Source organism: Novosphingobium sp. BL-A-41-Hi4A-0G (assembly GCF_055521735.1).
Window position 1 is genome coordinate 442,079 of the sequence record NZ_CM145501.1, and the last position, 111,455, is coordinate 553,533.

Sequence of the window (111,455 nt, forward strand, 5' to 3'; positions counted from 1 at the left end):
ATTGGCCTCGCCAATGCCACCTCCCCATTTGCATTGCATGAAAATGGGGAGGAACCGTGCTGATCCTCCCTGTTTTGGCGAAGCCCAAACGGGGAGGGGGACCGCCGCCGAAAGGCGGGGGTGGAGGGGCCTTACGCCGCCGCCTTGCCCGCCATCAGGTAGTCGATCACCTGCGCCAGCGTTACCTTCAGGTCGCGGCGGTGGGTGACCATGTCGACCATGCCGTGGGCGTGGAGGTATTCGGCGCGCTGGAAGCCTTCGGGCAGCTTCTCGCGGATCGTGTCCTGAATAACGCGCTGTCCGGCAAAACCGATCAGGGCACCCGGCTCGGCAATCTGCACGTCGCCCAGCATGGCGTAGCTTGCGGTCACGCCGCCGGTGGTCGGATCGGTCAGCACCACGATATAGGGCAGGCCCGCCGCGCGCAGGCGGGCAATGGCCACCGTCGAACGCGGCATCTGCATCAGGCTGAGAATGCCTTCCTGCATGCGCGCGCCACCTGCGGCGGTGACGGCGATGTAGGGGCACTTCTCGCGCACCGCACGCTCGCATCCGGCGACGAAGGCATTGCCAACGGCCATGCCCATCGAGCCGCCCATGAACGCGAATTCCTGCACGCCGACGACGGCCTTCTGCCCCTCGATCCTGCCGAAGGCGTTGGTCAGCGCATCGGCATGCGGGTTGGCGGCGCGCGCGGCCTTCAGGCGGTCGACATACTTCTTGCTGTCGCGGAACTTGAGCGGGTCTTCCTTGACCTTGGGCGCGGGCAGCAGTTCGTAGCCAGCGTCGAGCAGCTGGTCGAACCGTGCGTCGGCACCGATGCGGCCATGGTGCTCGCAATGCGGGCAGACCGAGAGGTTGTCCTCATAGTCCTTGGTGAACAGCATTTCGCTGCACGAAGGGCACTTGATCCAAAGGTTGTCCGGCGTGTCCCGCTTCGGCGTGAAGGGGAGCGCGTTGCGGACCTTGTTGAGCCAGCTCATACGATTTCCTTGCGGGCAGAGTGGACGGCAGCGGCAAGCGCGGCGGTCAATTCCTTCACCGGCCCCGCCGCATCCGCGCCATGCTTGGCAACCAGATCGACCAGCGCCGACCCGACGACGACGCCATCGGCAACCTTGGCAATGGCCTCGGCCTGTTCGGGCGTGCGCACGCCGAAGCCGACGGCAACCGGGATCGTCGCCGAAGCCTTGATCCGCGCCACGGCCTCGTCGATCGAGGCCTGCGCCGCCTGCTGCATGCCGGTGATACCGGCGACCGACACGTAATAGAGAAAGCCCGAAGAGCCATCGAGCACGGCGGGCAGCCGCGCGGCATCGGTTGTCGGCGTGGCGAGGCGGATCAGCGAGATGCCAGCATCGCGCAGGGCAGGGCCCAGTTCGGCATCTTCCTCAGGCGGAATGTCCACGCAGATTACGCCATCGACGCCAGCCTTGACGCATTCGGCGGCGAACCAGTCGCTCCCGCGGATCGTCATCGGATTGGCATAGCCCATCAGCACCAGCGGCACTTCCGGGTGGCGCGCGCGAAATTCAGTGGCGATGCGCAGGATGTCGGCAGTCTTTGTCCCAGCGCCCAGCGAGCGCAGATTCGCCAGCTGGATCGCCGGACCATCGGCCATCGGATCGGTGAACGGCATCCCCAGCTCGATCACATCCGCCCCGCCTTCGACGAGCGCGTCGAGGATGGAGGCGGTGGCGTCAGGCGTAGGATCGCCGCCGGTGACGAAGGTGACGAGGGCGGGGCGGCCCTTGGCGAAGGCGTTGGACAAACGGCTCACAGCGAAACCCCCAGATGCTCCGCCACCGAGAAGATGTCCTTGTCCCCTCGTCCGCAGAGGTTGGCGAGGATGATCTGGTCCTTGCCCATCGTCGGCGCGAGCTTCTTGACCGCAGCAATCGCGTGGGCAGGCTCCAGCGCGGGGATGATGCCTTCGGTGCGGCAGAGCAACTGGAAAGCGTCGAGCGCTTCCTTGTCGGTTACCGAGGTATAATCGACGCGACCGATTTCCTTGAGCCATGAGTGCTCTGGGCCAATGCCTGGATAGTCGAGGCCCGCCGAGATCGAGTGGCCTTCGGTGATCTGGCCGTCCTCGTCCTGCAGCAGGTAGGTCTTGTTGCCATGGAGGATGCCGGGGCGTCCGCCTGCGAGCGATGCAGCGTGCTCTTTGTCCAGCCCGTGGCCCGCCGCTTCTACGCCAAGCATCTTCACGCTGGCATCGTCGAGGAACGGGTGGAACAGGCCGATGGCGTTCGATCCGCCGCCGATGGCTGCGACCAGCACGTCGGGCAGGCGGCCGGTGCGGGCGAGCATCTGCGCGCGCGCTTCCTTGCCGATCACGCTCTGGAAATCGCGGACGAGTTCCGGATAGGGGTGCGGACCGGCGGCGGTGCCGATGATGTAGAACGTGTTGTGCACGTTCGCGACCCAATCGCGCAGCGCCTCGTTCATCGCGTCCTTTAGCGTGCCTGCGCCCGCCGTTACCGGCACCACGTCTGCACCCAGCAGCTTCATGCGGAACACATTGGGGGCCTGGCGGGCAACGTCGGTCGCGCCCATGAAGATCACGCAAGGCAGGCCGAAGCGCGCGCAGACAGTGGCGGTGGCAACGCCGTGCTGGCCCGCACCGGTCTCGGCGATGATCCGCGTCTTGCCCATGCGCATGGCCAGCAGGATCTGGCCGATGCAGTTGTTGATCTTGTGCGCGCCGGTGTGGTTCAGTTCGTCCCGCTTGAACCAGACTTGTGCGCCACCCAACTCTTCCGTCAGCCGAGGCGCGAAATAGAGCGGGCTGGGGCGGCCGACATAGTGTTCGAGCAGGTCGTCGAACTCGGCCTGGAATGCCGGGTCGGCCTTGGCCTTGCGATATTCCTGCTCGAGATCGAGGATCAGCGGCATCAGCGTTTCGGCGACATAGCGGCCACCGAACTGGCCGAAGTGGCCGCGTTCGTCGGGCTGGTTGCGGAAGCTGTTCGGGGTTTGCACGTTCATGGCTTGGCGCTTGGCAGAGGCTTTGCGGAAAGTCCAGATTTGCAATGCCCATTTGCAATGTGGGGCCCTTTGGGGCAGGGGCGCGTGCTGCATTGCGGAAACCTGCACAGACCGTTCATGTGCGGGCAATCTGTCGCAGTCTAGAGCGGTCTGGCAACGTCGTGAAGGCGGCTCCGAAAGGGGTCGCCTTTAGTCGTTATAATAATGGCCAAATAAATCCTGAAAGTAACAGGATTTGTTAGTCTGGCTAATGTTGCAGCGATCTCACATTTTGCCAACGATTTGTGTTTAATGTGATTTTCGTCATTGTCACTGAACCAGGTCGAAACTACCTGACCCCTCGCCACCTTCACAGAAGGGGCCAAAAAGTCAGGAGTAAAATCTATGCGTCTGGTTCTTATCTCTCTCGCCGCCTCGCTTGTTGCGGCTACCCCGGCTCTCGCCAACGAAGCACGCGTCGAAGCACGCGGCGGCGCCATCTGGGGCTCCGGTCAGACCGAAGCGATCGCCGGCGTTGCTGCTGGTTACGACTACGACCTCGGCAAGACCGCGTTCGTCGGTGCGGAAGTCACCGCCGACAAGATCCTCACCAGCGGCACCAAGGTGACCTTCGGCTTCAACGGCCGCGTTGGCGCCAAGATCGCTGAAAACGGCAAGCTCTACGCCGTTGGCGGCTACAACACCGAAAACTGCGACCTGTGCGACGGCACCTGGACCGCAGGCGCTGGCTATCAGCACTCGTTCGGCAAGCTCTATGGCAAGGTCGAATACCGTCACTCGTTCGTGAACGACGGTTTCCCCGACTTCGACGCTGTCGTTGGCGGCCTCGGCGTGAAGTTCTGATCGAACTTCGCGACAAGCGAAATGAAGCGGGCGGCCTCGAAAGAGGTCGCCCGTTTTCGTTTGGGTCGGTCGTTACAAGCGCCCCGCTTTTTCGCTCCCCTCCCGCAGGCGGGAGGGGTTGGGGGTGGGCTTGCGACGGCTGCGTCAGGCGCCCTTCGTTTGAGACTCAGGCCGTCCGCGCGTTGAAGCAGAACGTCCGAATGCGTTCGGCATCCTTCACGCCAGGAGCGCTCTCCACGCCGGACGAGACGTCTACCAGCGTCGTCCCCGTCCCACGCACCGCATCGGCAACGTTTGCCGGAGAAAGTCCGCCTGCAAGGCCCCACGCCAGCGGTCCCTTGTAGGCCCGCAGCAGGTCCCAGTCGAATGCCAGCCCCAGCCCCCCCGGGAGCGCGGCACCCTTGGGCGTCTTGGCATCGAACAGGATGAAATCGGCAACGCCTGCATAGGCATCGGACTTGGCCACATCGCCGGGGCCTGCCACCGAAACCACCTTCCACACCGGCTTGCCGAAGCGTGACCGGATGGCAGCGATTCGCGCAGCGTCTTCGCTGCCGTGCAACTGGATCACATCGAGGCTCGCTGCGGCAACGGCATCGGCCAAAGCGGCATCATCGGCATCGACGAAGACGCCCACCCGCTGCAGCCGTCCCTCGGCCTGCTTGGCCAACGCCGGAGCATCTGCCAGCTTCAGGAAGCGCGGGGAGGGCGGGAAGAAGTTGAACCCGACATGGCTCGCCCGCGCCTCGATCGTTGCGGACAGCGCATCGCGGGTGGTCACTCCGCAGATCTTGATCGATGGAGATTGGGCTGACACAGTCGGAACAAGGCCTTCAGGGGGAGTTGATCGATATGCGGATGATTGCCGTGGCTTCCATGGCCATGTTTCTGGCCGCTTGCAATGTCTCCGGATCGGGCAATGGCGGTCAGATCAAGCTGGCCGAGGCCGAGGCTGTTCGGTTCCACGCACGGCTCGATGCCGGAAAGTATCACGATATCTGGCAGTCTAGCAGCGACGTGTTCCAAAAGTCTGCGACAGAAGAGCAGATGAACCGTATCTACACCGCCGTCTCGACCAAGCTTGGCAAGGTCAAGACGTCGAAGCAGGTGCAATGGCGGGAGAACTGGGGCACCGCCGGGCACCTCGTCGAAATCGTCATGGACACGACCTTCGAGAAAGGGACAGGGATGGAAACCCTGACGTTTCTCGAAGAAGGGCAGCGGCTCAAGCTTGCCGGCTACCACATCAATTCCACCGACATGATGCTGAACTGACGGGGATCACACAGTGCCGGTGATCCCCGCGAGCCTTTCCGTTTACATTGCTGCCAGCTCGTAGCTGACGTTGACCGTCACCGTCATTTCCAGCTCGCCAGCTGCCACGGGCGTGGCACTTTGCGCCATCGCCTTGTCAGCACGTGCGAACAGCATCGGCGGCTGCGGCGGGGGAGCCCAGCCACCGTTCTCGGAAATCGACAGAATGCGCACCACGCGCAGGCCCGCGGCCTTGGCATAGAGCTCGGCCCGCGCCTTTGCCTTCTGCATGGCCTCGATCCGGGCCTCGTCCATGGCTGTGCCGGGGTTGTCGATCTGGAAGGCAGGGCCGTTCACCTGGTTCGCGCCTGCCGCCACCAGCGTGTCGATCACCTTGCCATACTGGTCGAGCTTACGCTGGCGCACCGAAACCTGATTCGCCGCCTGATAGCCGATGATCACCGGGTCCTGCTGCTCGTAGGAGCCATCCGGCAGGCGCTTGGGCTGGCCATAGGCCGGGTTCACCGAAAGGTTGCTGGTCTGGATATCGCGCTCGGCGATGCCCGCCTTCTTGAGTGCGGCGATCACCGCGGTCATTCGCTGGGCATTCTCGGTCAGCGCTTCACCTGCCGTCTTGCCCTGCGTCGTCACGCCTGCGGTAAACACCGCCAGATCGGGCATGCGGGCAGACTTGCCCTCAGCCGAGATGCTGAGCAGCGTGTTGCCTGCTGCGACAACCGGTCCGGTCGACATGGTCTGCGCGTTGGCGGCAAGGGGGGCAAGCGCTGCACAGGCAGCGGCGAGAAGGAATGCACGTTTCATCAGGGAGGCTCCCGTAAGTGTCGTTGTCGCACGATGTGGGCAAACCGACGTTACGCAGCGATGAACCGTTCAGCGCAGGCTTCGTTCCAGCACCACCATGCGGAAACGGTCCTCTCCACCATGGGGAAAGGGCCGCGTCTCGCCGGTGCGAACATAGCCCCGGCGTTCGTAGTACGCGATCAGTTCAGGGCGCGCGTCGATAACGGTCATCTCCATGACCGCTGCGCCGAACGCCTCTGCCGCCATATCCTCGGCATCGGCAATCAGCGCGCGGCCAAGACCCTCAGCCTGCAATTCCGGATCGACGCAGAGCATGCCGAGATAGGCGCGGGCCTCTCCGACATCGGTGATGGTCACTGTGCCAGCGAGCTTGCCGTCGATCTCCGCCAGCAACACGCGCGAGGCTTCCGAGGCAATCGTCTCGGCCAGTTCCGCATCGCTCGTCCGCTCGTCGTCGAGCAGATCGGCCTCGGTCGTCCAGCCCCGTTTCGAACTTTCCCCGCGATAGGCGCTTTCGACCAGCGCCCGCAGCGCCGGAACGTCGCCCGCTTTTGCCAACCGGAACCGGATCATGGATTTAGAGTGTCGCCTCGATCGCCCGTGCCGCAGCAACGGGGTCCTCCGCGCGGCTGATCGGGCGACCGATCACCAGCACGCTGGCCCCGGCATCGCGCGCGGCGCGCGGGGTGACGGCGCGCTTCTGGTCGCCCAGAGTGCCATCGGCGGGGCGCAGGCCCGGCACGACGAAGAAGCCCTTTTTCCAGCGCTTGTGGATCGCTCCCACCTCGTGCCCTGAGCAAACGATGCCATCCAGCCCGGCTTCCTGTGCCAGATCGGCAAGACGCAGCGCCTGATCATAGGCCGAACCGCCCACGCCCATCGAGGCCATGTCGCCATCGTCCAAGCTGGTCAGCACCGTGACGGCGACGACCTTGGTATGCTCGCCCGCCGCGGCCTTGGCATCTTCCATCATCGCGCGCCCGCCGCCAGCGTGGATCGTGACGATGGCCGGCTCCAGCACGTGGATAGACTGCATCGCGCCTGCCACCGTGTTCGGGATGTCGTGCAGCTTCAGGTCGAGGAAGATCGGCAGACCCACCTTGGCCACTTCGTGCACGCCATGGTGGCCATGCGCGCAGAAGAACTCCAGCCCCAGCTTCAGCCCGCCAACGTGGCCCTTGACCTTCTGGGCAAGCGCTATGGCGGCATCAAGCCGGGGAAGGTCGAGGGCAAGGTAGATCGGGTTGCTCACGGGGTCTCGCTCTTGAGTGTGTCGGAGCCTTGCGCGGCTTCCAGATTGGTGGACGAAAGCGACGGCGCGGCTTTGGCGCCCAGCGACGTTTCAAGGCTCGCAATCCGCCGCGTCAGGCGCCAGCGGGTGGCGCGATACAGAAGCCAAGTCGGCACAAGGCCAAGCAGGAAGGCCATGATCACCAGCACCGGCAGCCGGGTTTCCAGGAGCAGGCCTTCCCAGATCCGTACTTCGACGGGTTGCCAGTTGGCAGCGGTGAACGCGGCCAGAACGGCCACCACCACTATCCAGAATATCGTGCGCAGCATCCTCATGCCTTTCGCTCCGTGACCCGTCCGTTGGTCGCATGGTTAGGACAGGTCACGGCTCTTGGCGAGTCCCGCCGCAGCGGTGCAGCAAAGTGGTGCTCAGGCTTCCCCGAACACACGAGCAAAGATCGTGTCGATCGCCTTGAAGTGGTAGTCGAGGTTGAACTTGTCCTCGATCTGCTCAGCGGTCAGCACCGCAGCCACTTCCGGATCGGCCTTGAGCAGTTCCATCAGCGAAAGCTGTCCGTCCGATTCCCACACCTTCATCGCGTTGCGCTGCACCAGACGGTACGAGGCATCGCGCTCCAGCCCGGCCTGCGTCAGTGCCAGCAGAACGCGCTGTGAGTGGACAAGGCCGCCCATCTTGTCGAGGTTCTTCTGCATCCGCTCGGGGTAGATGACCAGCTTGTCGACCACCGACGTCAGGCGGGCGAGCGCGAAATCCAGCGTGATCGTCGCGTCGGGCCCGATGAAGCGTTCAACCGAGGAGTGCGAGATATCGCGCTCATGCCACAGCGCCACGTTCTCCAGCGCCGGCGTCACCGCCGAGCGGACCATGCGCGCAAGGCCGGTCAGATTCTCGGTCAGCACCGGATTGCGCTTGTGCGGCATCGCCGACGAGCCCTTCTGGCCTGGCGAGAAGTATTCCTCTGCCTCAAGCACTTCAGTGCGCTGCAGGTGGCGGATCTCGACGGCAAGGCGCTCGATGCTGCTGGCGATCACGCCCAGCGTCGCAAAGAACATCGCATGGCGATCGCGCGGGATCACCTGCGTCGAAACCGGCTCGACCTCAAGGCCCAGCTTCTCGGCCACGTATTCCTCGACCGAGGGATCGATGTTGGCAAAGGTGCCCACCGCGCCCGAGATCGCGCAAGTCGCAACTTCCGCGCGCGCGGCGACAAGGCGCGCACGGCAGCGGGTGAATTCGGCAAAGGCCTCGGCCAGCTTCTTGCCGAAAGTGGTCGGCTCGGCATGGATGCCGTGGCTGCGGCCGATGGTCGGCGTGTACTTGTGCTCGAAGGCGCGGCGCTTGATCGCTTCAAGCAGCGCATCAAGGTCTGCCAGCAGCAGGTCAGAAGCGCGGGCGAGCTGCACGCTAAGCGTGGTGTCGAGCACGTCCGAGCTGGTCATGCCCTGGTGCATGAAGCGCGCCTCGGGGCCCACCTGCTGCGCCACCCAGTCGAGGAACGCGATCACGTCATGCTTGGTCACGGCTTCGATCGCGTCGATCGCGGCAACGTCGATCTTGGGGTTGGTCGCCCACCAGTCCCACAGCGCCTTGGCGCCCGAAGGCGGCACTACGCCCAGCTCGCCCAGCTTCTCGGTGGCGTGCGCCTCGATCTCGAACCAGATGCGATAGCGCGCTTCCGGCTCCCAGATCGCGGTCATGGCGGGGCGGGCATAACGGGGGACCATGTTCGACTCCGTGCAAATTCTTGAGGCAGCAGCTTTGCCGCGCCGCTAGGGCGCAGGGGCCGCAAAGGCAAGGGGCCTGTGTCTCAAAACCCGCCCGTCGCCTGCACCATTTGCGCGATAACCCTGTCCGCCGCGCCCCTGGTCAGATGCGTATCGTCGACATAAAGCACCCGGCAATCCCGCACCACGTCGCACCGCTTGCCCACGCACAGCGCCGTGGCCGGATCGAAGAACGAGACGCCCGCATGGCGTCCGGCATAGGCGGCCAGCACCGGATTGATCAGGTGCCCTTCGGCTCGCTCTGCCGGAAATGCTGTAGCGCAACGCGCGTTGATATAGGCAAGGCAGCGCAAGTACCCGCCCGCCATCGCCTCGCCAGCAGGTGCAGCGGTCGGGACATTGCCGATCAGCACGATCCGCGTGTCCTTGGGCAGCGTTGCGATCATCCGGTCCAGCCCCGCCTCGAACGCGGCACGACCCTCTGCCGATGCCTTACCGATCCTGTCGAAGCTGCCCTGTGCGAACAGCATCCGATCCCACCGCTGCGCCAGAATCACCGTCCCGATCCCCCGGTCGCGCACCAGTCGCACCAGCGCATCGGGCTGCGCGAGGCACTTGGCGGCTTCCGGGGTGTCTTCGGCATAGTTGGTCACCCCCGGCAGTGCGAAGCACCCCGCATCGGTCAGCATCGCCCCTCCGGGCATGCGCTGCGCAAGCGCCGCGAAATACTGCCGCGCATGGCTGTCACCGAAGAGCAACCAGTGCACCGGCTGACCGGCCGGTGGAATGCTCGACACCGGCTCGGGCAGGGCCGCCGGATAGGCCTGCAACGCATCGCGTATCGCTGCGCTGGAGGGTTGCAGGCGCTCCATATGCCCAGCAACGCCAAGCGCCACGGCCACCGCCAGCCCGCCACCGCACAGCGCCACCAGCGCACGGCGCGATTGCAGCCAGCGCTTCTCCCGCACCGGTCGCTCGATCAGATGGAGCGAGGCAAGGCCGAGCAGGACCGACAGCGCAATCGCAAGTCCGGTCAGCCACCACGGCGGCGTCCCCCACCAGACGTAGCCGAGAAACGCCAGCAGCGGATTGTGCCAGAGGTAGATCCCGTAAGATGCCCCGCCGATGGCAACGAGCGGCGCGGCGCCCAGAATCCGGCCCGCCAGGTCTGATGCCGAGGCATGACGCGCCACCAGCGCCGCCCCGCCCACCGGCAGGATCAGCCGCCAGTCCGGCGCCGTCGCCGCATCGGCCAGCACGAATCCGCTCAAGATCAGGCCAAGCCCAACCAAAGCCAGCCCCGGCCTTTGTCGCGAGGGCGCGGGCAGGGCGGCACAGACCGCGCCCGCCAGCAACTCCCACGCCCGCGTCGGCAGCAGGTAGAACGACCATTCCTGCCGCGATGGTGCCAGCGCCAGACACAATGCCAGCGACACCACGGCAAGTCCCGCAAACACCACCGGCATCCGCCCGCGCCCCATCCTCCACAGCACCACGACCAGCGCCGGAAACAGGATGTAGAACTGCTCCTCGACCGACAGGCTCCACGTGTGCAGCAGAGGGCGAAATCCCTCGTCGTCATCGAAGTATCCGGTCTCCTGTGCAAACAGCAGGTTCGAGGCAAACGCACCGCTGCTCCCGAGCGCTTGGGCAAACTTGCGGAAGTCCTCCGGGATCATCAGCGCCCACGCCAGCACCGCGCTCACCCCCAGCACCGCCAGCAGCGCCGGGAGAATGCGGCGGGCGCGACGCTCGTAGAACGCGAGCAACGAGAAGCGGCCCGTGGCGAGATGCTCGAGGATCGTCGCGGTGATCAGGTAGCCGCTGATCACAAAGAACACGTCCACCCCGGCAAAACCGCCGCCAAAACCGGGCAGGCGGGCATGAAACAGCACCACCGGAATCACCGCAAGCGCGCGCAGCCCCTCGATTTCCCGCCTGTGTTGCAAAAGCCGTCCGATGAAGTTGCCCCTGCCGTCACGATGGCGAAGGCCGCGCGGCGTGGCAACCGTCTCGCCCTCCGACCCTGTAGGTCACAGCCCGATTGCGTGCCTCGTCCGGTCGCGATATTTGCTGCCCCACCAACGCCAACGGAGAATGCACATGGTTCGCAAGGTTCTTGTCCTCGCCACGCTCGGCCTCTCGCTGGCGCTCGCTGCGTGCAACACCGTTCAGGGAATCGGACGCGACATCGAATCCGTCGGCAAGGCGGGCGAAAAGGCGATCTGATTGCTTAGATCAACCCCTGCGCCTTCAGCGACGTATAGCCCTCGCGCCCGATCACGATGTGGTCGTGAACGCTCATCCCCATCAGGCGCGCGGCTTCGGTGATCTTGTTGGTTACCTGAATGTCAGCCCGGCTCGGCTTGGGGCTGCCCGAGGGATGGTTGTGGACAAGGATCATCGCTGCTGCCCCCACGTCCAGTCCCTTCTTCACCACCTCGCGGGTATAGATCGGACTTTCATCGAGCGTGCCGTCCCCCACCAGATGGTCGAGTATCAGCATGTTCTGCGTGTTCAGATAGAGCACCCGCACCCGCTCGACATTGAGGTGCGCCATGTCGATGTGCAGGTAATCGAGCAGCGCCTGCCAGTTTGACAGCACCGGCTGTTCGCGCACCACCGTCCGCGCCAGCCTGCGCGCAGCCATCGCCACGATGCGCAAAGCCGCCGCACTCGTCTCGCCCATGTTTGGGTGCAGCGCCAGCGCCTGCGGATCTGCCGTAAGCACGCCTGCAAGGCTGCCGAACCGCTGGATCAGCGAGCGTGCGATCGGCTTGGTATCGATCCGCGGCCGCGCCACCATCAGCAGGTATTCGATCACCTCGTGATCGGCGAGCGCATCTTCCCCGCCCGACATCAGCCGTTTGCGCAGTCGCGCCCGGTGCCCGCTCGGGTCTCCGCCGTCGAAAGTTGCGGCGGTTTTTCCGGAAGGCTGATCCTGTTCAGCAAAGAGTCGGTCTTGATCGGCCATCTGTCCCTTGCGGGCACCACTTCGGCGCTTGTTCGTTCAGCGCCGTGCATTGCCCAAGCCATGGTAGTGCGCAAGAAGGGGGCAGATGGCAGATAGTTTCGAAATGGCGGAACCGGACCCGGAGTCGGGCAGGCAGCCGGCTCCCGCGCCCCGCCGCCGCATGAGGCGCGTGGGCGTGTCGGCACTCGCCATTGCGGTGCTCGGCCTTGGCGGCCTCTGGCTGACGCGCAATTCCATTGCCGATCGCATCATCGTCGGGCAGCTGCAGGGCTACGGCGTGCCTGCCACTTACGAGATCGAAAGCATCGGTCCCGGCACGCAGGTGCTGAGAAATCTGGTGATCGGCGATCCGCGCCGCCCGGACCTGACGGTCGAGCGCGTGGAAGTGGGCATCCGCTATGGCCTTGGCGTGCCTTATATCGGCTCGGTCCGGCTGGTCGCGCCAAGGGTTTACGGGCAATACCGCAACGGCAAGCTGAGCTTCGGCGCGCTCGACAAGGTGATCTACGCGCCCAGGACCGACAACGCGCCGTTCACTCTCCCCAAGCTGAACCTGCAGGTCGAGGATGGTCGCGGGCTGATCCTGACCGATTCGGGCAAGATCGGCCTCGCGCTCGATGGCAAGGGCGCCTTGCAGAACGGATTTGCCGGAACCCTCGCCGCCACCGCGCCAGCACTGCAGGGTGGAGGCTGCAAGATCGATGGCACGCGCTTCTTCGGCCGGATCGCGGTGCAGGACGAGCGGCCCTCGCTGACCGGCCCGCTCCGTCTCGATAGCCTCACTTGCAGCAATGGCGTGGGCAGCGGCGCACTGGTTGCCGATATCTCAGCGCGCGCCGACAAGGCCTTCGCCGGTCTTGCCAACAGCGCCACGGTGCGCGCCGGAAAGTTCACCGCTCCCGGCATTGCTGCCGAGACTCTGGCACTCGACACCCGCCTTGCCTACCGCGACGGCGCGCTTACCGGCCGTGTCGATGCCAATGCCGGCAGCGTCAGCAGCGGCGGCGTGCGCTTTGGCCTGCTCGGCCTCGAAGGCTCGGTCCGGACGCGCGAATCATTTCGCAAGGCCGAATTCCGGGGCACGATCGACGGGCAGGGCCTGCGCCAGGGCGCTGCCCTCGACAAGGCCCTCGCCTCGGGGATGCGCAGCGCGGAGGGCACGCTCCTTTCCCCGATGCTCGCCCAGCTCCGCGCCAGCCTCAAGCGCGAGGAGCGCGGCAGCCGCCTTGCGGGCGAGATCGCGCTGCGCCGCAACGGAGAGGCGATGTCCGCGGTGATCCCGCAGGCACGGCTGGTGGGCGGCAGCGGACAGGCGCTGCTCACCGTGTCGAAATTTCAGATGGCCACCGCCAGCGAAGACGGCCCGCCCCTGCTTGCCGGCAACTTTGCCACCGGAGGCGCAGGCATCCCGCGAATCGTCGGGCGCATGGAGCGCGGCCGCGCCGGACAGGCGCTGTTCCGGCTGACCATGGCCCCATGGCGCGCGGGCGGCGGGTCGCTGGCGATCCCGGAAATGATGATCGCGCAAGTCGGCGACGGCTCGCTTGGTTTTTCCGGCACGACGCAGGTTTCCGGCGCGATTCCCGGCGGTTCGGTCCAGAACCTCGTGCTCCCAGTTAACGGTGCCTACGGCGCGCGCGGCGAACTTGCGCTGTGGAAACGCTGCGTCACCGCCCGCTTCGATCGCCTCACGCTCGGCCAGATGGAGGTCGATGAAAACGCCCTCGCACTCTGTCCGGCGGGCGGGAGCGCGATTGTGCGCAGCGGGGCGAGGGGGCTGCAGGTTGCTGGCGGAACCTCGTCGCTCGATCTCAACGGCAAGCTTGGCGAGACGCAGATGGCGGTCCGCACCGGGCCTGTTGGATTTGCCTTCCCGGGGGTGCTGACCGCCTCCTCGGTCGAAGTCGCGCTGGGTCCGCCTGCTACCGCCACGCACCTGACAGTTGCCAATCTGGATGCGAGAGTTGGGGGAGAGTTGGGGGGGAGTTATGGGGGAGTTGGAGTTAAGCTCGCCCAGGTCCCGCTCGACGTCTCGAACGCCTCGGGCGAGTGGCGCTATGTCGATGGAAAGCTTGTGCTTTCCGGCACCGAGTTCGACCTGACCGACCGGCTTGACCCTGCCCGGTTCGAGACGCTGCACTCCACCGGCGCGACGCTGACTTTGGCGGACAATCGCATAACAGCCAATGCCTTGCTGCGCGAAGCGAAGACCGCGCGTGAAGTTGCCGCCGTCGCCATCCGCCACGATCTCGCCACCAGCACCGGCCATGCCGATCTCGTCGTGGACAACCTCTTGTTCGACAAGGGTTTCCAGCCCGCGCAACTCACGCGCCTTGCATTGGGCGTTGTCGCCAACGTCAACGGCAAGGTCACCGGGAACGGAGCGATCGACTGGAACGCGCGCGGGGTGACGAGCACCGGCACGTTCGGCACGCAAGGCCTTGATCTTGCAGCCGCTTTTGGTCCGGTGAAGGGCCTCAAGGGCAATCTGCAGTTCACCGACCTGCTCGGCATGGTCACCGCTCCGCACCAGAAGCTCACCGTCGCCTCGATCAACCCCGGCATCGAGGTCACAGAGGGCGTCGTCGACATAAGTCTGCTGCCGGATCAAGTTCTTAGACTGCACGATGCGCGCTGGCCATTCCTTGGCGGCACGCTCGTCCTCGAGCCCACCGACCTGCGCCTCGGCCTCGCCGAAGCCCGCCGCTACACCCTCACCGTCGTCGGGATCGACGCGGCCAAGTTCATCGAGAAGATGGAGCTGGGAAATCTTGCCGCAACAGGCACTTTCGACGGACAGTTCCCGTTGATTTTCGATGCCAACGGCGGCCGGATCGAGGAGGGTACGCTCATCTCGCGCGCGCCGGGGGGCAACGTGTCCTACATCGGCGCGCTGACCTACGAGAACATGGGGGCGATGGCCAACTTCGCGTTCGATGCGCTGAAATCTTTGGATTACAAGACGATGACCATCGCCATGCGCGGCGATCTCGAGGGTGAGATCGTCACCAACGTCAAGTTCGGCGGCGTCAAGCAAGGGGCTGGCACGAAACGGAACTTCATCACCAAGCAGGTCGCCAACCTGCCGATCCAGTTCAACGTCAACATCCGCGCGCCGTTCTACCAGCTCATCACTTCGTTCAAGGCGATGTACGACCCCGCTTTCGTCAAGGATCCCAGAACCTTGGGCCTCGTCGATGCGCAGGGCCGCCCGCTCTACCGCTCGGCAAACGACGTTCGCCCCGGAGGGGTCCCGGTGATCGTGCTGCCGGAGGCGCATCAAGACATTCAGCCTGCAGAAAGCGGAAACCTGCCATGAGGAGCATAGAATTGACCCGATCCGCGAACCCTGCGACGATCTTTCCGATGAGGAAAAGCGGATCACAATTCGGGCGACGCCTTCTGCTGGCGGCGCCGTTGGTCTTGGGACTGGCGACGGGGGGCTGCATTTCGGTGAAGGCACCGGACAAGCCCATCGTGATCGAGCTCAATATCAACATCAAGCAGGAGGTCGTGTACCGGCTGGCGCAGGATGCCAACAACACGATCGAAAGCAATCCGGACATTTTCTGATGTCCGGCAATGGTTTGAGGATGGACACATGACCATGGTTTCAATGCGCAAGAGCCTTGCCGCGCTGGCTGCTACGGGCCTCCTGCTCGGCACGATCGCCGTGCCCGCATCTGCGCAGAACCGCGATCCCGCCTATGCCGCTGCCCGCGCTTCGGGCCAGGTGGGCGAAAAGATGGACGGCTATCTGGGCTATGTCACGCCGCCCGCTCCGGCGCTGCGCGCTGTGGTCGAGGACATCAACATCAAGCGCAAGGCGGTCTATGCCGAGAAGGCCCAGGCCAACAAGGCCACGGTCGAGGAATACGCGCTGACCTCGGGCTGCCTGCTGATCGCGCAGACCAAGCCGGGGGAAAAGTACCAGGCGCCCGATGGCTCCTGGCAGACCCGCGGCAACGGCCCCCCGTTGCGTGATTCGCGCTGCCCTTGAGGCTGGTTTCTGCATACGAATCGCCAACGCCATTCTGCCGGTTTGACGCCCTTTCTCGCAACTGCGGGGAAGGGCGTTCGCTTTTGCGATGATACCTTGGGTCAGGCTGGGGGCCAGACACGGTTCGTGACGGTTGACTCAACAATACCCCCCGCCTAAGGGGGCGGCGCCCTCGGCGGTCATCCGTCGTTTGTGCTGCACTTTTTGTCGGGCAACTGGCTTCGGCCGGTAGGAATGACAGGGGACAAGGCATGAATGACGATCCGTCCGGGATGGAGCCCATCGGCGAGGATGCGCGGATCGACGCGCTCGACAAGCGGCTGAAAGCCCTTCGAGAGCGGGAAGAAGAGCGCAACCGGCCAAAGGCAGGCGGGGAAACCGATGCGAATTACCGCATGGGCAACCGCGTGCTGGCGGAACTGATCGGGGGTCTCGCAGGCGGCGCGTTCATCGGCTGGGTCATCGACCAGTTTGCCGGGACGTCCCCTGGAGGGTTGCTGGTGATGTTGTTCATGGGGGTCGTCGTGGCATTCCGGAACATCATCCGAATTTCGAGCCGGCGCCCCGAATAGGGCGCTGTTGTTGTATTCGAGTGATACGGGGTTAAGCGCGTGGCCGAAGGCAAGGTCGATCCGGTTCACCAGTTCACGATCGAGACCCTTTTCGGGACCGATCACTGGTCTATTGGTGGTTACAACATCGCGTTCACCAACTCGTCGCTGTGGATGGCGATCACCACGGTGGTCCTGCTCGTGTTCGTGGCCGGTGGCGCCAAGCGCGAACTGGTTCCGGGCCGCTGGCAGATGGCGGTCGAGGGGCTGACCGGCTTCGTCGACAACCTGCTTCAAGCGAACATCGGCAAGGCTGGGCGCAAGTACCTGCCTTACGTCTTCTCGCTGTTCGGCTTCATCCTGTTTGCCAACATGCTGGGCCTGCTGCCGCTGGCGCTGGTTGGCGTTCATCCGTTCACCGCCACGAGCCACTTCACCGTCACCGGCGTTCTCGCCGTGATGAGCTTTGCGATCGTGCTCGGCGTCGGCTTTGCCAAGCACGGCCTGCACTTCTTCTCCCTTTTCGTGCCGCACGGTACGCCCGTTCCGATGATCCCGATCATTTTCCCGATCGAGCTGATCTCGTTCATGGTGCGTCCGTTCAGCCTTGGCCTGCGTCTTTTCGTGGCGATGATGGCCGGGCACGTGCTGCTCGAAGTGCTCTCGGGCTTCGTCATCTCCGGCACCAACGCCGGGGTGGGGACGTTCTTCCTCGCCGCCGTTCCCAGCTTCGTGCTGATGATCGGCATCTGTGCGCTGGAACTTCTGGTGGCAGGCATTCAGGCTTACGTCTTTGCCCTGCTCACCTGCGTCTATCTGAACGACGCCGAGAACCTTCACTGATACCCGCAACAATTTCCCATACGGTTTTGAGAAAAAGGAGTTTTTGACATGGACGCAGAAAGCGCAAAGCTGCTCGGTGCTGGTCTCGCCGCTGTTGGCGCCGGTCTCGCCTCGCTCGGCGTGGGCAACGTGTTTGCCAAGTTCCTCGAAGGCGCGCTGCGCAACCCCGGCGCCGCTGACGGCCAGCAGGGCCGCCTGTTCATCGGCTTCGCCGCCGCCGAACTTCTGGGCCTGCTCTCGTTCGTCGTCGCGATGATCCTGATCTTCGTTGCCTAAGGCAAACGAAGCTCACTGATTGTTGAAATGCTGGCCGGGGTTCGCCCCGGCCGCCTGACGCCCGGACACCCGCGATGCCTCAGATTGAACAGCTTGCCACCACCTATTCCAGCCAGGTTTTCTGGCTGCTGGTGTTCTTCGGCATCGTCTTCTTCGTGATCGGCCGGGGCATGTTGCCCAAGGTCGTCTCCACGATGGACGGCCGCGACAAGCAGATCGCCGACGACCTTGCCGCTGCCGAAGCCGCACGGGCCGCCGCCGATGCCGAGGAAGAGGCATGGCGCGTCCAGGCGAACCAGCAGCGTGCTGCCGCCCAGGCGGTCATCGCTGCCGCCAAGGCCGATGCCGCCAAGGCCACCGAAGCCAGCCTCGCCGTGGCTGCGGCTCGCATTGACGAGACCGTGACCGCTGCCGAAGCCCGCATTGCCGCTGCCCGCGCTGCCGCGCTGGGTGAAGTGGAAGGCGTTGCCGCCGAAGCCGCGCAGGACATCGCAAGCCGCATCGCCGGCCTGTCGATCCCCGCCGACGAAGCGCGCGCTGCCGTGAAGGGAGTTCTCGCAAATGGCTAACGCTGTAGAGACGACCGCAGTCGTCGAGCACGAAGCTGCAGGCGGCGAACACCACGTTGAACCCTCTGCGCTGGGCCTCGGGCCGGGCGCTTGGGTTGCGCTGTCGATGGCCATCTTCCTTGCGATCCTCGTGTCCAAGAAGGTGCCGGGCGCGATTGTCGGCGGTCTCGACAAGCAGATCGACGCGATCCGCAAGCAGCTGGACGAAGCTAAGGTGCTCCGCGCCGAAGCCGAGAAGCTGCGTGCCGAATACGCGGCCAAGATCGCCAACGCCGAAAAGGACGCGGCGTCGATGGTCGAACACGCCAAGACCGAAGCTGCGGCGATCATCGCCAAGGCCGAGGCAGACGCGGCGACCACGATCGTCCGTCGCGAAAAGATGGCATCGGACAAGATCGCCGCTGCCGAACGCGCTGCGGTCGACGACCTGCGCGCCAAGGCCGCCGAGGCTGCTGCTGCCGCCGCACGTAACCTGATCGCCAAGAACCACTCCGCCGGAGCCGACAAGGCGCTGGTCGATGGGGCAATCGCCGGACTGGTGAACTGAACCGCTAGCGGCGCGTCAGGGCTTAAAGAACACAAGACCCCTTCCGGTTTCCGGGAGGGGTTTTTGTTTGTGTGTTAGAGGTGGCGTTCCACGTCCTGTTTTCCGTGGAGGATGCGGATGATCTCCACCTGATCCGCCGCGATGCGATAGTAGATGAAATGCGCCCCGCAGCGGAGCTTGTTAATGGAGCGCCGAGTGCTGGGGCGACCGATCTTGTTTCCGTTTGCTATGCTTTCGCATGCAACTTGCAAGTCGTCCGTATAACTCTCGGCTTGCTCGATGCCCCAGAGGTCCGCGGTATAGTCCCAGATCCGGTCAATGTCCGCATAGGCGGCAGGTGTAAGCCTGAGTGCCTTCACCTTGCTTCGAACTCACGCCGCTTCCTTGCCTTGAACTCGTCAAAATCGAACGGTTGCGGCTCACCGGATTCTTCGCCTTCGATCAGGGCCTGCTCTAGTGCTCGGACCTTTTGTTCGTGGTCTTCGAGCAGCCTGAGTCCCGCGCGGACGACTTCGCTGGCCGATCCATAACGTCCCGTTTCGACTTGAGACGCAATGAAATCCGTGAAGTGTTCGCTGAGGGTGACGGAGGTGTTGCGGGGCATCTTGGTGTCCATATCTGTCGAGACGTACCAAAATATAATACAGCCGTGCGAACGGCTCAAGCCAAGATCAGTGACTTGGATTGAGGGCGAAAAGCAAAGCGCCTAGCAGCGGTAGAGCGAGCAAAGCCATGACGATAGCAGCTAGCGTGAGTGCGTCTTGGCTATCCTGCCGGTTCCACTTCAAGCGCGCGTCGATCCCCGGATCACCAGCCTGACCGGCACGCGCCGCCCGGAGCCTTCCGTACCGTTGATCTTGGCCAGCAGCTGTTCGACCATCAGCGTTCCGGCCATCTGGAAGTCGGGCTCGATCGAGGTGAGGGGCGGGGTGGACCAGGCACCGGCACGGATACCGTCGAAGCCAATGATGCCGATCTGATCGGGGATCGAAAACCCGCGCGCTGTCAGTTCCTTGAGCGCGCCAAGGGCCATCTCGTCGCAGACCGCGAAAATCGCGTCGAACGGCTCGCCGCTTTCGGCCAAGGCAATCGCAGCCCGGCGGCCCTGTTCTTCGCGGGCGAGACCGCTTTCGACCTGTTGCAGGCGGGGTTCGAGACCTGCAGAGCGCATGGCCTCGGCATAGCCTTCGTAGCGCTCCTGAAACTGGCGCTGGGGCGATGTGGCCGACCCGATGCAGACGATCTGCTTGTAGCCGCGCACCAACAGGTGGCGCGTGGCGAGAGTCGCGCCCGAGAGGTTGTCGCTGCGCACCCATGGCATGTCGTTGTCGGGCGAGCCCCAGCAGGTCCAATGGCTGCCTTCCGGCAGGTCGCGGAAGTAGTCCCATGCCTTGGTGTTGGTGGTGGTGCCGATGACGATCATGCCATCGGCCTTGCGGCGGTCCTGGAAGTGGCCCCAGAAGTTTTCCGGTGCATCCTGGAACGAGACCAGCGTCTCGTAGCCCTTGGCCGAGGCGGCGGCGCAAGTGGAGCCGAGCAGCGAGAAGTAGAAGGGATTGATGTCCTTGCGGTCCTGAGCCTCGCGGCAGATCATCACCACGGCGAGCGTGCCGGTGCGGCCCCGACGCAGGCGGGCGGCGTTCTCGTCGACCTGATAGTTCAGGCGACGTGCGGCTTCCATTACGCGCTGGCGCGTGGGTTCGCTGATCGAGGTGTCACCGGCAAGCGCGCGGCTGACAGTTGACTGGCTGACGCCTGCCGCTTCGGCCACGTCGAACGACGTTACGCGGATGATCTTTCTCTCGCCGGCCATGCTACCCCCAAGTCAGCTATCGCTTTAGCAGGATCGGCGTCAGCGGAAAGTGTCCTTGGCCTTGCGCAGGGCGGCAAATGTCTCTTCGGGCGACGATCCGCCCCAGCGAGCGGCCATGTCGGCATCGTCGGCGCGCAGGAAAGGGTTGGCGGCGAGTTCGGCGGCGAGGGTGGTGGGGACGGTCCATTCGCCACGCTCGCGCTTTTCGTCGACGCCTTGGGCATAGGCGGTGAGCGCCTCGTTGTCAGGATCGGCGAATGTGGCAAAGCGGGCGTTGGACTGGGTGTATTCGTGGGCGCTGTAGAGCGTGGTTTGGGCGGGCAGGGCCTTGAGGCGCGTGAGGCTCGCCCAGAACTGGGGCGAGGTGCCTTCGAACATGCGGCCGCAGCCGAGCGGGAACAGCGCATCGCCGACGAAGGCGACCGAGGCCTGGGGGAGGTGATAGGCGCAGTGACCCATGGTGTGTCCGCCGACGTCGATGACTGTGGCTGTGAAGCTGCCGAGCTGGACTGTGTCGCCCTGCGCCACGGTGCGATCCACGGCGGCGATCTTCCCGGCGTCATCCTCTGGCGCAATGACGGTGCAGCCGGTGGCGGCCTTGATCGCCTCGTTGCCGCCCGCGTGGTCGGGGTGCCAGTGGGTGTTCCATATCTGAGTGATGTGCCAGCCCTTGGCTTCGGCCTCGCGCAGATAGGCTTCCGCATCGGGTGTATCGATGCAGGCGGTCTCGCCGCTGGCAGGGTCGTGGACCAGGAAGCCGTAGTTGTCGGACAGGCAGGGGAACTGGTGGATTTGTAGCGTCATAGCGCCAGCTTAGCGCCGGACATCGGACAAAGCAAAAGCCCGCCCGGATTTCTCCGGACGGGCCTTGCTTTTGCTCGCTTAGAGGAAGCGAAGCGCTTGGCCGAGGGAGGCCCCGCCTGCGCGGGGGCGCAACCTTCGGTCGCGCTTACTGCTTCGCCTTCAGAGCGGCGCCGAGGATGTCGCCCAGCGAAGCGCCGGCATCCGACGAGCCGTACTGTTCCACGGCTTCCTTCTCTTCGGCCAGCTGGCGGGCCTTGACCGAGAAGTTCGGCTTCTTCGAACGATCGAAGCCGGTGACCATGGCGTCGAGCTTCTGGCCGACCTGGAAGCGGTCCGGACGCTGTTCGTCACGGTCGCGGCCCAGATCCGAGCGCTTGATGAAGCCGGTCGCGCCGTCTTCGCCAGCCTGCACTTCGAGGCCGCCATCGCGGACTTCGAGAACGGTGACGGTGACGACTTCGCCGCGACGCAGCGAGCCCGACGAGCTTGCCGAAACGCCACCAGCGGCCGGAGCACCCTTTTCAAGCTGCTTCATGCCGAGGCTGATGCGCTCCTTCTCGACATCGACGTCGAGAACCACGGCCGAGACCTGCTCGCCCTTGCGGTGCAGCGCCAGCGCGTCTTCGCCCGAGATGCCCCAAGCGATGTCCGACATGTGGACCATGCCGTCCACATCGCCATCGAGGCCGATGAACAGACCGAATTCGGTCGCGTTCTTGACTTCGCCTTCCACGGTCGAACCGACCGGGTGCTTTTCGGCGAAAGCTTCCCACGGGTTCTGCTGGGCCTGCTTGAGGCCGAGGCTGATGCGGCGCTTGTCGCTGTCGACTTCCAGCACCAGCACGTCGACTTCCTGCGAGGTCGAGACGATCTTGCCGGGGTGGACGTTCTTCTTGGTCCAGGACATTTCCGAAACGTGGACAAGGCCTTCGATGCCAGCTTCCAGTTCCACGAACGCACCGTATTCGGTGATGTTGGTGACGGTGCCCGAGAGCTTCGCGCCAACCGGGTACTTGGCGGCAACGCCATCCCACGGATCGCTTTCAAGCTGCTTCATGCCGAGGCTGATGCGCTGCGTATCCTGGTTGATGCGGATGATCTGCACCTTGACGGTATCGCCGATGGCGATGACTTCCGACGGGTGGTTGACGCGCTTGTAGCTCATGTCGGTGACATGGAGCAGGCCGTCGATGCCGCCGAGGTCCACGAACGCACCGTAGTCGGTGATGTTCTTGACCACGCCGTCGATGATCTGGCCTTCCTTGAGGTTCTGGATCAGGCCCGAGCGCTGTTCGGCGCGGGTTTCTTCCAGCACCGCACGGCGCGAGACGACGATGTTGCCGCGGCGGCGGTCCATCTTGAGGATCTGGAAGGGCTGCGGCATGTCCATCAGCGGGGTCACGTCGCGGACCGGGCGGATGTCTACCTGCGAGCCGGGGAGGAAGGCAACGGCGCCGTCGAGGTCGACGGTGAAGCCGCCCTTCACGCGGCCGAAGATCACGCCTTCAACGCGCTTGCCTTCGCCGAATTCGTTTTCGAGCTTGTCCCACGCAGCTTCGCGGCGGGCGCGATCGCGCGACAGCATGGCTTCGCCGTCGGCGTTCTCGACGCGGTCAACATAGACTTCGACTTCGTCGCCGACCGAAAGGCCGTGCGGCTGGCCGGGCGAGGCGAATTCGCGCAGGGCAACGCGGCCCTCGCTCTTCAGACCTACGTCGATGACGGCCTTGTCGTTTTCGATGGCGGTGATGGTGCCCTTGACGACGCGGCCTTCGAAGCCACCGTTGGCGGCTCCGCCAAGCGATTCGTCAAGCAGCGCGGCGAAATCGTCGCGCGACGGGTTGGTAGCCATATTCAAAGCTTCCTGTAACAAGTATCCCGGCCAGGCGGTTGTTTCCGCCGGTCTTTCCTCCACGAACCGCCCCATGCGGGCCGTGGGCCAAAAAGGGCCGAACCGCCCCCGGAGCCGAATGCTGGCGGAGGCACCCGCTCAACCAAAGGCCTGCGCGGACGCGCGGCGCTTAGGGGCAAAGGGTGGGAAAAGCAAGGAAAATGGGGGGATGGTATCTTAACCTGTTGGGCCAAAGACCTGTCAATCACCGCATGGTAGACTGATCTTCGGAGGACATTCGTCATGGAGCAGCCGGGGGTGTTCAGCTCATTTGCCGACAAGGCAACCGAGGCGCGCTACAACGAGACGGCGCGTACGCTGCGAACCCCGTTCGTGCGGCTCTATGCCGTGCTGTTCATGACCGTGATGCTGGCCTATTCGGTGGTCAATCCGCTCTATCTCGATCCGGTCGAGAATGCCCGTCTGGCCTTCTGGCTGGGCGTGGCGTTGATGACGACCGGCGTGTACATCGGCGCGACGTTCTGGAAGGACTACATTCGCCATCCGGTAGTCGACTTTGCCGCGTTGCTGGTCATTTCGCTGATCGTGGCGCGGATCAACTTCGTGCTGTTTGATCATCTCCTGCACATTCATGCCAGCCTCCACGCGGTCGGGGTGGTCAACCGCCTTGCGATCACTGCTTTTGCGGCAGTGACCCTTGCGGGTCGTCCACGCCTGTTTCTCGCGTGGCTTGGCTGCGATCTTTTTGGCTGGCTCGGCCAGATCATCCCCCAGCAGACTGCCGATGCCGCGCTGGTCTATGCCCTGCTGAGCTACTTCAGCGGCGCGCTGGTCATGGCGGCGATCAATCTGGCGGTGGGGCGGACGAGCCGCGCCGCGTTCATGCTGGCGGATTCGCTGGATGCGGAGCGTGCGCGCAACGAGGAGCTTGTGCTCAACATGCTGCCTCCGACAGCCGTCGAGCGCATCCGCACGGGGCAAATGGTGGCTGATGCCTATGCCGATGCCAGCGTCATCTTCATCGATATGGTGGGTTTCTCCAAGCTTACCAAGCGGGTCTCACCGGGGCATCTGGTCGAACTGCTCAATTCCTTCTTCAATCACGCCGATGCTTGCGCACGCGAGTTCGGGGTGGAGAAAGTCAAGACGGTGGGCGATGCCTATCTCGCCATAGCAGGCGGCAACGTGCCGAGCGGCAACAGCGCCGATGCGGCCATCGCCTTTGCGCGGGCCGTGCTTTCGGGCGTCGAGGAATTGAAGCGCGTGGCGGGTGTGGATGAAGTGGGCCTGCGCGCTGGCATCCACTCGGGACCGGTTGTCGGAGGCGTGATCGGTGCGACGCGCATGGCCTATGACTACTGGGGCGACACCGTAAACATCGCGGCGCGGCTTGAAGGCACGGCGGCCACGAACGGGATTGCGATTTCGGAAAGCACTTGGCTGCGCGCCAATGATCGCGGCGCATTCGGCCCGCCGATGATGATGACGCTGAAAGGCGTTGGCGAGACCTGCGTATTCCACGCCGTGGTCGACGAGGCCGATCTGAAGACGCGGGCGGCTGCGGCCTAGGCCTTCGCCGCTACCTGCTTCTCCACCAGCGCAATCGCCGTCGCCACCGCCATTTCCTTGGTCAGGTTCGACGTATCCAGCAGCGCTGCGCCCTCGGCCTGACGTAGCGGGGCTTCGGCGCGGTTGCGGTCGCGTTCGTCGCGGGTTTCTAGGTCGGCTTCGATTTCGGTGCGTTCGACGTCCTTGCCCAATTGCTTCATTTCCACCCAGCGGCGCATGGCGCGGGCGGTTACGCTGGCGGTGACGAAAAGCTTGGCGTGCGCCTGGGGGGCGATGACGGTGGCGATGTCGCGGCCATCCAGCACTGCGCCGCCGGGCTGGTTGGCGAAGGCCTGCTGGCGGGCGAGCAGGGCGGCGCGGACGGCGGGGTGGACCGAGACGCGGCTGGCGTAGCCGCCGGTCTCCTCGCTGCGCAGTTCGGGATCGTCGAGCAGGCTTTCGGGGAAGGCGCAGGCGGCTTCGGCCTGCGCCGGATCGTCAGGGTTGCCGCCGCTCAGGAACACCTGTCGCCCGACCGCGCGATAGAGCAGGCCGGTGTCGAGGTGAGGCAGGCCGAAATGCGCGGCGAGCGCCTTGGCGATGGTGCCCTTGCCCGAAGCGGTCGGGCCGTCGACGGCGATGATCACTTGGCATTACTCCGGTTGCGCAAGGCCTTGACCAGCCCCCATATCGCAATTGCCGCCCAGAAGAACTCCAGCACGAACGAGGCGGGGTTCATGTTGACCAGCAGCGAGACCGTCAGCAGCGCGGCGCCGAGCAGATTGACGCCGTGCTGGACGAAGGGGTTCGGGCGGTCGAGCTTGGTGGTGTAGGCATAGGCGAAGATGATGCAGGCGGTGCCGCAGAAACCTATCGCGTTTGCCAGGGTGTGACTGATCAAGCGCGGGCGCTTTCCAGCAGGCTTTCGAACACGGGGAAGCTGGTGGCGATGGGGCGGGTGTCGTCCACTTCCACGCCGCGTTTGCTGGCGATGCCGGCAATGGCCAGCGACATGGCGATGCGGTGATCGAGGTGGGTGACGACGCTGGCGCCCTCGGCGGTGCCGAGGAGGGGGGCGCCGCCGGTGCCATCGATGATCAGCCCGTCCTCGGTCTCGGTCACGGTCGCGCCGGCAAGTTCCAGCGCGGCGCGCATCGCGCTGATGCGGTCGCTCTCCTTGACGCGCAGTTCTTCGAGGCCGGTCGTGACGGTGCGGCCCTTGGCGAGCGCGGCGGCGACAAAGAGGATCGGGAACTCGTCGACCATGCTCGGCACCACGGCGGGATCGACGTCGATACCGGTGAGCAGCGAATGGCGCACACGCAGGTCGGCTACGGGTTCGCCACCGACATCGCGGCGGTCAAGCTCTTCGATCGAGCCGCCCATCAGGCGCAGCACGTCGAACAGGGCGGCGCGGGTTGGGTTGAGGCCGACGTTCTCGACCACGAGGTCCGAGCCTTCGACCAGCAGTGCGGCGACGACGAAGAATGCGGCGGACGAGGGATCGCCGGGGACGACGATGTCCTGCGGCTTCAGTTCCGCCTCGCCACGTACGCGGATCACGCGCGCACCATCGTCGGCAAGGTCCACCGTCAGCTCCGCGCCGAAGCCGCGCAGCATGCGTTCGGAATGGTCGCGGGTGGGGATCGGTTCGATTACCGTGGTCACGCCGGGGGTGTTGAGGCCTGCGAGGAGGATGGCGCTCTTCACCTGTGCCGAGGCGACGGGCAGGCGGTATTCGATCGGCACGGCGGGCGAAAGCCCTCGCAGCGTGAGGGGGAGGCGGCCGCCGGGGCTGGCGGTGAACTCTGCACCCATCGTCGACAGCGGATCGATCACGCGGCCCATCGGGCGCTTGGACAGCGAAGCGTCGCCGATGAACGTCGCGGTGATCGGGTGGCTGGCGACAAGACCCATGAGCAGGCGGGTGGAGGTGCCGGAATTGCCCATGTCGAGCGCCTGTTGCGGCTGGAGCAGCCCGCCGACGCCGACGCCGTGGACGTGCCACATGCCGCTGTCGTCGCGCGTGATCGTCGCACCCATCGCGCGCATGGCGGCGGCGGTGGAGAGCACGTCCTCGCCTTCGAGCAGGCCGGTCACCTTTGTCTCGCCCACGGCCAGCGCGCCGAGCATGATCGAGCGGTGGCTGATCGACTTGTCGCCCGGAACGCGGATGCGGCCCTTCAAGGGGCCGGTGGCGGTGAAGCGGCGGGGGCGCATCTGGGCGAGGTCGTGTGAGGACACGTAGAAACTCTTTCGGATCGGGGAGGCGGATAAAGCGCGCGGCTTTTGACAGCAGGGCGCGCCTATGGCAAGGCGCGCGCTCTCTTGATTCCGCGAGGGCGCGGACCCATCAAGCGTGCAGTTTCTCCGCCCGGGCAAAATCCTTCGCGCCGGGCCAGTCTTGAGGAAGTTTCATGGTCAAGCCGGAATGGGGCACCAAGCACAGCTGTCCGAAGTGCGGCACCCGCTTCTACGATCTGGGCAAGAGTGACCCGGTCACCTGCGTCGAGTGCAAGTATTCTTTCCACCCGGATCCGGTGCTCAAGTCGAAGCAGCCGATTCCGTACGAGGAAATCCAGAAGGACAAGGTCGATGTCGTGCCTGACGTCGATCTGGCCGACGAGGATCTCGACATCGACGAGGACGGCGATTCGCCGGACAACGACGTTGACCTTGGTGGTGACGACGATCTCGGCGTTGCCGGTCACGAAGGTGACGACGACGAAGTGTGAGCCTTTCGGGAGCCGGTCGAGTGATCGGCTCCCAAAAAAATCCGGTGGCTCGAAAAATGCTCTTGCCAGTGCCGAAAGCCTCTCTTAAAGGCGCGGCTCCCGGCGAGAGACACCCGCCGGAACGGTCTGCCTCCAGCGGCAGACTTGATGGAAATTGGGGCCTTAGCTCAGCTGGGAGAGCGCCTGCATGGCATGCAGGAGGTCAGCGGTTCGATCCCGCTAGGCTCCACCATCCACCTGAAAAGGCCGCCTTCGGGTGGCCTTTTTCGTTCCGGCCCTGCGTGACTGGCCACCGCTTCGTCGCGCCCTGATTGACGAAGATCACAGCCTTGCTAGCCTTGGTTCAACTAAGGGCCGCACAACAAGTCATAGCGATGGAACATCCAGCATGCGCGTGCCGCAGTCCCTTATTGTCGTCTCGATCCGGATAACTGCCGTTGTGGCAGCTTCTGCCCTGCTGGCGGGGCAGGCGTCCGCGCAGTTCGGGGGATTCAGCATTCCCTCGATCCCGCGCAGCACTTCGTCGGCGCAGAAGAGTTCGGACGGCTGCCCCAAGGGCAAGAGCAAGAGCGCAGGCTCGTCGATTCTCGGTGGGCTGATCGGCCAGAGCGTCGGCCGCGCGGCCAGCTCCGCAGGGGTTGGCAGCTACTTCCCCTCGGCTGAGGTCGCCGATACGCTGACCAACGCCATCGCCTGCCGTCTGGACCCCGAGGAGCAGAAGCAGGCGGCCGAAGCGACGGTTGAGGCGACGCGGGGCGAAGAGGTGGGCAGCAGCTCGTCATGGACATCAAACACGCGCGAGAATGTGTCCGGCACGTCGACGATCACCGAGCGCAACGACGAAGTGGCAGCGAACGGCACGGTCGGCCGCCAGTGCATCACGGTGACCGACGTGATCATCGTCAACGGTGAGGAGACAACTGCGAACAAGCGGATGTGCCGTGCGCCGGGCTCGGCACGCTACTCGCTGGCGGCGTGATGCGGCGCCTACTGCCGGTTCTGGCCCTGCTGTTGGCGACCGGGGCGACGAAGCCTGTCGTCATGGATCCGAAGAATCCGACCTGCCCGGAAAAACCGGATTGGGGCGTGGCGAAGGCTATGACGCTTACTCCTGCCGACAAGGGTGGCAAGCGGGTGCTGATCGCGGACGGGATCATCGATTCGCGGCTGCCCGAGCGGTTGAAGGCGGCGATTGATGCTGACGAGCGGATCGAGGAAGTCTGGCTCAAGTCTCGCGGTGGCGATGCCGAGGCGGGCAACCGCGCAGGCAAGGTGATTCGCTCCTACCCCGGGATGGTCACGCGCATTCCGGCAGGCTGGACCTGCTTTTCGGCCTGCAACTTCGTGTTCATGGGCGGCGACCGCCGCTTCGTGGAGCCCGGCGGGATGTTCATGGTCCACATGTTCACGCACACCGGTGACCGCGACGTCATCGAGATATCGGTCGACGAAGGCACCGAGGAGACGACGCGGCTGATCGGCGAGATCGAGCAGGCGAGCGCCTTGCTGGCGAGCGAGGACAACGACTTCCTCATCCGCATGGGCATCAGCCGCAAGCTCCTGACCGAGGTCATGTACAAGCAGCAGGCGGTCGCGACGAAGGAGAACCCCTCGACCCGCTACTGCCTGAGCCAGGATGAGGTGCGGAAGTACAACGTGGTGCCGGTGGAGAGGCCTGCGGGATGAAACCGCTTACCTCTTCAGCCCGATCTCGCGCAGGCGCTCTTGCAGGTAGTCATCGGCGGTGATCGACACCGGGTAGCGGTCCGGGTTTTCCGCAGTCACGCACTGGGGCAGCGTTTCGAAGCGGAAATCGCTCCGCAGGTGGAGGAAGAACGGCATCGAGTAACGGCTGAACTTCGCCCGCTCGCCTTCCGGGTTGCGCACGCGGTGGGTGGTGGAAGGCAGGACATGATTGGTCAGGCGCTGCAGCATGTCGCCGATGTTGACCACCAGCGCGCCTTCGGGCGGCGAGACGCCGATCCATTCACCTTCCCGGGTCAGGAGTTCGAGGCCTGCTTCCTCCGCGCCTAGGAGCAGGGTGATGAGGTTGATGTCCTCGTGCGCCCCGGCCCGGATGGCTCCGCCTTCGGCATCGGGCACCGGGGGATAGTGCAGCAGCCGCATGACCGAGTTGCCATCCTCGATCGCCGGATCGAACCAGTGTTCGTCCAGCCCCAGCCACACGGCGATTCGGGTAAGGATGCGTGCGCCGACGCGGTCGAACTCGGCATAGAGCGCTTCGAATGTCTCGCGGAAACCTTCGGGCTTTGCGGGCCAGACGTTGGGGAACATCGACATGGCCGCGAGCGGATGATCGGACGGCAGGTCGCGGCCGACGTGCCAGAACTCCTTGAGATCATGAAGCTTGGCACCCTTGGCGATTTCGGTGCCAAAGGGGGTGTAGCCGCGTGCGCCGCCCAGTCCCTCGACGAAGTAGCTGCGCTTCTCGTCCTCGGGCAGGGCGAAGAAATCGGCTGTGAGCTTCCAGGCGCGGGCGATCAGCTCGGCATCGATGCCGTGGTCGCGCACCATGGCGAAGCCGAAGGTACTGAAGCTCTCGCCAAGATCGCGGGAAAGTGCGGCGGGCTCGCTCTCGAGCGAGATCACCGGCAGGGTTTGCAAAGGCATTGTGTTCCAGTTCGCTCAATTGTCGCTATGGAAATCGCCTGTAACGGGATTCGCATGGGGTTTCATGACCAAAATCAACATCACTGACACGGCTGGCCGCAATCTCTGGCTGATGAAGTCGGAACCGGACGTCTATGGCTGGGACGATCTTGTCGCCGAGGGCGAGGGAACGTGGGACGGCGTGCGCAACCATCTGGCCGCGCGCAACCTGCGCACGATGCAGGCGGGCGACCTTGCGTTCTTCTATCACTCCAACATCGGCGTCGAAGTGGTTGGCGTGATCGTGATCAGCCAGGGCGGGCTGACCGATCCCACCGATCCTGAAGGCAAGTGGGCGGCGGTCAAAGTGAAGCCGGTGCAAAAGCTGCCGCAGACGGTCACGCTCAAGCAGATCAAGGCGACGCCGGAACTGCAGGAGATGGACCTTATCCGCCTTTCGCGACTGTCCGTGGGCGCTGTGCGACCGGACGAGTGGGCGCTCATCCTCAAGATGTCCGGCGCGCTCTGACGGGAACATCATCTGGTCTGAAGCGTAGTGTTCTCCGACGATGCAACAGATCAATTTGTTGATTATTCAAGGAGATTTGTCATGGGTGAACTGACTGACAGGGCCAAGGGCCTCGCCAACGAAGCTGCCGGCAACACCAAGCAGGCCATCGGCAAGGCGACCGACAATGCCCGCCTGCATGGCGAGGGCGTAGCCCAGGAACGCAAGGGCGAAGCCCAGCAGGTTGCGGGCAAGGTCAAGGGCGCGCTGGGCGACGACGTCTGAGCCACTGCGACCATGTTTTGACTGGCAAGCCGGTCACGGGAAGGCCGTCCGCTAGGGCGGCCTTTTCGTTTGGCACCGCTACTTGTCCCGAACAGGAACGGGTTGGAAAAATGTCGCGGCAGCGGGATACCGGATGGTGAATAAATCGTTAAGCTCGCGTCATGAGCACTTCGACAGCCAGCACCTTCGGATCATCCCGCCACCCGTTCCGGGCGTCGCTGCCGCGTCACGTGTTGCGCGAACTGCCCAGCTATGAGCCCGAGGTCATGGCTGCGATGAAGCGGGCCGAGACCATGCTGCGTGAGGCGGAGATCCGGTCAGAGCCGGTCGATCTCAAGCGGATCACCATGCAGGACCTGCGCGATTTCCTGATCGCCTACTGCGCCTGCTTCCTTGCGATCATGGTGTTCATCGCTTGAAGTTCTCGGGGCCTAAAGTTCTCTGGGCTTGAAACTCTCCGGGCCTGAGGCATCAGGCCGCAGCAGCACGTTCCGCCTTGTAGAGCAGGTAGCCGAGCCACGCCGAAACAACGCACATCGCCGCACCCAGCAACAACTGATCGACGATCGCAACGCCTGCCGCGCTGAGGCCAACCGCCAGCAGCGAGCCGATCACCATCGCGCCCGAATTGACGATGTTGTTGGCCGCAATCGTGCGCGCCGTTTCTGATTTGTCGACGACGGTGGTCAGGAACGCGTAAAGCGGAACCACGAACATGCCACCTGCGATGGCGATACCGAGAAGGCAGAGCAGCAGGGGCACGGCAAGCGGCTGGGCGAGGAACGTGGACACATCCATCAGGGGCATGTCCGGGTGGACCGTCCAGGCATCGCAAACCTGATGAAACGCGGCGATGAACAGGCCCATGACGATCACAGAAGCCGGCGAATAGCGCGCCGATACGGTTCCCTTGAGCAGAGCGTTGATCGACATCGAACCGATGGCGATGCCGACCGAGAACATCACGAGGAACAGGCTCGCCACTTCCTTGCTCGCCGAAAGCACATTCTTGGCGAGCGGCGGGAACTGGATGAACAGGACCGTGCCCACCGTCCAGAAAAAGCTGATCGCGACGATTGCCATGAACACCTGCCGGTGCCGCGTGGTGTTGCGGATCAGGCACCAGGACGAGGTGAAGACGTTGAAATCGATCTTCTGCGCCTCGACCAGCGGCGGGGCAGGGGGAACCTGCCTTCCCGAGAAATAGCCGATCAGCGCAGTCAGCACGACGCCGCCTGCTGCGACTTCGACCGGAATCCAGCCAGCAAGGATCGTCCCTGCGAGAATCGCGATGTAGGTGCCTGCCTCGACCAGTCCGGTGCCTGCCAGCACTTCGCCTTCATGGAGGTGCTGCGGCAGGATCGCGTACTTGATCGGGCCGAAGAACGTGGAATGCACGCCCATCGCCAGCAGGGCCGCAAGCATCAGCGGGATGGCGATCGCCTCGACTTCCATGCCGAGCCACGCGAGTACGAGCCCGGTGCCGCCGACCAGCATGATCGCAATCTCGCAAGCCTTGACGATGCGGATGATCTGCGCCTTGTCGCGCATGTCTGCGAGTTGTCCGGCGAGCGCGGAAAGCAGGAAGAACGGCAGAATGAACAGCCCGGAGGCAATGGCCGAGAAGCGCGCTTCGGCTGCTTCGGAATTATAGACGCTGTACACGACGTACAGGACCATCGCGTTCTTGTAGAGATTGTCGTTGAAGGCCCCCAGAAGCTGGGTGACGAACAGCGGCAGGAAGCGGCGCGTGCGCACCAGATGCGTCGATGTTGTCATTTACCTTCTTGCCAGCATCTGTCCTTGCCCGCACCCTTAGCCCGATGAGGCAGGCGGGCAAGTGCATTTCGATGGGACAGGTCCTAGTTGGCGAATGTTGCGATTCCGTTTGTCGTATTCCGGCGTTATGGCTGACGCGATGCTGACGCTGCCCAACCTGCTCACGCTGTCACGGATCGTGACCGTTCCCCTCCTGGCAGCTTTGCTGTGGTGGCCGGAATGGCGGCTGGGCTACGGCCTTGCCTTCGGGGTGTACTGCCTGATGGGCGTGACCGACTATTTCGACGGCTACCTTGCCCGGGCACAAGGCGCGGTCAGCAAGCTCGGCATCTTCCTCGATCCGATTGCCGACAAGATCATGGTCGCCGCCGTGATCCTCGTGCTGACGGCGCAAGGCATCCTGCGCGGGCCTTACGTGGGTGACATGCACGTGATCGCGGGGTTGGTGATCCTGCTGCGCGAAATCGCGGTCTCGGGCCTGCGCGAATTTCTCGGCGGCATTCAGGTCTCGGTCCCGGTGAGCCGCCTCGCCAAGTGGAAGACGACCTTCCAGATGATTTGTCTTGGTGCATTGATTCTGGGACAGGCTCTGCCGGAATGGCTTATGACTATCGGCACCTTCACGGTGAACGTGCCGCACACCGTGGGCCTGACCACCCTTTGGGCCGCGGCGGCGCTGACCGTGATTACCGGCTGGGACTACCTGCGGGTCGGCCTAAAGCACATGGATTGAGGCCGCGGCAATTGCTGATCTGTTAATTGCTAACCCTGCCTGCGATAATCTGCAGCACATTGCTTTGAACATCGCCCAACAGTCTTTCGCCCCACCACGCCATGTATTCCGGCAGGCGTGTCTTCATGGCGTAACGCGTAGTCAGACGGATTCTCGTGCGATCTCCAGCCAGTGGCTCGAGGTCGTAACCACCTGAGACGATGCGCAAGTTCTGCCCATCCGGCGCGATATGCCTGTCGGTGTGGTCTTGAAGGCTGCTATCTGGAAACGAGAATCGCCAGCGCATTTCCTTGCCGAAGCGCTCCGAGATAACTTGTTCTTCGAAATGGATGCCTTCGCCCCAGCGGGCATGCCGGACAATAGCTCCGTTGTCCATTTTGACCTGCGCATCTACCGGGCGGGGAATGCCCAGAATGTCGTGCGAGAAGGTCCAACGCCCTTCTCCGGACTTCACATGCCTGATCTCTATGAGTTGCGGCCACACATCCGATGGCTTTGCCGTGACAGTGATCTCCCGCACCACCTCACGCTCGGTCCAGACCGGGGGAGCCACGGTCTCGGCGATGACGAGAAAGGCGGGAAGGACTGTCCACGCTGCAAGCTGGAGACTGCTGTCATCATGCGTGTCATCCTGCGACGCGTCCCGCCTGTGCGTCCATATACTGGCCAAGGTACCGCCAATGGCTGCGGCAATCCAGATCGGCATGATCATCGCGATGCAGATCACGCCCTCACCGAAGATCAGGTACGCGACGAAGAGCAGCGCGATTACCGAAAGTGTAGGCCAGAGAAAACAACCCATCGTCTGATCGCGGTCGATGGTCTGGCCGACAAGCATGCCGAAGGCGAAAGGAATGCCGAGCAGCATGGCGATGCCGCCCCATGCCACTCCGAAATCCGGTCCATAGACCATCAGGGCGACGACGGAGACAAAGATGCCGATGGCGAGGAACGTCAGCTTGCGACCTCGCGCTTTTTCAACAGGAGGTTTGGGTTCGTCGTTCAACTGCCGCTACCCCACCCGCAACTCCTGAGCCAGCATCCGGAACTCCTCCGCGCGCGGGCTGTTGCGGCGCCATACGAGGGCGATGTCGCGCCAGGCGTGGTCGGCTTTCAGCGGGCGGGCGACGATCTGGGTGTCGTTGAGGATGCCGGCGTCGATGGCCATCTGCGGCAACATGGTAAGGCCGAGGCCATTGTCCACCATCTGCACCAGAGTGTGCAAGCTGGTGCCGATCATCGTGGCGCTGGCGCGCATTTCCGGGCGGTTGCAGGCGGCGAGCGCGTGTTCCTTGAGGCAGTGGCCGTCCTCGAGCAGCAACAGCCGGTTCTCGTCAATCATGTCAGCAGTTATCGAGAGCGGCGGATCGCGCGGGTCGTCCTTGGGGAAGGCGACGAACAGTTCGTCCTTGAACAGGATTTCGGTTTCCACCTCGCCGGTGGCGTAGGGCAGGGCGAGCAGGACGCAATCGGCACGGCCATGATGGAGGGACTCGATCGCTGCGGCACTCGGTTCCTCGCGCAGGAACAGCTTCAGTTGCGGGCGCTCCTTGCGCAGGCGCGGCAGGATGCGCGGCAGCAGGAAGGGCGCGATGGTGGGGATCACGCTCATCCGCAATTCGCCCGCCAGAGGTGCGCCGTGGCTTTGAACGAGTTCGGACAGTTCCTCTGCCTCGCGTAGCAGCCGGTGCGCCTTGGCGACGACCTGATTGCCCAGCGGGGTGAAGCGGACGACCCGGCGCGTGCGTTCCACCAGTGTCACCCCGAGCAGCGACTCGAGCTCGCGCAGGCCCGCAGAGAGTGTCGATTGCGAGACGAAGCAGGAATCCGCTGCCCGCCCGAAGTGCCCATGCTCGTGCAGGGCAACGAGATATTGCAGCTGCTTGAGCGTGGGCAGGTAGGTGCTCATCTGGGCTTATTCATCCACGTGAACGACAATTTCCGGCTCTGCGGAAGAGCCGCCGATATCATCGATATGCGCCATCTTCAGCTTGCCGTTTACCACCGCGAAGGCGAGCTTGCCCTCGACGAGTTCCAGCGCATCGCGGCCGAACTGCTCGAAGCGCCAGCCTTCGAGGATCGGCAGGTTTTTGCGCTGTCCGGCGGCCAGCAGTTCGAGATCATCGGTGCGGGCGAGCAGGCGCGCGGCAATGTCGATCTCGCGGCTGCGGATCTTGAGCAGCAGCTTGAGCAGGTCGGCGACCAGAGCGCCTTCCTTGCCCAGCGGCGCACCACGCGGCGTCTTGGGCGGCATTTCGGCTTCGGTGAGCGGCTTTGAATCCGCCAGCGTCTGCATCAGGCGGCGGCCAATGTCGTTGTCCTTCCAGCCCGTGGAGAGGCCGCGTACCTTGGCCAGATCGTGCTGGTCACGTGGCGGATGGCTGGCGATGTCGGCCAGCGTTTCATCGCGCATGATGCGTCCGCGCGGGATGTTCTTGTCCATCGCCTCGCGCTCGCGCCATGCGGCGAGCGACTTGAGGCGGCCGAGCACGGCAGGATTGCGGCTGGGCGCGCGGATCTTCTGCCACACGGTTTCCATGTCGGTCCGGTAGTTTTCCGGGTCCGCCAGCTTCTCCATCTCGATATCAAGCCATTCGCCGCGACCGGTCTTGATCAGGCGCTTCAGCAGCTTGGGGAAGATCTTGGAGAGGTGAGTGACGTCGCCGATAGCATATTCGATCTGGCGTTCGGTCAGCGGGCGGCGCGACCAGTCGGTAAAGCGCGCGCCCTTGTCGATCGACAGGCCAAGCCACGATTCGACGAGGTTCGAATAGCCGATCTGTTCGGACTGGCTGACCGCCATCATCGCGATCTGCGTGTCGAAGATCGGGTGCGGGGTCTTGCCGGTCAGGTTGTAGATGATTTCCACGTCCTGTCCGCCGGCGTGGAAGACCTTCAGCACATCCTCGTTCTCGCACATCAGGTCGAGCAGGGGCTTGAGATCAATGCCGGGCGCCAGCGGATCAATCGCTGCGGCTTCCTTGTCGTCCGCGATCTGCACCAGGCACAGTTCGGGCCAGTAGGTGTTCTCGCGCATGAATTCGGTGTCGACCGTGATGAAATCGGCCTTGGCCAGACGCTCGCACAGATCGGCCAGAGCGTCGGTCGTCGTGATCAGGGGATGTATCTTCATCGGTCTTTTCTGTATGGCGCGCCCAAAGGGCGGCCCGGTGGTGCTCCCGTCAGGGAGCGCGGCTTGACAAATGCGCGGCCATCGCCTGTTAGCCGCCCATTCCCCCTGCCCGATTGCAGACCGATTGGAAAGAGTTTCGATGCACCTTTATCGTTCCCATACCTGCGGCGCCCTCTCGCGCGGTGATGTCGGGCAGACCGTCCGTCTTTCGGGCTGGGTGCACCGCAAGCGCGATCATGGCGGCGTCCTGTTCGTCGACCTGCGCGACCATTACGGCATGACCCAGATCGTCGCCGACGTGGACAGCCCCGCGCTGCCGATCCTCGAAGCGCTGCGCGTGGAATCGGTCGTGACGATCGACGGCAACGTAAAGGCGCGCTCGGAAGGCACGATCAACGCCAACCTTTCGACCGGCGAGATCGAAGTCTATGCGCGCGGTGCCACGGTGCTTTCCGCCGCCGAAGAGCTGCCGATGCCGGTGGCAGGCGAGCAGGAGTATCCCGAAGACATCCGCCTGCGCTATCGCTTCCTCGACCTGCGCCGCGAAACGCTCCACGCGAACATCGTCACGCGCACCAAGGTCATCTCGGACATGCGCCGCCGCATGGAAGCGGCAGGCTTCACCGAGTATTCGACCCCGATCCTGACGGCATCAAGCCCCGAAGGCGCGCGAGACTTCCTTGTGCCAAGCCGCATCCATCCGGGCAAGTTCTATGCGCTGCCGCAGGCACCGCAGCAGTACAAGCAGCTGCTGATGGTGGCTGGTTTTGACCGCTACTTCCAGATCGCACCGTGCTTCCGCGACGAAGATCCGCGCGCAGACCGTCTGCCGGGCGAGTTCTACCAGCTCGACCTCGAGATGAGCTTCGTCACCCAGGAAGAAGTCTGGGAAACGATGGAGCCGGTGATCGGCGGCGTGTTCGAAGCTTTTGCCAATGGCCGCAAGGTCACGCCCACCGGCAGCTTCCCGCGCATTCCCTATGCCGAAGCGATGCTCAAGTACGGCTCGGACAAGCCTGACCTGCGCAACCCGATCATCATCTCGGATGTCTCGGAAGAGTTCACCCAGTCGGGCTTCGGTCTGTTCCAGAAGATCGTCGGCACCGGCGGCGTCGTGCGTCTGATCCCGGCCCCCGGCACGGCGGACAAGAGCCGCAAGTTCTTCGACGAGATGAACGACTGGGCGCGCGCCGAAGGCCATGCAGGCCTTGGCTACGTCACCCGCAAGGGCGGTGAGTTCGGCGGCCCGATTGCCAAGAACCACGGGCCTGAGAAGATGGCCGCGCTGTTCGACAAGCTTGGCCTCGGTCCGGACGATGGCTGCTTCTTCGCCGCTGGCAAGGCCGAACAGGCTGCCAAGCTTGCTGGCGCTGCCCGCACGCGCGTGGCCGATCAACTCGGCCTGATCGACAAGGACCGCTTCGAGCTGTGCTGGATCGTCGACTTCCCGTTCTACGAATGGGACGAGGAGAACAAGAAGGTCGAGTTCAGCCATAACCCGTTCTCGATGCCGCAGGGCGGACTTGAAGCGCTGAACACGCAGGATCCGCTGACGATCAATGCCTACCAGTACGATCTGGTCTGCAACGGCTACGAGATCGCATCGGGATCGATCCGCAACCAGTCGCCTGAAACGATGGTCAAGGCGTTCGAAATCGTCGGCCTGTCGAAGGCGGACGTCGAGGAGCGTTTTGGCGGCCTCTACCGCGCATTCCAGTACGGCGCACCGCCGCACGGTGGCATGGCAGCAGGCGTGGACCGTGTCGTCATGCTGATCTGTGGCGCTCAGAATCTACGCGAAATCACGCTGTTCCCGATGAACCAGCGCGCTGAGGACCTGCTTATGGGCGCGCCCTCTCCGGCAGCGCTCAAGCAGCTTCGCGAACTGAACATTCGCGTCGTCGAACAGACCAAAGGATGAGGCAGATGGGGCGCGCGGCGTGGTGATCCACAGCGCGCCTCTTGCCAGCGCCCTTCGCGTTGATTAGGGCGAACTCCGAAACAGAACACCAACGCTTTCCTTCGAAGGGGCATTTCATGAGCGATACCGCCGACCGCGTTAAGAAGATCGTTGTCGAGCACCTCGGCGTCGAGGCTGACAAGGTCACCGAAGAAGCCAGCTTCATCGACGATCTGGGCGCTGACTCGCTAGACATCGTTGAGCTGGTGATGGCGTTCGAAGAAGAATTCGGCGTCGAGATCCCCGACGATGCGGCCGAGAAGATCTCGACCGTGCAGGACGCGATCAAGTACATCGACGAAAACAAGGGCTGATCGCCCCTTTCCCCGTTTCGCCCTGAGCTTGTCGATGGGCTGCCCAAGGCGACAACGCCGGGCAGGGGAGGACTTCGGCAGGCTCAGCCCTATTTCAGGGGCTGGGCCTGTTTGCTTATTTTCCGGAGATTTCAATGCGTCGTGTCGTCGTAACCGGACTTGGCCTCGTCACCCCGCTGGGTGCGGACGTGGAAACCGTGTGGAAGAACCTGCTCGCCGGCAAGAGCGGGGCAGGGCTTATCACGAAGTTCGACACCAGCGACCAGAAGTGCAAGATCGCTTGCGAGGTGAAGCCTGCCGATCATGAGTATGGCTTCGATCCCGGCAAGCGCGTCGATCACAAGATCCAGCGCCAGGTCGATCCGTTCATCGTCTTCGGCATCGATGCCGCAGGGCAGGCACTCGAAGACGCCGGGCTTGTCGACATGGACGACGACCTGAAGATCCGCACCGGCTGCTCGATCGGTTCGGGCATCGGCGGACTTCCGGGAATCGAGAGCGAATCGATTGTCCTGCACGAAAAGGGCCCAGGTCGCGTTTCGCCGCACTTCGTTCACGGACGCCTGATCAACCTGATCTCAGGGCAAGTCTCGATCAAGTACGGCCTGATGGGTCCGAACCACGCCGTGGTTACCGCCTGCTCGACCGGGGCACACTCGATCGGCGACGCCGCGCGCATGATCAAGGACGGCGATGCCGACGTGATGCTGGCAGGTGGTGCGGAAGGCACGATCAATCCGCTCGGCGTCGCCGGCTTCGCACAGGCCCGCGCGCTCAATTGCAGCTACAACGACCGCCCGACCGAAGCGAGCCGTCCCTATGACAAGGACCGCGATGGATTCGTCATGGGCGAAGGCGCTGGCGTCGTAGTGCTCGAGGAATACGAGCACGCCAAGGCACGCGGCGCGAAGATCTACGCCGAAGTCGTCGGCTACGGCCTGTCGGGCGATGCCTATCACGTCACCGCGCCGCACCCCGAAGGCAAGGGTGCCGAACTCGCCATGCGCATGGCGATGCGCAAGGCCGGGATGGAGCCGGGCGACATCGACTACGTCAACGCCCACGGCACTTCGACGATGGCCGACACCATCGAACTCGCCGCCGTGAAGCGCGTTCTGGGCGATGACCTGTCGGGCGCTTCGATGAGCAGCACCAAGTCTGCCATCGGGCACCTGCTTGGCGGTGCTGGCGCCGTCGAGACGATCTTCTGCATCCTTGCCATCCGCGACCAGATCGTCCCGCCGACGCTCAACCTCCACAACCCTGACGAAGGCACCGAGGGCGTCGATCTCGTGCCGCTCGTGGCCCGCCCGCGTAAGGTCCGCGCCGCGCTGAACAACTCGTTCGGCTTTGGCGGGACCAATGCCAGCGTGATCGTCAAGGCGCTGGAAGACTAAGGAAAGCAAGCGATGGCCCGCCGTCGTCGATCAAGGCTGCCGCTGTTTGCGGCAGCCTTTGTCCTGCTGGCCGCCGCCGCGTGGCTGGTCGGGGGGTGGTACTCTGCAGGACCGCTCGAACAGCAGATCGAATTTGACGTGGGCGAGGGCGAAGGGCTCAGCGCTCTGGCCGATGACCTGCAGACGCAGGGTGCAATCGGCTCAGCAACGGTGTTCAAGCTGCGCGCAAAGCTGCTTGGCGGTGGCACCGAGATCAAGGCCGGCTCCTTCCTGATCCCCAAGCGTGCCAGCGAGGCGACGGTCCTTGAAATCCTCAAGGGCGACAAGGTTATCCATCGCCTTATCACGATCCCGGAAGGCATGCCCTCGGTGCTCGTGGCGGAGAGGCTGTCCGCCAACAAGGACCTCACCGGTACGATTTCCGCACCCGAGGAAGGCTCCGTCCTGCCTGACAGCTATGACTGGCAGAAGGGCGAACCGCGCGCCGCCGTGCTCAAGCGGATGCAGGCGGCGATGGACAAGACGCTGGCCGAACTCTGGGCCAAGCGCTCGCCCCGTACCGTCGCCAAGACACCGCAGGAAGCCTTGATTCTCGCCTCGATCGTCGAGAAGGAGACCGGCAAGCCCGAAGAGCGGCGCATGGTTGCAGGGCTCTATTCGAACCGTGTGCGCAAGGGCATGCTGCTCCAGGCCGATCCGACGATCATCTACCCGATCACCAGGGGCAAGCCGCTCGGCCGCCGCATCCGCCAGTCCGAAATTCAGGCCGTCAACGGCTACAACACCTACACCATGGTCGGCCTGCCGAAGGGGCCGATCACCAATCCGGGGCGCGATTCGATAGCAGCGGTGCTTGATCCTGCCGAAACCGAAGCGCTGTTCATGGTGGCAGACGGTACTGGCGGCCACGTCTTCGCCGACACTCTGCAGCAGCATAATGCCAATGTCGCCAAATGGTTCGCCCTTCGCAAGGCACGAGGCGAACTCTAGTCTGCACGGATATTTGGTCCGGAACGGAAAGAAGTTTCTCCAAATTAACCCAATAACGGTATAAGTCCCTTTACGGAGGCATGAGGGTTTGACTTCGGTCTGCCCGGATTTCCGAGGAACATTCCGGCTTTGCCGAGCGGCACGTTTTACATGCCATTTCGACTGTGCCGAATGTTCCCGCTTTCGCTATGCAACCGGCAGCCATCGTGCGAGAGCGGAGTTCGTGCAGCAAGCCAACCCCAGCGCCGCGCCGTTGATCGTCACGGCAACATTGCCGCCTGACCTTCAGGCCTGGACCACGCGCCTGCGCGACGCTCACTATCCGCCAGAACGCAATCACCTCGCTGCCCACGTCACGCTGTTTCACGCCTTGCCGTGGCGCCTGGAAGAAGAAGCACGTGCATTGCTTTCCACACTTGCCGCATCCACTCCGCCAGTTGCGGCGCGATTGTCGGGCGTCATGGATCTCGGTTCCGGCACGGCACTGCGCATCGACAGTCCCGATCTGACGCTGCTCCGTGCGGGAATCGCGCACCACTTCCATGGCATGCTCGGCGCTCAGGACAGTCACGAGCCGCTTCTCCATGTGACAGTCCAGAACAAGGTGATGCGCAAGGAGGCATGGGCGCTTCAGGATGAGCTTGGCGCCCTGATCCAGCCCCGCGCCTTTGCCTTTGCAGGCCTTGCCCTGCATCGCTATCTGGGCGGCCCGTGGGATACCGTCGCCCGGTGGACCTTTCGCGGCACGTCGCGCCGCAGAACCTGATCGAAGGACTGGCAGGACAACCATGACCGCACCCGAATGGTACGCAAAGGGACGCGAGCACGTCTGGCTGCCCTACACCCAGATGAAGACGGCGCGTGCGCCACTGCCGGTTGCATCCGCGCAAGGCATGCGTCTCAAGCTCACGGACGGTCGCGAACTGATCGACGGCATTTCCAGCTGGTGGGCCTGCGTGCACGGCTACCGTCACCCGCATATCGAGGCGGCGGTCAGACAGCAGCTTGAAACCTTGCCGCATGTCATGCTCGGCGGGCTCGCGCACGAACAGGCCTATACGTTGGCGCGACGCCTGGCCGGGTTGCTGCCCGGGGACCTGGACCACGTTTTCTTCAGCGATTCCGGCTCCGTTGCCGTCGAAGTCGCGATGAAGATGGCGGCCCAGTTCTGGCTCAACCGGGGTCAACGCCGCGTGAAGTTTCTCTGTTTCCGCGGCGGATATCACGGTGATACCTTCGCCACAATGAGCGTGTGCGACCCTGACGAGGGCATGCACAGCCTGTTCAAGGGCGCGCTTCTGGAACAGGTCGTCGTCGACCTGCCGAAGGATGCAGCGGGCGAGGCCGCGCTGGACGAACTGCTCGACCGTCATCAAGGAGAGCTGGCAGGAATCGTCGTTGAGCCGCTGGTGCAGGGGGCAGGGGGCATGGTTTTCCACGATCCCTTCACGCTGCAGGCCCTGCGCCGCCTTGCCGATGCGCACAATCTCCTGCTGATCTTCGACGAGATATTCGTCGGCCTCGGCCGCCTCGGCGATGCAATGTTCGCATGCCAGATTGCCGGGGTGCAGCCCGATGTCGTCACGCTGTCAAAGGCGCTGACTGGCGGAACCCTGCCGCTCGCCGCCACCATCGCCAGCAAGCGCATTCACGAAGGCTTTCTGTCCGACGATCCGCTGCATGCGCTGATGCATGGACCGACCTACATGGGCAATGCCATGGGCTGCGCCGCCGCCAATGCTTCGCTCGACCTGTTCGAGAGCGAACCGCGCTTGGCGCAGGCCCGCGCAATCGGCGCGCAACTCGAACGCCAGCTGGCCCCGGCGCGCAACCTGCCAGGCGTAAAGGACGTGCGCGTGCGAGGCGCGATCGGCGTGATCCAGCTCGATCGCACAGCCCCTGCGGACCGGCTTTCAGCAATCTGCATTGACCATGGCGTCTGGCTCCGACCTTTCCGCGATGTCCTCTACACCACCCCGCCGCTCATCGCCGACGAGGACGACATAACCCGCATCACCACCGCCATGCTCGCCGCCACGCGCGGTCTTGGCGAGACGAATGCTGCCTGACCGAAAGTCCCGGCGAAAAAGGGTTGCCTAGCCCCCCACTGCTGGCTAAACGGCGCGCCTGCCCAAGGGGCATGCCGCTTTAGCTCAGTCGGTAGAGCACATCATTCGTAATGATGGGGTCACGTGTTCGAGTCACGTAAGCGGCACCATTTTCCAAGTTTTGATAGGGTTTTTCGCCGGCTGCCGCTGATAGGGGGCGAATTGCCGTCTTGATCGGATCGACCGGCTATCCGCCCTGCTTGAGCACGTTGTCCGATTGTCCCGTGTCGAAAATCTACAGGGATCCAAGTCGGATCCCGTATCGCTGCGGCGCGCGCCCCGGCTGCCGTCGCCAAGATCGGGGTCAGCGTGACGTGAGGCGATCTGGCCGCCGCCACCACTTGCTTGCTTCCGGCTTGGCCAGGATCTTTGGCGCGGCGGTGAGGCAGGGGGGGCACCAGGTTGCAGGTGTGTCCTTTCTCTGCCGCCGCAGGCAAGCGCGATGCAACGGCAATTCCGTCGGGTTCTTTGGCGAATACCCAAACTCCTTGCTCGCCATGTCATACTCTCGGAAATCGTCTCGGTTGATCGCTGCGCCCAGGCGGGATCAGAAGATGATCCTTCAAGGCTGGTTCTGCGTCACGGTACAAAATCGGCACCTTTGGCCGCTCTGCAGCGCGACCGGTTTTCAGCAACGGTGTGAATCCGAGATCAGGATCTTTCGAGTTTGCTTGCCACCTGCAAGTGGAGCCCCGGTGGACATGCATCACACATTGCATTAACTTCTGGCCTGTTCTAGGGGCGCAGTTTCCAAGTAATCCGATCTGGATATGGTGCCTGCATGTTGGGCATGTCCCGGGAATACTCAGAGTGCAATTCTGGCGTTATATGCCAATCGGAATTCGCCAGTGGAATTTTTTCCCGTATTTCTGAACGATTTCGATTATAGACTTATTGATTTATGACGATAATTTGCATCGATAGCCGCTACATCGGCCCTCGTCCAAGCGGGATCGGCAAGGTTCAGCAGGCACTGGTCGATCACTTGCCTCAGATGGCCGGAGACATCGAGTTTCTTTTGCTGAAGCGGTCCGATGCGCCAAAGAGCCTCTCGTCGGCAAGCAACGTCCGCGAAGTCACGTTGTCCTCGGGTGCCAACAGCCCCGCGACAATGTGGGGGCTGCCCTGGATTGCGCCGCTGTCTGGCGTCGATCTGTTCCATGCGACTTTCAACATCATGCCTGCAGGCCTGCGGATGCCCTGTGTCACAACGGTGCACGACATCATGTGGCTGGCAAATCCGCAGTGGTGCACCGGGCGCCTACCGCATGCGCTCGAACGCCGCTTTTATGCTCACGGCATATCCAGGGCTCTTGCCAAGTCTGCTGCGATCACGACCGTAAGCGATGCAAGCAAGCGTGAATTGCTTTCCTGGGATCCTCGGCTGCAGGGGCGCGTGTTCACGACGCCGCCCGGCGTGGACGCGCGTTTCCGCCACAATCCTTGCCAGAGTGAGCCGACTACGCCGGGATGGCCGACCGGCAAGCATGTCGTTCTGACCGTTGGGCAATATGCACCGTACAAGAATCACGAGGGCGCGCTGCAGGCTTTTGCCAGAGCCTTCAACGGCCGAGAAGATGTTGCACTGGTCTTCATTCAGAGGCTCAATCAAGCCTCGGAAACGCTTAAGAAGCTGGCTCGCGATCTGGGCATCGAGAGTCAGGTTCATTTCCTCGGACCGGTTGACGATGACGCTCTTGTCGCTTGCTACAACTCGGCCAGGGTACTCATTCATCCTTCGCTTTGCGAGGGGTACGGCTTGCCCATGGTCGAAGCCATGGCCTGTGGCTGTCCGGTAGTTGCATCGGACCGTTCGGCTATGCCCGAAGTGCTTGATGGAGCAGGGCTCACCGCTCCGGTTGAGGACCCAGATGCGATGGCTGGGGCTTTGAGGAAGGTGGTGGACGATCCGCAGGTCATGTCGTCCCTGCGGCAGGCCGGCCTTGAACGCGCGACTCGCCTGAGCTGGCGCACGTTCGCACAAGCCACGCTCGACGTTTACAGGACCATTCTGCAGCGTTGAGATCGCAAGCGGATCATTCTTGATTACGGTCTTTTCGGCTCATCCGCACTGCAGCACGATCCGTCGCTGCAGAAAGGCCGCGTTTGCGCCGGGAGAGCGCAACAATGTGCTAAAAATCACATAGTTTCTACTTTATTCACGCAAGTCGCGAAGTGCATCCGATATGGAGAAAAGTGATGTTGCGGTGCGAAATTTCTGCGTGTTATAGTCCGTTTCTGACGGTAATTGTTACTAGTGCAGGAAGGCATGGCGTCGTTCATTCGGCAAAAGGCAACATGTTGCCTCGTGTCTGTAATCGCTTTGTCATTTTTTCATGGAAACCCCGAATGTGTACTGCTTTAGCATGAATATCACGCCAAAGCGTGCGTAAGGGATATGATCCAGCGCTCCTTTCTTTTTGATATTAGTCGGCTGGTGTGGCGTAGCTGGTCGGGTAGGCTTGCAACGGGGATAGACCGGGTCTGCTATGCCTATCTCAATCATTTCTCGGCTCAGTCGCAGGCGGTGGTGCAGTATCGGGGCGTGGCGCGCGTACTCACGCCCGAACATTCGGACAAGCTGTTTGCAGCGCTGCTTCTTCCGGATGACAAGTTCAAGGCGCACCTTGCCGCATTGCTGCCAGCGGTTCTTGCTGCCTCAACCGGGCAAATTGACGGGAGCGGAACCTTCTACATCAACGTCGGGCATACCGACATTGACTTGGCGCGCCTGCTCAATTGGACGAGGCGCAGCAACGTCAAGCCGATCTATCTGATTCACGACCTCATCCCGCTGACCCATTCGGAGTTCTGCAGGGTCGAGGCGATCGAGCGGCACCGGGGGCGCGTCATCAACGCGCTGTTCTCTGCAGCTGGAGTTATCGCCAATTCGCAGGCGACGGCGGCGGAACTGAAATCGTTTGGCCGCCACCATGGCATCCCGCTACCGCCAATCCTTTCTGCATGGCTTGCCGGCGCGGAACTGGCATCGCCGCAAGTCGTCCCGCTCAAGACCGGACGGCATTTCGTCTGTGTCGGTACGATCGAGGGGCGGAAGAACCATTTCATGCTGCTCAAGATCTGGCAACGTTTGGTCTCCCGTCTGGGGGCCAGCGCACCCAAGCTCGTGCTGGTCGGTCAGAAGGGCGCCGAGGCAGGGCACGTCCAGAACCTGCTCGATCGCGGCAATGGTCTCGGGGACCATGTTGAGCTCCTTTCGCGTTGCCCGGATTCGGAACTCGGTCAATTGATCCGGTCATCAAGAGCGCTGCTGTTGCCGTCTTTTGCCGAAGGCTTCGGACTGCCGGTGGTGGAAGCGCTTTCGCTCGGCACACCCGTCATCGCCAGCGACCTTCCCTGTTTTCGCGAGATCGGACAGGGCATCCCCACGTTGCTTGACCCGCTCGACGCCGTCGCCTGGGAACGGATGATCCTGTCTTTCCTGGATCATTCGCCCGAGCGTTCGCGGCAGTTGCGGATGCTCAAGACCTACCAACAGCCGACATGGGGACAGCATTTCGCCGAGGTGGAGGGCTGGCTGGCCCAGTTGAAAGCATTGCCGCGATCCTTCGGCGCGGTTCCACATCCCCAGCGGGGCTTGTTCCATCCGCCTGCGCGCCGCGGGATTGTCGGCGCGATTGGAGGGGGGGCGGAGGCGCGGCCGGCCTATGTGCGCGATTAACCCATTCCACTGCGCGCACCTTACCAGACCGATCCAGATTTCCAGAAAGACCATTCTTCCGTGCTCAAGCGCTTCAAGATATTCGAACCTTTATTCATTGTGGCGGTAATCCTGCCAACTACACTGTCCGTCCTCTACTTCGGCTTCATCGCGTCTGACGTCTACATCTCCGAATCGCGCTTTGTGGTGCGCAGCCCCGACAAGCCTGCCATGACATCGCTGGGAGCCGTACTCAGTGCCGGTGGCATCTCGGCCTCTGGCGACAAGAGCTACGCCGTCGTCGACTATGTCAGGTCACGCGATGCCCTGCACGATGCCAACCGCGACGGTGCAGTGACAAAGGCTTATGCCGATGACGCCGTTTCCACGTTCGACCGCTTCGGCGGCCTCCTGCGTGGCAAGACTTTCGAGCATCTGTACGAATACTACTCCGGCAAGGTTGGCATCGAATTCGACACCGGAACGCAGGTGACCAAGCTCACCGTGAGCGCATTTTCCCCGCGCGATGCCCAGCTTCTCAATCAGCGGCTGATCCAGCAGTCGGAGCAACTGGTGAACCGCCTCAACGCCCGTGCGCAAAGCGATAGCGTCCGCCTCGCTGCGCAGGAGGTGGAAGAGGCCAAGCGGCGCGCACAGGCCGCAGCGGTTGCCCTGGCCCGTTTTCGCGACGATCGGCGCCTGCTCGATCCTGAAAAGGAAGCTGCGGTCCGGTTGCAGATGGTGTCGAAGCTGCAGGACGAACTGATCGCATCGCGCACTCAGCTCGCCCAAATGCGCCAGTTTGCGCCGCAGAACCCGCAGATACCCGCCCTCCAGACAAAGATTTCAATGCTCACTTCCGAAATTGCCGAGCAGACCGGAAAGATTGCCGGTGCTCCAGGCTCCCTTTCGGGTGAGTCAGTTCGCTACCAGTCACTGCGGATCGACGCTGAAGTGGCAGACAAGCAGTTGGCCGCGGCACTTGCCGGGCTACAGGAAGCTACCAGCGATGCGCGACGCAAACAGGCCTATGTTGAGCGTGTCGCCAGCCCGAGCCTGCCGGACTATCCGCTGGAGCCGCACCGCTGGAAGGCGATCTTCGCCACCCTGATCATGGGCATCATTGCATGGGGTGTGTTGCGTACACTGATCGCAGGTGTGCGGGAGCACCATGACTGATGGCTGCGGCGGTCGAACAGAACCCCAGCTTTGCGGCGTGCCTCAAGGTTCAGCTAAGGATTCTTCGCGCTTTGTTCATGCGCGAGGTGCTGACGCGTTACGGACGCCACAACATTGGTTTCCTCTGGCTTTTCGTCGAACCGATGATCTTCACTCTAGGTGTGACCGCCCTGTGGACGGCGACGAAATCGGTCCACGGCAGCAACCTGCCGATCGTTGCTTTCGCGCTGACGGGATACTCCAGCGTTCTACTTTGGCGCAACATGCCGGGGCGCTGCATCGGCGCGCTGCAGGGCAGCCTTTCGCTGCTGTACCACCGCAATGTCCGGGTGCTCGACATTTATCTCGCAAGGCTGATGCTGGAGTTCGGGGGAGCGACGATCTCGTTCGTCACGCTAAGCCTTGTATTCATAACGCTGGGCTGGCTGGCCCCGCCCGTCGATATCCTGGAAGTGGTAGGCGGCTGGCTGATCATCGCCTGGTTCGGCTCGGCCCTTGCCATCTGGCTGGGCGCGCTATCCCATGATTACGAACTGGTCGACAAGATCTGGCATCCGGCATCCTACCTGATCTTCCCGCTTTCGGGATCGGCGTTCATGGTCGATGCCTTGCCGCAGATCGCCCAACGGATCGTGCTCTGGATTCCAATGGTCCATGGAGTTGAGATCGTGCGCGAGGGATACTTCGGCGCAGCCGCGCGTGCGCGCTACGATCTGGGCTACGTGCTGCCGCTTTGCCTTTCCGTCACGGGTCTCGCGATGCTGCAGGTGCGCAAGCTGGCGCGGACGGTGGTGCCCGAATGATCTCGGTCCGTAACGTCCGCAAGATCTACCCGACGCGTTCGGGCCCGAAGCTCGTGCTGAACGACATCAGCTTCGATTTGCAGAAGGGCGAACGGCTCGGCGTGCTGGGACGCAACGGCGCAGGCAAGTCGACGATGGTCCGGCTCGTCAGCGGGGCCGAGAAGCCGACATCGGGAACGATCGAAACCGACATGTCGATTTCGTGGCCCCTCGCGTTCGGCGGCGCATTTCAGTACAACCTGACCGGCAAGGACAACGTCCGCTTCATCAGCCGCCTGTACAATCAGGACTTCGAGCGCAACCTCGCCTACGTCGAGGAGTTCGCCGAACTGGGCCCATACTTGCGCGAGCCGTTCCGCTCCTACTCGTCGGGCATGAAGGCGCGCCTCGCCTTTGCCATCTCGATGATCATCGAGTTCGACTGCTTCCTGATCGACGAAATCGCCTCGGTCGGCGACGCGCGCTTTCACGATAAGTGCAACCACGAACTGTTCGAACGCCGGGGTGACCGGGCAATGATCATCGTCTCTCACGATGCCGCCTACGTGCGAGATCACTGCTCGCGCTGGGCCGTGCTGCATGACGGCAAGCTCGCCCTCTATGACGATTTCGAGGTGGCCTACAGTGACTTCAAGGAACTGATCGGCTGGAAGCCCCCACCGGGGTGGCCCTTCGTCGAACCGCAAGTCGCATGACCATCCCTACAAGATCGAAAGAGCAGTTGAAAACCAGAATGTTGATACCCGCATGATCAAGGCTGCAAGTTTCAATCCTTTGCGTATCTTTGCGTCGGCAAAGGTGGTCCAGGGCGAGCCTTCGTTCGCCCACCCGGTTTCACAGGCCTGCACCCAGGCCCAGATGGCCGATCCGCTCTATCGACGCTGGTGTGAAGAGCTGTGGGAAGCGCCGAGCACGCACCGCAAGCAATGGGAGTTCTGCTACATCCTGCAGGCTCTGGAAACCAGCGGTGCCCTGCAATCAGGAGCGCGTGGCCTTGGCTTCGGCGTAGGGGACGAACCGCTGACCGCAACCTTTGCGGCACGAAACATCGGCGTGATGGCCACCGATCTCGAAGTCGAATTGGCGGCAAGGCAGGGTTGGGTAGAGACCGACCAGCACGCCCGCAGCAAGGAAGTGCTCAACAGCCGCGGCCTTTGCCCGCAGGACCAGTTCGACCGCCTCGTCCAGTTCCGCTTCATGGACATGAACGCGATCGACAAGGACCTGCGCGGGTTCGATTTCTGCTGGTCAGCCTGCGCGCTGGAGCATCTCGGTTCGATCGAGCAGGGCCTGCAGTTCATCGAGGCCTCGCTTGAATGCCTCCGCCCCGGCGGCGTGGCCGTGCACACCACGGAGTTCAACTGCCAGTCGAACGATGCAACGCTCGACAATGCCTCGACGGTGCTGTTCCGCCAGCGCGATCTGATCAAGCTGGCCAAGCGCCTGCGCCGCTGCGGCCACGAGATCGTGTTGAACTTCAACACTGTTGACCAGCCGCTCGACCTGCACATCGACGTGCCGCCCTACAGCCAGAGCAACCACCTCAAACTCCAGATCGCCCAATGGGTGACAACGTCGTTCGGGATCACGATTCGAAAATCACCTCGGTGACCTGGTGCAGCTTTAGACATTCAAGGAGCAATGCAATGAGCGAGAATGTAGAAATCCGGGATACTCGTCATGTCTACAATGAGGAGTACTTTGAGGGCAACAAATCCAAGAGCAACTATAGTGGTTACGCAGAGGCATCTCTCGGGCCATCGAGAATTCTCGCCGAAACGTTGTTTCGATTCTTCCGTCCGCTGAACTCGCTCGATGTTGGTTGCGCTGTCGGCCATGGCGTGCAGCGTTCGGTCGAGCTTGGCGTTGACGCCCATGGCGTTGATATTTCTGACTGGGCAGTCGCACAGGCAAATACCCAACGCGTTTGGCAGACAGACTTTTCCAAGCAAATGATCCGGGGGCAGTACGATCTCGTCTACAGCTACGATGTCGTTGAACACGTCCTGCCCGAACGCATCGGTTTTGCGATCAACAATCTCTGGCAAGCAACTCGCCGCGATCTTCTGGTCGTGCCGGCCACTTATGAGAACGGTGAAACGTTTGATCCTGACGAGCCGACGCACCTGATTCTTGAGCCTCACTCATGGTGGGTCGATCTGATCACCAAGACGACCGGTGCGCGCTATGACGAAGAAGCGTCTCACCGCTTTGCTGCAGAAGAACACTCGAAAACGTTCGGATATTCGCATCGCATCATGATCTTCACTCGAATCGGCGCTTAAGAGGATCAAGATGAATCTTCAGAAAATTGCAATAGTTGTTCAGGGTCTCTTTGAAAAGAGCGACTCGATCGGCTATGATGCTGTGCTTCAGAGCAAAATTATAAGTGGAATATGTGGTGAACAGAACGTCCACTTGTTTGCTGAACGATTCAATCAGGAACGATATCCTGAGGTAAAGATTAATCATTTCAGTGATTTCTATTCGTTCATTGAAATTAATCCCGATGCGTTAGTGATTTATCACTTTTGCGATGGGTGGAGCGAAGTGGATGAACTTGTGCTTTCTGGCAGGTACAAGTTCATCGTTCGCTGGCATAACAACACGCCGCCGTGGTTTTATGGGGCCAGCCATCGCCGCTCGGTCATCCGAACGATTGCGGGCTTCGATATCATCAGGCAGTTCGCCAGCATTCCCGATGTGCGCTTCTGGGTGAATTCCAATTTCACCTTGGAACAACTCGAAGCGCTCGGTGGTGATGTCGGCAATGGTTGCGTGGTTTTTCCCGGATCGAGATTTCTCGAGCAGCGGCAACATCGCCCGGTCGCACTTCGCCAGCCACCTTGCGAAGGTGACGCGCTGAAACTGCTCTTCGTCAGTCGCATAGTCTACCACAAAGGACACAAACATGTCCTGAACTTGGCAGCTTATTTGCAGAGCGCACTGAAGCGTAAGGTCGAAGTAACTTTCATTGGTCGCAGTGACACTTCTTCCAGCCTGATTGACGATCTAGTCAATTCCGCTGGTGAACTGGGCGTTCGCCTGCATCTTCCTGGAGAGGTTAGTCACGAGGATCTGGTTCTTTCGTACCAGACGGCGGATGTGTTTGTCTGCTTCTCCGAGCATGAGGGCTTTGGCATGCCCGTCTTTGAAGCGATGCGTGCCGGATTGCCGATCATAACCTGGGGGCGCACGGCTTTGGCCGAATTGATGCGCGAACACCCCTTCGTGATGGACACATTGGATATTCGTCAGGCGGCCTCGTTCCTTGAATGCCTTGTAGACGCAGAAACGCGGCAATGCGTTGCCGATGTCCAGAACGAGATTCTTTCAACATATTCGATTGAAGTCCTGATCGACCAGATCAGGCAAGGTCTGCAAGGCAAGACTGGTCGTTGGCCGTATACTCTGGAAGCCCGGGTTCCTGCTCGAGCGACAGTGGTCAATCGGGCCAGAGAGATTGCGGCATCATTGCCAGAACCTTCTGGCCTTCCGACAATTGCCTTTGATTACGGGGAAAATTTCGTCACCCTTCACGACGTAGAGTCATACAAGGCGCTTTTGCGCATAGGGCCGCAAGCGGCAGACCTTCGGGATATCGAAGGGCCGGTGGATTTCATACGCTATGGCTTTGTGGAGTTCGCTCATTCGGTCGGTCGGAAGACGGAAGGCGGAATTTCCTTCACTGCAAACAGGGCCAGCAACAGTACATTCGCCATTTTCGGCCCCTACGTGAGTTTTGTAAGGGGCTATTTTGCCGCCGATTTCGAGATCGAGGCCGAGCAATCGGGCGATCTCAATGTCATACTGGAACTGGATGTCTGCCAGGATGGATTTGGTCCTTGCGCCAGACGGATCGTGACGGTGCAACAACTTCGCGCAACCCCGACAGTGCGCCTCTTGTTCCCGGTCAGCAGCTTGACGGCCGTCATGGAGTTTCGTGTCCGCGTAGTGCAGCACGGAAACTGCAACTTTCTCTTCAGGGGCGTGACCGTTCGGAGCATGCGACAGTCAACCCGGCAACTCACCGAGCCAGTGCCGTCCACTCCCTTCTTGCCGCGCTGGCTGCCCCGCGTCCCGAGCAGCGTACCGGCACGGCATTCGTTCAAGGGCGCAGCCATTCGCCATTTCGCAGCAGGTGATATCTCGCGAGACACGGGCTTCTGGAATGATGCCGCAGCTGCCTACAAGGAAGGCCTCAAACTGGAGCCCCACGCTTTCCCATATTGGGTGCAATTGGGTAACTGCCTTAAAGAGGCAGAACGGATATCCGAGAGTGAAGGTGCTTATCTGAAAGCGTTTTCCCTTTCTCCAAATGATACCGATCTCAATCTCCAACTCGGCCGACTCTATGTAATGGCTCAAGACATGGAGAAGGCGCAGCATCACCTGCTGCGCGCAGCACACCTTTCCAGCTCCACGGCGAATGCAATGCTTGAACTGGCAGGGCTTGGCTTTGATATTTCCTCGTTGCCCGATTTTTATTCATGATTCCTTTTGAAAACGCCCAGGCGTCGCTGTCAGGTCAGAAGGTGTTGGTTGACGCCTTCAACATAGCCCTGCCGCACGGCACCGGCGTTGCCACTTACGGGCGCAATCTTGCCAAGGCCGTGCGGGTGCAGGGCAATGACGTGCATCTGCTGTTCGGCGCGTCGCAGGGCAATTCGCGGGTGTCGCTGCTCAACGAGATCGCGCTCGCCGAAGGCGAGCCGGACATGAAGGGCAAGCGTGTCTCCGGGCTGACCAAGGCGGTGAAGTTCGCGCGTGCGCTCAAGGGGGCGGTCCGTCCGGTTCAGGCGATACCGGTGCCGTTGTCCGGGCAGGTCGTCATGCCGCAGCGTCTGAAGGTGGACGCGGCGCAGTACTGGAACGCGCAGGACCTCTATACCGGCTCCGACCTGGCGTTCAGGGCAACCGGCGCGATGACCAGCGTGGCGGTCGAGGGCATCGATCTCGCGCACTGGACTTATCCGCTGCCGGTCAGGATTCCGGGCGCGCGCAATGTGTACACGCTGCACGATCTCGTGCCCTTGCGCCTGCCCTATACCACCGCCGACAAGAAGCGGGCCTACTATCGGCTCTGCCACCGGATCGCGCGCGAGGCCGACCATATTCTCACCGTTTCGGAAGCCTCGCGGACCGACCTCATCAACATTCTCGGCGTCGATCCCGGCAGGGTATCGAACCTCTATCAGGCAAGCGACATCGCATCGACGCTTGAAGGCATCGATGAAGCCTTTATCACCCGCTACGTCGAGGGTTTGCTGGGCGTCGGCCTGCGCGAGTACTTCCTTTTCTTCGGTGCGATCGAACCGAAGAAGAATGTTGCCCGTCTGCTCGAAGCCTATCTCGCCAGCTCGGCGGAGTCGCGCCTCGTGATCGTCGGAGGGCCCGGCTGGGGAGGCGAACAGGACGTCAAGTTCCTCAAGTCACTGGTTGGCCTTGATGGCGGCAGGAAGATCATTTGGCTTGGTTACCTGCCGCGCGACATGCTGGCCATGCTGATCGCAGGCGCGCGTGCGACGATCTTTCCTTCGCTTTACGAAGGCTTTGGCCTGCCGGTTCTGGAATCAATGGCGCTCGGCACCCCTGTCATCACAAGCACGACATCGTCATTGCCGGAAGTGGCCGGAGATGCGGCCCTGCTGGTCGACCCTTATGAGGTACACTCGATCGCAAGGGCTATCCTGCAGATAGACGGGAGTGAGGACCTGCGGTCGGATCTTTCACAACGTGGACGGCTCCGTGCAGAAATCTACAGCGCTGCCGCCTATGCGCAGCGCCTTGCCGAATTCTATCGCCGGATCGCCTGACAAGCATGTCCGCATCACGCCAAAAGCAGATCAACGGGAAGCAATCCATGCACCGAAGCGTCAAGACCTCCACCAGCGCCGAGCGTCGCCAACCGTCGCGTGGCAGCATGTGGCGGTGCCTTGCGGGCCTGTCGCTCGTCGGTCTCCTCGACGGGTGTGCTGCGTTCGGCGGTTCGGGGCCAAGCACTGCAAGCATTGTTCGGGCCGGCAAGCCGGGTGCGGAAAATGCCATTGCGCTGGTCGATGTCGATGCCGGCGCAGTCGCCCGGCTTGGCGCCATGCACGTCCGGCACGGCTTTGCGGAGACGTTGGGCGATGCCGATGCCGATCCGACCGTTATCGGGTCGGGCGATTCAATTGACATCACGTTGTGGGAAGCGCCGCCGGCCCTCCTGTTCGGATCGGGCGGGGGCCTTGCCGGGTTGGCAACCTCCCAGTCGCTCAATCTTCCCCAGCAGATGGTGGGGAACGATGGCCGAGTGACCATTCCGTTCGTCGGCAGCGTTGCCGTAGCCGGACGAACCACGCGCCAGGTCGAACGCGATCTGGCTGCCGGGCTTAAAGGCAAGGCAAATGCCCCCCAAGCACTTGTCCGCATTTCCCAGAATGAAGCGCGAACAGTGACAGTGCTGGGCGAAGTGGCCGCGTCACGGCGCGTTCCGCTCACGTCGCGTGGCGAGAGGTTGCTTGACGCGATTGCGGCGGCAGGAGGCAGTCGCCAACCTGTCGGAAAGACCACGGTTCAGATGACCCGGGCCGCAACCACGCTGTCCATGCCTCTCGACGACGTGATCAGAGACCCGCGGCAGAATATCCGCTTGCGGCCTGGAGATGTCGTCGCAGTACTGTTCCAGCCGTTCAGCTTTACGGCTTTGGGGGCCGGCAACCTGAGCGCGCAAGTACCGTTCGAAGCTACCGGGATGTCACTTGCCGAGGCGCTTGGCCGGATCGGCGGATTGCGCGACGACCGCGCGGACATCAAAGGCATCTTCGTCTTCCGCTATGAGGATGCGGAGGTTGTCGGCCCCCTGGCCCAAGGCAAGACACGCCAGGACGGCAAGGTTGCCACGGTCTACCGGTTGGACTTGAGTAATCCTTCGAGTCTGCTCCTCTCTCAGAGTTTCGCGTTACGGGACAAGGACGTAGTCTTTGTCTCAAGTGCGCCTGCGGCAGATTTCCAGAAGTTCCTCGGCATCGTGACGTCCGCGACGTTCTCGGTCGTCGGGATCACAAACGCGGTGCAATAGAAGGCGTGCGGCATCGCGTGCGAGGATGAGGCACCTCTTCCCATGAGAACTGGTTGAGGTCAGGGTTTAGAGCACTCTCCGACCAATCTGGTTCACCGCGATTGTCGCAGTCAGCCTCTCGATTAGGTGCGTTGTGCAGGGCGGGCCGGTTGCCCGTCCAAGCAAGGCGACTCTGTCCGGGGGGCTGCCTGCGACAACCCGTGCGGGGCGGGCCCCTTTTGGCCGACTGGTGCGTCTTGCGCCAAGATTCGGTGCGGGTACCATGCGCGAGGATGGCTCCCTCCTCGATCCGAACAAGGATCGCGTCGCGTTCCGCAATGACAAGGGCACTCGGCCAAGATCGGCTACGTCACGGGGCGCCAGATTGGTCGGAAAGTGCCCTAAAGAGGCGCATCCTTGCGGCCTGATTGCAGAGACTTGATGCGGGTCCTCATGAGGATCAGACTCACCGAAACTAGCCAGGCGCTTGCGCAGAACATGAAGATGCACAAGGTCTCTGCAGCGTAACCCAGCAGTACGGCCAAGGCGCAAGCAGCAGCGATGAAATCGCGCATCGTGAGCCAGATAAGCAGGTTCGTCAGCAATGAGTTAGGTCGTGGCCGCCGTAGATGGACCTTAACCGCCTCGAAATTGATCGGTTGACCCAGAGACTGTGAACGCGATCCGATCTGCCAAAGACCCATCGCCAGAGCGAGGATGCCGATCAGCCCAGCAAGCGCGGCAATCGCCTGGCCACGCGCATAAAGGTTGAATGAAAGACCGCCCAGGAATGCAAGGTTGGTCGCTGCATCGATCAGGCTGTCGAGCCGGGCGCCGGTGGCCGAGGTGCGGTGCGTTGCCCGCGCGATTTCTCCATCCACACCATCGAACACCGATGCGGCGTGAAAAAGCAGCGCCCCGGCGATAGCACCGGCCTCCCCGCCAAGGATCAGGGCGGCAAACATCAACACCGCCAGAAATGCTGTGCCCGCGGTTGCGTGAACTGGCCGTACCGCTGGAAATCTAAGCAGAAGCGAGGAAATCGACCTCGACACAGGGCGGTTCAGGTAGCGTGATACCAATCCATCTTCGCTCTTTGCCGTCGCCTTCAGCATAGCGCGGTTGGCTTCACGGAGCAGCACCTTGAACTTGTGTGGGTCAAGAGATGCTGCGGCATCGGTCCATTCGTACTTCGCAAGCTGACCCGGCTCTGCCCAAGTCCAGGAATTTGGCTTCCGTGCAATCAAGGCGAGCAGATGGAGTCCATCCAGGGTCAGGATATCTGCGGAAGACGTTCCTTGGGGGAGCAACTCATAGGGAGCGCATTGGGCAAGGCGAAGGCTTTCATCGAGGCATTTCTGGGATACATGCCATTCTCCCGCCACGACGTTGCACATCGCCGGCCTTTGTCCCGTTGCCTGCACGACAGCCTGAATTACCCGTGCTGCGGCCGGAATTCCCGCGATGAGGTACTCTGCAGAGCGCGCGTCAGGAAAGTAGATCCATATCTCGACGTTGTGTAAATCAACCGAGCGGCAGCTGGCGTTATCAGAAGGCCAATCAGCACTATACAGCAGTTCAGAGGCACCGTTGTCCAAGGTCTTCAGAATCCCTTTTCGACGAGCCGACTTGAAGCAGGAAACCTTGGGCGCACTAATCTAAATTCTCATGATATTCACGCTCAGTTTCGTCCGAAATGCAGCAGATTTGAATTCAACCGGTCCCGCCACTCGCTGATGTAGGGAGTTCACGGGGTAGAAATGGCGGATTTGCTCATCAGGGTTCAGATCTGATCCGGCCACTTTCGGGGCCTGCGAATGGCGAAACATCGGGTGAATCGGCCCGCCGCGAAGGCTGGTTGCCTATGCAAGTGCCGATTTTGTGCTCGGAGATGCAGTTCACCGGCAGGGCCACGCGCTCCTGTTCGCGCTGTTTGCATCCCGGAAGATGACTGAGATCGTGCCGCATGGCAGGGTTGCTGCTTTGACTTGGTTCCCAGCCCGAAATGCCGTGTTGCACGTACCGGATAGCCGTGTTTTACTCGTGTACCGGTCGATCCAGATGCGCTTCGATACGGAACGAGGGTGGATGCATATGAAGCAAGCTTTTCAATATCTTGCGCTGACCACGGCGACCCTGCTCCTGGCGTCTTGCGGCGGCGGTGGCAGTGCTGACAAGTCGGCTGCCGACTCTGCGGCAAAGCCCGCCGAAACGACCGCTGCAGCAGCGCCCGCGCCTACGGCAAGTGCCGCGGCTCCGACGGCGGATTCGACCGACACGCTGGATGGCGCAACGCTGGCCTCGCTCACGGGTGATGCCGCGCATGGCAAGACCATTTTCACGCAGTGCAAGGCTTGCCACGCGATCGAGGCTGGCAAGAACATGATCGGTCCGTCGCTTGCTGGCGTCGTTGGCCGCAAGGCCGGCACCGAGGCTGGATACACCTATTCCGCGGCCAACAAGAACAGCGGCATCACCTGGACGGCTGAAAAGCTGTTCCAGTATCTTGAGAAGCCCGCGCGCGTGGTGCCGGGTACCAAGATGTCGTTCGCTGGTCTGCCAAAGGCTCAGGATCGTGCAGACGTGATCGCCTACCTCAAGGCGCCGAACTGACCTGAACCTGTTTATCGCACAAGAAGGGGCGCGAACCGCAAGGTTCGCGCCCCTCTTTCATTGTGGCAATGTCAGGCAGCGGCGGAGCGGCGTGCCAGCTCGCACTGCGACCAGATATCGCTCAGCGCGTGGATCAGCTTGTCGACATCGCCATCGCTGTGAACCGGCGAGGGCGTGATGCGCAGGCGCTCGGTGCCACGCGGCACGGTCGGGTAGTTGATCGGCTGCACGTAGATGCCGTGGTTGTCCATCAGCCAGTCGCTGATGCGCTTGCACTTGTGCGGATCGCCCACCATCACCGGAATGATGTGGCTGGGGTTCGGCAGATGCGGAATGCCCATCGCGTCTAGCCTGCGGCGAACCGTCGCCACGCGCTCCTTGTGGCGTGCCCGTTCCATCTCGCTGGCCTTGAGGTGACGGATGCTGGCCGCCGCGCCTGCTGCCAGCGCCGGGGGCAGGGCGGTGGTGAAGATGAAGCCGCTGGCGAACGTGCGGATGAAATCGCACAGCGCGGTCGATGCCGCGATATAGCCGCCCATCACGCCGAAGGCCTTGCCCAGCGTGCCCTCGATCACCGTGATCCGGTCCATCAGGCCTTCACGCTCGGCCACGCCGCCACCGCGCGGGCCATAGAGGCCAACCGCGTGGACCTCGTCGATGTAGCTCATCGCGCCATGCTTTTCGCAGACGTCGAGAATCTCGGCGATCGGGCCGATGTCGCCATCCATCGAATAGACGCTCTCGAAGGCCACCAGCTTGGGCACGTCAGGGCCGTATTCCGAAAGCAGCTGGTCGAGATGTTCGACATCGTTGTGGCGCCACACCCGGCAGGTCGCGCGCGAGTGGCGGATGCCTTCGATCATCGAAGCGTGGTTCAGGGCGTCGGAGAACACGACGCAGCCCGGAATCTTCGCGGCCAATGTGCCAAGGCCGGCCCAGTTGGACACGTAGCCCGACGTGAACAGGAGCGCGGCTTCCTTGTTGTGAAGGTCGGCCAGTTCCTGTTCGAGCAGCACGTGGTGGTGGTTGGTGCCCGAGATATTGCGCGTGCCGCCAGCGCCTGCACCGCACTCGTCGAGCGTGTTGTGCATGGCTTCGAGCACCGCCGGGTGCTGACCCATGCCGAGGTAGTCGTTCGAACACCACACGGTGACCTGCTCGGTCCGGTCGTCGACATAGCGCGTGGCGTGCGGGAAATTGCCGCAGCGCCGTTCGATCTCGGTAAAGATCCGATAGCGCCCTTCATCCCGGACCGCGTCCAGCTCCCCCTTGAAGTAGGCTTCGTAATCCATATCGTCGGTCCTCTTCGTGTGTTCTCGTTCGAGTTCGGCTTGTCGTATCAATTGGCTGGGCGGCGTGTCGGCAAAGCCCACCCCCACAGCGCCCCGTCGCGTATCGGCAGGGCCAGAAACAGGTGTTCGAGTGCGCCCAGCGCGGCGAGCGCGAAGAGCAGGCTGGCGCCTGATGCACTGGCGCTGCCTTCGGGCGCATTGAGCGCGATCAATCCGAGCCACAAGGCGAGGCCCGAAGTCGCTGCTATCGCAAGAAAAAGGTCGATGCCCATCCGGCGCGGGCCGAAATAGGTCTTGAGATAGGCGAGGTGCGGCGGAAAAATCTCGGTGCTCATGTTCGGAACGCCGAGGAAGATCACGATCTTGGTCGAAAGCCGCATCGCCAGCAGCAGTGTGAAGGTCATCGCGCCGATCTGGTTGGGTGCGTTCCAGCTGAGCGAGATCAGGCCGATGGCGCTGAGTGCCAGCGCAATCTCGTGCCAGGCCACCGCGCTCACCGCGTGGAAGAAGCGCTCCATCCCGCGAGCCTCAGTCGGGCAAGGTTCGCGCCTTGGTCCGGTGATTGCGCCGGTCAGGAAGGTGATCTCGTGCCATGACCAGATCAGGATGGCCCCGGCAAAGGCGGCATAGACTCCACCGAGCGTTGCCTTGTGCATGGACCAGGCCACGACTGCCAGCCCCGCGACGCCCGCAATTCCCGCCAGCATCAGGCTGCGCGGGAAGGTGCGGCGTTCGCGGTTGTCTGCCCATGCGATCAGTCCGGTCGCAAGGAACCAGACCACGATCGTGGCGATCACCGGCAGAACATGGCCGGTCCAGCTTACCACGCGGGCTGCATCCGCACGGTGGCAGGCAGTTCGTTGGCCCGCGGGCGCAGCAGGTACATCCGCGCGAAGTTGAACGCCGCTCCCGCAGCGCCCGAGGCCCGCAGCAGCGCGCCGGACAGACCGCCACGCTGCTTGCCTTCCTCGATCCGCTTTGATGCGGCGAGCAGACGGTTCATCGCCCGGCGGAAACGCGGATCATTGGTGTCGAGTTCGACCGGGAAGACCTGGCGGCTGATCGCGGTGCAGATCTCGAACACGCGGTAGTCGTAAGTTTCGGGATCGAGGCCGAGTGCCTTGTGGAACACCGGCCGCGCATGATCGCGCACGTACATCGTCGAATAGACAGCGAGCAGGAAGAACCGCACCCACAGCTTGTTCATGCCGGTCAGCAGCTTCGGATCCGCGCGCAGCAGCAGGGCGAAAGCCTCGCCGTGGCGGAACTCGTCGTTGCACCAGCTTTCGAACCAGTTGAAGATCGGATGGAAGCGCAGTTCGGGATGCGCGGCCAGCTGGCGATAGATCGCGATGTAGCGGGCATAGCCGATCTTCTCGGACAGATAGACCGAGTAGAAGATGAACTTCGGCTTGAAGTAATGGTACTTCTTGGCCTTGGTCAGGAAGCCGAGGTCGATGCCGATGCCGGCATCCTTCAGCGCCTCGTTGATGAATCCGGCATGGCGGCTCTCGTCACGGGCGAGCAGCTTGAACAGCAGCTTCATGTCCGGATTCTTGGTCCGCCGCGCCATCTCGGCGTAGAGGATGCAGCCCGAGAATTCCGATGTCAGCGAGCTGACGAGGAAATCGATGAACTCGGCGCGCAGTTCGGGCTCCAGACCCTCGATGATCCCGGCAAAGCTGCCTTCGCGCTTGAAATGCTTCTTGTTGGGATCGCTGACCATCTCGTCCATCAGCTCGTCCCACTCCTTGCGCACCAGCGAGACGTCGATCGAATCGAGTGCGGCAAAATCGGTGGTGTAGAAGCGCGGGCTGAGCACGGTCTCGTGCTGGACCATCTTGTGCACGTCAGGCTTGGGTGCAGCCACGTGTGGCGCAGCCGCTTGCGGACGTTCAAGAGCAATCGCGTTCATCTTAGGCTCCCAGGATTGAAGCTGACCTCGTAGAGTTCGGTCAGGCCCAGATAGGCGATCAGACGCGTCCATCCCCGCAGCACGGGGCCGGCGCGGACGACGGTCGCCATCCGCTCGAACACGGCGTTTTCGCCAAAGGCCACGCGGATCGGATCACCATGGACACAGACCCGATCGCCGGGCTCGACAGCAATGTTGCCGGCGAGTTCGACATGCGCGTGGAAGTGCGCCTCGCTCTGCTCCACCGCGATGCGGCAGGGCACGTCAAAGGCGCGGCGGAGGATCATGCCTGATTTCCCCCAGTAGCTTTAAGGGGCACGGCGGCTCCGCTGAGGAACCGCGCAAAGGCTGCCCGGTTGGTCGCGCCGAACGAGCCAAGCTCGATCGCACGGCCGGTCGCCGGGTCACGCAACGAGAGCGATCCGTTCTCCCACTGCGTCAGTTCGAAGGGAGCCGCTGGGCCGATCCCCTTCATCTTCCTTTCGCGAGCCATGCCGCGCATCACGCCGCGCACGAACCCGCCACCATCACCTTCGCCGAGCATGACGGCGAGCGTTTCGCCATTGTCGGAGTCCTTGACCATGACCGCACCGTCCGCCCGGTCTTCAAAGACCAGATGGCGCACTTCGACCGGAGCCACATTGGCCTTGGCCCTCTCGACAGCAGGCACGGCCTCGCGGTCGAGCACGCCGACGCGGACCATTGCGGTCAGCGCGAGGGTAGTTGCCACCAGGGCACCTGCCAGCATCAGCGCCGGGCGAGGGACGGTGTTCTCATGATCATGGACGAGACTCATGCCGCAGCTCCCTGCATGCCGTGGTCACGGGCAGGGGCCGGTCGCGAACGCTCGATCGCCACTGCTTCGTTTGGCACCACTGCGGCACAGGCGCGGGCAAGCACGCTTGCTGCAGCCTGAGCATCGGGCAGGGCGCGCAGCATCGGGCTGGGCTGCGCAAGCCGCCAGGGCCTGGCGTGCGGCCAGAGCATCGCAAAACCGAGGCGATGGCGTCCGACGATGTTGAGCGCGATGTCGCCGTGGCCCCCTGCCTGCGGGCGAAGGTCGGCCGAGCCGATCATCGCCAGCGGCAGGTTCACGCACTTGTTGAGCGCAATGCCGATGCGCAGGACCACGCGGCGATTGGTGATCGTATAGACCGTCGTGCGCGCCACGAACACCGCGAACAGCGCCAGCAAGCCTTGCGTGATCGCGCCGCCCACCACCGCTGCCGCTGCGCCGACGAGCTTGCCACTGGCAAGGCCGAGTAGCGCGAGCGCGGCGAAGTAGGCGCTGATCCAGCGCGTGTGCAGCGCGCTGCGGGCGAATGTCCGCCACTCCGGCGATCCCTGCCACAGGATGCTTTCACCTGCAGGCAGGTCACCGGGAAGTCCGCGGATCGGCTCGTGGTCGTATTCGGTCACACCAGTGGCTCCAGACGATCTTCGTTGGCGTAGAGGTAGCCGGTGCCGAAGTAGGCAACAGTGCGCTCTTCTTCGTACCGGGTGATCTCGCCCGGATTGGCGGGGAAGGGGGCGCCGGCAAAGTCGGCAGCGTTGATCGCGCTGATGATCACCGCGTTCTTCTTGACCACCGCCATCGGCATCGGGGCGAGCACGGTCTTGCTGCCGGTATCGACCGCAAGGTAGCGCACCATGTGCTCGGCGCGGTCGACCCACAGATCGGTCACCACGCCAGCCTTGGCACCATCAGCGCCATAGACCGGAAGCCCGCGCGGGTCGGTGCTGGCAGACGCCACGCTGATCTCGGGCACCAGGCCCATCGGCACGATGCGCGGATTGCCGTTGGCGTCGACGTCGGGCCACTTGGCGCGGTTGGCGTAGGAGCCGGGGCCGACGCCTGCGGCAAACACGTCACCCACCGGCGAAAGCGGGGCCCCGCCGAAGTTCTCGCGGCGCTTGGCATTGACCTCGAAATCATCGCGGTTGCCGTTGGGGACCGAGACGGTGCCCTTGCCGAAGGGCAGGATGAAGGTCTTCGGCGCCGCGGCTGAAAGCGGTCCGCCTTCGGCAAGCGTCCGTCCGGTCAGCGCGTCTTCCAGCGGATAGCCTTCGCGGCGATCCTCGCGGCGCAGCCAGAAGACCAGTGCGATGAAGAAGCCGATGAATGTGATCATTGCGATCTGCGCGGCATCGATTGTGCCGACGATATTGCCAGTGCTCATAGGGGTGTCCTTCCCGTTCTCATGTGGCCCGGTCTCATGTGGGAAATTCCGTCAGTCCGAAGCGATTACCGACTTTCCGGGCGGCAGCCGGGGTCTGGCCTACCAGCGGGCCCAGCACGACGAGCGTGGCCAGCAGGAGGCAGATTTCGATGATGTAGATGGTGGCATAGCCCGTCGCGCGGTTGGCGAGGGTCCGGCCCAGTTCGTCCGACACAGCGAGGCTCGATACGAGGTCGCGCAAGGCCCCGCCCATCGCGATGGCAAGGCCGGCAAAGGTCGTCTGCACTGCGCCCCACGCGCCCAGCGCAAGGCCGGAGCTCTTGTCGCTCGAAAGGGCCATGGCCGAAGTCAGCGTGCCGACGAGGAAAAGCCCTGCGCCTGCGCCGATGGCGGTTGCGCCAAGGCCCAGCACCAGCGGGCTTGCCAGCGGCGCTGCGAAAATTACAAGCATGAACGCGGCGATACCGATCACCACGCCGAAACCGGCAATGCGCAAGGCATCCGTCCCGCGCCCGAGCCACCGGCCCGAAAGGGTAAAGCCGATCAGTGCACCGACCGACCAGGCACCGGTCAGGCCCGTCGTCGCGCCCACCGAAAGGCCGAGGATTTCGCCGCCATAGGGTTCGAGCAGCGCGTCCTGCATGGCAAAGGCGGTGGCACCAAGGCCCACGGCCACCAGCAGGCGCATCGTGATCGGCTCCGCCACGAAAGTCTGCCACACTTCGGTGAACGAGGGGCGCGGCGTATCGGCGGAAGCGGTGGCGGCACTGCGCGCTTCCTGCTTCCACAGGGCGATCACGTTGAGCAGGAAGGTCAGGATTGCCGCGCCTTGGATAACCTGCACCAGACGCGTCGGGCTGAAATTGGCGAGCAGTCCGCCGATCACCATCGAGGCGACCAGCATCCCTGCCAGCAGCGAAAGATAGAGCAGTGCGACCGCGCGCGGGCGGCGTTCATCGTCGACCAGATCTCCGGTCAGGGCAAGGCCGGCAGTCTGCGTCGTGTGCATGCCGAAGCCTGCGAGCAGGAAGGCAAATGCGCTCGCCGTCACGCCAACCGGGAATAGCTGCGGACTCGCCATCAGCAGCAGCGCGAACGGCATGATCGCAAGTCCGCCGAACTGCATCAGCGTGCCGAACCAGATATAGGGCACCCGCTTCCAGCCCAGCACCGAACGATGCACGTCCGAGCGGTGCCCGATCAGCGCGCGGAAGGGTGCGGCGAGCAGGGGAATGGCGATCAGCAGCGAGACCAGCCACGCCGGAATGCCCAGTTCCACGATCATCACGCGGTTGAGCGTGCCATTGAGCAGCACGGTCATCATGCCCACGCTCACCTGAAACAGCGACAGGCGCAGCAGGCGCGACAACGGGATTTCGACGCTGGCCGCATCCGCGAACGGCAGCCAGGTGATCGCCACCCGGCTCCATTTCGCGGCAAGAGGCTGGCGTCCGGCCATCAGCGCTTCACCAGTTCCATCGCGTGGCTCTTGTAGAAGCCGCTCGAAACCCGGCCGCTGCGCACCACTTCCCAGTCCTCGAACTGTGCAAGCGCCGCGCGAAGCTCGTCCTCGGCAATCGGCACGATCGCGGGCGAACGGTTGGAGCGCGGGAAGACCTTGCCCACCGTGTGCATCGCGCCGAGCAGCGGGGTGTAGGGCGCAAACGTGAACAGGATCGAGCCACTGCAGCGGCGCATCAGCGCCGAAAGTGCCCAGACCATGTCCGGCAGGGTATAGTGGATCAGCGAATCCATCGCGACGATGTGGTCGAAGCTGCCAAGCGCGGGATCGAGCATGTCGCCCACCCGCCAGTTGATCCGTCCATGGCCAAGATACGAAGGCGCCCGCTCTGCGGCGATGTCGACCAGCCCTTGCGCCACGTCGATGGCGGTCACCACCGCGCCCCGGCATGCGGCCTCGACGCTGAGGCTCCCGGTGCCGCACCCGGCATCGAGCACGTCGCGGCGGCGCAGATCCTCGGGCAGCCAGCTCAGCAGTTGCCCGCGCATCTCGTCACGCCCGGCGCGCACCGTGGCGCGGATGCCGCTGACCTTGGCGTTCGAAGTCAGGTCGATCCACGCCTTGCGCGCGGTGCCGTCGAAGTACTCGGCCAGCTTCTCGCGCTGGTCGTGGTAGCGGACCGGCGCAACAGGCGACTGGTGGAATTGCGTAGCCATCATTCGAACCCCAGGAAGTCGAAGATATCGCGGTCCTTCATCGGCCGGGCTTCCACCGGCTCGACCCCGTCCCACAGCACTTGCGCCAGGCGCAGGTATTCCTGCTGCGCCGCGATCACTTCGGGCGAAGGCTCCATCTCGAACAGCGTGCACTTCTTGAGGCGGCTGCGGCGGATGGCGTCCACATCGCGGAAATGGGCGAGGCGCTTCATGCCGATGGCTTCGCTGAACCGGTCGATCTCGTCGGTCGCGGCCGAGCGGTTGGCGATCACGCCTGCAAGCCGCACGTTGTAGTTCTTCGCCTTCGCACCAATGGCCGCAACGATGCGGTTCATCGCGAAGATCGAATCGAAGTCGTTGGCGGCCACCACCACGGCACGCTCGGCATGCTGCAGGGGCGCTGCAAACCCGCCGCACACCACGTCGCCCAGCACGTCGAAGATCACCACGTCGGTATCTTCCAGCAGGTGGTGCTGCTTGAGCAGCTTGACCGTCTGACCCACCACATAACCGCCGCAACCGGTGCCAGCAGGAGGCCCGCCCGCTTCGACGCACATCACGCCGTTGTAGCCTTCGAACATGTAGTCCTCGGGCCGCAGCTCTTCGGCATGGAACTCCACGCCTTCGAGCACGTCGATCACCGTCGGGATCAGCTTCTTGGTCAGCGTGAAGGTCGAGTCATGCTTGGGATCGCAGCCGATCTGCAGCACGCGATGGCCGAGCTTGGAGAAGGCTGCGGACAGGTTCGACGAGGTCGTCGATTTGCCGATCCCGCCCTTGCCATAGACGGCAATCACCTTTGCGCCCTTGATCTCGTCGCGTGGATCCAGCTGGACCTGCACCGATCCCTCGCCATCCGGCTGGCTGAAGCGCGCCCTTGGGTCGAGCAGGTTCATCACATTCTCCTTATTCGGCCGCGGTCGCACCCGAGTAGACGCCTTCCAGGCGGTCCTCGAGTTCGTCGTTGGCGATGCGCAGGGCTTCGAGTGTTTCGTCGTCGGGCTCCCACAGGCGGCGTTCGCACGCTTCGAGCAGACGGCTGGCAACCCGTGCCGAGCTGTTGGGGTTGAGCTTCGAGAGCCGCTCGCGCATGGCGGGGTCGAGCACGAAGGTCTCGCTGATCTGCTGGTAGACCCACGGCGCCACCTGGCCCGTCGTGGCCGACCAGCCCACTGTGTTGGTCACGTGCTGTTCGATATTGCGCACGCCTTCGAAGCCATGCTTGAGCATGCCTTCGAACCACTTGGGGTTGAGCGTGCGGGTGCGCGTCTCGAGGTCGATCTGCTCGGCCAGCGTACGCACCTTGGCATCGCCCACCGTCGCATCGACGATATAGACCGGCGCTTCGCTGCCCTTTGCCCGCGCGATCGACCGGCTCACGCCGCCCAGCCCGTCGACGTACTGGTCAAGGTCGGTGATCCCGACTTCGACGCTCTCGAGGTTCTGATAGACGAAATCGACGTCCTTGAGAGCACTGCGCAGCAGGTCGCGCTGCGCCACCGGCTTGCCGCGCACGCCATAGGCATAGCCCTTGCGCGTCTCGAAGGCGTTGGCCAGCTCGTCCGGATCGGCCCAGACGCCGCCCTCGATCAGCTGGTTGACGTTCGCGCCATAGGCCCCTTCGGCGTTGGAGAACACGCGCAGCGCAGCCGTCTCCAGATCGCAATCGTGCAGCTTCTGGTGGGCAAGGCTGTGTTTGCGCACGAAATTCATTTCGAGCGGCTCGTCAGCCTGCGCGGCCAGCAGCGCGGCCTCGGCCAGCATCCGCGTCTGCAGCGGCAGCAGGTCGCGGAAGATGCCCGAGAGCGTGACCACCACGTCGATGCGCGGGCGGCCCAGTTCGGCAAGCGGGATCAGTTCAGCGCCGGCGAGGCGACCATAGCTGTCGATCCGCGGCCGCGCGCCCATCAGCGAGAGGACTTGCGCAATCTGCGAGCCCTCGCTCTTCATGTTGTCGGTGCCCCACAGCACCATCGCCAGGCTCTCGGGGAAAGGCTCGCCACTTGCGGCATGGCGCGCCAGCAGGCTTTCGGCCTGGACGCGACCCTGCTCGCAGGCAAAGCGCGTGGGCAGGCGGAACGGGTCGAAGCCGTGGATGTTGCGCCCGGTCGGCAGCACTTCCGGATTGGCCAGAAGATCGCCGCCCGGCGCGGGACGAATGTAGCCGCCGTCCAGTGCATGGACCAGCGCGCCCAGTTCGTCGCAGGAATCCAGCGCCGCCTCGATAGCTTCGCGGCTCGCCTCCGGATCGGCATCGGCCAGCGCATCGATCATCTCGGCGCGCTCGGCCCCGGCCATCGGCTCGCCCAGCACGTGAAGGCCGTGCGGGATCAGCGTGCGCTCAAGCTCGTAGAGATTTGCGCTGAGGTCCGAGATGTCCTTCGCCGTGATGTCGAGCCCGGCGCACTCGTCCCAGATCAGTGTTTCCAGCGCGGCCCGCTCGGCTTCGTCGGTCGATGACCGCCAGCGCTCGACGCTCGTCTTGAGATCGGCAAAGCCCTTGTAGAGCCCGGCGCGCGCCAGCGGCGGCGTCAGGTAGCTCAGCATCGTCGCACCCGAACGGCGCTTGGCCAGCAGGCCTTCCGAAGGGTTGTTCGAGGCAAAGAGGTAGAAGTTCGGCAGATCGCCCAGCAGGCGTTCGGGCCAGCACTTGCCGGTCAGGCCGGTCTGCTTGCCCGGCATGTATTCCAGCGCGCCGTGGGTGCCAAAATGGATCACTGCATGCGCGCCGAAGTCCTCGCGCAGCCAGCGGTAGTAGGCGGCAAAGGCATGGGTCGGGGCAAAGTCGCCGTCGAACAGCAGCCGCATCGGATCGCCTTCGTAGCCGAAAGTCGGCTGCACGCCGATGAACACGTTGCCGAAATGCGCGCCCAGCACGTGGATGTGCGAACCGTCGCTCTGGATTTTGCCGGGAGCCGGGCCCCACTGCGCCTCGATCTCGGCCAGATGCGGTTCGCGGCGTACGTGGTCGTCGGCGTCGATCCGCGCGGCCACGTTGGCATCCGAACCGAACCGTTCGGAATTGCCCTTGAGAATTGTCTCGCGAAGCGCATCGACGCTGTCAGGAACCTCGACCGCATAGCCTTCATCCGCCAGGCGGCGCAGCGTGGCGTGGAGCGATTCGAACACCGCAAGGAACGCCGCAGAGCCCGTTGCCCCGGCATTGGGCGGGAAGTTGAAGATCGTGATCGCCAGCTTGCGCGCGGCCCGCTCAGCCCGGCGCAGCGCCACGACCTTGACCACCTTCTCCGCCAGCGCTTCGGCCCGTTCGGGGCAGGCGCGCATCACGTTGACCGGACCGTTGCCCTCGAACACGCAAGCCCGCTCGCAACCCGCACAGGCCACGCCTCCACCGTCCGAGCGTCCGCCGAAGACGGTAGGCTGCGTCGCGCCATCCAGTTCGGGGATTGAGACCATGATCGTCGATTCCAGCGCCAGCAGCCCCTGACGCCCCGCGCCCCACTGCTCCAGCGTCTGGAACTCCAGCGGATGCGCCGCGATGTAGGGCACGTCGAGCCGCGTGAGGATCTCCTCGGCAGCCTTGGCATCGTTGTAGGCAGGGCCGCCGACCAGCGAGAACCCGGTCAGCGAAATCACCGCATCGACCGTGGCCTTGCCGTCCTTGATGAAGAACTTCTCGATCACCGGGCGGGAATCGAGGCCATTGGCAAAGCCGGGAATTACACGCAGGCCCGCAGCTTCCAGCGCGGCAATCATGCCGTCGTAGTGTCCTGCATCCTTGGAGATCAGGTACGAGCGCAACAGCAGCAGGCCAACCGTGCCATTGGCACCGGGCTTGGGCGGCAGCAGTCGCATGCTGTCCGAAATCTTCTGGTCCGTGCGCGGATGATAGACGCCGAGCTCGGGATATTCGCGTGGCGCTGCGGCCTTGGTCATGCCCCGGCGGGTCAGGCGCTCGCCCGCAGCATAGCGGTCGATCAGCGCGCGGGTCATCTCCACGACATTGTCGTCGGAGCCTGCGAGCCAGTATTGCAGCGTCAGGAAATAGGCACGCACGTCCTGTGCGGTGCCGGGAATGAACCGCAGGATCTTGGGCAGGCGGCGCAGCATGCGCATCTGGCCCGCGCCCGAACTGGCCCCAGGCTTGCCCGATCCGCGCAACTTCTTCAGCATGGCGAGCGGGCCCTTGGCCGGTGCATCCATGCGGTAGCCGCCCATGCGCGTCAGCTTGACGACTTCGCCCGCCGACATCAGGCAGACCATCGCGTCGCAGGCTTCCCGGCGGGCTTCGAGCGTTGGCAGGATCGCGCGGATGTGGTCGTCAAGGAACAGCATCGTCACGATCACGATGTCTGCTGCGGCAATCGCGGCCTTGGTCTGCGCCAGCGCATCGCCCGGCCGGTCCCAGTCGGTCGCGGCATGCAGGCTGATCGTGATGTTGTCCTCGCGCAGACGCGCATCGGCACGCTCGACGCCTGCGTTGAGGTGGTTGTCGAGCGTCACGATCGCGACGCGAACCTTGGGGGCGCGGCTACCGGGCATAATGGGCCTTCGCATCATAGAGCGTGGCCAGGTCCACCGCGCCTCGGCCTTGCGCTGTGGCAAAGGCTTCGGTGTTGCGGCGGACTTTTCCGCGCACGAAGAACGGGACTTTCCGCAGTTCCTGTTCCGCTTCCGCAGTCCAGGTTATCGCTGAACCTGCCGGCCGGGCCTCGACAAGTTCACCTTCGGAACGGGTATCGACGGCGGCGTGACCTGCGCTCGCACCCGCCGCATCACCATCGTGGCGGCGTGCAGAAGCATGGAGGTGCGAAGGGCCTGCTGCGTCTGAAAACTCGAAGTCGTCACGGAACATCGTCAGCAGATGTTCCTCAAGGCCCATCACCAGCGGGTGGACCCAGGTATCGAAGATCACGTTGGCGCCCTCGAAGCCCATCTGCGGGCTGTGCCGGGCGGGGAAGTCCTGCACGTGCACGGGCGAGGAGATCACCGCGCAAGGAATGCCGAAGCGCTTGGCGATATGGCGTTCCATCTGCGTGCCCAGCACCAGTTCGGGCGAGGCATTGAGGATCGCATCCTCGACTTCAAGATGATCGTCTGTGATCAGCGGCTCGACGCCATAGAGCGCAGCGGCACGGCGCATCTCGCGCGCGAATTCGCGGTTGTAGCAGCCCAGGCCGCAGATCTCGAAGCCAAGCTCCTCGTGTGCAATGCGGGCTGCAGCGATGGCGTGCGTAGCATCGCCGAAGATGAAGACGCGCTTGCCGGTCAGGTAGGTCGAGTCGACCGAACGGCTCCACCACGGCATCCGCGATTGCTGATCGGAGAGCGCGACGGTCGCATCGACTCCGGCGAGTGCTGCGACTTCGGTGATGAACTCGCGCGTCGCACCAACCCCGATCGGCACGGTGCGGATGGCCGGCTGGTGTAGGGCCTGATCAAGCCAGCGTGCCGCTTCCCCGCCCACTTCCGGGTACATCACGATGTTGAAGTCGGCGCGGCCCAGCGTGCGGATATCGTCTGGCGCGGCATCGAGCGGCGCGACGCAGTTAACGTCGATACCGATGCTGTCCAGCAACTTGCGCACTTCGGCAACGTCATCGCGATGGCGGAAACCCAGCGCGCAGGGGCCAAGCAGGTTGACGAGCGGACGACGGCCTTCGCGCGGCGCAGGGCGCACGTCCTTGTCCGCCAGCTGGCGCACGACGCGGTAGAAGGTTTCGGCCGCACCCCAGTTTTCCTTGCGCTGGTAGCTCGGCAGTTCGAGCGGGATGACCGGGCAGGGCAGATTCAGCGCTTCGGCAAGGCCCGCCGGATCGTCCTGGATCAGCTCGGCTGTGCATGATGCACCCACCAGCAAGGCCTGCGGGGTGAACCGCTCATAGGCATCGCGCGCGGCGTTCTGGAAGATCCCGGCGGTGTCCTTGCCAAGATCACGCGCCTGGAAGGTGGTGTAGGTGACCGGCGGGCGCTTGCCGCGGCGTTCGATCATCGTGAACAGCAGGTCGGCATAGGTATCGCCCTGCGGCGCGTGGAGCACATAGTGCATCCCGTTCATCGCCGTGGCGACCCGCATCGCGCCAACGTGTGGCGGACCTTCGTATGTCCAGACCGCCAGCTGCATTGCCCTATACCCTCAAAATGTCGCGACGGCGAAGCGGCCGCGCGAAGAGCTCGGCGAGGTCACCCGCCTGCTCGAAGCCGTGGATCGGCGAAAAGACGAGTTCGATCGCCCACTTGGTCGAAAGCCCTTCAGCTTCCAGCGGATTGGCAAGGCCAAGACCGCAGACAGTCAGGTCCGGCCGGTCTGCACGCACGCGATCAAGCTGCAGGTCAACATCCTGCCCTTCGCTCAGCCGAGTGCCTTCCGGAAGCAGTGCCAGTTCGCGGGCATTCAGTTCGCGATTGAGGTAAGGCGTGCCCACTTCCACCGGAACCATGCCAAGCTCGGTCGCAAGGAAGCGTGCCAGCGGCAGTTCCAGCTGCGAATCCGGCAGGAAGGTGATGCGCTTGCCTTCCAACCGCTCACGGCAGTGGGCAATCGCACGCTTGGCCCGCTCGCGCCCCGGCGCGACCACGCGGTTGAAGTGCATCCGGTCAACGCCAAAGGCCTCGGCAGCAGAGCGCAGCCAGTCGGTCGTGCCTTCCGCGCCGAACGGGAACAATGCGTCAAGCCGCTTGGCCCCGCGCCGCTGCAGCGCGCCGGTCGTCTCGGTCAGGAACGGCTGGGCCAGCAGAAACACCGTGTTCGGCCCCACCTTGGGCAGATCGGCCATGCGCTTTGCCGGCAGGAAATCGACCGTGGCGATGCCAAGTTCGGTGAACAGGCGGCGGAACTGGTCTTCGACGATGTCGGGCAGGGCGCCGATCACCAGCAGGTTCGGTGCGTCAGCAGCAGTTGCCGCGGGCATTTCCGGAACCAGCGAGGTGAGGCACGCGTCCTCCCCCTCGGTAAAGGTCGTCTCGATTCCGCTGCCCGAATAGTTGAGGATGCGGGTGCGCCCGCCAAACTTCACGTCGAGCCGCTGCGCCGCCTTGCCGAGGTCCAGCTTGATCACTTCCGAAGGGCACGAGCCCACGAGGAACAGCGTGCGGATTTCCGGGCGGCGGACCAGCAGGCGGTCGACGATGCGGTCGAGCTCGTCCTGGCAATCGGCCATCCCGGCAAGATCGCGCTCTTCGATGATCGCGGTGGCAAAGCGGGGCTCGGCAAAGATCATCACCCCCGCAGCCGACTGCAGCAGGTGCGCGCAGGTCCGCGATCCGACGACGAGGAAGAACGCGTCCTGCATCTTGCGATGCAGCCAGATGATCCCGGTCAGCCCGCAGAACACCTCTCGCTGGCCGCGCTGGCGCAGCACTTCGGGCTGGCTGGTCGTGGCGCAGCCGCTGCTCGGCGCGACAAGCGTGCTGTCTGCGCTCATGCCGAGGCTCCCTGAAAAGGCGCGGAACGCTCGGCCTCGAGCCGCGCGGCGCGCAGCTTGAGCAGGAACTGTCCAGCATTGATGACATAAGCGGCATAGCCTGCGAGCGCGATTTCCATGCGCTGGGCAAAGCTGCCGAACTGGCCGAGCAGCATCACCATGTACGTGGCGTGCAGCGCGATCACCAGCATCGAGAACACGTCTTCCCAGAAGAACGCGCGGGCAAAGAGCCACTTTCCGAACACGACCTTTTCCCAGATCGATCCGGTGATCATGATCGCAAACAGCGTGAGTGTCTTGGCGACCACCGAGACGTCCGCCGCAAAGGCGCCTTCGCCCGTAGCAAGGCTGCGCAGCACGAGTCCGAGGCTGATCAGGAAGACGAGGAACTGGAAAGGGGCAAGCAGGCCCTGGACCAGCGTCCAGCGAGTCGCATCGCGGCGGGCACGCTCTTCAGGAGTGTATAGCGCAGGGCGCGCGGGCCGCCTGCCGATCCCGTGATCGGCGGCTCCGGTCCTGATTGCTTCCCCTGACATCCCGCCCGTTCACCTTTTCGTGGAGATTGGAGACTACGCTTCACCGGAGAAGTGTCAACCTATCTTGACGACAAATAAAAATGACAGATGAGGATTTGTCAGCAACGGTTTACAGGCGTAGGATGCCGTTTCCGGACAGAGTCGGAAGAACAAGCGACAGCCCGGGGGTGATATCTCTCACCCACCCAGACCGGAGGGGTCTGTTATGGCGACGCTATATGGTACGGGGTCTACGAAGCGGGCTGCGAGCAGTGTCCGCCCGAAGCGGGCCCGCAATCTGAGACCGGGCGGGGGTCCGAATGATCCCCAGCATTACGAGATGGCCAGCGCGAATGTGCGGCCGACACCTCCCGGTCCGGTCAACAGCCTGATCGAAGAACAGATCATCCCCCGCCTGCTGCTGGCCCACTCCTCGGGCGTCGGCCGGGCACGGCCCACCGGAACGCTGTCGGTCGATCCCGCAGAAGCCGCGCGCTTCGCCTCGCTCCCCCTCGATCTCGATGCCGACGAACTTCTCGAAGTGGTCGAATCCTTCATCGAACGCGGCGTTTCGATCGAATCGATCTTCGTCGACCTGCTTGCCCCGTCCGCCCGCCGCCTTGGCCAGCACTGGGAAGAGGACGAGTGCGATTTCCTCGATGTCACGATGGGTCTCTGGCGCCTTCAGGAAGTGATGCGCCAGGTCGCGCTGCATTATCCGTCGGACCACTTTGACGGGAACATTTCCCGCTCCGCCTTGTTTTCGCCCATGCCTGGAGACGGTCACGCCCTTGGCACCTTGATGATCGAGGAAGTGTTCGCAAGGGCAGGCTGGCAGACGGAAGCTTTGATTGAGCCCAAGCGTAAGGAATTGCTGCAGATTATCGCAGAAAGACACTTCGATGTCATAGGCTTGACCGTCAGTTGCGATTGCACTAACGGAAATCTGAGTGACCTAATTTGCGCCATCCGCAGCGTTTCGAGAGCGCCTAAGGTTCAGATCTTTATCGGTGGACGAATGGTCAATGCCAATCCGGGACTTGTTGACGAAGTGGGCGCCGATGGCACCGCTCCCGACGCGCGCTCGGCCGTCGTCCTCGCCGAAAAGCTTGTGTCCAGGCAACTCATCGGGTCGGCCGGTTTCGATCTTCGGCTCGGCTAACCGGCCCGGTTGATGCCAGCTCGCAACAACAGCATTGAGGGCAAGTTGCCCTTCGGCAGTGCCGAAAGCCATTTTGAAAGGCTTGATGCCGATGCCGCGGCGAAGCTCGCCATGGTTGCCGGCGATATCGCACTGATCATCGACGACAATGGCAAGATCATCGACCTTACCGCCAATCCGCGCGAATTTCCCGATGCGCGACAGTGGCTCGGCAAGGACTGGCTCGACACCGTCTCGATAGAGAGCCGGCCCAAGGTCATGGAAATGCTGGCCAATGCGCGCAAGGGCGTGACGCAGCACTGGCGTCAGGTCAATCAGGTCACCAGCGAAGGCGACGTACCGGTCCGCTTTGTCGTCGTGAAGCTGGGGCAGGGTAGTGGCAGCATAGCCCTGGGCCGCGACATGCGCGATGCAGCAGCGCTCCAGCAGCGGGTGCTTCAGGCCCAGCAGTCGCTCGAACGCGATTACCTGCGCCTGCGCCAGCTCGAGGCCCGCTACCGCATGCTGTTCGACCAGTCGGTTGAACCCGTGCTGATCGTCGATGCCGAAACCTTCCGCATCCGCGAGGCCAATCGCGCCGCGCACCAGCTGTTCCATGCCCGCAACGGCATGCTTCAGGGCGGCAAGCTCACCGCGCTGTTCGGCCGCCCCGCGCGCGAACACCTGATTGCCTTCCTCGGCTCGGCACTGGTCTCTCCCGGCATCATGCCGATCGAGGCCGAGCCGATTGACGGGTGTGAGCCGGTCATGCTTTCTGCCAGCGGCTTCCGCGAACGCGGCGGCCAGTTTCTGCTGGTCAGGCTCGCCGGTGCAAGCGGCGTTGCCGAACACAATTCGGGCGCCACGCTTCGGGTGATCGAATCAATGCCCGATGCCTTCGTGCTGACCGATTCGCGCATGATCATCCAGTCGGCAAACCCGGCCTTTGTCGAGCTCGTCTCGGCCGCCAGCGTCGATCAGTTGCGCGGTCGTCCGCTTGGCGATTTCGTCGGACGTCCTGGCATTGACCTCGACCTTATCGACGGCCAGCTTGCCAAGCATGATATTGCCCGCAATGTCAGCACCGTAGTCGGCGCGCGCGATGGCTTCGATGGCGAACCGGTCGAACTCTCCGCCGTCCGCACCAGCGACGAACAGCCCTCCTACGGCTTCGTGATTCGCCCCATCGGTCGCCGTCTGCGCGATCTCCCGGCAACGACCGATGCCCCGCGCTCGGTCGAACAGCTCACCGAACTCGTCGGCCGCATGTCGCTGCGCGATATCGTGCGCGAATCCACCGACCTGATCGAGCGTCTGTGCATCGAAGCCGCGCTCGAATACACCTCGAACAACCGCGCTTCGGCCGCGGAAATCCTCGGCCTCAGCCGACAGAGCCTCTATTCCAAGCTGCACCGCTATGGCCTTGGAAATATGGCTGACAATCTTGACGCTTAGAGTGTCAAATTGATTTGACGCTTATGCCGCTTGGGCATAGTGTCATGCCATGGCGCGATCGGCAGTCTCGACTACGATATCGCCGCCTCCGGCGGCTCGCGATGTCTTGGAACTTCTCAAACCGATAACCTGGTTTCCGCCGATGTGGGCGCTGATGTGCGGCGTCGTCTCGTCCGGCGTTGCGCCGCTCAGCCGCTGGACCTTCCTGCTGGCAGGCATCGCGCTGACGGGGCCTCTCGTCTGCGGCACCAGCCAGGCGGTGAACGACTGGTTCGATCGTCACGTCGATGCGATCAATGAGCCGGGCCGCCCTATTCCCTCTGGGAGAATCGCCGGGCGCTGGGGTCTGGCCATTGCGATCATCTGGACGATTCTCTCGCTTGTCGTAGCAGCGCTCAGCGGAAAGTGGGTGCTGATTGCCACCGTCGTCGGCTTGGCCTGTGCATGGGCCTACAGCGCCCCGCCGTTCCGCCTCAAGACCAGCGGCTGGGTCGGCCCCGCTGTCGTTGCGCTGACTTATGAAGGGTTGAGCTGGTTCACCGGCGCCGCCGTCATGGCCGGCGCGCTCCCTTCGGTCAAAGTCATCGCCGTCCTCGCGCTCTACAGCTTCGGGGCACATGGCATCATGACTCTCAACGATTTCAAGGCCGTGGAGGGAGACCGGGCAACCGGCTTGCGCTCGCTCCCAGTCGTTCTGGGCGAAAGGCCCGCCGCCATTCTGGCGAGCGTGGTCATGGCCGCACCGCAGGCGGTGGTCGTCGCCCTGATGCTGTCGTGGGGACACCTGATTTCAGGCGCAGCCGTTTCGGTGCTGCTGCTGGCGCAACTCTGCCTGATGCCGAAGCTCGTCTCGGCCCCGGCGAAGAATGCGCCCTGGTACAACGCCACCGGCGTCTCGCTCTACGTGCTCGGCATGCTCGCAGCAGCGCTCGGGCTTGGAGGTTACATTTGATGAACGGCAGGTTTGGCTGGTGGTCGATTGTGCGGCTCGGTGCGGTGCAGGCCTCGATCGGGGCAATGGTCATGGTCGCGACCTCGCTGCTCAACCGGTTGATGGTGCTGGAATATGGCCTTGCCGCCGGAATCCCCGCTGGCCTCGTTGCCTGGCACTACATGGTCCAACTCACACGCCCGCTCTGGGGCCATGGTTCGGACCTTGGCCGCCGCCGCACGCCATTCGTGATTGGCGGCATGGCGATCCTTGGTGCAGGCACGATGCTCGCGGTTCAGGCCACGACCATGCTCGATGATTCCCGCACGCTCGGCATCGTCCTTGCCGTTGTGGCCTTCAGTCTGATCGGCGCCGGCGTCGGCGCGGCGGGCACGTCGATGCTCGCCATCCTTGCAACCGGCGTCGCCCCTGAAAAGCGCGCTGCGGCAGCCGCAACCACATGGATCATGATGGTTTTCGGCATCGTCATTTCCGCAGGCACCGCCGGAGCCCTGCTCGATCCCTATTCGGAACAGCGCCTGCTCATGGTTGCAGGCGGCGTGATCGCTGCGGCCATCACGGTCACCTGCCTTGCCATGCTCGGTCTGGAGTCGAAAGCTGCAGCCGCGCTTGCGCCTGAAACCCGCGAGCCGCCTGCCTCCCTGCGCGAAGCCATTGCCGAAATCCTCGGCGACCCGCAGTCGCGACGCTTCACCCTGTTCATCTTCGTCTCGATGCTGGCCTACTCGATGCAGGACCTCATCCTCGAACCCTTCGCAGGCCTCGTCTTCCAGATGTCGCCCGGCCAGTCGACCAGCCTTTCCGGCGTCCAGCACGGCGGCGTTCTGATCGGCATGATCGTCACCGGGCTTGGTGGCAGCGCCTTTGCCGGGCGCATGCCGATCGAGCTGCGCGTCTGGACCATGCTCGGCTGCATCGGTTCGGCGCTTGCGCTTACGGGCCTCGCGCTTGCCGCCAGGGCAGGTCCGGGCTGGCCGATTGCCGCCAACATCGCCGCGCTGGGCTTCTTCAACGGTGCCTTCGCCGTCTCGGCCATCGGCTCGATGATGGGGCTGGCAGGCGCGGGCAAACGCACCCGCGAAGGTGTGCGCATGGGCGTTTGGGGCACGGCGCAGGCCATCGCTTTCGGACTTGGCGGACTTACCGGCGCCCTCGGCGTCGATCTGGCGCGCAGCGCCACGGGGCAAGTCACAGAATCCTTCCAGTTGATATTCGCACTCGAGGCGAGCCTGTTCATGGTCTCGGCGGTCCTCGCAATGCGCGTGACGAACCGGCGATCCGCAGCCGCCAGATTCAGGGCAGCAGGCATATGAACGGCCAAGAGGGAACGGGAACCGAATTTGACGTAGTGGTGATCGGCGGCGGGCCTTCGGGCGCAACCGCTGCTTGGGATCTGGCGCGCATTGGCCGCAAGGTCCTGCTGCTTGACCGGGCAGGGCGGATCAAGCCCTGCGGCGGTGCCGTCCCGCCACGCCTGCTCGAAGAGTTCGAGGTTCCCCAATCGCTCCTCGTCGCCCGCGCCCGCTCGGCCCGCATGGTCGCCCCGTCCAATCGCGCGGTCGACATGCCGGTGGGCGAGATCGGCTACGTCGGCATGGTGGACCGCGATCATTTCGACGAATGGCTCCGCGCCCGCGCCGCCAGCGCCGGGGCCGAACGCCGCACCGGCACCTATGAATCCGTCGAACGCGACGGCCTGCCCGGCGCGGTCGTCTGCTATCGCGAATCCCGCGGTGGCGAGGTGCAAAAGGTTCGCACTCGGCTGGTCATCGGCGCGGATGGTGCCCGCTCGGGCGTTGCGCGCGAGAACATCCCCGGTGCCGAGCGCAACCCTTGCGTCTTCGCCTACCACGAAGTCGTCCGCTCGCCGCAAAGCACGCCCCAAGGCTTCGACGCCACCCGCTGCGATGTGCTCTACCAGGGCAAGCTCTCGCCCGATTTCTACGCCTGGGTCTTCCCCCATGGCGAAACCTCCAGCATCGGCGTCGGCAGTGCCAACAAGGGCTTCTCCCTGCGCGGTTCGGTCAAGCAGATGCGCGAGGAGCTGGGCCTCGAAGGCTGCGATACGCTGCGCCGCGAAGGCGCGCCGATTCCGCTCAAGCCCCTGAAGCATTGGGATAATGGTCGCGACGTGCTGGTCGCAGGCGATGCCGCGGGCGTCGTCGCCCCGGCATCGGGCGAGGGCATCTATTACGCAATGGTCTGCGGCCGCATCGCCGCCCAAACCGCCGATGCCTACATCGCCACCGGCAATCCCGTTGTGCTCAAGCAGGCGCGCAAAGCCTTCCTGCGCGAGCATGGCCGGGTGTTCTGGATTCTCGGGATCATGCAGTACTTCTGGTACTCGAGCGACAAGCGCCGCGAGCGCTTCGTCGATATGTGTGCCGACAAGGACGTCCAGCAACTGACCTGGCAGGCCTACATGAACAAGAAGCTGGTCCGCGCCAATCCGATGGCGCACGTGCGAATATTCCTCAAGGATTGCGCGCACTTGCTCGGCCTGAGGCCCGCTGCGGGATGAGCCGCGCGGCCTTTGTCCCCATCGGGATCGCCTCGCTCGCCGCGTTCGCCACCGCGATGGTCGGCGGGACGATCACTGATCTCGGACCGTGGTACGATTCTCTGGCCAAGCCCGCCTTTACGCCACCGCAGCCGATGTTCCCCATCGCCTGGACCACGATCTTCGCGCTCTGCGCCATCGCCGGCGTAGCGGCCTGGCGCGCGGCGAAGGATTCGCGCACCTCGGACACGGTGATCGGCCTCTTCGCGCTGAACGGCTTCCTCAACATATTGTGGAGCCTGCTCTTTTTCCGGATGCAGCGGCCCGACTGGGCGTTCTGGGAACTGTGCCTGCTCTGGCTCTCCATCGCCGTCCTGATCGCCTACTGCGGCCGCCTCTCGCGCGTTTCGGCGGCGCTGCTCCTGCCCTACATCGCGTGGGTAACGGTCGCGGGCGCGCTCAACTGGGAAGTCGTCCGCCTTAACGCACCCTTCGGCTGAGGGCTGAAGGCCGATGGAAGCGCTGTTCGCCTCAGGTCACGCGGCAGACATTGTGCTCGCCGCCCTCGCGCTCGAAGCGCTGTGGCTCTGGCGGCGCGGTTGGAAAGTTGGAGAACTCCTCACGATGCTGCTTCCCGCAGCGTTGATCGTTGTAGGACTTCGCGCGGCGTTGACCGGGGCTGCTTGGCCATGGATCTCGGCACCGATCGCGCTCTCGTTCCCGGTCCATCTGGCCGATGTGATGCGGCGCGCGAAGGCCCGCTGAAGATACCCGTTTGCATGGGCTTCGTTCGGGCCAGTCAGGGGGGAGTTACCCCTCTGCCTCCGAGAGTTGCCCCAGAGTCCCCACAGAGTTGGAAAACAAAAAAGGGGCCGCCGGGCATATGCCGGGCGGCCCCCTCAGGTCCCACATTTCTGCGGGGGATCAGTGTGTTGCGGTTGTCACCGCGCCCGCCACAGGTGCAGCAGGTTCAGCCGGAGCCGCAGGAGCAGCCGCAGGTATCGCGACGGGCGAACCCCACAGCGCCGGGTAGTCCTTGGCCATCTTGTAGCCGCCCATGGGCTTGTTCTTGCCCTGGTGGCAGGTGGCGCAGCTCACCTTGAACGGATCGCCCATCGGCCCCTTGCGGTGTGCCGGGAAGACGTCCTTCAAGCCGCTGATATATTGGCCGTTTATGTCCCGAACCATGCGCAGACCGTACCACGCCGTGGCGCGCTTGGGCGTGCTGATGTTCCACGGCTTGAACGCCTGGGCGTTGTGGCAGAACGTGCAGTTCACCCCGAGCGACGTCGAAATGTGGTTCATAAGTGCATACTGCGGCTCGGTTTCCTTTACCGTCAGCTTGTTCGCCGCCGTCGGGTGCATACCGTCCGATACGACGCGGATCGACTTGTCGGTCTTGGGATCGCCGGTGAGGTACAAGGCCAGCGAGGCATTGGGCAGCGACGAGTAGGCAGAGGCCGGAAGTGGCTGGTTCTGCCCGTGAAGGTTGCCGATGATGCCGTTCTTGCCCGGTTCCGGCAGCGCCCAGTAGTTGGCCGGGATCGCATTGCCGCGGTGACAGGTCCAGCAGGTGACCCCCGTCGTCGCGACGTGCTTCGTCCAGTTCTGGTTGATGTTGCGCGTCATCTGCAACATCTTGCGCGCGGCGACCTTGGTATAGATCTCGTCCGAGGCCATGTTTTCCGGATTATGGCAGTAATTACAGCCTTTTTCCGGTGCTACCCAGGCGGTGATCGCGGCCATGGTATAGGTGAACTGCTCTTCCGAGACGTCCCCCAGCACCTGGACGTTCTGATAGACTTCCCTGGCGCGCGGGCCTTCTGTCGAGGGGCTGTCATAGGGCGGGGCGGGGACATCGTCCTTGGCCATGGCCACCTTCTTCAAGGTGACCTGGTCCATTCCCGTGCCCCGGTGACCGTACTGCACCGATTGCTTGGGCGCGATTTCGCAACCCGTCAGCGTCAGCGCAGCACTCGCCAGTGCGGCGATTGCGATTGTCCTTTTCATTGACCCGCACTCCCCAGCGTTGCGGGATCGATGACCCCGGTATCGGGATACATCGGGGCGTAGCCATGCTGCTGTGCCCAGAGGTACCAGTTGTCGACCACGGTGCCGGTCAGCAGGATGCCGATTCCGCCGGTCAGCGTCGTCAGCACCGCGAACCACCAGGCCCAGCGATGGATCGATTCCATCGTGGCGTTGAAGCCCATGGTCCAGCGCCAGAACAGCGCAGCGCGTTCCGAAGCCGTGCCGCGATCGGTAATCTGCTCAATCTCGCGCTCACCGCCATAGCGGCCGACAGCCAGAATGGTCGCACCATGCATCGCGAAGAGCAGGGTCGAGCCATAGAGGAAGGCGATCGAGAAGGCGTGGAACGGATTGTAGAACAGGTTGCCGTAGCGGATCGAGAAGGCGGCGGTCCAATCGAGGTGCGGGAAGATGCCGAACGGCACGCTTTCTGCCCACGAACCCATGAAGAACGGGCGGATGAAGCCGAGTACGAGGTAAAGCCAGATCGCCGAGGCAAAGGCCCATGCCACGTGCGTTCCCATGCCGAGGGCGCGGGCGCGGGTGTATGTGCGGATCCACCACAGGATGATCGATGTGGTCAGGAAGAAGCCTGCAAGGATCCACCAGCCACCCTTGGCCAGCGGCACGAAAGGCGTGAAGCCATACTCCGGTCCCGGCGGTTCAAGGCTGAGCCAGGGCAGCATCCGCACGAACTGGATCGGGTTCCAGTTGACCGAGGCGAGCATGTTGAGCCCGATGATCTCGATCGCGAAGAAGCCGAAGATCAGCGCGAATACGCCGGTCCAGCCCAGATAGACCGGGCCGATCTGCGCATGGCCGATCATGCCCATGAGGTGGTTGAAGGAACCCTTGCCGATCCGCGGCTCGCTGCCGGGAGGAAGGTCGATCCCTGCTTCGGGGTGCCCACGAAGCTGGACCTGGGTGAAAATGTTCTGATAGGTCGCCATCGCTCAGTGCTCCTTCACGACCAGATCGGCAGGTTGAGCCACCAGGTCCACCATTCGGGCCAGCCCTTGGTCCACAGGGGCCCGCTGATCACGATGCATACCGCGCTCCAGAAACCGGCGTTCATCGCCAGCAGCAGGCCGACGCGGTGAATGCCGAGCGTGCCGACCGAATAGCCGATGAGATCGCGGAAGAAGGTGTCTTCGTACTCGGGCGACTTCACTTCGCCGCCGGCTGGCGGGTTCACGGCCGAGAGGACCAGAGCGCCGTGCAGCGCCAGGGCCAGAGCCGTGGTGAAGAAGAACGAGACCGCGAGCATGTGTGCCGGATTGTAGTGGAAGTGCAGGTACTGGTATCCCGTGTTGGAAACCCAATCGAGGTGACTGAATATTCCGTAAGGGAAGCCGAAGTGCCATCCGCCCAGAAGGACGGGGCGGATCACCACCAGCGTGAAGTAGGCGAAGATCGCCATGCTGAACGCGGCAGGGACATGGTAGCCCATGCCAAGCTTGCGGCAGATCTCGACTTCACGAAGCGCCCAGCTGCTGAAGGAGACGAGCGCGCAGACCGTGATGATCTGCCAGAACCCGCCCTGGGCCAGCGGTGCCAGACCGAGGCCGTACTTGAGATCGGGCGGCTCGATCGAGATCAGCCACGGGTTCCACGTCGGCCCTTGCGAGGCCGCGTAGAAAATGAGGGCGGTGCCCAGTGACGCGAAGATCGCGGTCACCACACCGAAGAAACCGACGTAGAACGGACCCACCCAGAAATCGAACAGGTCGCCGCCGATCAACGTGCCACCGCGAACGCGGTATTTTCGTTCGAAACTAAGGAGTGCCATGGTTCTACCCCTCCCCGCCGCGGCGCGACGGGCTTGATTGTTCCCACCCCGCCTTTGCCGACGGGATCAGTTGTTGGCTCTTGCAGCCACCGGAGGCGGCGACGGGAGCGCCGCCGCCTCTCGCACAGGCTGTAATCAGGACGCCGGCGGCGCCGCTGCTGCTGCCTGTGCCATGCCCTGGGCCGAATTCGGGCCGTCGAGCCAGTTGAAGGTATCGGTGCTGAGCAGGATGAAGTGAATCACCAGTGCGAGCACGAAAAGGAACGCGAACAGTGCAACGAGTGCCCTGCGCGGATCGAAAATGAGCCAAATCCTCCACATGGTCTTAGTCCTTGTGCAAGTTAATCAGAGGTTCCACCCACCGGACGTCGGTTGGTGGAGAGGTGTGTCAGAGCCAGGGCTTCCACATCCAGACGAGGACGTGTGCGACCACTGCGACGGCGGTGAAGCCGACGAAGCTGCTCACGAACAGTTTGTGGAATTCCTTTGCTTCCTCAGGCGTGAGGTAGGTCCTCAGCCCGAAGCGATCGTCTTGATCACTCATTGCCCAATCTCCAGTCGTTGTTGGTGTGCGAGAGGCGGAAGACCTCTTTCGGTATCCACGCAGGGAGACCTGCGGGGATGGGGGAGCGCGGCGACCGGAGATCGGTTACCGAGCAATTGGTTGCGCCTGCCGAAGCGGCGGAAAGGTGAGGGCTGCGCGTCATGCGACCTGCGCCTCGAGCATCGCGTCAGCCAGCCTGTCGGCATTGACGCGGGATTCGCCGTGGGCGCGCGCGGCACGCTCTGCGGCATCGCGCAGGCGCTTGGCGGCGGAGATGCGCACCAGCACCGGCTGTGCCTCGACGATCTGGTCGAGCCGGGTCTTGGCGTCCTCGTCCCACGGCAGTTCGCGATGGTCGCGGGCGGGCGTGGCCTCGACCTGATCGAGCTGGGTCGATAGCGGGATGATGTTGAACAGCGCGTCGAACAGCGCGTTGCACACTTCCTGGACGAGGTAGGTCGCCCCGGAATAGCCCATGAACGGCGTGCCGATATGGCGGCGGATTGCAGCGCCGGGGAAGCTGGCCGGAATGTAGATCGACCGGCCGCCCTTTTCGGCGTTGTACATGCGCTCGTTGTAGCTGCCGAACAGAACCAGCGGCGGCGTTGCGTGGATTGCGGCGCGCACGTCCTCGTTCTTCGGCTTTACCCCGGCACAGCGCGAGAAGGCGAAGGTGCAGGGCAGACCCATGTCGTCTTCCAGAAACTTGCGGATGCCGCGTGCGTATGTCTCGTTCGCGACGATGCCGAAGCTGGCGGTGGCGAAGAAATCCTGCGTGACCGAGCGCCACAGATCCCACAGCGGCTTGATCGTGGTGTGCTTCTCGCGCTCGATGAATGGCTCGGGATCGAGCCCGAGCTGCGCGGCGAGGGCGCGGAGGAACTTCGTCGTGCTGTCGAGCCCGATGGGCGCCTGAAAATAGGGGCGCTCCATCAGTTCGCACAGATTGCGCCCGAATTCGCGGTACATGCAGACGTTGGCCTGCGCATCGGCAAGCTTGCGCACGTCGGCCAGGTGGCTGCCCAGCGGGAAGGCCATGTTGACCTCGGCACCGATGCCTTCGATCAGGCGGCGGATCTCGTGGAGGTCGCTCGCCATGTTGAACATGCCGTAGGAAGGCCCGAGGATGTTGACCTTGGGCTTCTCGCCGTCCTTGACGGGCTTGACCGCGGGCACTGTCTTCGGGCCGAATTCCGACCATAGCCAGCTCAGTGCGCGGTCGGCGCTCTGCCACTGGTCCTCGTCGATGGTGCGCGGCAGGAAGCGCTTGATATTGGTGCCCTGCGGCGTGACGCCGCCGCCGATCATCTCGGAGATCGATCCGGTGACGACAACGGCTGGAAGTTCAGGATCGAGCGTCTTCCACGCCCGCTTCATCGCGGCTTCGGTGCCGGTCTTGCCCAACTCCTCCTCGCCAAGGCCGGTGACGACGATGGGCAGTTCGTGCGGGGGAAGGCCGTCGGTATAGTGCAGGACGGAGGTGACCGGCAGGTTCTCGCAACCCACCGGTCCGTCGATGATCACCTGCAGACCCTTGATCGCGGTGAAGACATAGACCGCGCCCCAGTAGCCGCCGGCCCGATCGTGGTCGAGGACGAGGGTCATGAGCCCACCGCCTCTGCTGCCTTGCGGGCAGCTTCGTTAAGGGCGGCGTACTTCTTCTTGAACAGCGGACGGTCCTGCGGGGTTTCTTCCCACACGCCTGCGTTGGCGCCGGTGCCGACGCCTTCGAAGAACGCGCTCATCTTGTCGAACCGCGCCTTGTTGCCCATCGCCGCGTTGACAACCTGGGCAAGGCTGCCTGCGCCTGCGACGCCCATCAGCGGGCGGGCGGAGATCAGGTTGGTGAAGTAGAGCGCCGGGATGGCGCGCTGCTTGGCATGCTGGACCACCGGCGTGGTGCCGATGGCGAGATCGGGATGGAATTCCTCGACCGCAGCGATGTCCTGTTCAAGACTGGCGCGGAAATTCACGCGGACGCCGCGCGCTTCGAGCCATTCGCGATCGGGATCGGACCAGCGGGTGCGCGGGCAGGCGCTGCCGACATAGGGCACGTCCGCGCCGCTCTCGATCAGCAGGCGGGCGACCAGCAGTTCGGAGCCTTCATAGCCCGAGACGGTGATGCGTCCCTTGATCGGGTTGGCGGCAAGCGCGGCCCGGATCATCGGCACGAAGCGGTCCTTGGCGATGTCGACCTGTGCCCGGCTCACGTTGCAGGCAGCACCAATGGCATCGAGCCATGCGGCAGTGCCTTCCGCGCCGACCGGGGCCGAGCCGACGACCTTGCGCCCGGCATGCTCGAATTCACGGACGCTGGCGGTGTAGAACGGGTGAATTGCGGCGACCACGGCGCAATCGAGCGCGGCGTAGAGCTCACGCCACTCGCGGGTGGGGACCACCGGCCCTGCGGCAAGGCCCAATGGCTCGAGCATCATGCCGATGCCGACGGGGTCTGCCGGGAACATTTCGCCCAGCAGGGTGACGGTGGGCTTGTCAGAACGGACGGCAGGGGCGGCGACCGGGCCTTGGGCCACTTCCTCGCGCGCGTAGGCGAGCATGGCGCCTGCCAGAACGTCCTTTGCCTCGGCATGGGTCGGGATGCCGAAGCCCGGCACGTCGATGCCGATGATGCGCACGCCGTTGATCTGCTTCTTCAGCAACCTGAGCGGCACGCCGCTGGCAGTGGGCACGCACAGGTTGGTGACGACGATAGCGTCGTAGTTCGCCGGATCGGCCAGGCCTTCGACGGCTTCCTTGATATCCTCGAACAGCTTGCCGGTGACGAGCGTTTCCGAGTTGAACGGCACGTAGCCGACCGTGCGGCGCGCGCCGTAGAAGTGCGAGGTGAAGGTCAGGCCATAGACGCAGCAGGCCGAACCCGAGAGCACGGTGGCGGTGCGGCGCATCCGGAGCCCTACGCGCAGCGAGCCGAACGCGGGGCACATGCTCTGCGGCTGGTCATGCGGGCCGACCGGGTAGTCTGCTGCATAGCGTTCGAGCAGTTCGGAGCCTTGCGCCTTGTTGGTCGCCTCGCGCAGAGTTTCCGCGCCGGCGTGGCAGCCGCCGCCTTCGACCGGCGGATCAAGTTCGATCCGGTCGGGCTGGCGCGAGAAGTCGCCGATGTCAGGGGCAAGATTGCTCATGCGGCGCGCCCCATGCGGTCAGACTTCGTCATAGACGACCTCCAGCGAAGGCCGCGTTTCGAATGATCCGCCGCGCATGTCAGCCTGTGTCGCCGGGACAAGTTCTACGTTGCCGCCAGTGTCTTCGGGGGAGAAGAGGCCGAGCAGTCCATCCTGGTCGAGGGGCTTGGGCTGCCGCGGCGGGGCCGACGCAACATTGGCGGCAAGCTCTGCGAAGAGACTGCCCCATTGCCCGTCGGGCCTGCCGATAATCTGGTAATTCGCGGATTTGCGGCGGATGTCCTCGTCCGCCGGGATGGCGCAGAGGACCGGAATGTCGACCGCTTGCGCAAAGGCCTTGGCCTCGCCAGTGCCATCGTCCTTGTTGACGATCATGCCGGCCACGCCGACGTTGCCGCCCATCTTGCGGAAGTATTCCACCGCCTTGCAGACGTTGTTGGCGACATAGAGCGACTGCAAGTCGTTCGAGCCGACGACGATGACCTTCTGGCACATGTCGCGCGCGATCGGCAGGCCGAAGCCGCCGCAGACCACGTCGCCGAGGAAGTCGAGCAGGACGTAATCGAAGCCCCAATCATGGAAGCCGAGCTTTTCGAGCAGTTCGAAGCCGTGGATGATCCCGCGCCCGCCGCAGCCGCGGCCGACTTCGGGGCCGCCGAGTTCCATTGCGAACACGCCGTCGCGCTGGAAGCAGACATCCTCGATCCGCACTTCCTCTCCGGCAAGCTTCTTGGCCGAGGAGGTCTCGATGATCGTGGGGCAAGCCTTGCCAGCGAAGAGCAGGCTGGTGGTGTCGGACTTGGGATCACAGCCGATCAGCAGCACGCGCTTGCCCTGCTGGGCCATCATGTAGCTGAGGTTGGACAGCGCGAAGCTCTTGCCCGATCCGCCTTTGCCGTAGATCGCGATGATCTGCGTTTCCTTCTTCACCTCGCCGGTGTGGGGAGCGTCGGGCTCGATCGCGGCTTCATCGCGCAGGGCGGCGGCATGTGTATCCAGCATCGTCATGCGCAATCGCTCCAGTCGAGGACCATCTTGAGGCAGTCGGGATCGAGGAAGGCTTCCGGATAGGCATCCGGGGCTTCTTCGGCCGGGCGCTGGTGCGAGACCAGTCCGGTGAGATCGAGCGCGCCGCTGTCGATCAGGGCGCGGGTAGTGGCGAGGTCGTCAGGCCCCCATTCGGCGGCAACGCGGAACCGGGCCTCGGCGCGGAAGGCGGGGGCGAAGGCGAAGCTGGGGCGATTGGCGTAGAAGCCTGCCAGGACGATCTCGCCGCCACGGCGCAGGCGCGGCACGAGCAGGTCGAGGCAATCGGCATCGCCACTGGCGTCGTAGATGTTGGCGTAATCGCGGCGGTCATCGTCCTTGGGAGCAATGACGCTGTAGCCTTGCGCGCCGGTGCGGCGGGCGGGCTTGTTGTCCCAGACGACGGGCGGCGGCGCTCCTGCGGCAATGGTCATGCGCGCCATCAGGCGTCCGAGCGTTCCGTGCCCGACGATCAGATCGGGCGGTTCGCCACCGTTCATCGCGTGGAGCGCGGTGGCAGCAAGTGCGAACAGCACGCCGTCGCGGCCCAGCGACTCGGAAACCGGAAGCGCGCGAGCGGATGGCACGATGACCCGGCGAGCCGTGCCACCGAACAGGCCGCGCGCGTCGCGATAGCACGTTGCGCCGGGCACGAAGACCCAGTCTCCGATGCGTTCAGAGGCTTCGTCACCGGCATCGATGATCCGGCCGAGCGATTCATATCCCGGCACGAGCGGGTAGCCCATGCCCGGGAAGTTCGGCATCTCGCCGCTCCAGAGAAGCTTTTCGGTTCCGGCGCTTACGCCGCTCCACTGGACTTCTATGAGGACGTCGGAAGGGGCGAGGTGTCCTTGCGCGGGATCAGCTGCGGCGCTGCCGGAGGCCTGTCCTGGCGTCAGCGCAAGGCTGCGAAGCGCGATGCGCCTCGGTGCCTCCAGTATGACCGCCAGCGACTCCATGCCGGTCTTCCCCTCTCTCGGCTCTTGGCCGTGCCGCAGTGCCCGGATGGGACTGTCTGGCATGGTTCACCATACGCTAACGCCAAAGAGTGTCAAACAGATTGGACGGTCAAATCTGTCAATATGAACAGACAATGACGCTGGCGATGACCGGCATTGCAGTGCGACGCGATTGTGAACGGGTGAATCCTGCCTCGCGCGCCATGGCGGCGTACTCGCTCGCAGTGCGGGGCCGGCCCGAGTTCATCGCCCAGAGATACAAGCCGAAATAGGCATCGCCCATCGCTCTGGCGCCACGCACGCCAGCCATCGGTTCGGCGATCACCAGGCGTCCGCCGGGCGGTAGCGCCTCGCGCGCTGATCGCAGGATATGCATGCAGCGATCATCGTCGTGATCGTGGAGAATTCGTACGAGAGTCATGCAATCGTACCCTTCCGGGAAGGGTGTTGCGAAAAAATCGCCGGGATGGAGTGCGACTCGGGCGGGAAGCGATGCTGCGCCTGCCAGCACTGGCGGCAGATCGAAGATGCCGAGCTCGAGCGAAGGACAGGCCGGTGCCAGCGCCTTGATGAAGGCGCCATGGCCGCCGCCCAAATCGAGCAGTCGCCGGTGGCGGTCGAAAGGGTAGGCGGCCATCGTCTCGCGCGCGACCATCTCCTGAGAGGTGGCCATGAGGCGCGAATAGCGGGTTGCAGTTTCTCCTTCTGCCTCCGTGGCATAGTGCCAGAAGGTCGAGAGCGCGGTCGGTTCCGAGCGATCCTTGCGGAGCAGAGCCATGGGGTCGGCAAGGTCTGCGTAGAGCAAGCTGTGGTGACGCACCATGGCCAACGCCCCGGCATTGGACTGCAGCGCTGCGCCCTGTTGCCCGAGCATCCAGCACCCCGGCGCAACCTCTTCGGCCAGGTCCAGCGCCGCGGCCGCACGTGCGAGTCGCGTCGCAGCATCGCGGCTGAGGCCGGTCGATCGTGCGACTTCGTCGGCATCGCACGGGCCCATCGCCAGCAGGTCCAGCAGGCCCGTCTGGACCGCCCCCATCAGCACTTGCGAGTAGCAGAAGCCGGCCACCAGATCGAAGGCGCGGGCTGCTCGATGGCGGGAAACGGCAGCGAAAACAGGCAGGCGCGCTGCCCACTCCTGAAAGGTACGACTGCCAAGCACGCGGTTGCGCCACATCGTCCAGCGCCGCCGCCATTCGGGCGGACTGCTGGCGGGCACCGCTTCAGGAAGGGGCAATACGTCGAGCATATGTCCAATTTGTTGGACAATTATCATGTAAAGGTCAATTGTGTTCACAGACGGAGAACGTCTTCGGAAGAGGAGCATGCCTTGGCATCGCGAGTCGCGATCATCGGCGCAGGCATCGGTGGCCTCGCAGCGGCAGCGCTGCTGGCCGCGCGCGGGCTCGACGTCACCGTTGTCGAGAAGGCCTCGCACCCCGGCGGGAAGGCGCGGCAACTGATCGTCGACGGGGCTTCGGTCGATGCCGGGCCGACCGTGTTCACCTTGCGCGATGTGTTCGAGGACCTGTTCCGCGAATGCGGCGCGGAACTCACAGACTTCGTCGACATTCGCCAGGCCGACACGATTGCGAGCCACGCCTGGGCAGCAGGGGGCAAGCTCGACCTCTATGCCGACCCGCAGCGCAGTGAGGAGGCAATCGGCCAGTTTGCCGGAGCCGCAGCCGCCAAGGGCTACCGCACTTTCCGCGCCGAGGCCGCGCGCATTCACCGGATCATCGACCGGCCGATGATGCGCGGCAGCAAGGTTTCATGGCCGCTGCCGCTGATGTGGCGTATCGGGCTGTGGCGTATGGGCGACCTGCTTGCGATCCGCCCTTATGAATCGATGTGGAAGGTGCTGGGCGAACACTTCGCAGATCAGCGGCTGCGACAGCTCTTCGCCCGCTACTCCACCTATTGCGGCTCATCCCCGTTCGAGACACCGGCTACCTTGATGCTCGTCGCCCATGTCGAGGCACAGGGCGTGTGGCTGATCGACGGCGGGATGAGCGCACTGGCCGGAGCCCTGATGCGGCTGGCGCAGATGCATGGTGCAAGGTTCCGCTTCGGCACCGGCGCAGCGCTGATCGAGACCGCGCAGGGCCGCGCATCGGGCCTGATCCTGAGCACCGGCGAGAGGATTGCCGCCGACGCGGTCATCGCCAACGCCGATCCCTCCGCGCTGGCCGCCGGTCGCTTCGGACCTTTGGGCGCGATGGCGGTGAGCGCGCATGCCCCGCGCAAGCGCTCGCTCTCGGCCATGGTCTGGCTCGCCCATGCGCGCACGTCGGGTTTTCCGCTCAAGCGCCACAACGTGTTCTTCTCTCCCGATTATGCGCGGGAGTTTGCCGATATCCGCAGCGGCGCGCCGCCTGCCGATCCCAGCGTCTACGTCTGCGCGCAGGATCGCGAGGGCGGAGCGCAAGTGCAGCCCGGCACGCGCGAGCGGCTTCAGATCATCGTCAATGCCCCCGCCAACGGCGACAGCCACGACTATACCGAGAAGGAGAAGGCGCAATGCACTCTGGCCATGAGGCGCAGCCTGCAGCGGTGTGGACTGGAACTGGAGGAGGACTTCCCCCACACGCTTCTGACGCCGAACGCCTTCGAGAGCTTTTTGCCCTCGACCGGGGGAGCGATCTATGGTCGGGCCTCGCACGGCTGGGCGGCGTCCTTCCTCCGGCAGGGCACGCGGACCCGGATCCCTGGGCTCTATTGCGCGGGTGGAAGTACCCATCCGGGGGCCGGAGTCCCGATGGCCGCCTTGTCCGGGCGGCTGGCGATGGATGCAGTGCTGCAAGACCTCGCTTCGATGCGGCGATCCCACCCGGTGGCTACGGCTGGTGGTATGTCGATGCGATCAGCGAGTGCGGACGCCATGGGCTGACGATCATCGCTTTCATCGGCAGCGTGTTCTCGCCCTACTACAAGAAGAGCGGTCGGCCCGACCCGCTCAACCATTGCGCGCTCAATGTCGCGCTATACGGCCCCGGCGCGCGCTGGACGATGACCGAGCGTGGGCGCGGCCACGTGGCGCGCGATGCCGACAATCTCCAGTTCGGCCCGAGCGCGGTGCGCTGGACCGGTGATGCGCTGGAAATCGACATCGAGGAGCAGGACAAGCGCGTCGGCGTGCCGTGGCAGCGGCGTGTGGCGGGCAAGGTCCGCGTCTATCCCGAAGCGATGAACGACCGCGCTTTCGCTCTCGACCCCGAGGGCCGCCACCGCTGGCACTGCCTCGCCCCGCGCGCGAAAATCGAGGTGGTGATGGAAAAGCCCGGCCTCAAATGGAAGGGCAGCGCTTACCTTGATTCCAACTTCGGGTCGGAATCGCTCGAGGAAGGGTTCCGCGTCTGGCACTGGTCCCGCGCGCACGGGCGGCGGGATTCGACCGTGTGCTATGAAGGCATCCGGCGCAATGGGCAGGCCTTTGCCAGCGCCTTGCGCTTCGGAGCCGATGGCGTGCCGTACGAGGAGGAAGTTCTGCCGCCCGTCGCGCCGCTGCCCAACACGTTGTGGCAGATGGAGCGAAAGACCCGCGCCGACCGAGGTCATGCCAGCGTGATCCGCACCTGGGAGGACGCCCCGTTCTACGCGCGCTCGACGCTGGCCTCGCGTCTGTTCGGCGAGCCGGTGGTGGCGGTGCAGGAAAGCCTCGACCTCGACCGCTTTGCCTCACCGATCGTGCAGTTCATGTTGCCCTACCGGATACCGCGGCAGCCGTAACGGTAACCATCCTGGTTTCTTGAGCCTGTCGGCATCAAGGCTTGAACGGTGGTGCCGGCATGACTTCAATGCCTTCTCCACGCAGTTGTTCAATCGCCAGGCGTTCACGTTCGAGCGCGCGCATGACGGAAGGTCGCGCTTCGACCGCACGCGCATGATTGGCGAATCTGGGATAGGCCTCGACCGGAAAACCTCCCCCCAGCACGCGACACCAGACCCAGTAAAGATAGCCATCCATCACCGACCAGTCCTGACCATACCAGAACGGGCGGTCATCCAGTCGTTCCTCGACGATCTGGAACTGCCTGCGCATCATCGTGACGGCCGCGTCATGGACCTGCCTTTGCGCATCTTGAGTTTCAGCGAAGAAGCGCGGAATGCAGATGCGGGTGACGACGGGGTGCAATGTCGATGCGCAAAAGCAAAGGTCAGCGATCTGATTGAATCTTTCGAGTTCGTCGACAGTTGCTGGCAAAAGAGCGGCTTCGGGGTGGTTTGCGTTCAGGTAACTCAAGATAGCTACATTCTCGGTCAGCACGCGCCCATCGATCACTAGCGCCGGGACCTTGCCTTTCGGATTGACGGCCAGATAATCGGACTGTTTGTGCTCTCCCCTTGCCATCCGCAAGAGGCAGATATCGAAGTCAAGGCCAGCTTCCTCAAGCGCTATAGCCGTAACCCGGGCGCAACTCCCCGGTGAATAGAAAAGTTGAACAGTCATCGCCTTGCCCTCTGCGTTATCATCACTCTGGGTGAAGATTCGCCGAAAACCAAGATAGAAGATGCGACCTTGCTTTACGGCCGTGGAACAGCCGGAGGTCCGGTGCGGATCGTCGAGTAATCGGCTTCGGCCTGCTGCATCTTGGCCGTGCCGCTGGACACGAGGGTTTCGCCGCGCATGCGGTCGGACTGCGCCGTTGCGATCTTGCTCTGGGCCTTTTCCATTGCGGCCTGCGCGTCCCTCATGTCCTTTTCGCCATCGGCAAGCCGGTCGGTGCTGCGCTTGACGAGCTTCTGGCCGTCACTTTGATCGCGCTGGCCCTCGGTCCATGCCTTGCCGCGATCGGAAATGGCACTGCCGCGGTCGGAAATGCGCTGGCCTGCGCTCTTGCTCGGTGATCCGCTGGTGGAGCAACCTGCGAGGGCGAAGGCAGCGACGAGCGGGAGCGAGAGCTTGGCGGTGGTTGAGATCGGCATGACGTTACCTTCCGGGATGTTACGCATTCGCCAAGGTGACGAAGCGACCAAGATCCCGGAGCAGGCGCTATTTGCCAGAAACTTCAAAAAGATGGATTTGCTTTCACCCTAGATGGGGTGTGATCCCGGCGATGCAAGGACGGATGGGTCAAGCCCCGTCGCCGTCCTGCCGCTTCCTTGCCTCGGCTGCTTCCTTGTCCTTGGCGATCTCGCGATTGATCGAGCGCAGTTGCCACAGACCGAAGCCCAGCGCGATGGCGGCGAAGACGACGATCTCGATCCACCCGAAGTTTTCTCCCACAGCGTTCATGCCGGCGCTCCTGTCTTCTGTTCGACAAACATGCGGATGATGTCCGCCGCGCGGGCGGGTTGTTCTTCGTGGGCAAGGTGGCCGAGGCCGGGCAGGACGTCCAGACGGCAATCGGGGATCAACTTGCCCGCGCGCTCCACCGAGTCTAGCGGAACGGCGCTGTCGGCGCTCGAATGGACCAGCAGAACCGGGCTGGCGATTTTCGGCAGGAGCCGACTCAGCGCCTCGAGATCCCAGCTTGCCATCATTTCCATCGCACCGCTGCAATGGCGGTGGTTGCTCATCAGCGCCTCGTAGGCGGCGATACCCTTGGCGTCGATCGTGGAGCCGGTGGCGCGGCGCAGGAAGCGGCCGGTCTCGCCGGGAATGCGCGCGATGCCGGCAAGCATCCGGGGCACAAAGGGGTTCACGAACAGTGCCTTGGCAAGCGAAGGGAACAGCTTTGCGGCAAGGCCGGGGAAGGGCATCAGCGCCGGATTGAAGCCGACGACCGGCGTCGCCTCGCCGCGCGCATGGACCAGTTGCAGCGCGATGGCGGCACCCGCGCTGTGTCCGCCAACCAGCATCGGCCGCATATCCAGCGTTTCCAGCAGTTCGTTGAGGGCAGTGGACATGCCGGGCAGGGTCAGGCCCTGCCTTGGCCGCCCTTGTGTGTAGCCGTGGCCCGGCAGGTCCGGGGCGATGACGGTGAAATGCTGTGCCAGCAGCGGCAGGACGTCCCGCCAGCTGTGCGTGGCGGCGCCCGTGCCGTGGAGCAGAAGCACGGCGGGGCCTTTACCTGAGATCTGGACATGCCAGCGAATGCCGGTGGTTTCGATGAAGCGGCTGGCCGCGCGGTTGGGCCAGTCCTTGCCCTCGATCTCCCAGCGCGGCCCGCTCATGCGCGCTTCTTCTCGGGTTGTGCAGCGAGCGTGACGGCGGTCTTCAGCGCCTTGGCATCGGCGAAGGGGAGCGGGATATAGCGGGCCCGCATCGCTTCGGAGATGCGGGCTGCTTCAGGGCGGGGGCGGGGGGAGATGTCGATCACCACCGCATCCAGCCCTGCGCTGGCAATGCCGCGCGCGGCGGTCAGGGCATCGGCATTGGCCTGCGGGCGTCCGGGCGAGCCATCGGCGGCGATGTTGGCGCTGCCATCGGTCAGGAACACCAGCATCGGCGTGCGCCCGCGCGAGGCGATGGCATCGGCAAGTTGGCGCGCGAGCGTTATGCCGCTGGCGAGCGGGGTGCCGCCGCCGCCCGGCAGTTCGGCCAGCGCCCGCTTGGCACGGGTGAGCGAGCGGGTGGGGGGCAGGAGAAGTTCGGCCTGTTTGCCGCGAAAGGCGATCAGGGCAACCTCGGCGCGTTTCACGTAAGCCTGCGCGAGGATCAGTTCGACCGCGCCCTTGGCCTCGGCAAGGCGCGACATCGCGGCAGAGCCCGAGGCATCGACGCAGAACAGCGTGACGGCAGTGGCGCGCTCCTCGAAGCGGCGAACGCGCAAGTCGTCGCGGCGGAAACGGATGGGGCCTGCGCCTTCGGGAGCCGGATCGCGGCGGCGCAGAGGTTGCCAAGGGATCGCCGCGCGCAAGGTATCGACCAGCGCCATGCGCACCCCGCCGCCGGGCATGCCGGGACGCGCGCCGAGGGGCTTGCCGCGCATGGCAGAGCCGGTCTTGCGGCCTTGTCCGCCCCCGCGTGCAGAGCGCTGGGCACGGCCCTTTGCGATCAGATCGAGCACGTCGGGCGGGATCATCGCGCGGGCGGCTTCGATCAGCAGGTCTTCGGGAATCTCGGGCGGCGTGTCGTCTTCATCGCTGTCGTTCTGCTCGCGCTCGTTCTCCGGGCGTTCGGGTTCGGGGGGCGGAGGCGGTGTTTGCTCAGGGTCCGGCGGCAGTTGCGTGGCGCGCGGGGCTAGGACCAGGCGAGTTGCGGCTTCGAGGTCGAGCATCTCGGCACTCTCGCGCCCTGCCAGCGCGGCATGGGCGCGGGCGGCGCTGGCGGCGTGGAGCAGCGGGCGCAGTGATGCGACACCCAGTGCCGTTGCCGTTGCGGCGAGAGCGGACATGGCCTCGCTCTCCAACATGGCGGTTGCGGAAGTGGCGGGTTCCGGCAAGGCCATCGCAAGATCGGCGGGGCGCACGGCACCAAGGCTCAGGTCGAAGGCGACGCGCTCCATCAGGGCATGCGGCGGGCGGTCATCGCCGTCGGCGCCGTCATCGAGCAGGATCAGCCGGAACGTGCCGTCGTTGTCCATCGCCTGTGCCACACGCCCGGCCACGTCGATGCGCAGGCGCTCGGCCATGGGGATGACGAGGACGCCGCCCGCAACTTCGGCGAGGAGTCCGCGCTGGAGGACAAGCATTCCGGTGGCAAGACTGGCAGCAATGTCGGTGCCGCCCGAGAGGCGGTCATCGTCGATATGGCCGGGCAGGCGGCGGAACGCAGTGCCGGGCGGGAGCAGGCCGCGCAGGGCTTCGAGCACCATGTCGCGCGCAGGCCCGCCGCCGCGCAGGACCATGCCGCCGAGCTTCGCGTCGCAGGCCAGCAGGCGCGCTGCCAGCAGCGCATCTGCGAGCGGGTTGCTCATTTGAAGTGTTCGGCGATCGCGCGTTCGATGCGGGCGGTCGATCCGCTTTCGTCCAGCACGTCGCGGCGCAGGCGGTGGCGCAGGGCGAGGGGGGCTATGTGCAGCAGGTGATCGCGCTTGACCGCCTTGGCACCCTTGAGCGCGGCATAGGCGCGGGCGGCGCGCATCAGGGTGAGTTCGCCGCGCAGACCATCGACACCGACCGCGCTGCACAGGCGCGCGGCATCGTGCAGCACTTCGTCAGGAACTTCGATCTTGGCGAGTTTTTTCTGGCCACGCGCGATCTGGTGGAGGACCTTGTCGTCCTCCTCGGCCCAGCTCTGCGAGAATGCCTCGCTATCAGCGTCGTGCGCGGCGCAGCGGCGCATGATCTCTACCCGGCTCTCGATCTCGCGCGGGGTGCGCACTTCGACCGAGAGGCCGAAGCGGTCGAGCAATTGCGGGCGCAGTTCGCCCTCTTCGGGATTGCCGCTGCCGATCAGCACGAAGCGCGCCTTGTGGCGCACCGAAAGCCCCTCGCGCTCCACGACATTCTCGCCCGAGGCGGCGACATCGAGCAGCAGGTCGACCAGATGATCCTCGAGCAGGTTGATCTCGTCGATATAGAGAAAACCGCGATGGGCGCGGGCGAGAAGGCCCGGTTCGAACACCTTTTCGCCGGTGCGCAGCGCGCGTTCGAGATCGAGCGATCCAAGCACGCGATCCTCTGTCGCGCCCAATGGCAGGTCGACGAAGGGGACGGCTCGCTTGGAGGCCTTCTTCCCCTCGCATGGGCCAGGGCAGGCATGGGGTTCATCGGGCGAGCAGCCAAAACGGCAACCGTCCATCACCATGATCGGCGGGAGCAGGCTGGCCAGCGCGCGGGCAGCAGTGGACTTGCCGGTGCCACGGTCGCCAAAGACCATCACCCCGCCAATCGAGGGATCGACCGCTGCGATCAGGAGCGCGAGCTTCATCTCGTCCTGACCGACGATCGCAGAGAAGGGGAAGCGCGCCATCTGTCCAGTACCTTGGACATTAACAGGCGTCAGGACAAGCGGAATTATTTCTGTTTTGACGTCTTGATCAGGCGGTCCTTGAGTACGTGCATGGTCCACCACACGCCCAGCACCAGCGGCACGACCAGCAGGCCGACGACGAACTCGTCGGAAACGCCCAGCACATCGTCCGGCACGGCATAGAGCGCATACTTGAGCAGGCCGAGCACATAGTAGCTGAGCGCGACGGCCGAGAGACCTTCGACCAGTTGCTGCAGCCGCGCCTGCATCGAGATCGACTGTTCCATCGAACGCAGCAGCTCGGCGTTCTGGTTCTCGATCCGCGTATCGATCCGCGCCCGCAGCAGCGAAGCCAGCTGCTCGGTGCGGTGGGCGATGCGCTCGATCCGCTCATTGGTGGCAAGGCAGGTGTTCATGGCCGGGCGGAAGCGACGCTGCGTGAAATCGACCAGCGAGGCAAAACCCTCCACCGGCTTGACGTCGAGCTGTTCGAGTCGCTCTTCGACGATCTGGCCATAGGCGCGGGTGGCATCCATCCGGAACGAGATCGCCGTCGAAACCGAAGCAAGATCGAGTGCGAGGCCGGACAGTTCCTCCAGCAGGCTGTCGTCGCGCGCGTCGCTGTCGGCAATGCGGTTGGACAGGTCGCGCAGGCGCTCCTCGGCGGCATCGAGCTTGGGCCAGCATTCGCGCGCCACCGGCAGGCCAAGCAGCGCCTTGTTGCGGTAGTTGCCCAGCTCCTGCATCCGCTGCAGCTGGCGGGTCAGGTCGCGCCGGTCCGCGCCGTTGGCCGCGACGAACAGGCGCCCGAATCCGTCGTCCATGATGCGGAAGTCCGACCAGATGCGGATGCCGCCGCCCACGGTGCTCGAAACAAGCTCGTCGCGGTTGAGCGAATGCTGGTCGAGCACGCGCTGCAAGTCGGCGTCGTTCTCGCCAAGCCAGATGCGGGTGCTGCGGATGACCTGTCCCGGAAGCGTCTGCGCCCAGGCAATCGCCTGACTGATGTGTCCGTCACTGGCGGGATCGAGAAACCCGGCCTCGTCACATGGGGACGAATAGAGAGTAAGACTGCTGCCCTCGCTCTGGCGCTCCCATGTGAAGGTCACGCGATCGTTGACGCGGCCTTCGCGGTGCGAGGGATTGCCGACCAGATCCGCGCCGCCTGCCTGCAACTCGATCGCGTGGAGTTCGTCGGCGCGCTCGGCATCGTCGACGGCAAGGACCCATTGCACGATATGGCAAGGGACCGGCAGCAGCGGCCAGCGCCGCAGATGCATCTCGCCGACAGCCCTGCGTCTGAGTTCATGGTCGCGCATGAGGGTAATCTTTCCCTGGGCGCGGCTGGCTGGATGATCGCACCGCTTCGACCGCCGCTTGAACCGAAGCCTATGCGAAGTTCCCGGGTGCTCCAAACGGATTCCTCGGACTTTGGCCAAGCCACTGCGGACATTGCCCTAAAGGACAATGCTGCACTCTTGCTGCATGGCGAACACACTTGACTGCGTGAACGTTCTCATTTAGGTGAACGTTCACAAGAGCAATTCAGGCCCGAAATACGGCGCACAGCGTCGATTCCGAATCTAAGGGGGAGGACCATGAGAGTTTCCGCATCGCGCAGCAGCGCCGTACGTTCAGGCGCGATCCGCGCCGCAAGCCTTGGCGCGATGGCGCTGGCACTCGCTTCAGCTTCAGCGCAGGCGCAGGATGCCGCTGCCGCTCCCTCGGACGACGGCGAAGCCATCGTCGTCACCGGCATCCGCGCCTCGCTGTCGAAAGCGCTCGATATCAAGCGCAGCGCTCAGGGCGTGGTTGACGCGATCTCGGCTGAGGACATCGGCAAGTTCCCCGACACCAACCTCGCCGAATCGCTCCAGCGCATCACCGGCGTGTCGATCGACCGTTCGAACGGCGAAGGTTCGACCGTGACGGTTCGCGGCTTCGGCCCGGACTTCAACCTCGTCCTGCTCAACGGCCGCCAGATGCCTGCCTCCAGCCTCGGCGGCAGCAGCGGCGCTCCGGCCTCGCGCTCGTTCGATTTCGCCAACCTTGCCTCCGAAGGCATTGCCGGGGTCGAAGTCTACAAGTCGGGCCGCGCATCGCTGGCTACCGGCGGCATCGGCTCGGTCATCAACATCAAGACCGCCAAGCCCCTCGAACGCCCCGGCTTCCATGGCAGCATCGGCGCAAAGGGTGTCTATGACACCTCGCTGTTCGAAGGCACCAGCCTGACGCCGGAAGTTTCGGGCATCATCAGCGACACCTTTGCCGATGGCCGCATCGGCGTGCTGCTGACCGGCTCCTATCAGGACCGCAAGGCGAGCCAGGCGCAGTTCAACGCAGGCTGGCGTGAAGGCTACCTTGGTTCGGAAAACAACTGGGGCTCGCTGGCGCAGCCGGGCACGCCCGGTGCTGCCAACATCCAGAACCGCCCCGGCCCCAACGACATCTATCAGGTCACGCAGAACGCGGGCTATGACTTCACCACTTTCCGCCGCAAGCGCATCAACGGTCAGGCCGTCGTCCAGGTCAAGCCGACCGACACGCTGACGGCGACGGTGGACTACACCTTCTCGCAGAACACGATCGACGCGCGCACCAACTCGATCGGCGTGTGGTTCAACCATGGCGACACCTCGAGCAGCTGGACCGATGGTCCGGCGGCTGGCCCGAACTTCTATGCCGAGAACTTCGGCCCCGGGAAGGATCTCGCCATCACCGGCGCGGTCGCGGCCAACCGTTCGCGCAACCACTCGATCGGCGGCAACCTCAAGTGGGATGGCCCCGGCGGCCTGCGCCTCGAACTCGACGGTCACCACTCGACCGCCGAGAGCAAGCCGACCAAGCCCTATGGCTCGGGCATTGCCGTTGGCAGCGCGATCTTCGGCGTGAAGTCGCAGAAGGTCGACTACACCTCCGACATGCCGGTCATCAGCGTGCTGATGTACCCCGGTGCCGAGATCAATGCTGCGAACATCCGCCCGGCAGGCAACGCCTTCCGTACTGCCTACATGCGCGACGAGATCAACGAAGTTGCCCTGCGCGGCGGCTACGATTTCGACGCCTCGTTCATCGACAGCCTCGACTTCGGCGTGACCTACACCGAGAACAAGGTCCGCTCGGCCTTCGGCGTTATCCAGAACGACACCTGGGGTGGCACGCTTTCGGCGGCGGAAACGCCGGACGATCTCTACCAGATCCGCAACCTGCCCAAGGATCTTTCGGGCATGCCGGGCTCGCAGGATGCGTCGATCATACCGAGCTACTTCGAGATCAACACCGATGCTCTGATCCAGTTGCTCGACAGCAAGCTCGGAATCTGCAGCACCGCTGTTTCAGCGGGCACCTGCATCGCCAAATACACTACCGACCGCACCGTGCGTGAACGCACCTGGGCACCCTATCTCCAGACGACGCATTCGTTCGATCTGGGCGCGGGCAAGGCCCACCTGCGCTTCGGTCTGCGTTACGAGAAGACCAAGGTCGACTCGACCGCGCAGGTGCCAATCCCGGTCCGCACGATCTGGACCGGCGGCAACGAAACCGCGATCGACTACGGCAATCCGCAGCAGGTCGCTGCCGCCTCGCTCAAGGGTGAGTACGAGAACTGGCTGCCCGCGATCGACTTCGACATGGAGCCAATCGAGAACGTCCGTCTGCGCGCATCCTACAGCCAGACCATCACGCGTCCCGACTATACTTCGCTGCAGGGCGGCACCACGCTCGCCTCGCCGATCCGCATCGGTGGCAGCACGGCATCGAGCGGCAACCCCGGTCTGCTGCCGTACAAGTCGAACAACGTCGATCTTTCGGCTGAGTGGTACTATGCGCCGACCAGCTACGTTTCGGTGGGCTTCTTCCACAAGGTCGTGAAGAATTTCATCAGCCAGACGCAGGTCAATCAGCCTGCATTCGGCCTGACGAATGCGGCAGCGGGTGCCAATGCAGCAGCAGCGCGTGCTGCACTCGGCCCCAATGCCACGGCGCAGCAGTTGCTCGACTACATCGGCACCAACTTCCCCTCGACGGTCATTCGTGACAACAACGGGGTGGTTACCGGCGTCGTCGGCCAGGCGTCCGATCCGCTCGTGAACTTCATCACCACGCAGCCGACCAACAGCGACCAGAAGGCAAAGCTCTGGGGTTGGGAATTCGCGGTCCAGCACAGCTTCTGGGATACCGGCTTCGGCGCGATCCTGAACTACACGGTCGTCAAGAGCGACACGAAGTTCGACAACACGCTGCGCTACACCATTCCGCAGTTCGCGGTGAACGGGGTCAGCGACAGTGCCAACGCGGTCCTGTTCTACGACAAGAACGGTCTGCAGGCTCGTGTGGCCTACAACTGGCGCGCAGGCTTCCTCGCTGGCTACGGGTTCGATCCGTACTACGTGAAGTCCTACGGCCAGTTCGACGCCAGCGCTTCGTATGAAATCCGCAAGGGCGTGACGGTGTTTGTCGAAGGCATCAACATCACCAACGCCGACCGCAAGGGCTACCAGCGCAACAACCAGACCGTGTTCTTTGCGGCACCGGGTTATGCGCGCTATGCTGCCGGTGCGCGGTTTACCTTCTGATGAAGGCGGGGTAACCCGTTGACATTGAAGGACCGGCGGCCCGTATTGCTTCGGCAGTGCGGGCCGCAGGGGTTTTCGAGACGGACACGGCGGCCGGACCAACCGGCGTCTGGATTGGGTGAGCGATGAGCGGGTCGGTGCAACAGGTTGTCATCGTCGGCGGGGGCACCGCAGGATGGCTATCGGCCTGCCTGCTCGCGGCGCGGCGGCCCGAGCTTGCGATCACGCTGGTCGAGGCACCGGACATCCCGACCATCGGCGTGGGCGAGGGCACCTGGCCGACCATGCGCGAGACGCTCGCCACCATTGGCATTCCCGAAGCGGAATTTCTTGCCCAGTGCGATGCCGCGTTCAAGCAGGGTTCGCGCTTCGATGGCTGGGTCGATGGCACGGCGCAGGACAGCTACCTCCATCCCTTCACGCCGCCGCCGCCGGGAGACATGGCCGCACTGCTCGGCGCGTGGCAGGCCAAATCGGCTGACCTGCCTTTTGCTGCAGCCATGACCCCGCAGCATTCTGCCTGTTTGCAAAGCCTTGCACCACGCCAGCGCGCCATGCCGGACTATGCCGGGGCGCTCAATTACGGCTACCATCTCGACGCTGGCAAGTTTGCCGCGCTGCTGATGCGCCACGCCACCACGCGGCTGGGCGTCACGCATGTTGCCGCGCAGGTCACCGGCGTTGAGGGCAGCGCAGGCGGCGACATTGTCGCGCTGCAACTGCACGACGGGCGCAGGCTTGCGGGCGATTTCTTTATCGATTGTTCGGGGCAGGCTGCCATCCTGATCGGCAGGCATTGCGCCGTGCCGTGGGTCGACCGGTCCGACGTCTCCTTCAACGACAGCGCCCTTGCCATGCAGGTGCCGGTCGAGCCGGGCAGTCCGATCGCCTCGCAGACCATCGGCACCGCGCACGAGGCTGGCTGGATCTGGGACATTGGGCTGCCCACAAGGCGCGGCATCGGCTGCGTCTTCGCCTCGCGCTTCATGGAAGACGGGCGCGCCGAAGAGATCCTGCGCGACTATATCGCGGCCAAGGTTCCCGGCGCCGATACTGCCGCACTGCGCCCGCGCAAGCTGTCATTCTCGACCCGCCACCGCGCCCGCTTCTGGGAACGCAATTGCCTCGCCGTCGGCCTGTCCGCAGGGTTCATCGAACCGCTTGAGGCATCGGCCATCGTCACCATCGAGCTTTCGATCAAGGCGCTGGCCGACAACTTCCCGCGCCGCGCCGCCACGATAGGCATTCTGGCCGAGCGCTTCAACGAGCTGTTCCGCTATCGCTGGGACCGCATCGTCGAATTCCTCAAGCTGCACTATGTCCTGAGCCGCCGGACAGAGCCCTACTGGCTGGCACAGCGCGATCCCGCGACGATCCCTGCGCGCCTTGCCGAATGCCTCGAACTCTGGCGGGATCAGCCTCCTTCGGCTTGGGACTTGCCCCGCATGGACGAACTGTTCTGCGCAGCGAGCCAGCAATACGTTCTCTATGGCATGGGCTTTGCTGTGCCGCAGGGTGCTAGAGACAAGGCGGGCGCAGCGGTGGAACGTCTGGCCGAAGTGCACCAGCGTTCGCGCGCACTGGCAGCGGCCCTGCCTTCGAACAGGACCTATCTCGATGCCCTGCGCCCCGTTTCGGCCGCAGACCCAATCGCCATGCACGGAGCGGCAGTGAAATGAGCAACCACGCAGTCCTCAACCCTGCCGACCACGGCGAGTTGCGCATCGACACCGCAGCGAGCGCCGAGCTTGGCGACAATGTCATGGCCTGCGTCACCGTCCCGGCAGAGTTCCGCTCGGTTCAGGCGCATTACCCGATCGTCTTGCGGCGAGACCTCTCCACCGGCAAGCTGGAAGCGCTGGCACTGTTCGGGTTCGAGACGGGCGAGAACCTGTTCCTGCGCGATGGCCGCTGGGACGCGACCTATCGCCCGCTCGCCATGGCGATCCAGCCCTTCCTTGTCGGTCGGCCGGCGACGCCTGATGGGGTCGGTCAGGTCCACGTAGATCTCGATCACCCGCGTATCAGCACCAACGGCGAGGGCGTTCGAGCCTTTGACGCCGATGGAAAGCCGACGCCGTTCCTCGAGGACATTGCCAGCAAACTCGGTGATCTCGACTTCGCCCACCGCGAAGCAGGCAGTTTCTTCGCCGCGCTCGACCGGTACGAACTGGCCGAACCCTTCAGCCTCGAAGTCACACTCGATGATGGCTCCAAAAACTCTCTCGTCGGCTATCACACCATCAACGAGGAAAAGCTGACCGCGCTTGATGGCGACGCTCTGGCCGATCTGATGGGGAGCGGGCACCTCCTGCGCATCGCGATGATCATCGCCTCGCTGTCGCACTTTGCCGACCTCGTGGCGCGCAAGAACGAGCGGGCGCGTGGTGGCTGACTCAGACGGCCCGTTTCACGCAAGGCTTGCCCCTGTTGCCGAGCGCAAGCTCGGCCACGCGAGCGAACTTGATGCAATGCTGCGCGAAGCCACCGAGCCGTTTGTGCTGCGCGGGCTTGTCGCGGACTGGCCGCTTGTCCGAGCAGGACTAGAATCCGCCCGAGCCGCCCGTGCCTATTTGGTCGATCGCGCGCGGCCCGTGCCCTTTGCCGTCTCCATCGCCGACCCCGGCAGCGGCGGCCGCCTGTTTTATGACGCGGCGATGGAAATGAACTTCCGCATGGCGCGCGGCAAGCTGGCCGATATCTTCACCGGGTTTGATGACAACGAGGAGCGCGCCGATCCGCCGACGATCTATCTCGCTTCCATCGACGTGCCTGCGCACTTTGAAGGCGTCGATGCCGAGAACCACCTCGACCTCGGCCAGCGCGATCTGATCAAGAGCCTGTGGATCGGAAGCCCCACGCGAATTGCTGCGCACAACGACTTTCCCGACAACCTTGCCTGCTGTGTCGCCGGACGTCGCCGCTTCACGCTGTTTCCGCCCGACCAGTTCCGCAATCTCTACCTCGGCCCCATCGACAACACGCCCGCCGGCCGCGCCGTCAGCATGGTCGATTTCGCCAAGCCTGATTTTGCCGCATACCCGCGCTTTGCCGATGCGCTGGCCAGCGCGCAGGTGGCCGAACTCGAGCCGGGTGATGCGCTGTTCATCCCCTCGCTGTGGTGGCACCATGTCGAGGCGCTGGAGCGCTTCAACATCCTGCTCAACTACTGGTGGCGCGATACGCCGCGCTTCCACGGGCAGCCGCAGACCGCGCTGACCCACGCGATCCTTGCCATCCGCGACTTGCCCGAAGCCGAGCGTGCAGTGTGGCGCGACATGTTCGAATACTACGTGTTCTCGGGCGGCGACGACGCCCGCGCGCATATCCCCGAACAGGCGCAGGGCGCGCTTGGACCCATCGACGCGCATGGCGCCGCCCGCATCCACCAGTTTCTCCTTAGGAGCCTCAGCCAATGACCGCTTCGCAACTGCCTCGCCGCATCGTGATCGCTGGCGGCGGCACCGCCGGATGGATGACCGCCGCCGCGCTTGCCCGCACGCTTGGGGCGGTCGCGCAGGTGACACTGGTCGAGAGCGAGCAGATCGGCACCATCGGGGTGGGCGAGAGCACGATCCCGCCGCTAGTCACCTACAACCGCCTGCTCGGCATCAACGAGGCCGAGTTCATGCGCGCCACGCAGGCGACGTTCAAGCTCGGCATCAATTTCGAGAACTGGCGCGTGCCGGGCGAGACCTACTTCCACTCGTTCGGCGGCACCGGCAAGGACCACTGGTCCGCCGGATTCCAGCACTTCTGGCTCAACGGTCTGGAGCGCGGGCATAGCGAGGACTACGGCCAGTACTGCCTCGAACTGAAGGCGGCCCAGGCGAGCAAGTTCGCCCACTTGCCCGACGACAAGATGAACTATGCCTACCAGCTCGATTCAGGGCTCTACGCCAAGTTCCTGCGCGCGATGGCCGAAGCTGACGGCACCACGCGCATCGAAGGCAAGATTGGCCGCGTCGAACTCGATGGCGAGAGCGGCGACATTTCTGCGCTCGTGCTCGAAGGGGACCGCCGCATCGAGGGCGACCTGTTCATCGACTGCACCGGCTTTCGTGCGCTCCTGATCGAAGGTGCGCTGCGGGCAGGCTACGACGACTGGACCCACTGGCTCCCCTGCAACAGCGCGATTGCCATCCAGACCTCAAGCGTGCGCCCGCCGGTGCCCTACACCCGCGCCATTGCGCACGAAGCTGGCTGGCAGTGGCGCATTCCACTGCAGCACCGGCAGGGCAACGGCGTGGTCTATTGCAGCGACTACCTGAGCCATGAAGCGGCACTGGAAAAGCTGCTCTTGACGGTAGAGGGCGAGAAGCTGGTCAAGCCCAACCATATCCGCTTCCGCACCGGCGCGCGGCGCAAGCAGTGGCACCGCAATTGCGTCGCGGTCGGCCTTTCCGGCGGGTTCATGGAGCCGCTGGAAAGTACTTCCATCCACCTGATCCAGCGCGCGATCCTGCGCATCGTGCGGATGCTTCCGGCAGGCCCGATCAGCAGCCGCGACATCGACGAGTTCAACGACCAGCAGTTCACCGACATGGAGCAGATCCGCGATTTCCTCGTCCTGCACTACAAGGCGACCGACCGGCGCGACACGCCGTTCTGGCGGCACTGCGCGGGCATGGAGATCCCCGCCAGCCTCGAACACAAGATCGAACTGTTCCGCGAGACGGGCCGCGTATTCCGTAAGAACGAAGAACTGTTCGCCGAGAATTCGTGGATCCAGGTGATGATGGGGCAGGGAATCATGCCGCGCAGCCACCACCCTGTCGCCGCCAAGCTTCGGGACGAGGAACTGGCGCATCTGCTCGCCAGCTTGCGCGAAAACGTGACCCGCACCGTGGCTTCGCTGCCCTCCCACGCCGATTACGTGGCGCGCTATTGTGGTGCCGAGGTTCCGGCGGCGGCATGAGCATCGTTCTGCTGGTTGCCGCTGCCGCCGCGCCCCAATGGCAACTCGTCTGGGCTGACGAGTTCGACGGCGCATCGCTCGATCGCAATCGCTGGGTCCTGGCCGAGGACTGCTGGGGCGGCGGGAACGAAGAGCGGCAGTGCTATACCGCGCGTCCCCAGAACCACCGGGTGAAGGACGGCGTGCTGGAGATCGTCGCGCAGCGCGAGAACTTTACCGGCCCCGCTTACCCCCGCGACCAGCGCGACAATCCGCAAAAGGCCGTGGCGAAGCGGGAGAAGCCGTTCACTTCAGCGCGGCTCTCGACGCAGGGCAAGGCGTCGTGGCTATACGGCAAGGTCCAGATCCGCGCGCGTCTGCCGCAGGGGCAGGGGACGTGGCCTGCGATCTGGATGCTGCCCGAAGACTGGGCCTATGGCGGCTGGGCCCGCTCGGGCGAGATCGACATCACGGAGGCGGTCAACCTCGGCCAGCCTTGCGAGCCCTGCGAAGGCGGCTCCGAGAACCGGGTGCTCGGCACGATCCATTTTGGCGGCGAGCCGCCGCGCAACCGCTACATCACCGAAGAGACGGCGCTGGCCGATCCGACCGCGTTCCACACTTACGAGGTCGAATGGGACAAGGACGGCATGGTCTGGCGTGTTGATGGCAAGGACTACGCCCGGCGCGAGCCGCACGAGTGGCACACGCTCGCCTCGGACAAGCCGGGCGCGCCGTTCGACAAGCCGTTCCACCTGATCCTCAACCTCGCCATCGGTGGGCATCTGCCGGAAGGGCGCAATGCGAAAGGCGTCGATCTCTCCGGTTTTCCCAAGACCATGGCAGTCGATTGGGTTCGCGTCTGGCAAAAGCCGACGGTTGCGGTTAACGCTCTCATGGGAACGAAGAACGGGGGTAACTGACAGCCCATGGCGCGCAGGCGGCAGGCGGTGACGATCAAGCACGTGGCAGCCGATGCGGGTGTGTCGCTGCAGACGGTGAGCCGCGTCATCAACAATGAGGCCAACGTCCGGCCCGAAATGCGCGAGAAGGTCCAGGCCTCGATCGACAAGCTGGGCTACGTCCCTTCGATCGCGGCGCAGCGGATGAGCGGATCACGCTCGTACCTGATCCTGGCGCTCAACGACCGCGAACGCACGATTGCCGACTGGCGGGCGCGTCAGGGGACCGACTGGGTCGACCAGATGCTGCTGGGCGGGATGCTGGAATGCGCCGAGCACGGCTACCGCCTGATCTTCGAACTGGTCGACACGCACAACGACCACGTAGAGCGCGAGCTTGGCGCAGCGATTGCGGCGCTGCAGCCCGACGGCGCGATTCTGACCCCGCCGCACTCGGACAATCCCCAGATCCTCGAGACTCTCGCGCGCCACAAGGTGCCCTTCGCCCGGATCGGCGCGCAGACCGGAGAGGCAGGCCTGCCCGAAGGCATCATCGTCTCGATGGACGACGAAGGGGGCGCGCGAACGGCGACGCGCCATTTGCTCGACCTCGGGCACAGGCGCATCGGCTTCATTTCCGGTCCGTCCGAGTATCGCCTTGCCGGAAAGCGCGTCGACGGATGGCGGGCGGAGATGGATGCGGCCGGCCTTGCGACCGATGGCCTGCTCGAAGCGGGCGACTTCACCTATCCTTCTGGCGTTCGTGCCGCGCGGGCGCTGCTGGGCCGCGCCGACCGTCCGAGCGCAATCATCGCCAGCAATGACCAGATGGCGCTGGCCACGGCGGAAGTGGCTGCCGAACTCGGCCTTGGCATCCCCGAAGATCTGTCGCTGGTGAGCTTCGACAACACGCCGCTCGTCCGCTTCACCCGTCCCGCCTTGACGGCGGTGGACCAGCCCATTGCCGAGACCACGGCGACGGCGGTGCGGATGCTCATCGGGGCACAGCGTGACGATGGGGCGGACATCGCGCCGGTGATCCTGCCGATGGGGTTCGAGGTTCGCGGCTCCACCGGCCCGGCAAGCTGAGCGGCGTGGCCGTCACGAACCGGCAGGAGCACCGCTTCCTCGCGCTCTACGCGCTGGCCTGGGCGGGTTCGACCATCGGATATGTCCCGTTCCTGACCCTGCTGCTGCCGATGCAGGTGCAGCAGCTGGCGGGGACCGAGGCGGTGCGCTGGCTTGCGGCCACGACGTTTCTGGGCGCAATCGCGGCGAGCCTGTGCAACATCGCGTTCGGCTGGCTGAGCGACCTTGCCAGGCGGCGCAAGCCCTTCGTCCTGGCTGGCCTGCTCCTGTCCTGCGCCATGCTTCAGATTGCGCCGCGCGTGGAGACATTGACCGCCCTGATCGTGGTTATCGCCGTCTGGCAGCTTGGCCTGAACCTGATGCTCGGGCCACTTTCGGCCTGGGCGGGGGACCGCGTGCCCGACGCGCGCAAGGGCATGCTCGGCGGCTTGCTCGCCTTCGCGCCTGCCTCGGGCGCGCTTGCCGGAGCGCTGGTTACGCTGCCGTTCCTTGCCGATCAGATGCAGCGATTTGCTGCAGTCGGCGCGGTGATCATGGCCTGCGTGTTGCCGCTGGTCCTGCTGGGCGAAGACGGCGGGCGAACCGGGGGCGAACCTGCGAGTGGTGGCGGAGAAGTGGCCAGCAAAGTCCTGCGCGCCATGGCCACGCGCATGTGGGTCGCGCGATTGCTGGTGCAGGTTTCCGAAGCCTCGCTGTTCGCCTTCTTCTACCTCTGGCTGCGCTCGGTCGATCCGGCGCTTGCCGACGATGCGATTGCCCGGGTCCTGCTTGTCGCGATGATCGCAGGCGCTGTTGCGGCGCTGCTCGCAGGGCGCTGGGCGGACCGAGCGGGCAAGCCGGTCGTGCCGTTGACGCTGTCCTGCGGCGGGGCAGCGATTGGGCTCGTGATAATGGCGCTGGCAACAGGTGGCGAATTGGCCGTGGCGGGATACATCCTGTTCGGCCTTTCGACCTCCGTGTTCCTCGCCCTGCACAGCGCCCATACCTTGCGCGTCCTGCCCGACAGTACGCGGCGCGGGCGCGATCTTGGGCTGTTCAACCTGACCAACACGATCCCCTCGCTGGCGGTCCCGGCACTGACGCTCGCCCTCGTTCCCACGCTCGGATTCGCCGCGCTCTTCGCCGTGCTTGCAGCACTTGCGGTGACCGCGATGGTGCTTCTTTCCAGACTGCAACACTGACCGTCGCGCAGGACTTGATTTCCGCTGCCGAACGTGTGAAACGCTCGTTTGAGAACGTTCACAGAATTTGGGGAAGTCGATGTCGAAGGGAACCACGGCGCGGATAAAGGCCGGTCTGCTGGCTTCGTCGCTGCTGTTGCTTGGCAGCACCGCGCTGCAAGCTGCGGAAGGTGGCGTTGCCAATCCGGCGAACTGGCCTGCCGCCCGCAGCCCCGCAGCCCTGACCGATCGCGCGACCGAGCGCGCCATCGATCGCCTGATCCGGCGCATGACGCTAGAGCAGAAGGTCGGGCAGGTGATTCAGGGCGACATCAGCTCGGTCACGCCTGCAGACCTTGAGCGCTATCCGCTCGGTTCGATCCTGGCGGGCGGCAACAGCGGCCCCTATGGCGACGAGCGCGCCGATGCGGCCAAGTGGCTCAAGCTGGTGACCGAATACCGCGCGGCATCGCGCAAGGTGGGGGCGGGCGTGCCGATCCTGTTCGGCGTCGATG

Annotated in this window: 111 protein-coding genes and 2 tRNA genes (1 of these 113 cut by a window edge); 56 read left to right on the top strand and 57 right to left on the bottom strand. The window is 63.8% G+C overall.

Annotated features, from left to right (window positions below; genetic code table 11):
- Positions 1–131 precede the first annotated feature (131 nt).
- The 3 genes from accD to trpB are packed head-to-tail and all read right to left on the bottom strand — an operon-like array spanning position 132 to position 2,991.
- Positions 132–983, bottom strand: a complete 852-nt coding sequence (gene accD / locus ACZ1JX_RS02305; protein WP_465125199.1) for an acetyl-CoA carboxylase, carboxyltransferase subunit beta — start codon at positions 981–983, stop codon at positions 132–134.
- On the bottom strand, positions 980–1,780 hold the full coding sequence (gene trpA, locus ACZ1JX_RS02310) for a tryptophan synthase subunit alpha (protein WP_465125200.1): 801 nt from the start codon (positions 1,778–1,780) through the stop codon (positions 980–982). Before trpA ends, accD begins: the two co-directional genes overlap by 4 nt.
- Positions 1,777–2,991, bottom strand: a complete 1,215-nt coding sequence (gene trpB / locus ACZ1JX_RS02315) for a tryptophan synthase subunit beta (protein WP_465125201.1) — start codon at positions 2,989–2,991, stop codon at positions 1,777–1,779. The genes trpA and trpB overlap by 4 nt, the downstream gene beginning before the upstream one ends.
- 384 nt (positions 2,992–3,375) lie before the next feature.
- Between trpB and ACZ1JX_RS02320 the strand changes: the two genes are divergently transcribed.
- Entirely contained in the window at positions 3,376–3,834 is a 459-nt protein-coding gene (locus ACZ1JX_RS02320) for a hypothetical protein (RefSeq protein WP_465125202.1), read from the top strand.
- A gap of 166 nt (positions 3,835–4,000) precedes the next feature.
- Here the strand turns inward: ACZ1JX_RS02320 and ACZ1JX_RS02325 are convergent, their stop codons facing one another.
- Positions 4,001–4,651 (bottom strand): phosphoribosylanthranilate isomerase, encoded by a 651-nt coding sequence (locus ACZ1JX_RS02325; RefSeq protein ID WP_465125203.1) that lies wholly within the window; start codon positions 4,649–4,651, stop codon positions 4,001–4,003.
- Positions 4,652–4,686: 35 nt separating this feature from the next.
- Between ACZ1JX_RS02325 and ACZ1JX_RS02330 the strand changes: the two genes are divergently transcribed.
- Positions 4,687–5,109 carry a DUF4019 domain-containing protein gene (locus ACZ1JX_RS02330; protein WP_465125204.1) on the top strand — a complete coding sequence of 141 codons (423 nt, stop codon included), beginning with the start codon at positions 4,687–4,689 and terminating at the stop codon, positions 5,107–5,109.
- Positions 5,110–5,151: 42 nt separating this feature from the next.
- Here the strand turns inward: ACZ1JX_RS02330 and ACZ1JX_RS02335 are convergent, their stop codons facing one another.
- From ACZ1JX_RS02335 to ACZ1JX_RS02360, 6 genes are all read right to left on the bottom strand, one after another.
- Positions 5,152–5,910: an SIMPL domain-containing protein gene (locus ACZ1JX_RS02335; protein WP_465125205.1), complete on the bottom strand. Its 759-nt coding sequence runs from the start codon at positions 5,908–5,910 to the stop codon at positions 5,152–5,154.
- A gap of 69 nt (positions 5,911–5,979) precedes the next feature.
- On the bottom strand, positions 5,980–6,483 hold the full coding sequence (locus ACZ1JX_RS02340) for a GNAT family N-acetyltransferase (RefSeq protein WP_465125206.1): 504 nt from the start codon (positions 6,481–6,483) through the stop codon (positions 5,980–5,982).
- A 4-nt stretch (positions 6,484–6,487) separates the two neighbouring features.
- A complete protein-coding gene (gene pyrF, locus ACZ1JX_RS02345) occupies positions 6,488–7,162 on the bottom strand; it encodes an orotidine-5'-phosphate decarboxylase (RefSeq protein ID WP_465125207.1) in 675 nt (224 codons plus the stop codon).
- On the bottom strand, positions 7,159–7,476 hold the full coding sequence (locus ACZ1JX_RS02350; protein WP_465125208.1) for a lipopolysaccharide assembly protein LapA domain-containing protein: 318 nt from the start codon (positions 7,474–7,476) through the stop codon (positions 7,159–7,161). Before ACZ1JX_RS02350 ends, pyrF begins: the two co-directional genes overlap by 4 nt.
- Before the next feature lie 93 nt (positions 7,477–7,569).
- Positions 7,570–8,886, bottom strand: a complete 1,317-nt coding sequence (purB, locus tag ACZ1JX_RS02355) for an adenylosuccinate lyase (protein WP_465125209.1) — start codon at positions 8,884–8,886, stop codon at positions 7,570–7,572.
- A gap of 83 nt (positions 8,887–8,969) precedes the next feature.
- Positions 8,970–10,835: an acyltransferase family protein gene (locus ACZ1JX_RS02360; RefSeq protein WP_465125210.1), complete on the bottom strand. Its 1,866-nt coding sequence runs from the start codon at positions 10,833–10,835 to the stop codon at positions 8,970–8,972.
- A gap of 154 nt (positions 10,836–10,989) precedes the next feature.
- Here ACZ1JX_RS02360 and ACZ1JX_RS02365 point away from each other — a divergent pair, with 154 nt between their 5' ends.
- Positions 10,990–11,115: an entericidin A/B family lipoprotein gene (locus ACZ1JX_RS02365; RefSeq protein WP_144901921.1), complete on the top strand. Its 126-nt coding sequence runs from the start codon at positions 10,990–10,992 to the stop codon at positions 11,113–11,115.
- 4 nt (positions 11,116–11,119) lie between these two features.
- Here the strand turns inward: ACZ1JX_RS02365 and radC are convergent, their stop codons facing one another.
- Positions 11,120–11,860, bottom strand: coding sequence for a RadC family protein (radC, locus tag ACZ1JX_RS02370; protein WP_465125211.1), 741 nt, complete (start codon positions 11,858–11,860; stop codon positions 11,120–11,122).
- Between the two features lie 85 nt (positions 11,861–11,945).
- On the opposite strand from radC, the gene ACZ1JX_RS02375 reads away from it, so the two are divergent.
- From ACZ1JX_RS02375 to ACZ1JX_RS02410, 8 genes are all read left to right on the top strand, one after another.
- Positions 11,946–15,179, top strand: a complete 3,234-nt coding sequence (locus tag ACZ1JX_RS02375) for an intermembrane phospholipid transport YdbH family protein (protein WP_465125212.1) — start codon at positions 11,946–11,948, stop codon at positions 15,177–15,179.
- Between the two features lie 134 nt (positions 15,180–15,313).
- Positions 15,314–15,433: a YnbE family lipoprotein gene (locus ACZ1JX_RS02380; protein WP_465125213.1), complete on the top strand. Its 120-nt coding sequence runs from the start codon at positions 15,314–15,316 to the stop codon at positions 15,431–15,433.
- Between the two features lie 28 nt (positions 15,434–15,461).
- On the top strand, positions 15,462–15,860 hold the full coding sequence (locus tag ACZ1JX_RS02385; RefSeq protein ID WP_465125214.1) for a YdbL family probable chaperone protein: 399 nt from the start codon (positions 15,462–15,464) through the stop codon (positions 15,858–15,860).
- Between the two features lie 251 nt (positions 15,861–16,111).
- Positions 16,112–16,432, top strand: coding sequence for an AtpZ/AtpI family protein (locus ACZ1JX_RS02390; RefSeq protein ID WP_465125215.1), 321 nt, complete (start codon positions 16,112–16,114; stop codon positions 16,430–16,432).
- 39 nt (positions 16,433–16,471) lie between these two features.
- Positions 16,472–17,254 carry a F0F1 ATP synthase subunit A gene (locus ACZ1JX_RS02395; protein ID WP_144901911.1) on the top strand — a complete coding sequence of 261 codons (783 nt, stop codon included), beginning with the start codon at positions 16,472–16,474 and terminating at the stop codon, positions 17,252–17,254.
- 48 nt (positions 17,255–17,302) lie between these two features.
- Positions 17,303–17,530 carry a F0F1 ATP synthase subunit C gene (locus ACZ1JX_RS02400; RefSeq protein WP_011444975.1) on the top strand — a complete coding sequence of 76 codons (228 nt, stop codon included), beginning with the start codon at positions 17,303–17,305 and terminating at the stop codon, positions 17,528–17,530.
- Between the two features lie 74 nt (positions 17,531–17,604).
- Complete coding sequence (locus tag ACZ1JX_RS02405; protein WP_144901909.1) at positions 17,605–18,099, top strand: F0F1 ATP synthase subunit B family protein; 495 nt, start codon at positions 17,605–17,607, stop codon at positions 18,097–18,099.
- Complete coding sequence (locus tag ACZ1JX_RS02410; RefSeq protein ID WP_465125216.1) at positions 18,092–18,646, top strand: F0F1 ATP synthase subunit B family protein; 555 nt, start codon at positions 18,092–18,094, stop codon at positions 18,644–18,646. Before ACZ1JX_RS02405 ends, ACZ1JX_RS02410 begins: the two co-directional genes overlap by 8 nt.
- Before the next feature lie 74 nt (positions 18,647–18,720).
- Here ACZ1JX_RS02410 and ACZ1JX_RS02415 read toward each other — a convergent pair whose 3' ends face one another.
- The 5 genes from ACZ1JX_RS02415 to rpsA all read right to left on the bottom strand — a co-directional run bounded on the left by ACZ1JX_RS02415 (position 18,721) and on the right by rpsA (position 23,115).
- A complete protein-coding gene (locus tag ACZ1JX_RS02415; RefSeq protein ID WP_465125217.1) occupies positions 18,721–19,005 on the bottom strand; it encodes a type II toxin-antitoxin system RelE/ParE family toxin in 285 nt (94 codons plus the stop codon).
- Positions 19,002–19,250, bottom strand: a complete 249-nt coding sequence (locus ACZ1JX_RS02420; protein ID WP_465125218.1) for a type II toxin-antitoxin system ParD family antitoxin — start codon at positions 19,248–19,250, stop codon at positions 19,002–19,004. Before ACZ1JX_RS02420 ends, ACZ1JX_RS02415 begins: the two co-directional genes overlap by 4 nt.
- 180 nt (positions 19,251–19,430) lie before the next feature.
- The gene (locus tag ACZ1JX_RS02425) at positions 19,431–20,459 is read right to left on the bottom strand and encodes a LacI family DNA-binding transcriptional regulator (RefSeq protein ID WP_465125219.1); all 1,029 of its coding nucleotides are present in this window, start codon (positions 20,457–20,459) and stop codon (positions 19,431–19,433) included.
- A 39-nt stretch (positions 20,460–20,498) separates the two neighbouring features.
- Positions 20,499–21,263, bottom strand: a complete 765-nt coding sequence (gene gloB / locus ACZ1JX_RS02430) for a hydroxyacylglutathione hydrolase (RefSeq protein WP_465125220.1) — start codon at positions 21,261–21,263, stop codon at positions 20,499–20,501.
- A 145-nt stretch (positions 21,264–21,408) separates the two neighbouring features.
- A complete protein-coding gene (gene rpsA, locus ACZ1JX_RS02435) occupies positions 21,409–23,115 on the bottom strand; it encodes a 30S ribosomal protein S1 (protein WP_465125221.1) in 1,707 nt (568 codons plus the stop codon).
- A 282-nt stretch (positions 23,116–23,397) separates the two neighbouring features.
- Between rpsA and ACZ1JX_RS02440 the strand changes: the two genes are divergently transcribed.
- On the top strand, positions 23,398–24,684 hold the full coding sequence (locus tag ACZ1JX_RS02440; RefSeq protein WP_465125222.1) for an adenylate/guanylate cyclase domain-containing protein: 1,287 nt from the start codon (positions 23,398–23,400) through the stop codon (positions 24,682–24,684).
- Here the strand turns inward: ACZ1JX_RS02440 and ACZ1JX_RS02445 are convergent.
- From ACZ1JX_RS02445 to aroA, 3 genes are read right to left on the bottom strand one after another with little or no spacing between them, the layout of a single operon-like run.
- Positions 24,681–25,310, bottom strand: a complete 630-nt coding sequence (locus ACZ1JX_RS02445) for a (d)CMP kinase (RefSeq protein ID WP_465125223.1) — start codon at positions 25,308–25,310, stop codon at positions 24,681–24,683. The genes ACZ1JX_RS02440 and ACZ1JX_RS02445 overlap by 4 nt on opposite strands.
- Positions 25,307–25,561: a CBU_0592 family membrane protein gene (locus ACZ1JX_RS02450; RefSeq protein WP_465126338.1), complete on the bottom strand. Its 255-nt coding sequence runs from the start codon at positions 25,559–25,561 to the stop codon at positions 25,307–25,309. The genes ACZ1JX_RS02445 and ACZ1JX_RS02450 overlap by 4 nt, the downstream gene beginning before the upstream one ends.
- Entirely contained in the window at positions 25,561–26,883 is a 1,323-nt protein-coding gene (aroA, locus tag ACZ1JX_RS02455) for a 3-phosphoshikimate 1-carboxyvinyltransferase (RefSeq protein WP_465126339.1), read from the bottom strand. The genes ACZ1JX_RS02450 and aroA overlap by 1 nt, the downstream gene beginning before the upstream one ends.
- Positions 26,884–27,080: 197 nt before the next feature.
- Between aroA and ACZ1JX_RS02460 the strand changes: the two genes are divergently transcribed.
- The 4 genes from ACZ1JX_RS02460 (at position 27,081) to ACZ1JX_RS02475 (ending at position 29,084) form a co-directional block, all read left to right on the top strand.
- Positions 27,081–27,398: an FYDLN acid domain-containing protein gene (locus ACZ1JX_RS02460; protein ID WP_144901896.1), complete on the top strand. Its 318-nt coding sequence runs from the start codon at positions 27,081–27,083 to the stop codon at positions 27,396–27,398.
- Positions 27,399–27,554: 156 nt separating this feature from the next.
- A tRNA-Ala gene (locus ACZ1JX_RS02465) sits at positions 27,555–27,630 on the top strand.
- Between the two features lie 207 nt (positions 27,631–27,837).
- On the top strand, positions 27,838–28,377 hold the full coding sequence (locus ACZ1JX_RS02470; protein ID WP_465125224.1) for a hypothetical protein: 540 nt from the start codon (positions 27,838–27,840) through the stop codon (positions 28,375–28,377).
- Positions 28,377–29,084, top strand: a complete 708-nt coding sequence (locus ACZ1JX_RS02475; protein WP_465125225.1) for a COG3904 family protein — start codon at positions 28,377–28,379, stop codon at positions 29,082–29,084. Before ACZ1JX_RS02470 ends, ACZ1JX_RS02475 begins: the two co-directional genes overlap by 1 nt.
- Before the next feature lie 6 nt (positions 29,085–29,090).
- On the opposite strand, the gene ACZ1JX_RS02480 is transcribed toward ACZ1JX_RS02475, so the two are convergent.
- Positions 29,091–30,029 carry an isopenicillin N synthase family dioxygenase gene (locus tag ACZ1JX_RS02480; protein ID WP_465125226.1) on the bottom strand — a complete coding sequence of 313 codons (939 nt, stop codon included), beginning with the start codon at positions 30,027–30,029 and terminating at the stop codon, positions 29,091–29,093.
- A gap of 64 nt (positions 30,030–30,093) precedes the next feature.
- On the opposite strand from ACZ1JX_RS02480, the gene ACZ1JX_RS02485 reads away from it, so the two are divergent.
- The 3 genes from ACZ1JX_RS02485 to ACZ1JX_RS02495 all read left to right on the top strand — a co-directional run bounded on the left by ACZ1JX_RS02485 (position 30,094) and on the right by ACZ1JX_RS02495 (position 31,220).
- Complete coding sequence (locus tag ACZ1JX_RS02485; protein WP_465125227.1) at positions 30,094–30,537, top strand: EVE domain-containing protein; 444 nt, start codon at positions 30,094–30,096, stop codon at positions 30,535–30,537.
- An 81-nt stretch (positions 30,538–30,618) separates the two neighbouring features.
- Positions 30,619–30,801 (top strand): CsbD family protein, encoded by a 183-nt coding sequence (locus ACZ1JX_RS02490; protein WP_465125228.1) that lies wholly within the window; start codon positions 30,619–30,621, stop codon positions 30,799–30,801.
- Between the two features lie 161 nt (positions 30,802–30,962).
- Entirely contained in the window at positions 30,963–31,220 is a 258-nt protein-coding gene (locus ACZ1JX_RS02495; protein WP_465125229.1) for a hypothetical protein, read from the top strand.
- Positions 31,221–31,272: 52 nt separating this feature from the next.
- Here ACZ1JX_RS02495 and ACZ1JX_RS02500 read toward each other — a convergent pair whose 3' ends face one another.
- Complete coding sequence (locus ACZ1JX_RS02500) at positions 31,273–32,580, bottom strand: MFS transporter (RefSeq protein ID WP_465125230.1); 1,308 nt, start codon at positions 32,578–32,580, stop codon at positions 31,273–31,275.
- Between the two features lie 139 nt (positions 32,581–32,719).
- On the opposite strand from ACZ1JX_RS02500, the gene pgsA reads away from it, so the two are divergent.
- The gene (gene pgsA / locus ACZ1JX_RS02505; RefSeq protein ID WP_465126340.1) at positions 32,720–33,313 is read left to right on the top strand and encodes a CDP-diacylglycerol--glycerol-3-phosphate 3-phosphatidyltransferase; all 594 of its coding nucleotides are present in this window, start codon (positions 32,720–32,722) and stop codon (positions 33,311–33,313) included.
- A gap of 22 nt (positions 33,314–33,335) precedes the next feature.
- Here pgsA and ACZ1JX_RS02510 read toward each other — a convergent pair whose 3' ends face one another.
- The 3 genes from ACZ1JX_RS02510 to rnd are packed head-to-tail and all read right to left on the bottom strand — an operon-like array spanning position 33,336 to position 36,446.
- The gene (locus tag ACZ1JX_RS02510; RefSeq protein WP_465125231.1) at positions 33,336–34,319 is read right to left on the bottom strand and encodes a hypothetical protein; all 984 of its coding nucleotides are present in this window, start codon (positions 34,317–34,319) and stop codon (positions 33,336–33,338) included.
- A gap of 6 nt (positions 34,320–34,325) precedes the next feature.
- Positions 34,326–35,222 carry a hydrogen peroxide-inducible genes activator gene (locus ACZ1JX_RS02515; RefSeq protein WP_465125232.1) on the bottom strand — a complete coding sequence of 299 codons (897 nt, stop codon included), beginning with the start codon at positions 35,220–35,222 and terminating at the stop codon, positions 34,326–34,328.
- A 6-nt stretch (positions 35,223–35,228) separates the two neighbouring features.
- The gene (rnd, locus tag ACZ1JX_RS02520; protein ID WP_465125233.1) at positions 35,229–36,446 is read right to left on the bottom strand and encodes a ribonuclease D; all 1,218 of its coding nucleotides are present in this window, start codon (positions 36,444–36,446) and stop codon (positions 35,229–35,231) included.
- 139 nt (positions 36,447–36,585) lie between these two features.
- On the opposite strand from rnd, the gene aspS reads away from it, so the two are divergent.
- The 16 genes from aspS (at position 36,586) to ACZ1JX_RS02600 (ending at position 54,674) form a co-directional block, all read left to right on the top strand.
- Positions 36,586–38,367, top strand: coding sequence for an aspartate--tRNA ligase (gene aspS, locus ACZ1JX_RS02525; RefSeq protein WP_465125234.1), 1,782 nt, complete (start codon positions 36,586–36,588; stop codon positions 38,365–38,367).
- Positions 38,368–38,483: 116 nt separating this feature from the next.
- A complete protein-coding gene (locus ACZ1JX_RS02530) occupies positions 38,484–38,720 on the top strand; it encodes an acyl carrier protein (protein ID WP_168853306.1) in 237 nt (78 codons plus the stop codon).
- Between the two features lie 134 nt (positions 38,721–38,854).
- Positions 38,855–40,117 (top strand): beta-ketoacyl-ACP synthase II, encoded by a 1,263-nt coding sequence (fabF, locus tag ACZ1JX_RS02535; RefSeq protein ID WP_465125235.1) that lies wholly within the window; start codon positions 38,855–38,857, stop codon positions 40,115–40,117.
- Positions 40,118–40,129: 12 nt separating this feature from the next.
- Positions 40,130–41,107, top strand: a complete 978-nt coding sequence (gene mltG, locus ACZ1JX_RS02540; protein WP_465125236.1) for an endolytic transglycosylase MltG — start codon at positions 40,130–40,132, stop codon at positions 41,105–41,107.
- 223 nt (positions 41,108–41,330) lie between these two features.
- A complete protein-coding gene (locus tag ACZ1JX_RS02545; RefSeq protein ID WP_465125237.1) occupies positions 41,331–41,873 on the top strand; it encodes a 2'-5' RNA ligase family protein in 543 nt (180 codons plus the stop codon).
- Positions 41,874–41,895: 22 nt separating this feature from the next.
- Positions 41,896–43,176: an adenosylmethionine--8-amino-7-oxononanoate transaminase gene (locus ACZ1JX_RS02550; RefSeq protein WP_465125238.1), complete on the top strand. Its 1,281-nt coding sequence runs from the start codon at positions 41,896–41,898 to the stop codon at positions 43,174–43,176.
- Between the two features lie 73 nt (positions 43,177–43,249).
- A tRNA-Thr gene (locus tag ACZ1JX_RS02555) sits at positions 43,250–43,325 on the top strand.
- A 791-nt stretch (positions 43,326–44,116) separates the two neighbouring features.
- Positions 44,117–45,238 (top strand): glycosyltransferase family 4 protein, encoded by a 1,122-nt coding sequence (locus ACZ1JX_RS02560; RefSeq protein ID WP_465125239.1) that lies wholly within the window; start codon positions 44,117–44,119, stop codon positions 45,236–45,238.
- 375 nt (positions 45,239–45,613) lie between these two features.
- Entirely contained in the window at positions 45,614–46,897 is a 1,284-nt protein-coding gene (locus tag ACZ1JX_RS02565; protein ID WP_465125240.1) for a glycosyltransferase family 4 protein, read from the top strand.
- A 60-nt stretch (positions 46,898–46,957) separates the two neighbouring features.
- Positions 46,958–48,055, top strand: a complete 1,098-nt coding sequence (locus tag ACZ1JX_RS02570; RefSeq protein WP_465125241.1) for a KpsE/RkpR family capsule polysaccharide export protein — start codon at positions 46,958–46,960, stop codon at positions 48,053–48,055.
- Complete coding sequence (locus ACZ1JX_RS02575; protein ID WP_465125242.1) at positions 48,055–48,858, top strand: ABC transporter permease; 804 nt, start codon at positions 48,055–48,057, stop codon at positions 48,856–48,858. Before ACZ1JX_RS02570 ends, ACZ1JX_RS02575 begins: the two co-directional genes overlap by 1 nt.
- Positions 48,855–49,553: an ABC transporter ATP-binding protein gene (locus ACZ1JX_RS02580; RefSeq protein ID WP_465125243.1), complete on the top strand. Its 699-nt coding sequence runs from the start codon at positions 48,855–48,857 to the stop codon at positions 49,551–49,553. Before ACZ1JX_RS02575 ends, ACZ1JX_RS02580 begins: the two co-directional genes overlap by 4 nt.
- Positions 49,554–49,605: 52 nt before the next feature.
- Entirely contained in the window at positions 49,606–50,469 is an 864-nt protein-coding gene (locus ACZ1JX_RS02585; protein WP_465125244.1) for an SAM-dependent methyltransferase, read from the top strand.
- 35 nt (positions 50,470–50,504) lie between these two features.
- Positions 50,505–51,143 carry a class I SAM-dependent methyltransferase gene (locus ACZ1JX_RS02590; RefSeq protein ID WP_465125245.1) on the top strand — a complete coding sequence of 213 codons (639 nt, stop codon included), beginning with the start codon at positions 50,505–50,507 and terminating at the stop codon, positions 51,141–51,143.
- 10 nt (positions 51,144–51,153) lie between these two features.
- Positions 51,154–53,352 carry a glycosyltransferase gene (locus ACZ1JX_RS02595; protein WP_465125246.1) on the top strand — a complete coding sequence of 733 codons (2,199 nt, stop codon included), beginning with the start codon at positions 51,154–51,156 and terminating at the stop codon, positions 53,350–53,352.
- The gene (locus ACZ1JX_RS02600) at positions 53,349–54,674 is read left to right on the top strand and encodes a glycosyltransferase family 4 protein (RefSeq protein ID WP_465125247.1); all 1,326 of its coding nucleotides are present in this window, start codon (positions 53,349–53,351) and stop codon (positions 54,672–54,674) included. The genes ACZ1JX_RS02595 and ACZ1JX_RS02600 overlap by 4 nt, the downstream gene beginning before the upstream one ends.
- 14 nt (positions 54,675–54,688) lie before the next feature.
- On the opposite strand, the gene ACZ1JX_RS02605 is transcribed toward ACZ1JX_RS02600, so the two are convergent.
- Positions 54,689–54,967 (bottom strand): hypothetical protein, encoded by a 279-nt coding sequence (locus ACZ1JX_RS02605; protein ID WP_465125248.1) that lies wholly within the window; start codon positions 54,965–54,967, stop codon positions 54,689–54,691.
- A 15-nt stretch (positions 54,968–54,982) separates the two neighbouring features.
- Here ACZ1JX_RS02605 and ACZ1JX_RS02610 point away from each other — a divergent pair, with 15 nt between their 5' ends.
- Positions 54,983–55,921: a polysaccharide biosynthesis/export family protein gene (locus ACZ1JX_RS02610; RefSeq protein WP_465125249.1), complete on the top strand. Its 939-nt coding sequence runs from the start codon at positions 54,983–54,985 to the stop codon at positions 55,919–55,921.
- A 380-nt stretch (positions 55,922–56,301) separates the two neighbouring features.
- Here the strand turns inward: ACZ1JX_RS02610 and ACZ1JX_RS02615 are convergent, their stop codons facing one another.
- Entirely contained in the window at positions 56,302–57,498 is a 1,197-nt protein-coding gene (locus ACZ1JX_RS02615; RefSeq protein ID WP_465125250.1) for a CDP-alcohol phosphatidyltransferase family protein, read from the bottom strand.
- 496 nt (positions 57,499–57,994) lie between these two features.
- On the opposite strand from ACZ1JX_RS02615, the gene ACZ1JX_RS02620 reads away from it, so the two are divergent.
- The gene (locus tag ACZ1JX_RS02620) at positions 57,995–58,513 is read left to right on the top strand and encodes a c-type cytochrome (RefSeq protein ID WP_465125251.1); all 519 of its coding nucleotides are present in this window, start codon (positions 57,995–57,997) and stop codon (positions 58,511–58,513) included.
- 71 nt (positions 58,514–58,584) lie between these two features.
- Here ACZ1JX_RS02620 and hemA read toward each other — a convergent pair whose 3' ends face one another.
- The 14 genes from hemA to bchF form a co-directional block, all read right to left on the bottom strand.
- Complete coding sequence (hemA, locus tag ACZ1JX_RS02625; RefSeq protein ID WP_465125252.1) at positions 58,585–59,805, bottom strand: 5-aminolevulinate synthase; 1,221 nt, start codon at positions 59,803–59,805, stop codon at positions 58,585–58,587.
- A gap of 47 nt (positions 59,806–59,852) precedes the next feature.
- Complete coding sequence (gene puhE, locus ACZ1JX_RS02630; protein WP_465125253.1) at positions 59,853–60,632, bottom strand: putative photosynthetic complex assembly protein PuhE; 780 nt, start codon at positions 60,630–60,632, stop codon at positions 59,853–59,855.
- Entirely contained in the window at positions 60,626–61,645 is a 1,020-nt protein-coding gene (gene acsF / locus ACZ1JX_RS02635; RefSeq protein WP_465126341.1) for a magnesium-protoporphyrin IX monomethyl ester (oxidative) cyclase, read from the bottom strand. The genes puhE and acsF overlap by 7 nt, the downstream gene beginning before the upstream one ends.
- A 71-nt stretch (positions 61,646–61,716) precedes the next feature.
- A complete protein-coding gene (locus ACZ1JX_RS02640) occupies positions 61,717–62,007 on the bottom strand; it encodes a hypothetical protein (RefSeq protein ID WP_465125254.1) in 291 nt (96 codons plus the stop codon).
- Positions 62,004–62,516 (bottom strand): photosynthetic complex assembly protein PuhC, encoded by a 513-nt coding sequence (gene puhC, locus ACZ1JX_RS02645; protein WP_465125255.1) that lies wholly within the window; start codon positions 62,514–62,516, stop codon positions 62,004–62,006. The genes ACZ1JX_RS02640 and puhC overlap by 4 nt, the downstream gene beginning before the upstream one ends.
- Positions 62,513–63,139 carry a photosynthetic complex putative assembly protein PuhB gene (puhB, locus tag ACZ1JX_RS02650; RefSeq protein WP_465125256.1) on the bottom strand — a complete coding sequence of 209 codons (627 nt, stop codon included), beginning with the start codon at positions 63,137–63,139 and terminating at the stop codon, positions 62,513–62,515. Before puhB ends, puhC begins: the two co-directional genes overlap by 4 nt.
- Positions 63,136–63,900, bottom strand: a complete 765-nt coding sequence (gene puhA, locus ACZ1JX_RS02655) for a photosynthetic reaction center subunit H (RefSeq protein WP_465125257.1) — start codon at positions 63,898–63,900, stop codon at positions 63,136–63,138. Before puhA ends, puhB begins: the two co-directional genes overlap by 4 nt.
- Positions 63,901–63,934: 34 nt before the next feature.
- The gene (locus ACZ1JX_RS02660; protein WP_465125258.1) at positions 63,935–65,359 is read right to left on the bottom strand and encodes a BCD family MFS transporter; all 1,425 of its coding nucleotides are present in this window, start codon (positions 65,357–65,359) and stop codon (positions 63,935–63,937) included.
- The gene (bchM, locus tag ACZ1JX_RS02665; protein WP_465126342.1) at positions 65,359–66,078 is read right to left on the bottom strand and encodes a magnesium protoporphyrin IX methyltransferase; all 720 of its coding nucleotides are present in this window, start codon (positions 66,076–66,078) and stop codon (positions 65,359–65,361) included. The genes ACZ1JX_RS02660 and bchM overlap by 1 nt, the downstream gene beginning before the upstream one ends.
- Entirely contained in the window at positions 66,078–66,974 is an 897-nt protein-coding gene (gene bchL, locus ACZ1JX_RS02670; RefSeq protein ID WP_144901838.1) for a ferredoxin:protochlorophyllide reductase (ATP-dependent) iron-sulfur ATP-binding protein, read from the bottom strand. Before bchL ends, bchM begins: the two co-directional genes overlap by 1 nt.
- Positions 66,975–66,984: 10 nt before the next feature.
- A complete protein-coding gene (locus tag ACZ1JX_RS02675) occupies positions 66,985–70,581 on the bottom strand; it encodes a magnesium chelatase subunit H (protein WP_465125259.1) in 3,597 nt (1,198 codons plus the stop codon).
- The gene (gene bchB / locus ACZ1JX_RS02680) at positions 70,571–72,163 is read right to left on the bottom strand and encodes a ferredoxin:protochlorophyllide reductase (ATP-dependent) subunit B (protein ID WP_465125260.1); all 1,593 of its coding nucleotides are present in this window, start codon (positions 72,161–72,163) and stop codon (positions 70,571–70,573) included. The genes ACZ1JX_RS02675 and bchB overlap by 11 nt, the downstream gene beginning before the upstream one ends.
- 4 nt (positions 72,164–72,167) lie before the next feature.
- Positions 72,168–73,463 (bottom strand): ferredoxin:protochlorophyllide reductase (ATP-dependent) subunit N, encoded by a 1,296-nt coding sequence (locus ACZ1JX_RS02685; RefSeq protein ID WP_465125261.1) that lies wholly within the window; start codon positions 73,461–73,463, stop codon positions 72,168–72,170.
- A complete protein-coding gene (gene bchF, locus ACZ1JX_RS02690) occupies positions 73,460–73,999 on the bottom strand; it encodes a 2-vinyl bacteriochlorophyllide hydratase (RefSeq protein WP_465125262.1) in 540 nt (179 codons plus the stop codon). The genes ACZ1JX_RS02685 and bchF overlap by 4 nt, the downstream gene beginning before the upstream one ends.
- Before the next feature lie 319 nt (positions 74,000–74,318).
- On the opposite strand from bchF, the gene ACZ1JX_RS02695 reads away from it, so the two are divergent.
- Genes ACZ1JX_RS02695 through ACZ1JX_RS02725 form a run of 7 tightly spaced genes read left to right on the top strand, consistent with a single transcriptional unit; the run spans position 74,319 to position 80,791 of the window.
- Positions 74,319–75,140, top strand: coding sequence for a cobalamin B12-binding domain-containing protein (locus ACZ1JX_RS02695; protein WP_465125263.1), 822 nt, complete (start codon positions 74,319–74,321; stop codon positions 75,138–75,140).
- A 12-nt stretch (positions 75,141–75,152) separates the two neighbouring features.
- Positions 75,153–76,574: a transcriptional regulator PpsR gene (gene ppsR / locus ACZ1JX_RS02700; protein ID WP_465125264.1), complete on the top strand. Its 1,422-nt coding sequence runs from the start codon at positions 75,153–75,155 to the stop codon at positions 76,572–76,574.
- 49 nt (positions 76,575–76,623) lie between these two features.
- Entirely contained in the window at positions 76,624–77,526 is a 903-nt protein-coding gene (gene chlG, locus ACZ1JX_RS02705; RefSeq protein ID WP_465125265.1) for a chlorophyll synthase ChlG, read from the top strand.
- Entirely contained in the window at positions 77,526–78,839 is a 1,314-nt protein-coding gene (locus ACZ1JX_RS02710) for a BCD family MFS transporter (RefSeq protein ID WP_465125266.1), read from the top strand. Before chlG ends, ACZ1JX_RS02710 begins: the two co-directional genes overlap by 1 nt.
- Positions 78,836–80,047 carry a geranylgeranyl diphosphate reductase gene (locus ACZ1JX_RS02715; RefSeq protein ID WP_465125267.1) on the top strand — a complete coding sequence of 404 codons (1,212 nt, stop codon included), beginning with the start codon at positions 78,836–78,838 and terminating at the stop codon, positions 80,045–80,047. Before ACZ1JX_RS02710 ends, ACZ1JX_RS02715 begins: the two co-directional genes overlap by 4 nt.
- Positions 80,044–80,526: a TspO/MBR family protein gene (locus tag ACZ1JX_RS02720; protein ID WP_465125268.1), complete on the top strand. Its 483-nt coding sequence runs from the start codon at positions 80,044–80,046 to the stop codon at positions 80,524–80,526. The genes ACZ1JX_RS02715 and ACZ1JX_RS02720 overlap by 4 nt, the downstream gene beginning before the upstream one ends.
- Before the next feature lie 13 nt (positions 80,527–80,539).
- Positions 80,540–80,791, top strand: coding sequence for a hypothetical protein (locus tag ACZ1JX_RS02725; protein ID WP_465125269.1), 252 nt, complete (start codon positions 80,540–80,542; stop codon positions 80,789–80,791).
- A gap of 159 nt (positions 80,792–80,950) precedes the next feature.
- On the opposite strand, the gene pufC is transcribed toward ACZ1JX_RS02725, so the two are convergent.
- From pufC to ACZ1JX_RS02775, 10 genes are all read right to left on the bottom strand, one after another.
- On the bottom strand, positions 80,951–82,036 hold the full coding sequence (gene pufC / locus ACZ1JX_RS02730; protein WP_465125270.1) for a photosynthetic reaction center cytochrome PufC: 1,086 nt from the start codon (positions 82,034–82,036) through the stop codon (positions 80,951–80,953).
- The gene (pufM, locus tag ACZ1JX_RS02735; protein ID WP_465125271.1) at positions 82,033–83,007 is read right to left on the bottom strand and encodes a photosynthetic reaction center subunit M; all 975 of its coding nucleotides are present in this window, start codon (positions 83,005–83,007) and stop codon (positions 82,033–82,035) included. The genes pufC and pufM overlap by 4 nt, the downstream gene beginning before the upstream one ends.
- Before the next feature lie 14 nt (positions 83,008–83,021).
- Complete coding sequence (gene pufL / locus ACZ1JX_RS02740) at positions 83,022–83,846, bottom strand: photosynthetic reaction center subunit L (protein ID WP_144901812.1); 825 nt, start codon at positions 83,844–83,846, stop codon at positions 83,022–83,024.
- Between the two features lie 135 nt (positions 83,847–83,981).
- The gene (pufA, locus tag ACZ1JX_RS02745; protein ID WP_144901811.1) at positions 83,982–84,167 is read right to left on the bottom strand and encodes a light-harvesting antenna LH1, alpha subunit; all 186 of its coding nucleotides are present in this window, start codon (positions 84,165–84,167) and stop codon (positions 83,982–83,984) included.
- A gap of 67 nt (positions 84,168–84,234) precedes the next feature.
- Entirely contained in the window at positions 84,235–84,390 is a 156-nt protein-coding gene (pufB, locus tag ACZ1JX_RS02750) for a light-harvesting antenna LH1, beta subunit (RefSeq protein WP_144901809.1), read from the bottom strand.
- Between the two features lie 159 nt (positions 84,391–84,549).
- Positions 84,550–85,995, bottom strand: coding sequence for a chlorophyllide a reductase subunit Z (gene bchZ, locus ACZ1JX_RS02755; protein ID WP_465125272.1), 1,446 nt, complete (start codon positions 85,993–85,995; stop codon positions 84,550–84,552).
- Positions 85,992–87,533 carry a chlorophyllide a reductase subunit Y gene (gene bchY, locus ACZ1JX_RS02760; protein ID WP_465125273.1) on the bottom strand — a complete coding sequence of 514 codons (1,542 nt, stop codon included), beginning with the start codon at positions 87,531–87,533 and terminating at the stop codon, positions 85,992–85,994. Before bchY ends, bchZ begins: the two co-directional genes overlap by 4 nt.
- Positions 87,534–87,551: 18 nt before the next feature.
- Complete coding sequence (locus ACZ1JX_RS02765; protein ID WP_465125274.1) at positions 87,552–88,541, bottom strand: chlorophyllide a reductase iron protein subunit X; 990 nt, start codon at positions 88,539–88,541, stop codon at positions 87,552–87,554.
- Positions 88,538–89,518 (bottom strand): chlorophyll synthesis pathway protein BchC, encoded by a 981-nt coding sequence (gene bchC, locus ACZ1JX_RS02770; RefSeq protein WP_465125275.1) that lies wholly within the window; start codon positions 89,516–89,518, stop codon positions 88,538–88,540. The genes ACZ1JX_RS02765 and bchC overlap by 4 nt, the downstream gene beginning before the upstream one ends.
- A 118-nt stretch (positions 89,519–89,636) precedes the next feature.
- A complete protein-coding gene (locus ACZ1JX_RS02775) occupies positions 89,637–90,764 on the bottom strand; it encodes a methyltransferase (protein WP_465125276.1) in 1,128 nt (375 codons plus the stop codon).
- 81 nt (positions 90,765–90,845) lie between these two features.
- On the opposite strand from ACZ1JX_RS02775, the gene crtD reads away from it, so the two are divergent.
- On the top strand, positions 90,846–92,405 hold the full coding sequence (crtD, locus tag ACZ1JX_RS02780) for a 1-hydroxycarotenoid 3,4-desaturase CrtD (RefSeq protein WP_465125277.1): 1,560 nt from the start codon (positions 90,846–90,848) through the stop codon (positions 92,403–92,405).
- Positions 92,406–92,428: 23 nt separating this feature from the next.
- Positions 92,429–93,244: a hydroxyneurosporene dehydrogenase gene (locus tag ACZ1JX_RS02785; RefSeq protein ID WP_465125278.1), complete on the top strand. Its 816-nt coding sequence runs from the start codon at positions 92,429–92,431 to the stop codon at positions 93,242–93,244.
- A gap of 34 nt (positions 93,245–93,278) precedes the next feature.
- Here ACZ1JX_RS02785 and ACZ1JX_RS02790 read toward each other — a convergent pair whose 3' ends face one another.
- The 7 genes from ACZ1JX_RS02790 to ACZ1JX_RS02820 all read right to left on the bottom strand — a co-directional run bounded on the left by ACZ1JX_RS02790 (position 93,279) and on the right by ACZ1JX_RS02820 (position 99,634).
- Positions 93,279–93,965, bottom strand: a complete 687-nt coding sequence (locus tag ACZ1JX_RS02790; protein WP_465125279.1) for a glutathione S-transferase family protein — start codon at positions 93,963–93,965, stop codon at positions 93,279–93,281.
- Positions 93,966–94,039: 74 nt separating this feature from the next.
- Positions 94,040–94,441 carry a hypothetical protein gene (locus tag ACZ1JX_RS02795; RefSeq protein ID WP_465125280.1) on the bottom strand — a complete coding sequence of 134 codons (402 nt, stop codon included), beginning with the start codon at positions 94,439–94,441 and terminating at the stop codon, positions 94,040–94,042.
- A gap of 148 nt (positions 94,442–94,589) precedes the next feature.
- Positions 94,590–94,751 carry a hypothetical protein gene (locus ACZ1JX_RS02800; RefSeq protein WP_465125281.1) on the bottom strand — a complete coding sequence of 54 codons (162 nt, stop codon included), beginning with the start codon at positions 94,749–94,751 and terminating at the stop codon, positions 94,590–94,592.
- On the bottom strand, positions 94,748–95,632 hold the full coding sequence (bchO, locus tag ACZ1JX_RS02805) for an alpha/beta fold hydrolase BchO (protein WP_465125282.1): 885 nt from the start codon (positions 95,630–95,632) through the stop codon (positions 94,748–94,750). Before bchO ends, ACZ1JX_RS02800 begins: the two co-directional genes overlap by 4 nt.
- Positions 95,629–97,317 (bottom strand): magnesium chelatase subunit D, encoded by a 1,689-nt coding sequence (locus tag ACZ1JX_RS02810; RefSeq protein WP_465125283.1) that lies wholly within the window; start codon positions 97,315–97,317, stop codon positions 95,629–95,631. Before ACZ1JX_RS02810 ends, bchO begins: the two co-directional genes overlap by 4 nt.
- Positions 97,314–98,315: a magnesium chelatase ATPase subunit I gene (gene bchI, locus ACZ1JX_RS02815; protein ID WP_465125284.1), complete on the bottom strand. Its 1,002-nt coding sequence runs from the start codon at positions 98,313–98,315 to the stop codon at positions 97,314–97,316. Before bchI ends, ACZ1JX_RS02810 begins: the two co-directional genes overlap by 4 nt.
- A gap of 44 nt (positions 98,316–98,359) precedes the next feature.
- A complete protein-coding gene (locus ACZ1JX_RS02820; protein WP_465125285.1) occupies positions 98,360–99,634 on the bottom strand; it encodes a DUF3422 domain-containing protein in 1,275 nt (424 codons plus the stop codon).
- A 279-nt stretch (positions 99,635–99,913) separates the two neighbouring features.
- Here ACZ1JX_RS02820 and ACZ1JX_RS02825 point away from each other — a divergent pair, with 279 nt between their 5' ends.
- From ACZ1JX_RS02825 to ACZ1JX_RS02865, 9 genes are all read left to right on the top strand, one after another.
- On the top strand, positions 99,914–102,892 hold the full coding sequence (locus ACZ1JX_RS02825; protein WP_465125286.1) for a TonB-dependent receptor: 2,979 nt from the start codon (positions 99,914–99,916) through the stop codon (positions 102,890–102,892).
- Positions 102,893–103,017: 125 nt separating this feature from the next.
- Entirely contained in the window at positions 103,018–104,571 is a 1,554-nt protein-coding gene (locus ACZ1JX_RS02830; protein ID WP_465125287.1) for a tryptophan halogenase family protein, read from the top strand.
- A complete protein-coding gene (locus tag ACZ1JX_RS02835) occupies positions 104,568–105,287 on the top strand; it encodes a SapC family protein (protein ID WP_465125288.1) in 720 nt (239 codons plus the stop codon). The genes ACZ1JX_RS02830 and ACZ1JX_RS02835 overlap by 4 nt, the downstream gene beginning before the upstream one ends.
- Entirely contained in the window at positions 105,280–106,311 is a 1,032-nt protein-coding gene (locus tag ACZ1JX_RS02840; protein ID WP_465125289.1) for a cupin-like domain-containing protein, read from the top strand. The genes ACZ1JX_RS02835 and ACZ1JX_RS02840 overlap by 8 nt, the downstream gene beginning before the upstream one ends.
- The gene (locus ACZ1JX_RS02845; protein WP_465125290.1) at positions 106,308–107,810 is read left to right on the top strand and encodes a tryptophan halogenase family protein; all 1,503 of its coding nucleotides are present in this window, start codon (positions 106,308–106,310) and stop codon (positions 107,808–107,810) included. Before ACZ1JX_RS02840 ends, ACZ1JX_RS02845 begins: the two co-directional genes overlap by 4 nt.
- Positions 107,807–108,712: a glycoside hydrolase family 16 protein gene (locus ACZ1JX_RS02850; RefSeq protein ID WP_465125291.1), complete on the top strand. Its 906-nt coding sequence runs from the start codon at positions 107,807–107,809 to the stop codon at positions 108,710–108,712. Before ACZ1JX_RS02845 ends, ACZ1JX_RS02850 begins: the two co-directional genes overlap by 4 nt.
- A gap of 6 nt (positions 108,713–108,718) precedes the next feature.
- On the top strand, positions 108,719–109,780 hold the full coding sequence (locus tag ACZ1JX_RS02855; RefSeq protein ID WP_465125292.1) for a LacI family DNA-binding transcriptional regulator: 1,062 nt from the start codon (positions 108,719–108,721) through the stop codon (positions 109,778–109,780).
- Between the two features lie 5 nt (positions 109,781–109,785).
- Complete coding sequence (locus ACZ1JX_RS02860) at positions 109,786–110,961, top strand: MFS transporter (RefSeq protein WP_465125293.1); 1,176 nt, start codon at positions 109,786–109,788, stop codon at positions 110,959–110,961.
- A 79-nt stretch (positions 110,962–111,040) separates the two neighbouring features.
- Positions 111,041–111,455 carry the start of a glycoside hydrolase family 3 protein gene (locus ACZ1JX_RS02865; protein ID WP_465125294.1) on the top strand. 2,003 nt of this gene lie beyond the right edge of the window, so only the first 415 of its 2,418 coding nucleotides appear in the window; its start codon is at positions 111,041–111,043; its stop codon lies beyond the right edge, outside the window.

What these genes read in the sequence shown, in the direction of transcription:
- accD (WP_465125199.1), bottom strand. Translation starts at nt 983, where the DNA reads ATGAGCTGGCTCAACAAGGTCCGCAACGCGCTCCCCTTCACGCCGAAG.
- trpB (WP_465125201.1), bottom strand. Translation starts at nt 2,991, where the DNA reads ATGAACGTGCAAACCCCGAACAGCTTCCGCAACCAGCCCGACGAACGC.
- ACZ1JX_RS02320 (WP_465125202.1), top strand. Translation starts at nt 3,376, where the DNA reads ATGCGTCTGGTTCTTATCTCTCTCGCCGCCTCGCTTGTTGCGGCTACC.
- ACZ1JX_RS02330 (WP_465125204.1), top strand. Translation starts at nt 4,687, where the DNA reads ATGCGGATGATTGCCGTGGCTTCCATGGCCATGTTTCTGGCCGCTTGC.
- ACZ1JX_RS02335 (WP_465125205.1), bottom strand. Translation starts at nt 5,910, where the DNA reads ATGAAACGTGCATTCCTTCTCGCCGCTGCCTGTGCAGCGCTTGCCCCC.
- ACZ1JX_RS02340 (WP_465125206.1), bottom strand. Translation starts at nt 6,483, where the DNA reads ATGATCCGGTTCCGGTTGGCAAAAGCGGGCGACGTTCCGGCGCTGCGG.
- ACZ1JX_RS02350 (WP_465125208.1), bottom strand. Translation starts at nt 7,476, where the DNA reads ATGAGGATGCTGCGCACGATATTCTGGATAGTGGTGGTGGCCGTTCTG.
- purB (WP_465125209.1), bottom strand. Translation starts at nt 8,886, where the DNA reads ATGGTCCCCCGTTATGCCCGCCCCGCCATGACCGCGATCTGGGAGCCG.
- ACZ1JX_RS02365 (WP_144901921.1), top strand. Translation starts at nt 10,990, where the DNA reads ATGGTTCGCAAGGTTCTTGTCCTCGCCACGCTCGGCCTCTCGCTGGCG.
- radC (WP_465125211.1), bottom strand. Translation starts at nt 11,860, where the DNA reads ATGGCCGATCAAGACCGACTCTTTGCTGAACAGGATCAGCCTTCCGGA.
- ACZ1JX_RS02375 (WP_465125212.1), top strand. Translation starts at nt 11,946, where the DNA reads ATGGCAGATAGTTTCGAAATGGCGGAACCGGACCCGGAGTCGGGCAGG.
- ACZ1JX_RS02385 (WP_465125214.1), top strand. Translation starts at nt 15,462, where the DNA reads ATGACCATGGTTTCAATGCGCAAGAGCCTTGCCGCGCTGGCTGCTACG.
- ACZ1JX_RS02390 (WP_465125215.1), top strand. Translation starts at nt 16,112, where the DNA reads ATGAATGACGATCCGTCCGGGATGGAGCCCATCGGCGAGGATGCGCGG.
- ACZ1JX_RS02400 (WP_011444975.1), top strand. Translation starts at nt 17,303, where the DNA reads ATGGACGCAGAAAGCGCAAAGCTGCTCGGTGCTGGTCTCGCCGCTGTT.
- ACZ1JX_RS02405 (WP_144901909.1), top strand. Translation starts at nt 17,605, where the DNA reads ATGCCTCAGATTGAACAGCTTGCCACCACCTATTCCAGCCAGGTTTTC.
- ACZ1JX_RS02410 (WP_465125216.1), top strand. Translation starts at nt 18,092, where the DNA reads ATGGCTAACGCTGTAGAGACGACCGCAGTCGTCGAGCACGAAGCTGCA.
- ACZ1JX_RS02420 (WP_465125218.1), bottom strand. Translation starts at nt 19,250, where the DNA reads ATGCCCCGCAACACCTCCGTCACCCTCAGCGAACACTTCACGGATTTC.
- ACZ1JX_RS02425 (WP_465125219.1), bottom strand. Translation starts at nt 20,459, where the DNA reads ATGGCCGGCGAGAGAAAGATCATCCGCGTAACGTCGTTCGACGTGGCC.
- gloB (WP_465125220.1), bottom strand. Translation starts at nt 21,263, where the DNA reads ATGACGCTACAAATCCACCAGTTCCCCTGCCTGTCCGACAACTACGGC.
- rpsA (WP_465125221.1), bottom strand. Translation starts at nt 23,115, where the DNA reads ATGGCTACCAACCCGTCGCGCGACGATTTCGCCGCGCTGCTTGACGAA.
- ACZ1JX_RS02440 (WP_465125222.1), top strand. Translation starts at nt 23,398, where the DNA reads ATGGAGCAGCCGGGGGTGTTCAGCTCATTTGCCGACAAGGCAACCGAG.
- aroA (WP_465126339.1), bottom strand. Translation starts at nt 26,883, where the DNA reads ATGCGCCCCCGCCGCTTCACCGCCACCGGCCCCTTGAAGGGCCGCATC.
- ACZ1JX_RS02460 (WP_144901896.1), top strand. Translation starts at nt 27,081, where the DNA reads ATGGTCAAGCCGGAATGGGGCACCAAGCACAGCTGTCCGAAGTGCGGC.
- ACZ1JX_RS02475 (WP_465125225.1), top strand. Translation starts at nt 28,377, where the DNA reads ATGCGGCGCCTACTGCCGGTTCTGGCCCTGCTGTTGGCGACCGGGGCG.
- ACZ1JX_RS02480 (WP_465125226.1), bottom strand. Translation starts at nt 30,029, where the DNA reads ATGCCTTTGCAAACCCTGCCGGTGATCTCGCTCGAGAGCGAGCCCGCC.
- ACZ1JX_RS02485 (WP_465125227.1), top strand. Translation starts at nt 30,094, where the DNA reads ATGACCAAAATCAACATCACTGACACGGCTGGCCGCAATCTCTGGCTG.
- ACZ1JX_RS02490 (WP_465125228.1), top strand. Translation starts at nt 30,619, where the DNA reads ATGGGTGAACTGACTGACAGGGCCAAGGGCCTCGCCAACGAAGCTGCC.
- ACZ1JX_RS02495 (WP_465125229.1), top strand. Translation starts at nt 30,963, where the DNA reads ATGAGCACTTCGACAGCCAGCACCTTCGGATCATCCCGCCACCCGTTC.
- ACZ1JX_RS02500 (WP_465125230.1), bottom strand. Translation starts at nt 32,580, where the DNA reads ATGACAACATCGACGCATCTGGTGCGCACGCGCCGCTTCCTGCCGCTG.
- pgsA (WP_465126340.1), top strand. Translation starts at nt 32,720, where the DNA reads ATGCTGACGCTGCCCAACCTGCTCACGCTGTCACGGATCGTGACCGTT.
- ACZ1JX_RS02515 (WP_465125232.1), bottom strand. Translation starts at nt 35,222, where the DNA reads ATGAGCACCTACCTGCCCACGCTCAAGCAGCTGCAATATCTCGTTGCC.
- rnd (WP_465125233.1), bottom strand. Translation starts at nt 36,446, where the DNA reads ATGAAGATACATCCCCTGATCACGACGACCGACGCTCTGGCCGATCTG.
- aspS (WP_465125234.1), top strand. Translation starts at nt 36,586, where the DNA reads ATGCACCTTTATCGTTCCCATACCTGCGGCGCCCTCTCGCGCGGTGAT.
- ACZ1JX_RS02530 (WP_168853306.1), top strand. Translation starts at nt 38,484, where the DNA reads ATGAGCGATACCGCCGACCGCGTTAAGAAGATCGTTGTCGAGCACCTC.
- fabF (WP_465125235.1), top strand. Translation starts at nt 38,855, where the DNA reads ATGCGTCGTGTCGTCGTAACCGGACTTGGCCTCGTCACCCCGCTGGGT.
- mltG (WP_465125236.1), top strand. Translation starts at nt 40,130, where the DNA reads ATGGCCCGCCGTCGTCGATCAAGGCTGCCGCTGTTTGCGGCAGCCTTT.
- ACZ1JX_RS02550 (WP_465125238.1), top strand. Translation starts at nt 41,896, where the DNA reads ATGACCGCACCCGAATGGTACGCAAAGGGACGCGAGCACGTCTGGCTG.
- ACZ1JX_RS02560 (WP_465125239.1), top strand. Translation starts at nt 44,117, where the DNA reads ATGACGATAATTTGCATCGATAGCCGCTACATCGGCCCTCGTCCAAGC.
- ACZ1JX_RS02565 (WP_465125240.1), top strand. Translation starts at nt 45,614, where the DNA reads ATGATCCAGCGCTCCTTTCTTTTTGATATTAGTCGGCTGGTGTGGCGT.
- ACZ1JX_RS02575 (WP_465125242.1), top strand. Translation starts at nt 48,055, where the DNA reads ATGGCTGCGGCGGTCGAACAGAACCCCAGCTTTGCGGCGTGCCTCAAG.
- ACZ1JX_RS02580 (WP_465125243.1), top strand. Translation starts at nt 48,855, where the DNA reads ATGATCTCGGTCCGTAACGTCCGCAAGATCTACCCGACGCGTTCGGGC.
- ACZ1JX_RS02585 (WP_465125244.1), top strand. Translation starts at nt 49,606, where the DNA reads ATGATCAAGGCTGCAAGTTTCAATCCTTTGCGTATCTTTGCGTCGGCA.
- ACZ1JX_RS02590 (WP_465125245.1), top strand. Translation starts at nt 50,505, where the DNA reads ATGAGCGAGAATGTAGAAATCCGGGATACTCGTCATGTCTACAATGAG.
- ACZ1JX_RS02595 (WP_465125246.1), top strand. Translation starts at nt 51,154, where the DNA reads ATGAATCTTCAGAAAATTGCAATAGTTGTTCAGGGTCTCTTTGAAAAG.
- ACZ1JX_RS02600 (WP_465125247.1), top strand. Translation starts at nt 53,349, where the DNA reads ATGATTCCTTTTGAAAACGCCCAGGCGTCGCTGTCAGGTCAGAAGGTG.
- ACZ1JX_RS02620 (WP_465125251.1), top strand. Translation starts at nt 57,995, where the DNA reads ATGAAGCAAGCTTTTCAATATCTTGCGCTGACCACGGCGACCCTGCTC.
- hemA (WP_465125252.1), bottom strand. Translation starts at nt 59,805, where the DNA reads ATGGATTACGAAGCCTACTTCAAGGGGGAGCTGGACGCGGTCCGGGAT.
- acsF (WP_465126341.1), bottom strand. Translation starts at nt 61,645, where the DNA reads ATGGTCCAGCACGAGACCGTGCTCAGCCCGCGCTTCTACACCACCGAT.
- ACZ1JX_RS02640 (WP_465125254.1), bottom strand. Translation starts at nt 62,007, where the DNA reads ATGATCCTCCGCCGCGCCTTTGACGTGCCCTGCCGCATCGCGGTGGAG.
- puhC (WP_465125255.1), bottom strand. Translation starts at nt 62,516, where the DNA reads ATGAGTCTCGTCCATGATCATGAGAACACCGTCCCTCGCCCGGCGCTG.
- puhA (WP_465125257.1), bottom strand. Translation starts at nt 63,900, where the DNA reads ATGAGCACTGGCAATATCGTCGGCACAATCGATGCCGCGCAGATCGCA.
- ACZ1JX_RS02660 (WP_465125258.1), bottom strand. Translation starts at nt 65,359, where the DNA reads ATGGCCGGACGCCAGCCTCTTGCCGCGAAATGGAGCCGGGTGGCGATC.
- bchM (WP_465126342.1), bottom strand. Translation starts at nt 66,078, where the DNA reads ATGGCTACGCAATTCCACCAGTCGCCTGTTGCGCCGGTCCGCTACCAC.
- bchL (WP_144901838.1), bottom strand. Translation starts at nt 66,974, where the DNA reads ATGAACCTGCTCGACCCAAGGGCGCGCTTCAGCCAGCCGGATGGCGAG.
- ACZ1JX_RS02675 (WP_465125259.1), bottom strand. Translation starts at nt 70,581, where the DNA reads ATGCCCGGTAGCCGCGCCCCCAAGGTTCGCGTCGCGATCGTGACGCTC.
- bchB (WP_465125260.1), bottom strand. Translation starts at nt 72,163, where the DNA reads ATGCAGCTGGCGGTCTGGACATACGAAGGTCCGCCACACGTTGGCGCG.
- ACZ1JX_RS02685 (WP_465125261.1), bottom strand. Translation starts at nt 73,463, where the DNA reads ATGAGCGCAGACAGCACGCTTGTCGCGCCGAGCAGCGGCTGCGCCACG.
- bchF (WP_465125262.1), bottom strand. Translation starts at nt 73,999, where the DNA reads ATGTCAGGGGAAGCAATCAGGACCGGAGCCGCCGATCACGGGATCGGC.
- ACZ1JX_RS02695 (WP_465125263.1), top strand. Translation starts at nt 74,319, where the DNA reads ATGGCCAGCGCGAATGTGCGGCCGACACCTCCCGGTCCGGTCAACAGC.
- ppsR (WP_465125264.1), top strand. Translation starts at nt 75,153, where the DNA reads ATGCCAGCTCGCAACAACAGCATTGAGGGCAAGTTGCCCTTCGGCAGT.
- chlG (WP_465125265.1), top strand. Translation starts at nt 76,624, where the DNA reads ATGGCGCGATCGGCAGTCTCGACTACGATATCGCCGCCTCCGGCGGCT.
- ACZ1JX_RS02710 (WP_465125266.1), top strand. Translation starts at nt 77,526, where the DNA reads ATGAACGGCAGGTTTGGCTGGTGGTCGATTGTGCGGCTCGGTGCGGTG.
- ACZ1JX_RS02715 (WP_465125267.1), top strand. Translation starts at nt 78,836, where the DNA reads ATGAACGGCCAAGAGGGAACGGGAACCGAATTTGACGTAGTGGTGATC.
- ACZ1JX_RS02720 (WP_465125268.1), top strand. Translation starts at nt 80,044, where the DNA reads ATGAGCCGCGCGGCCTTTGTCCCCATCGGGATCGCCTCGCTCGCCGCG.
- ACZ1JX_RS02725 (WP_465125269.1), top strand. Translation starts at nt 80,540, where the DNA reads ATGGAAGCGCTGTTCGCCTCAGGTCACGCGGCAGACATTGTGCTCGCC.
- pufC (WP_465125270.1), bottom strand. Translation starts at nt 82,036, where the DNA reads ATGAAAAGGACAATCGCAATCGCCGCACTGGCGAGTGCTGCGCTGACG.
- pufM (WP_465125271.1), bottom strand. Translation starts at nt 83,007, where the DNA reads ATGGCGACCTATCAGAACATTTTCACCCAGGTCCAGCTTCGTGGGCAC.
- pufL (WP_144901812.1), bottom strand. Translation starts at nt 83,846, where the DNA reads ATGGCACTCCTTAGTTTCGAACGAAAATACCGCGTTCGCGGTGGCACG.
- pufA (WP_144901811.1), bottom strand. Translation starts at nt 84,167, where the DNA reads ATGTGGAGGATTTGGCTCATTTTCGATCCGCGCAGGGCACTCGTTGCA.
- pufB (WP_144901809.1), bottom strand. Translation starts at nt 84,390, where the DNA reads ATGAGTGATCAAGACGATCGCTTCGGGCTGAGGACCTACCTCACGCCT.
- bchZ (WP_465125272.1), bottom strand. Translation starts at nt 85,995, where the DNA reads ATGACCCTCGTCCTCGACCACGATCGGGCCGGCGGCTACTGGGGCGCG.
- bchY (WP_465125273.1), bottom strand. Translation starts at nt 87,533, where the DNA reads ATGAGCAATCTTGCCCCTGACATCGGCGACTTCTCGCGCCAGCCCGAC.
- ACZ1JX_RS02765 (WP_465125274.1), bottom strand. Translation starts at nt 88,541, where the DNA reads ATGACGATGCTGGATACACATGCCGCCGCCCTGCGCGATGAAGCCGCG.
- bchC (WP_465125275.1), bottom strand. Translation starts at nt 89,518, where the DNA reads ATGGAGTCGCTGGCGGTCATACTGGAGGCACCGAGGCGCATCGCGCTT.
- ACZ1JX_RS02775 (WP_465125276.1), bottom strand. Translation starts at nt 90,764, where the DNA reads ATGCTCGACGTATTGCCCCTTCCTGAAGCGGTGCCCGCCAGCAGTCCG.
- ACZ1JX_RS02790 (WP_465125279.1), bottom strand. Translation starts at nt 93,965, where the DNA reads ATGACTGTTCAACTTTTCTATTCACCGGGGAGTTGCGCCCGGGTTACG.
- ACZ1JX_RS02795 (WP_465125280.1), bottom strand. Translation starts at nt 94,441, where the DNA reads ATGCCGATCTCAACCACCGCCAAGCTCTCGCTCCCGCTCGTCGCTGCC.
- ACZ1JX_RS02800 (WP_465125281.1), bottom strand. Translation starts at nt 94,751, where the DNA reads ATGAACGCTGTGGGAGAAAACTTCGGGTGGATCGAGATCGTCGTCTTC.
- bchO (WP_465125282.1), bottom strand. Translation starts at nt 95,632, where the DNA reads ATGAGCGGGCCGCGCTGGGAGATCGAGGGCAAGGACTGGCCCAACCGC.
- ACZ1JX_RS02810 (WP_465125283.1), bottom strand. Translation starts at nt 97,317, where the DNA reads ATGAGCAACCCGCTCGCAGATGCGCTGCTGGCAGCGCGCCTGCTGGCC.
- bchI (WP_465125284.1), bottom strand. Translation starts at nt 98,315, where the DNA reads ATGGCGCGCTTCCCCTTCTCTGCGATCGTCGGTCAGGACGAGATGAAG.
- ACZ1JX_RS02820 (WP_465125285.1), bottom strand. Translation starts at nt 99,634, where the DNA reads ATGCGCGACCATGAACTCAGACGCAGGGCTGTCGGCGAGATGCATCTG.
- ACZ1JX_RS02825 (WP_465125286.1), top strand. Translation starts at nt 99,914, where the DNA reads ATGAGAGTTTCCGCATCGCGCAGCAGCGCCGTACGTTCAGGCGCGATC.
- ACZ1JX_RS02830 (WP_465125287.1), top strand. Translation starts at nt 103,018, where the DNA reads ATGAGCGGGTCGGTGCAACAGGTTGTCATCGTCGGCGGGGGCACCGCA.
- ACZ1JX_RS02835 (WP_465125288.1), top strand. Translation starts at nt 104,568, where the DNA reads ATGAGCAACCACGCAGTCCTCAACCCTGCCGACCACGGCGAGTTGCGC.
- ACZ1JX_RS02845 (WP_465125290.1), top strand. Translation starts at nt 106,308, where the DNA reads ATGACCGCTTCGCAACTGCCTCGCCGCATCGTGATCGCTGGCGGCGGC.
- ACZ1JX_RS02850 (WP_465125291.1), top strand. Translation starts at nt 107,807, where the DNA reads ATGAGCATCGTTCTGCTGGTTGCCGCTGCCGCCGCGCCCCAATGGCAA.
- ACZ1JX_RS02855 (WP_465125292.1), top strand. Translation starts at nt 108,719, where the DNA reads ATGGCGCGCAGGCGGCAGGCGGTGACGATCAAGCACGTGGCAGCCGAT.